The organism is Arthrobacter sp. NPDC093125, assembly GCF_044754225.1.
Classification (GTDB): Bacteria; Actinomycetota; Actinomycetes; order Actinomycetales; family Micrococcaceae; genus Arthrobacter.
This window is the reverse complement of sequence record NZ_JBIVOQ010000001.1, coordinates 791,820-907,162: the sequence shown is the minus strand read 5'-3', so window position 1 is coordinate 907,162 and position 115,343 is coordinate 791,820. Positions and strand designations below refer to the sequence as shown.

General features: G+C 65.0%; 103 protein-coding genes, 2 tRNA genes and 1 pseudogene (2 of these 106 cut by a window edge). 40 read left to right on the top strand and 66 right to left on the bottom strand.

The genetic code is table 11. From position 1 onward, the window contains the following. Positions 1-1,048, bottom strand: the 5' portion of a protein-coding gene (locus ACIP9X_RS04220) for an FAD-dependent monooxygenase (RefSeq protein WP_400478451.1). Its footprint begins 14 nt before the window's first position; only the first 1,048 of its 1,062 coding nucleotides appear in the window; its start codon is at positions 1,046-1,048; its stop codon lies beyond the left edge, outside the window. 181 nt (positions 1,049-1,229) lie between these two features. Continuing rightward, on the bottom strand, positions 1,230-2,183 hold the full coding sequence (locus ACIP9X_RS04215) for a hypothetical protein (RefSeq protein ID WP_400478450.1): 954 nt from the start codon (positions 2,181-2,183) through the stop codon (positions 1,230-1,232). Positions 2,184-2,398: 215 nt separating this feature from the next. Between ACIP9X_RS04215 and ACIP9X_RS04210 the strand changes: the two genes are divergently transcribed. Further along, entirely contained in the window at positions 2,399-3,277 is an 879-nt protein-coding gene (locus ACIP9X_RS04210) for an amino acid-binding protein (protein WP_400478449.1), read from the top strand. A 45-nt stretch (positions 3,278-3,322) separates the two neighbouring features. On the opposite strand, the gene ACIP9X_RS04205 is transcribed toward ACIP9X_RS04210, so the two are convergent. The 4 genes from ACIP9X_RS04205 to ACIP9X_RS04190 all read right to left on the bottom strand — a co-directional run bounded on the left by ACIP9X_RS04205 (position 3,323) and on the right by ACIP9X_RS04190 (position 7,344). Further along, positions 3,323-4,240 (bottom strand): diacylglycerol/lipid kinase family protein, encoded by a 918-nt coding sequence (locus tag ACIP9X_RS04205; protein WP_400478448.1) that lies wholly within the window; start codon positions 4,238-4,240, stop codon positions 3,323-3,325. An 82-nt stretch (positions 4,241-4,322) separates the two neighbouring features. Next, entirely contained in the window at positions 4,323-5,696 is a 1,374-nt protein-coding gene (locus ACIP9X_RS04200; protein WP_400478447.1) for an NAD(P)(+) transhydrogenase (Re/Si-specific) subunit beta, read from the bottom strand. Beyond that, the gene (locus tag ACIP9X_RS04195; protein WP_400478446.1) at positions 5,693-6,070 is read right to left on the bottom strand and encodes an NAD(P) transhydrogenase subunit alpha; all 378 of its coding nucleotides are present in this window, start codon (positions 6,068-6,070) and stop codon (positions 5,693-5,695) included. Before ACIP9X_RS04195 ends, ACIP9X_RS04200 begins: the two co-directional genes overlap by 4 nt. Next, positions 6,070-7,344, bottom strand: a complete 1,275-nt coding sequence (locus ACIP9X_RS04190) for a Re/Si-specific NAD(P)(+) transhydrogenase subunit alpha (protein WP_400478538.1) — start codon at positions 7,342-7,344, stop codon at positions 6,070-6,072. The genes ACIP9X_RS04195 and ACIP9X_RS04190 overlap by 1 nt, the downstream gene beginning before the upstream one ends. 183 nt (positions 7,345-7,527) lie before the next feature. Here ACIP9X_RS04190 and ACIP9X_RS04185 point away from each other — a divergent pair, with 183 nt between their 5' ends. After that, positions 7,528-9,249, top strand: a complete 1,722-nt coding sequence (locus tag ACIP9X_RS04185) for a DUF222 domain-containing protein (RefSeq protein WP_400478445.1) — start codon at positions 7,528-7,530, stop codon at positions 9,247-9,249. Positions 9,250-9,296: 47 nt separating this feature from the next. On the opposite strand, the gene ACIP9X_RS04180 is transcribed toward ACIP9X_RS04185, so the two are convergent. The 4 genes from ACIP9X_RS04180 to ACIP9X_RS04165 form a co-directional block, all read right to left on the bottom strand. Continuing rightward, positions 9,297-10,136, bottom strand: coding sequence for an IclR family transcriptional regulator C-terminal domain-containing protein (locus ACIP9X_RS04180; RefSeq protein ID WP_400478444.1), 840 nt, complete (start codon positions 10,134-10,136; stop codon positions 9,297-9,299). Between the two features lie 318 nt (positions 10,137-10,454). Beyond that, the gene (locus ACIP9X_RS04175; RefSeq protein ID WP_400478443.1) at positions 10,455-11,138 is read right to left on the bottom strand and encodes a 3-oxoacid CoA-transferase subunit B; all 684 of its coding nucleotides are present in this window, start codon (positions 11,136-11,138) and stop codon (positions 10,455-10,457) included. Position 11,139: 1 nt separating this feature from the next. Continuing rightward, the gene (locus tag ACIP9X_RS04170) at positions 11,140-11,841 is read right to left on the bottom strand and encodes a 3-oxoacid CoA-transferase subunit A (RefSeq protein ID WP_400478442.1); all 702 of its coding nucleotides are present in this window, start codon (positions 11,839-11,841) and stop codon (positions 11,140-11,142) included. Positions 11,842-11,844: 3 nt separating this feature from the next. Beyond that, a complete protein-coding gene (locus tag ACIP9X_RS04165) occupies positions 11,845-13,077 on the bottom strand; it encodes a thiolase family protein (protein ID WP_400478441.1) in 1,233 nt (410 codons plus the stop codon). Between the two features lie 68 nt (positions 13,078-13,145). Between ACIP9X_RS04165 and ACIP9X_RS04160 the strand changes: the two genes are divergently transcribed. Then, positions 13,146-13,304, top strand: a complete 159-nt coding sequence (locus tag ACIP9X_RS04160; protein ID WP_400478440.1) for a Cys-every-fifth RiPP peptide CefA — start codon at positions 13,146-13,148, stop codon at positions 13,302-13,304. Here ACIP9X_RS04160 and pcaC read toward each other — a convergent pair. The 8 genes and pseudogenes from pcaC to ACIP9X_RS04120 form a co-directional block, all read right to left on the bottom strand. Further along, positions 13,255-13,683 (bottom strand): annotated as a pseudogene (gene pcaC, locus ACIP9X_RS04155) (4-carboxymuconolactone decarboxylase); the annotation flags it as partial. The gene ACIP9X_RS04160 and the pseudogene pcaC overlap by 50 nt on opposite strands. Further along, the gene (locus ACIP9X_RS04150; protein ID WP_400478439.1) at positions 13,680-14,498 is read right to left on the bottom strand and encodes an alpha/beta fold hydrolase; all 819 of its coding nucleotides are present in this window, start codon (positions 14,496-14,498) and stop codon (positions 13,680-13,682) included. The pseudogene pcaC and the gene ACIP9X_RS04150, both read right to left, overlap by 4 nt. Then, on the bottom strand, positions 14,491-15,960 hold the full coding sequence (locus ACIP9X_RS04145) for a lyase family protein (protein ID WP_400478438.1): 1,470 nt from the start codon (positions 15,958-15,960) through the stop codon (positions 14,491-14,493). Before ACIP9X_RS04145 ends, ACIP9X_RS04150 begins: the two co-directional genes overlap by 8 nt. Next, positions 15,957-16,538, bottom strand: coding sequence for a protocatechuate 3,4-dioxygenase subunit alpha (gene pcaG, locus ACIP9X_RS04140; RefSeq protein WP_400478437.1), 582 nt, complete (start codon positions 16,536-16,538; stop codon positions 15,957-15,959). Before pcaG ends, ACIP9X_RS04145 begins: the two co-directional genes overlap by 4 nt. Next, positions 16,531-17,382, bottom strand: coding sequence for a protocatechuate 3,4-dioxygenase subunit beta (gene pcaH / locus ACIP9X_RS04135; RefSeq protein ID WP_400478537.1), 852 nt, complete (start codon positions 17,380-17,382; stop codon positions 16,531-16,533). Before pcaH ends, pcaG begins: the two co-directional genes overlap by 8 nt. Positions 17,383-17,448: 66 nt before the next feature. Next, on the bottom strand, positions 17,449-19,425 hold the full coding sequence (locus ACIP9X_RS04130; RefSeq protein ID WP_400478436.1) for a TIM barrel protein: 1,977 nt from the start codon (positions 19,423-19,425) through the stop codon (positions 17,449-17,451). Then, positions 19,425-20,306: a shikimate dehydrogenase gene (locus tag ACIP9X_RS04125; RefSeq protein ID WP_400478435.1), complete on the bottom strand. Its 882-nt coding sequence runs from the start codon at positions 20,304-20,306 to the stop codon at positions 19,425-19,427. Before ACIP9X_RS04125 ends, ACIP9X_RS04130 begins: the two co-directional genes overlap by 1 nt. A 129-nt stretch (positions 20,307-20,435) precedes the next feature. Beyond that, positions 20,436-21,311, bottom strand: a complete 876-nt coding sequence (locus ACIP9X_RS04120; RefSeq protein WP_400478434.1) for an IclR family transcriptional regulator — start codon at positions 21,309-21,311, stop codon at positions 20,436-20,438. 226 nt (positions 21,312-21,537) lie between these two features. On the opposite strand from ACIP9X_RS04120, the gene ACIP9X_RS04115 reads away from it, so the two are divergent. Then, positions 21,538-22,857 carry an MFS transporter gene (locus tag ACIP9X_RS04115; protein WP_400478433.1) on the top strand — a complete coding sequence of 440 codons (1,320 nt, stop codon included), beginning with the start codon at positions 21,538-21,540 and terminating at the stop codon, positions 22,855-22,857. A gap of 151 nt (positions 22,858-23,008) precedes the next feature. Here ACIP9X_RS04115 and ACIP9X_RS04110 read toward each other — a convergent pair whose 3' ends face one another. Further along, positions 23,009-24,076 (bottom strand): ATP-dependent DNA ligase, encoded by a 1,068-nt coding sequence (locus ACIP9X_RS04110; protein WP_400478432.1) that lies wholly within the window; start codon positions 24,074-24,076, stop codon positions 23,009-23,011. 75 nt (positions 24,077-24,151) lie between these two features. Between ACIP9X_RS04110 and ACIP9X_RS04105 the strand changes: the two genes are divergently transcribed. Both ACIP9X_RS04105 and ACIP9X_RS04100 read left to right on the top strand, forming a co-directional pair. Next, positions 24,152-25,123, top strand: a complete 972-nt coding sequence (locus tag ACIP9X_RS04105; RefSeq protein ID WP_400478431.1) for a TIGR03885 family FMN-dependent LLM class oxidoreductase — start codon at positions 24,152-24,154, stop codon at positions 25,121-25,123. Beyond that, positions 25,120-26,814 (top strand): alpha-amylase family protein, encoded by a 1,695-nt coding sequence (locus ACIP9X_RS04100; protein ID WP_400478430.1) that lies wholly within the window; start codon positions 25,120-25,122, stop codon positions 26,812-26,814. Before ACIP9X_RS04105 ends, ACIP9X_RS04100 begins: the two co-directional genes overlap by 4 nt. A gap of 9 nt (positions 26,815-26,823) precedes the next feature. Here ACIP9X_RS04100 and ACIP9X_RS04095 read toward each other — a convergent pair whose 3' ends face one another. Beyond that, on the bottom strand, positions 26,824-28,569 hold the full coding sequence (locus ACIP9X_RS04095; RefSeq protein ID WP_400478429.1) for an alpha-glucosidase: 1,746 nt from the start codon (positions 28,567-28,569) through the stop codon (positions 26,824-26,826). Positions 28,570-28,844: 275 nt separating this feature from the next. Here ACIP9X_RS04095 and ACIP9X_RS04090 point away from each other — a divergent pair, with 275 nt between their 5' ends. Beyond that, the gene (locus ACIP9X_RS04090) at positions 28,845-29,081 is read left to right on the top strand and encodes a hypothetical protein (protein WP_400478428.1); all 237 of its coding nucleotides are present in this window, start codon (positions 28,845-28,847) and stop codon (positions 29,079-29,081) included. 5 nt (positions 29,082-29,086) lie between these two features. Here the strand turns inward: ACIP9X_RS04090 and ACIP9X_RS04085 are convergent, their stop codons facing one another. The 4 genes from ACIP9X_RS04085 to ACIP9X_RS04070 all read right to left on the bottom strand — a co-directional run bounded on the left by ACIP9X_RS04085 (position 29,087) and on the right by ACIP9X_RS04070 (position 31,632). Continuing rightward, positions 29,087-29,374 (bottom strand): MoaD/ThiS family protein, encoded by a 288-nt coding sequence (locus ACIP9X_RS04085; protein WP_400478427.1) that lies wholly within the window; start codon positions 29,372-29,374, stop codon positions 29,087-29,089. A gap of 9 nt (positions 29,375-29,383) precedes the next feature. Next, complete coding sequence (locus ACIP9X_RS04080; RefSeq protein ID WP_400478426.1) at positions 29,384-30,514, bottom strand: WD40/YVTN/BNR-like repeat-containing protein; 1,131 nt, start codon at positions 30,512-30,514, stop codon at positions 29,384-29,386. An 89-nt stretch (positions 30,515-30,603) separates the two neighbouring features. Continuing rightward, on the bottom strand, positions 30,604-30,912 hold the full coding sequence (locus ACIP9X_RS04075) for a hypothetical protein (protein WP_400478425.1): 309 nt from the start codon (positions 30,910-30,912) through the stop codon (positions 30,604-30,606). A gap of 153 nt (positions 30,913-31,065) precedes the next feature. After that, positions 31,066-31,632, bottom strand: coding sequence for a dihydrofolate reductase family protein (locus ACIP9X_RS04070; RefSeq protein ID WP_400478424.1), 567 nt, complete (start codon positions 31,630-31,632; stop codon positions 31,066-31,068). Between the two features lie 227 nt (positions 31,633-31,859). Here ACIP9X_RS04070 and ACIP9X_RS04065 point away from each other — a divergent pair, with 227 nt between their 5' ends. Together ACIP9X_RS04065 and ACIP9X_RS04060 are read left to right on the top strand one after the other, a co-directional pair. Then, the gene (locus ACIP9X_RS04065) at positions 31,860-32,291 is read left to right on the top strand and encodes a LexA family protein (RefSeq protein ID WP_400478423.1); all 432 of its coding nucleotides are present in this window, start codon (positions 31,860-31,862) and stop codon (positions 32,289-32,291) included. Continuing rightward, complete coding sequence (locus ACIP9X_RS04060) at positions 32,284-33,567, top strand: Y-family DNA polymerase (RefSeq protein ID WP_400478422.1); 1,284 nt, start codon at positions 32,284-32,286, stop codon at positions 33,565-33,567. The genes ACIP9X_RS04065 and ACIP9X_RS04060 overlap by 8 nt, the downstream gene beginning before the upstream one ends. 17 nt (positions 33,568-33,584) lie before the next feature. Here ACIP9X_RS04060 and ACIP9X_RS04055 read toward each other — a convergent pair whose 3' ends face one another. Next, on the bottom strand, positions 33,585-33,785 hold the full coding sequence (locus ACIP9X_RS04055; protein WP_400478421.1) for a hypothetical protein: 201 nt from the start codon (positions 33,783-33,785) through the stop codon (positions 33,585-33,587). A 165-nt stretch (positions 33,786-33,950) separates the two neighbouring features. Between ACIP9X_RS04055 and ACIP9X_RS04050 the strand changes: the two genes are divergently transcribed. From ACIP9X_RS04050 to ACIP9X_RS04035, 4 genes are all read left to right on the top strand, one after another. After that, positions 33,951-34,460, top strand: coding sequence for a universal stress protein (locus tag ACIP9X_RS04050; protein WP_400478420.1), 510 nt, complete (start codon positions 33,951-33,953; stop codon positions 34,458-34,460). Between the two features lie 262 nt (positions 34,461-34,722). Beyond that, positions 34,723-35,067 carry a metal-sensitive transcriptional regulator gene (locus ACIP9X_RS04045; protein ID WP_400478419.1) on the top strand — a complete coding sequence of 115 codons (345 nt, stop codon included), beginning with the start codon at positions 34,723-34,725 and terminating at the stop codon, positions 35,065-35,067. Positions 35,068-35,118: 51 nt separating this feature from the next. Then, positions 35,119-35,349, top strand: a complete 231-nt coding sequence (locus ACIP9X_RS04040) for a heavy-metal-associated domain-containing protein (RefSeq protein WP_400478418.1) — start codon at positions 35,119-35,121, stop codon at positions 35,347-35,349. A gap of 24 nt (positions 35,350-35,373) precedes the next feature. Further along, positions 35,374-37,716: a heavy metal translocating P-type ATPase gene (locus tag ACIP9X_RS04035; protein WP_400478417.1), complete on the top strand. Its 2,343-nt coding sequence runs from the start codon at positions 35,374-35,376 to the stop codon at positions 37,714-37,716. A 25-nt stretch (positions 37,717-37,741) separates the two neighbouring features. Here ACIP9X_RS04035 and ACIP9X_RS04030 read toward each other — a convergent pair whose 3' ends face one another. Beyond that, on the bottom strand, positions 37,742-38,014 hold the full coding sequence (locus tag ACIP9X_RS04030) for a DUF2277 domain-containing protein (protein ID WP_400478416.1): 273 nt from the start codon (positions 38,012-38,014) through the stop codon (positions 37,742-37,744). Positions 38,015-38,596: 582 nt separating this feature from the next. Then, positions 38,597-39,634: an EamA family transporter gene (locus tag ACIP9X_RS04025; protein ID WP_400478536.1), complete on the bottom strand. Its 1,038-nt coding sequence runs from the start codon at positions 39,632-39,634 to the stop codon at positions 38,597-38,599. A gap of 98 nt (positions 39,635-39,732) precedes the next feature. On the opposite strand from ACIP9X_RS04025, the gene ACIP9X_RS04020 reads away from it, so the two are divergent. Beyond that, positions 39,733-40,299, top strand: a complete 567-nt coding sequence (locus tag ACIP9X_RS04020; protein WP_400478415.1) for a CGNR zinc finger domain-containing protein — start codon at positions 39,733-39,735, stop codon at positions 40,297-40,299. Positions 40,300-40,320: 21 nt separating this feature from the next. Here ACIP9X_RS04020 and ACIP9X_RS04015 read toward each other — a convergent pair whose 3' ends face one another. From ACIP9X_RS04015 to ACIP9X_RS04005, 3 genes are all read right to left on the bottom strand, one after another. After that, complete coding sequence (locus tag ACIP9X_RS04015; protein ID WP_400478414.1) at positions 40,321-40,689, bottom strand: hypothetical protein; 369 nt, start codon at positions 40,687-40,689, stop codon at positions 40,321-40,323. A gap of 82 nt (positions 40,690-40,771) precedes the next feature. Further along, positions 40,772-41,368, bottom strand: a complete 597-nt coding sequence (locus ACIP9X_RS04010) for a hypothetical protein (RefSeq protein ID WP_400478413.1) — start codon at positions 41,366-41,368, stop codon at positions 40,772-40,774. A 111-nt stretch (positions 41,369-41,479) separates the two neighbouring features. Continuing rightward, entirely contained in the window at positions 41,480-42,829 is a 1,350-nt protein-coding gene (locus ACIP9X_RS04005) for an MATE family efflux transporter (protein ID WP_400478412.1), read from the bottom strand. A 208-nt stretch (positions 42,830-43,037) separates the two neighbouring features. On the opposite strand from ACIP9X_RS04005, the gene ACIP9X_RS04000 reads away from it, so the two are divergent. Both ACIP9X_RS04000 and ACIP9X_RS03995 read left to right on the top strand, forming a co-directional pair. Continuing rightward, on the top strand, positions 43,038-43,472 hold the full coding sequence (locus ACIP9X_RS04000; protein ID WP_400478411.1) for a DoxX family protein: 435 nt from the start codon (positions 43,038-43,040) through the stop codon (positions 43,470-43,472). Positions 43,473-43,649: 177 nt separating this feature from the next. Then, positions 43,650-44,621 carry an acyl-CoA thioesterase gene (locus ACIP9X_RS03995; protein WP_400478410.1) on the top strand — a complete coding sequence of 324 codons (972 nt, stop codon included), beginning with the start codon at positions 43,650-43,652 and terminating at the stop codon, positions 44,619-44,621. A gap of 4 nt (positions 44,622-44,625) precedes the next feature. Here the strand turns inward: ACIP9X_RS03995 and dnaB are convergent, their stop codons facing one another. Next, a complete protein-coding gene (dnaB, locus tag ACIP9X_RS03990; RefSeq protein WP_400478409.1) occupies positions 44,626-46,008 on the bottom strand; it encodes a replicative DNA helicase in 1,383 nt (460 codons plus the stop codon). Positions 46,009-46,739: 731 nt separating this feature from the next. Here dnaB and ACIP9X_RS03985 point away from each other — a divergent pair. After that, a complete protein-coding gene (locus tag ACIP9X_RS03985) occupies positions 46,740-47,309 on the top strand; it encodes a hypothetical protein (RefSeq protein WP_400478535.1) in 570 nt (189 codons plus the stop codon). Positions 47,310-47,419: 110 nt separating this feature from the next. Here ACIP9X_RS03985 and ACIP9X_RS03980 read toward each other — a convergent pair whose 3' ends face one another. The 7 genes from ACIP9X_RS03980 to rpsF all read right to left on the bottom strand — a co-directional run bounded on the left by ACIP9X_RS03980 (position 47,420) and on the right by rpsF (position 51,465). After that, the gene (locus ACIP9X_RS03980; RefSeq protein WP_400478408.1) at positions 47,420-47,770 is read right to left on the bottom strand and encodes a zf-TFIIB domain-containing protein; all 351 of its coding nucleotides are present in this window, start codon (positions 47,768-47,770) and stop codon (positions 47,420-47,422) included. Positions 47,771-47,838: 68 nt separating this feature from the next. Further along, positions 47,839-48,465: an FMN reductase gene (locus ACIP9X_RS03975; protein ID WP_400478407.1), complete on the bottom strand. Its 627-nt coding sequence runs from the start codon at positions 48,463-48,465 to the stop codon at positions 47,839-47,841. 142 nt (positions 48,466-48,607) lie between these two features. Further along, a complete protein-coding gene (locus ACIP9X_RS03970; RefSeq protein WP_400478406.1) occupies positions 48,608-49,468 on the bottom strand; it encodes a PhzF family phenazine biosynthesis protein in 861 nt (286 codons plus the stop codon). 212 nt (positions 49,469-49,680) lie between these two features. Then, positions 49,681-50,133, bottom strand: coding sequence for a 50S ribosomal protein L9 (rplI, locus tag ACIP9X_RS03965; RefSeq protein ID WP_400478405.1), 453 nt, complete (start codon positions 50,131-50,133; stop codon positions 49,681-49,683). Between the two features lie 17 nt (positions 50,134-50,150). After that, complete coding sequence (rpsR, locus tag ACIP9X_RS03960) at positions 50,151-50,390, bottom strand: 30S ribosomal protein S18 (RefSeq protein ID WP_003800144.1); 240 nt, start codon at positions 50,388-50,390, stop codon at positions 50,151-50,153. A gap of 132 nt (positions 50,391-50,522) precedes the next feature. Beyond that, positions 50,523-51,110 (bottom strand): single-stranded DNA-binding protein, encoded by a 588-nt coding sequence (locus ACIP9X_RS03955; RefSeq protein WP_400478404.1) that lies wholly within the window; start codon positions 51,108-51,110, stop codon positions 50,523-50,525. Between the two features lie 49 nt (positions 51,111-51,159). Then, complete coding sequence (gene rpsF, locus ACIP9X_RS03950; protein ID WP_400478403.1) at positions 51,160-51,465, bottom strand: 30S ribosomal protein S6; 306 nt, start codon at positions 51,463-51,465, stop codon at positions 51,160-51,162. Positions 51,466-51,708: 243 nt separating this feature from the next. Here rpsF and ACIP9X_RS03945 point away from each other — a divergent pair, with 243 nt between their 5' ends. Next, positions 51,709-52,044 carry a YnfA family protein gene (locus ACIP9X_RS03945; RefSeq protein WP_400478402.1) on the top strand — a complete coding sequence of 112 codons (336 nt, stop codon included), beginning with the start codon at positions 51,709-51,711 and terminating at the stop codon, positions 52,042-52,044. Between the two features lie 94 nt (positions 52,045-52,138). Here the strand turns inward: ACIP9X_RS03945 and ACIP9X_RS03940 are convergent, their stop codons facing one another. The 14 genes from ACIP9X_RS03940 to ACIP9X_RS03875 form a co-directional block, all read right to left on the bottom strand. Beyond that, positions 52,139-53,560 carry an amino acid permease gene (locus ACIP9X_RS03940; protein WP_400478401.1) on the bottom strand — a complete coding sequence of 474 codons (1,422 nt, stop codon included), beginning with the start codon at positions 53,558-53,560 and terminating at the stop codon, positions 52,139-52,141. Between the two features lie 243 nt (positions 53,561-53,803). Further along, the gene (locus tag ACIP9X_RS03935; RefSeq protein WP_400478400.1) at positions 53,804-55,147 is read right to left on the bottom strand and encodes a M18 family aminopeptidase; all 1,344 of its coding nucleotides are present in this window, start codon (positions 55,145-55,147) and stop codon (positions 53,804-53,806) included. A gap of 36 nt (positions 55,148-55,183) precedes the next feature. Further along, positions 55,184-56,128 carry a 3,4-dioxygenase subunit beta gene (locus ACIP9X_RS03930; RefSeq protein ID WP_400478399.1) on the bottom strand — a complete coding sequence of 315 codons (945 nt, stop codon included), beginning with the start codon at positions 56,126-56,128 and terminating at the stop codon, positions 55,184-55,186. Positions 56,129-56,226: 98 nt separating this feature from the next. After that, positions 56,227-57,096, bottom strand: a complete 870-nt coding sequence (locus tag ACIP9X_RS03925; protein ID WP_400478398.1) for an ABC transporter permease subunit — start codon at positions 57,094-57,096, stop codon at positions 56,227-56,229. Between the two features lie 4 nt (positions 57,097-57,100). Further along, positions 57,101-58,045 carry an ABC transporter ATP-binding protein gene (locus tag ACIP9X_RS03920; RefSeq protein WP_400478397.1) on the bottom strand — a complete coding sequence of 315 codons (945 nt, stop codon included), beginning with the start codon at positions 58,043-58,045 and terminating at the stop codon, positions 57,101-57,103. Between the two features lie 136 nt (positions 58,046-58,181). Then, positions 58,182-59,684: a bifunctional phosphatase PAP2/diacylglycerol kinase family protein gene (locus tag ACIP9X_RS03915; RefSeq protein ID WP_400478396.1), complete on the bottom strand. Its 1,503-nt coding sequence runs from the start codon at positions 59,682-59,684 to the stop codon at positions 58,182-58,184. Between the two features lie 85 nt (positions 59,685-59,769). After that, on the bottom strand, positions 59,770-60,969 hold the full coding sequence (locus ACIP9X_RS03910) for an MFS transporter (protein WP_400478395.1): 1,200 nt from the start codon (positions 60,967-60,969) through the stop codon (positions 59,770-59,772). 190 nt (positions 60,970-61,159) lie between these two features. Then, on the bottom strand, positions 61,160-62,842 hold the full coding sequence (locus ACIP9X_RS03905; protein ID WP_400478394.1) for an ABC-F family ATP-binding cassette domain-containing protein: 1,683 nt from the start codon (positions 62,840-62,842) through the stop codon (positions 61,160-61,162). A gap of 187 nt (positions 62,843-63,029) precedes the next feature. Next, entirely contained in the window at positions 63,030-65,036 is a 2,007-nt protein-coding gene (locus ACIP9X_RS03900; RefSeq protein ID WP_400478393.1) for a penicillin-binding transpeptidase domain-containing protein, read from the bottom strand. Positions 65,037-65,124: 88 nt separating this feature from the next. Further along, the gene (locus ACIP9X_RS03895; protein ID WP_400478392.1) at positions 65,125-66,564 is read right to left on the bottom strand and encodes a phytoene desaturase family protein; all 1,440 of its coding nucleotides are present in this window, start codon (positions 66,562-66,564) and stop codon (positions 65,125-65,127) included. Continuing rightward, on the bottom strand, positions 66,557-68,026 hold the full coding sequence (locus tag ACIP9X_RS03890; protein ID WP_400478391.1) for a glycosyltransferase family 87 protein: 1,470 nt from the start codon (positions 68,024-68,026) through the stop codon (positions 66,557-66,559). The genes ACIP9X_RS03895 and ACIP9X_RS03890 overlap by 8 nt, the downstream gene beginning before the upstream one ends. Before the next feature lie 69 nt (positions 68,027-68,095). After that, positions 68,096-68,308 carry a hypothetical protein gene (locus tag ACIP9X_RS03885; RefSeq protein WP_400478390.1) on the bottom strand — a complete coding sequence of 71 codons (213 nt, stop codon included), beginning with the start codon at positions 68,306-68,308 and terminating at the stop codon, positions 68,096-68,098. 555 nt (positions 68,309-68,863) lie between these two features. After that, on the bottom strand, positions 68,864-69,445 hold the full coding sequence (locus ACIP9X_RS03880; RefSeq protein ID WP_400478389.1) for a histidine phosphatase family protein: 582 nt from the start codon (positions 69,443-69,445) through the stop codon (positions 68,864-68,866). After that, positions 69,446-70,966 (bottom strand): CCA tRNA nucleotidyltransferase, encoded by a 1,521-nt coding sequence (locus ACIP9X_RS03875; RefSeq protein ID WP_400478388.1) that lies wholly within the window; start codon positions 70,964-70,966, stop codon positions 69,446-69,448. A 195-nt stretch (positions 70,967-71,161) separates the two neighbouring features. Between ACIP9X_RS03875 and ACIP9X_RS03870 the strand changes: the two genes are divergently transcribed. From ACIP9X_RS03870 to trxA, 5 genes are all read left to right on the top strand, one after another. After that, on the top strand, positions 71,162-71,662 hold the full coding sequence (locus ACIP9X_RS03870) for an NUDIX hydrolase (protein WP_400478534.1): 501 nt from the start codon (positions 71,162-71,164) through the stop codon (positions 71,660-71,662). A 321-nt stretch (positions 71,663-71,983) separates the two neighbouring features. Continuing rightward, positions 71,984-73,981 (top strand): murein biosynthesis integral membrane protein MurJ, encoded by a 1,998-nt coding sequence (gene murJ / locus ACIP9X_RS03865; protein WP_400478533.1) that lies wholly within the window; start codon positions 71,984-71,986, stop codon positions 73,979-73,981. 175 nt (positions 73,982-74,156) lie between these two features. After that, entirely contained in the window at positions 74,157-75,947 is a 1,791-nt protein-coding gene (locus ACIP9X_RS03860; protein WP_400478387.1) for an ABC transporter substrate-binding protein, read from the top strand. 306 nt (positions 75,948-76,253) lie between these two features. Next, positions 76,254-77,210, top strand: a complete 957-nt coding sequence (gene trxB / locus ACIP9X_RS03855) for a thioredoxin-disulfide reductase (protein ID WP_400478386.1) — start codon at positions 76,254-76,256, stop codon at positions 77,208-77,210. Between the two features lie 36 nt (positions 77,211-77,246). Continuing rightward, positions 77,247-77,573, top strand: a complete 327-nt coding sequence (trxA, locus tag ACIP9X_RS03850; RefSeq protein WP_400478385.1) for a thioredoxin — start codon at positions 77,247-77,249, stop codon at positions 77,571-77,573. 6,899 nt (positions 77,574-84,472) lie between these two features. Here the strand turns inward: trxA and ACIP9X_RS03845 are convergent. From ACIP9X_RS03845 to rpmH, 8 genes are all read right to left on the bottom strand, one after another. Beyond that, positions 84,473-85,846: a ParB/RepB/Spo0J family partition protein gene (locus ACIP9X_RS03845; protein ID WP_400478384.1), complete on the bottom strand. Its 1,374-nt coding sequence runs from the start codon at positions 85,844-85,846 to the stop codon at positions 84,473-84,475. Between the two features lie 67 nt (positions 85,847-85,913). Further along, complete coding sequence (locus tag ACIP9X_RS03840; RefSeq protein ID WP_400478383.1) at positions 85,914-86,960, bottom strand: ParA family protein; 1,047 nt, start codon at positions 86,958-86,960, stop codon at positions 85,914-85,916. Positions 86,961-87,047: 87 nt separating this feature from the next. Beyond that, positions 87,048-87,698, bottom strand: a complete 651-nt coding sequence (gene rsmG / locus ACIP9X_RS03835) for a 16S rRNA (guanine(527)-N(7))-methyltransferase RsmG (protein WP_400478382.1) — start codon at positions 87,696-87,698, stop codon at positions 87,048-87,050. Positions 87,699-87,717: 19 nt separating this feature from the next. Then, positions 87,718-88,281: a protein jag gene (locus ACIP9X_RS03830; RefSeq protein WP_400478381.1), complete on the bottom strand. Its 564-nt coding sequence runs from the start codon at positions 88,279-88,281 to the stop codon at positions 87,718-87,720. Further along, the gene (gene yidC, locus ACIP9X_RS03825; protein WP_400478380.1) at positions 88,281-89,255 is read right to left on the bottom strand and encodes a membrane protein insertase YidC; all 975 of its coding nucleotides are present in this window, start codon (positions 89,253-89,255) and stop codon (positions 88,281-88,283) included. Before yidC ends, ACIP9X_RS03830 begins: the two co-directional genes overlap by 1 nt. Positions 89,256-89,271: 16 nt before the next feature. Then, positions 89,272-89,667, bottom strand: a complete 396-nt coding sequence (gene yidD / locus ACIP9X_RS03820; RefSeq protein WP_400478379.1) for a membrane protein insertion efficiency factor YidD — start codon at positions 89,665-89,667, stop codon at positions 89,272-89,274. Then, a complete protein-coding gene (gene rnpA, locus ACIP9X_RS03815) occupies positions 89,660-90,070 on the bottom strand; it encodes a ribonuclease P protein component (RefSeq protein WP_400478378.1) in 411 nt (136 codons plus the stop codon). Before rnpA ends, yidD begins: the two co-directional genes overlap by 8 nt. A 40-nt stretch (positions 90,071-90,110) precedes the next feature. Next, entirely contained in the window at positions 90,111-90,248 is a 138-nt protein-coding gene (gene rpmH / locus ACIP9X_RS03810) for a 50S ribosomal protein L34 (protein ID WP_011776797.1), read from the bottom strand. A gap of 469 nt (positions 90,249-90,717) precedes the next feature. On the opposite strand from rpmH, the gene dnaA reads away from it, so the two are divergent. The 12 genes from dnaA to ACIP9X_RS03750 all read left to right on the top strand — a co-directional run bounded on the left by dnaA (position 90,718) and on the right by ACIP9X_RS03750 (position 104,022). Next, entirely contained in the window at positions 90,718-92,139 is a 1,422-nt protein-coding gene (gene dnaA / locus ACIP9X_RS03805) for a chromosomal replication initiator protein DnaA (protein WP_400478377.1), read from the top strand. A 527-nt stretch (positions 92,140-92,666) separates the two neighbouring features. Further along, the gene (gene dnaN, locus ACIP9X_RS03800) at positions 92,667-93,791 is read left to right on the top strand and encodes a DNA polymerase III subunit beta (protein WP_400478376.1); all 1,125 of its coding nucleotides are present in this window, start codon (positions 92,667-92,669) and stop codon (positions 93,789-93,791) included. A 117-nt stretch (positions 93,792-93,908) separates the two neighbouring features. Beyond that, the gene (gene gnd, locus ACIP9X_RS03795) at positions 93,909-94,793 is read left to right on the top strand and encodes a phosphogluconate dehydrogenase (NAD(+)-dependent, decarboxylating) (protein WP_400478375.1); all 885 of its coding nucleotides are present in this window, start codon (positions 93,909-93,911) and stop codon (positions 94,791-94,793) included. 26 nt (positions 94,794-94,819) lie between these two features. After that, positions 94,820-96,028, top strand: coding sequence for a DNA replication/repair protein RecF (recF, locus tag ACIP9X_RS03790; protein WP_400478374.1), 1,209 nt, complete (start codon positions 94,820-94,822; stop codon positions 96,026-96,028). Further along, positions 96,025-96,576, top strand: coding sequence for a DUF721 domain-containing protein (locus tag ACIP9X_RS03785; protein ID WP_400478373.1), 552 nt, complete (start codon positions 96,025-96,027; stop codon positions 96,574-96,576). Before recF ends, ACIP9X_RS03785 begins: the two co-directional genes overlap by 4 nt. A gap of 402 nt (positions 96,577-96,978) precedes the next feature. Then, complete coding sequence (gene gyrB / locus ACIP9X_RS03780; RefSeq protein ID WP_400478372.1) at positions 96,979-99,072, top strand: DNA topoisomerase (ATP-hydrolyzing) subunit B; 2,094 nt, start codon at positions 96,979-96,981, stop codon at positions 99,070-99,072. Positions 99,073-99,127: 55 nt separating this feature from the next. Next, positions 99,128-101,821, top strand: coding sequence for a DNA gyrase subunit A (gyrA, locus tag ACIP9X_RS03775; RefSeq protein WP_400478371.1), 2,694 nt, complete (start codon positions 99,128-99,130; stop codon positions 101,819-101,821). Next, entirely contained in the window at positions 101,818-102,492 is a 675-nt protein-coding gene (locus ACIP9X_RS03770) for a DUF3566 domain-containing protein (RefSeq protein ID WP_400478370.1), read from the top strand. Before gyrA ends, ACIP9X_RS03770 begins: the two co-directional genes overlap by 4 nt. Positions 102,493-102,591: 99 nt before the next feature. After that, positions 102,592-102,665 (top strand) — tRNA-Ile (locus ACIP9X_RS03765). A 52-nt stretch (positions 102,666-102,717) separates the two neighbouring features. Next, the gene (locus tag ACIP9X_RS03760) at positions 102,718-102,840 is read left to right on the top strand and encodes a DLW-39 family protein (protein ID WP_400478369.1); all 123 of its coding nucleotides are present in this window, start codon (positions 102,718-102,720) and stop codon (positions 102,838-102,840) included. 72 nt (positions 102,841-102,912) lie between these two features. Then, positions 102,913-102,988 (top strand) — tRNA-Ala (locus ACIP9X_RS03755). Positions 102,989-103,098: 110 nt separating this feature from the next. After that, positions 103,099-104,022: a DMT family transporter gene (locus ACIP9X_RS03750; RefSeq protein WP_400478368.1), complete on the top strand. Its 924-nt coding sequence runs from the start codon at positions 103,099-103,101 to the stop codon at positions 104,020-104,022. A gap of 7 nt (positions 104,023-104,029) precedes the next feature. Here the strand turns inward: ACIP9X_RS03750 and ACIP9X_RS03745 are convergent, their stop codons facing one another. Together ACIP9X_RS03745 and ACIP9X_RS03740 are read right to left on the bottom strand one after the other, a co-directional pair. Further along, a complete protein-coding gene (locus tag ACIP9X_RS03745; protein ID WP_400478367.1) occupies positions 104,030-104,905 on the bottom strand; it encodes a glycosyltransferase in 876 nt (291 codons plus the stop codon). Positions 104,906-105,108: 203 nt separating this feature from the next. Then, positions 105,109-106,062 (bottom strand): hypothetical protein, encoded by a 954-nt coding sequence (locus ACIP9X_RS03740; RefSeq protein ID WP_400478366.1) that lies wholly within the window; start codon positions 106,060-106,062, stop codon positions 105,109-105,111. A gap of 156 nt (positions 106,063-106,218) precedes the next feature. Between ACIP9X_RS03740 and ACIP9X_RS03735 the strand changes: the two genes are divergently transcribed. From ACIP9X_RS03735 to ACIP9X_RS03725, 3 genes are all read left to right on the top strand, one after another. Beyond that, the gene (locus tag ACIP9X_RS03735) at positions 106,219-106,764 is read left to right on the top strand and encodes a peptidylprolyl isomerase (protein ID WP_400478365.1); all 546 of its coding nucleotides are present in this window, start codon (positions 106,219-106,221) and stop codon (positions 106,762-106,764) included. Positions 106,765-106,772: 8 nt separating this feature from the next. Continuing rightward, entirely contained in the window at positions 106,773-107,651 is an 879-nt protein-coding gene (locus ACIP9X_RS03730) for a rhomboid family intramembrane serine protease (RefSeq protein ID WP_400478364.1), read from the top strand. Between the two features lie 1,008 nt (positions 107,652-108,659). Next, positions 108,660-109,127, top strand: coding sequence for a carboxymuconolactone decarboxylase family protein (locus tag ACIP9X_RS03725; RefSeq protein WP_400478363.1), 468 nt, complete (start codon positions 108,660-108,662; stop codon positions 109,125-109,127). A 198-nt stretch (positions 109,128-109,325) separates the two neighbouring features. Here ACIP9X_RS03725 and ACIP9X_RS03720 read toward each other — a convergent pair whose 3' ends face one another. After that, entirely contained in the window at positions 109,326-109,922 is a 597-nt protein-coding gene (locus ACIP9X_RS03720; RefSeq protein ID WP_400478362.1) for a DNA-3-methyladenine glycosylase I, read from the bottom strand. A gap of 15 nt (positions 109,923-109,937) precedes the next feature. After that, complete coding sequence (locus tag ACIP9X_RS03715; protein ID WP_400478361.1) at positions 109,938-110,189, bottom strand: cell division protein CrgA; 252 nt, start codon at positions 110,187-110,189, stop codon at positions 109,938-109,940. Between the two features lie 177 nt (positions 110,190-110,366). Here ACIP9X_RS03715 and ACIP9X_RS03710 point away from each other — a divergent pair, with 177 nt between their 5' ends. Continuing rightward, positions 110,367-111,152 (top strand): class E sortase, encoded by a 786-nt coding sequence (locus ACIP9X_RS03710; protein ID WP_400478360.1) that lies wholly within the window; start codon positions 110,367-110,369, stop codon positions 111,150-111,152. A 170-nt stretch (positions 111,153-111,322) separates the two neighbouring features. Further along, complete coding sequence (locus ACIP9X_RS03705; RefSeq protein WP_400478359.1) at positions 111,323-111,964, top strand: anthranilate synthase component II; 642 nt, start codon at positions 111,323-111,325, stop codon at positions 111,962-111,964. A gap of 87 nt (positions 111,965-112,051) precedes the next feature. On the opposite strand, the gene pknB is transcribed toward ACIP9X_RS03705, so the two are convergent. Together pknB and ACIP9X_RS03695 are read right to left on the bottom strand one after the other, a co-directional pair. Then, positions 112,052-114,013: a Stk1 family PASTA domain-containing Ser/Thr kinase gene (gene pknB / locus ACIP9X_RS03700; protein ID WP_400478358.1), complete on the bottom strand. Its 1,962-nt coding sequence runs from the start codon at positions 114,011-114,013 to the stop codon at positions 112,052-112,054. A gap of 3 nt (positions 114,014-114,016) precedes the next feature. Next, positions 114,017-115,343, bottom strand: partial view of a protein kinase gene (locus tag ACIP9X_RS03695; RefSeq protein ID WP_400478357.1) — the 3' portion only. It continues 524 nt past the right edge of the window; 1,327 of the gene's 1,851 nt are visible here — the last part of the coding sequence; its start codon lies off the right edge, out of view; its stop codon occupies positions 114,017-114,019.

Sequence of the window (115,343 nt, the reverse complement as noted above, 5' to 3'; positions counted from 1 at the left end):
CGGCGGCTGCCGGGCTTTTGCGCGTGGCCAACCGGAGCAGGCGGTCGCGCAGGGGCTGGCCGCGGTCGGCGAGCGCAAGGCGTGTCATGCCCGAGGAGGCCAGGCGGAGAAGCTGTGTCCGGGCGAGGCGCTGGCTGTTGTAGGCCTTGAGCGCTTCCGGAACCGACTGCGTATCCAGCAGCTCGGCGAGGGTGACTGCGTCCACGAGTGCTTCACAGGCACCCCTGCCCAAGTTCGGCGTCATGCCATGCGCTGCATCCCCCGCCAGCACGGCCCCCGGCCGGACGTAGCTGGTGAGCAAGGGCACCGTCCAGATCCGCTGGGCCAGTGATGACTCGGGTGTGGCGGACTCCAGCACGGTGCGGATGGCGGGAGCACCGTCGGCGAAGCGCTCACGTGCGTGCCGCAGGACCTCGGCCACATCTACGCGGGCGGGGCCCTCCTCGGCGCGGAATGACGCGTACCAATACGTCCGCCCGCCTGACGCCGGGGCGATTCCGAAGATGGTCCCGCGGCCCCAGTATTCTCCGCCCGCGCTGGCGTCAACGCTCTCGGGCAGGACTCCGCGCAGAGCCAGGTAGGGAGTCAGCGTCGCTTCGGCCCGGCTGCCCCAGAAGGCCTGCCGCACCACACTGTTCACGCCATCGGCACCCACAAGCAGCCCGGTTGCAAGCGGCCCGGTGGCGGGGATGTGCTCCACACGCTCCGTCACGCGGTGCACTGCCTGAGGAACGGCCGCATCGAGCAGCCTCATCAGCTCCGCCCTGGACACCCCGAGAACCCCACGAACCTCCGGGGCGACCCAGGCGTTTCCGGCGCCGTCCCGCAGGGCCATGCCACCGAAGCGGGCACCGGCCTTCCGGATGTCCGGCAGGATCCCCAATACCGCCAGGGCGCTCTGCGCCTCAGGCCACATGGCAAGCGAGGACTCCACCGGCGGCAGCCCGGGGCGCTGCTCATACAGGGTGACGTCGAAGCGCTCCGGGTCAAGGCCTGCCGCAAGTGCCAGGCCGGCGATGCCGCCCCCAATGATGGTTATGGCTTCCATGGACCGATAGTAAGCCCGATGGCTGCGGCTAGGCTCAGCTCGGGTGCCCGTTGAGCGCCAGACGTGAGCGGAGCTCCTCCGCATGACCGGCCCCGCCCCGCATAACCGGCCCAGGGCAAGGCCGCCCAAGCGGGGCCGGGCCGATTTTGCAGGTAAAGGCCGGTTATGCGGGGCGCATGGCCTAGCGAGTGCGCGCCTTGACCACCACAACCTCGAACGTCTTCGGGTTCGTAACCCCGAACTTCGCATTCACCGCGGCGAGCTTCTCCCCGAACAGGGCGGCCGTCGTCGGAATGTTGAAGTTCCTGTTTCTGATGACCTCCCTGACCGTTCCCGAAGAATCCGGGAAATCGACAGTGAGGCGGCTGATCTGGTTACTGAAGTTCTGGACTGCCCAAACGGTACTGTCCTTCACCACGATGCCGTCGACATTCGGAAGGGTCACGCCCGCGATCCTGGCGCTGGCTCCGGTCCGGGGGTTGACGGTGTACAGGGCCTGGTTGCCGGTATGGCCCACCACGAGGGTGCGGTGGTTCCGTGCACTGGCGATGCCGTTCAGGTTGAAAGGATCCCCCGTGTCAGCCGCGGGGCCCTTCAGCTTCAGGGTGCGGACCTTGCCGAGATCGCCGTCTCGGTCCACCGGCACGAAGTAGAGCTCAGCCTGCCGGGAATTGGTGAACCAAGCGCCGCGGTCGGTGAGTGCGACGTCATTGATGAACGCTGCTTTGGTGGTCAGCTGGATCGTCTTGACCGTCTTGCGGTCGTCAGTGTCGTAGACGTAGGCCTTGCCTGCCGCACCGCCGGCTACGAAGAGGAGGTCATTGCGGTTGTCGGCCTTCAAGCCCACGGCAACCCTGCCGTTGGGCACGTCGATGAACTTCTTAGCCGTCCCCTTGCGGATGTCCCCGCGGAAGATGTCGCCTGTTGCGAGGTCACCTGCGAAGAAGGTGCTGCCTTCACCGGCAGCGATGCCTTCGGCACCTTTGGCACCGGGAAGGACGATGACCGGATGGTCTTTTGAGTGGTCCTCGCCGGCCGATGCCAGCGGAGCCGGGACCAGAAGCGCCGCGACGGCGACCAGTCCGGCGGCGGCACGACGGCGCGCGGAACCTGAATTTTTTGTACTGAGGCGCATGATGCTCTCCGGAATTGGCTGATTTCCGTGCGAGCTTGCCGTTGTACGGGAGCTCCGCACGATGGTCTTTTCAGTGTAGGTTCGGCCCATCCGGCCCGCCAGATCCGCGTGGTAACCAGTGCGCCGCCATGCGGCCACAAGCATTTCCCGCGATCGGAACCCGGACGGAACGAGGCCGCAACCCGCCTGTAACAGCGCCCGGGCAGGATGTGACCATGAAGCCTAAAGCGCCCGTCCCTGCTGCGGCGGACTTGAGCTGCGAAGTCTGCGGCCAGATGCCCGAACCTCCCAAGACCCGCCTCACGCTGGCCAACGTGGCCGTGATGCTTCCGATCGAACTGCTGGTGCATGCGCTCGTGGTGCAGACGGATTTGCCCTACGTGGCCAAGGTCCTGGTCCTGACACTGACGGCCACCGTACTGGTGATCTGGGTGGCCGAACCGTCCGCTGCCCGCATCCTGCGGCGGTGGCTCCATGCCCCGGCGCTGCGGCACCGGCGCCGGCTCGGTAACGCGCCCGCTCTCTGGAGGGCACGGACTATCCTGCGGGACCAGCCGGGCTCCCTGAAGAAGATCACCCGGTCACTCGCCCTGCTGGACACCAACATCCTGAGCATCCATGTCCATCCCGTCCGCGGTGGCGTGCTGGATGAGTTCGTGCTGTCCGCGCCAAGCGAACTCAACGAGCGCCAACTGCTGGAAGCGCTAAAGGACGGAGGCGGCAGGCAGCCGCAGGTCTGGCCCACCACTGCCCTCGCCATGGCAGACGGCCAGACCAAGGCGCTGAGCCTCGCCGCCCGCATCGCCGCGGCACCGGACGAACTGCCGCTGGCCGTGGCGGAGCTGTTGTCCGCACGGATCCTCGACCCCAGCTCCGAAACGGCCCGGATTCCCGGAGAAACGAACGACGCCGGCACGCTCCTCAAGATTCCCACCGCATGGCACGGGCCCCTCACCTTTTACCGCCCGGGGGAACCGTTCACGCCCGCGGAGTCCGCCAGGGCGCACAGGCTCGCGGAGCTCGCCGAGATCATCGGCATCACTACAGCTTCCAGCATTCGCCCCCGTTTGGCGGAGTCGACGGCACGTAAATAAGAGCAAGGACACCGGCCAGCCAACCCGGGCGACCCGCGCGGCAGCCTACGCGCGGACCTTGAGCGCTCCAGGGTCGAGGCGGATGGCGAGGTGTTTCCCGGTCCCGACGTGGTCGCCGTCGAGCTGGAATTCCTCATCGAGCTCCAGGGTCACTTCGGCGGTTTTGCCCTGGAAGTACTCGGCGGATTCCCGTTTGTTCTTCTTGCGGCCGAAAATACCGGCGATCACGCCGAGCCAGCCGAAGCGGCCGCGGGGCGCCAGGACGAGCAGGTCCATCACGCCGTCGTCGATCTTCGCCTCGGGGAAAATCTCGATGCCGCCCATGATCCGGCCGCAATTGCCGATCATGACGCTGCGGATGCGGCGCCGCACCGGATGCCGGTTGTCCACCTTGATGGTAGCCCTGACCGGCTTGCCGGGAAGCTTGCGGATCCCCGCCTCGACGTAGGCGAGCCAGCCCATGCGGTCCTTAAGCACGTCCACGGTGTCGGCCATGATCGCGGCGTCGTAGCCCACCCCGGCCATCACGAGGAACACGTTCTCCTCCTCGGAGCGGTTCAGCCTGCACCTGATCACGTCCACCGTGCGTTCCGTGCCGTTCAGGACGTCGTAGGCGGCGGAGACAGGATCGCTGATGTCCACGCCCATGTTGCGGGCGAGCAGGTTCCCGGTTCCGAGGGGCACGAGGCCCAGAGGGGTGTCCGTTCCCGCGAGCACTTCGGCAACGCAGCGCACGGTGCCGTCGCCGCCGGCGGCGATCACGACGTCGACCCCTGCCTCGAGCGCCTGGCGCGCCTGTCCCACGCCGGGGTCCTCGATGGTGGTTTCGAGCCAGAGCGGTTCTGCCCACCCCTGGGTGTCGCACAGCCGGATCAGTGACGCACGAAGTTCGGGGCCGACGGACTTGGACGGGTTAATGACCACGGCTGCCCGCCGCGGGGAGGAGGCGTTCTGGGCTGACATGTCGTCCTTCGGCTGCAGTTATGCGGTTACTACCACGGACTCAAATCGTAGCGGGGTATCACGTATTTCCGCAGCTACCGCCCTACAGCGCCTTCACAGACCCCAGCACCTTGGTGAGTGACTCCTTGGCATCCCCGAACAGCAAGGTGGTCTGGGGTTCGAACATGAGGTCGTTCTCGATCCCGGCGAAGCCCGGCCGCATGGAGCGCTTAAGGAAGACCACCTGCCGGGCATCGGCCACCTCGAGGATCGGCATTCCGTAGATCGGCGAGCCGGCAGTGGTCTTGGCCGCGGGGTTGACGACGTCGTTCGCGCCCACCACCAGGGCCACGTCTGCCGTGCGGAACTCGGAATTGATCTCGCTCATTTCCTTCAGTGATTCGTAGGGCACGTTGGCCTCGGCGAGCAGGACGTTCATGTGTCCGGGCATGCGGCCGGCGACCGGATGGATTGCGAAGTCCACGGTGACCCCGCGGGCTTCGAGCGCCTGCGCCAATTCGGCCGCGGTGTGCTGGCCCTGGGCCACCGCGAGCCCGTACCCGGGAACGATGATCACCCGCTGTGCGTAGCCCAGCAGCACCGCGACGTCCTCGGGGCTGGAGGACCGGACGGGGCGGTCGCTCACGGTGGTGGATCCCGCCGTCGAACCTCCCTTGAACGCGCCGAACAGGATGCCCGTGACGCTGCGGCCCATGGCGGCAGCCATCGCCCGGGTGAGGATGGTGCCCGAGGCACCGACAAGCGTCCCGGCCACCACCAGCAGCACGTTGCCCAGCACCAGCCCGGACGCCGCCACGGCCAGCCCCGTGAAGGCGTTCAGCAGGGAGATGACGATCGGCACGTCGGCGCCGCCCACCGGCAGGACCAGCAGCACGCCGGCCGCCAGCCCCAGCAGCAGAAGCACCAGCGCAAGGGCGAGCCACCCGCCCAGAACGACGGCGGTAGCGGCACCCACGGCCGCGAGCAGCACGGCGCCCATCAGGGCCGGCAGCCCCGGGAACACGACCGGACGGGTGGTCATCAGCTCCTGGAGTTTGGCGAACGTCACGGCGGATCCGGCGAAGGACACGGCACCCACCAGCATCGTGAAGACGACGGCGACGCGCACCCAGGTGTCCTCGGCATGCGGCAGCTCGAGCAGTGCCACGAGGGCCGCCGCTCCGCCGCCCACACCGTTGAAGAGGGCCACGAGCTGCGGCATCTGGGTCATCTTCACCCGCCGGGCGACTGGTGCAGCCACCCCCGATCCCACCGCTATCGCGCCCAGGATCCACGGAACGTTGTCCAGCCTCATGGAGAAAAAGACGGTCACGACGGCGACCACCGCACCGAACGCACCGATGAGGTTCCCCCGGCGGGCCGTACGGGGCGAGTTGAGGCCCTTGAGCGCCAGGATGAAGAAGACGGCGGCGGCGAGGTAGAGCAGCGCGATGATCGTCGGGTCGAGGAGGCTCACTGGACGCTCCCCTTGCTTTCGCGGGCGTGGGTTTCGCTTGTCAGGGTTCCGGCTGGCTTGGCATCCCCGGCCGGCACTTCCGCCCGCTGCTTCTTGGGCTTGTTTCCGCGGAACATTTCCAGCATCCGGTCCGTCACCACGAAGCCGCCCACGAGGTTCGCCGTGGCAAGAACCACGGCCAGCAGGGCCACGGCGAGCTCCCACGGATGGGCGGCTTGCCCAGCAACGATGATGGCACCCACCAAAATGATGCCGTGGATCGCGTTGGCTCCCGACATCAGCGGCGTGTGCAGCGTACTGGAGACCTTGGAAACCACCTCGAAGCCCACGAAGACCGCCAATACCGTAATGGTCAGCAGGCTGATGCCGTCCATCAGGCCACCCCCTCGTTCTCGGACGCCCGCTGCCCTTCGGACACATGCTGAACGTTGACCTCGTTCTCCAGGCCGTCCTCCGGTGCGGTCTCGGCCTCGTCCTCGGGCGCGGTCTCGGCGTCGTTCTCTGCGGCGAGCGCCGCCAGAGCCTCCGCCGTCGGCGGATGCCGCACCACGCCGTCGTGCGTCAGGCAGGCACCGGCGATCACGTCGTCCTCAAAGTCCGGCACCACGGTGCCGTCCCGGGTCATCAAAGCCAGCAGGTTGGCCACGTTCTTCGCGTACAGCCGGGAGGCGTCCGTGGGCATGGCCGACGGCGCGTCCTTCAGCCCCACCAGCGTGACGGCCCCCTTCCCGTCGGCAGTGGTCACGTGGACATCGCGGCCGGGAATGGACCCCTCAACATTGCCGCCGGACTCCGCGGCGAGGTCGACTACGACCGATCCCGGGCGCATCGCCTCCACCATGTCCCGGGTCACCAGGAGCGGTGCACGCCGTCCGGGGACGGCCGCGGTCGTGATGAGCACATCCGCTTCGGCGACGTGCGGGGCCAGGAGCCGGCGCTGCAGGGCACCGCGGTCGGCGGTGAGCTCGCGGGCGTAGCCGCCAGACGCCTCCGCCGTTTCGAGGTCCAGCTTGATGAAAGTGCCGCCCATCGAGGTGACCTCCTCCGCAGAGGAAGGCCGGATGTCGTTGGCCGAAACCCGCGCCCCGAGCCTCTTCGCCGTGCCAATGGCCTGCAGCCCGGCTACGCCGACGCCGAGCACCAGCACCCGCGCGGGCGGAACCGTTCCGGCGGCGGTCATGTAGAGCGGAAAGAACCGCGGGAGGCGGATGGCAGCCTCGAGCACGCAGCGGTAGCCAGCCACAAGGGCCTGTGAGGAGAGGGCGTCCATGGACTGGGCGCGGGAGATGCGCGGGACGAGTTCCAGGGCGAATGACGTGATGCCGCCTTGCGCCAGCTCCATGACCACAGCGAGTTCAGACGACGGCGATGCCAGGCCCACGGTGATGGCGCCCGGGCGCAGAGCGGCCGCCGTCGAATGCTCGAGCGGGCGGACGTGACCGTATACGTCGAGGTTGCCGACGTCGAGGTCCTGAACCACCATGGCGCCGGCCTGCTGGTAATCCTCGTCGCCGTGGCCCGCGAAGACCCCCGCCCGGGATTCCACGAGCACTTCCAGGCCCAGTCCCCTCAGCTGCTTTACGGTCTCCGGCGTCGCCGCGACCCGCCGCTCGCCCTCCCGGCGTTCCCGCGCTATGCCCAGCCTCACCCGCCACTCCCCTTCGAACGGGTGCAGCGGCTCCGTCTTCATGGGCTATTCCCCTGCCCGGGTGGAACTTGCGAAGCGGCGCTGCTGCACGTAGTTGGCTAGAGTCTATGACCCAGCGGGGCTGCGTGGCAGTAGGGCGAGCGATCCAGTCAAAATGTCAGACCCCCTCACGAGACTTGTTTTATGGAAGCCGCTGGGGGAACCATTGGGGGACTCACCGGGCACCGGGCCGAAGGGCCCGGTGCTCGTGGGTTGGCTTCCGCCGGTGTGCCGGCTACTGCCGGCGCCAACGCCCTTCAAAGCCTTCCGGCTGACGGCGGCTCCAGCGTCCTCGAGGTGGACGTGGTTGATGAGGCCCTGGCGCTGCTGTCAGCGGACGCAATCACCGCCGAAGACACCGCGCTGTGGGGTTTCCGGCAGGCCACCGATTTCGCGGACCGGCTCGAGCAGCTGTCCCGGAAGGTGGAGCGCCTGCAGGTGCTCGCCGCGGGCGCGGTGGACCGGTCCCGCACCGCCGCCCTGACGCAAGCAGCATCACCCCTCGCCCCCGTCACCATCGCTGATGGCGCGGGCCCGGGACCCGGTGATGACGGATCCCGCAACAGCGTCGAGTTCCTCCGGACCAGGCTGCGGATCACCGCCGCCGAAGCCCGCCGCCGGATCGGACTGGCCGACGCTGTCCTGCCCAGTGCAGGGTTCGCCGCGCAGCAGCTCCCGCCCCGCTACGAAGAACTCGCCGCCGCGGTCAGCACCGCCCAGATCAGCTCCCGCGCGGCAACCACCATCATCCTGGCCCTGGACCGGGCCCGGCACTTTACTACCCCGGCCCACACCGCCCAGATGGAACACGACCTGACCCAAGCCGCCGTTGAGAACGACGCCGACTTCCTCATCCGTGTCGCCAAACACTGGACCGAAGCGATCGACCAGGACGGGGCCGAACCGTCCGAAGCGGCCCTCCGGCAAATCCAGGGCGCCTTCGTCCGCCGCCCCAAACACGGCCTGCAGCACCTGGAAATATTCGCCACCACCGAACAGTTCGAAACCCTCACCACCGCCATGAATACCGCGACCAACCCCCGCACCCCGGCACCCGGAAGAGGGAACGGCAACGGCGGACCACGCAGTGACGGGGCGGGCAGTGCTGGGGCGGGGAACGCTGAACCGGTCAGCCTTGACGGGTGGGACACCGAGAGCCTCCCGGAGGTCTCCCTGGACCATCGGTCACAGGGTCAGAAACGGCTCGACGGGCTCGTCGGCGCCGTCAAAGCCGCCCTCACCACCGACGCCCTGCCCGCCAACGGCGGACACCGGCCCCAGATCCTGGCCACCATCAACTACCGCGACCTCCTCGCCGACCTCCGGAAACGACAAGACGCACAATGGGCCCAGAACCCGCAGTGGGACATAAGCCCCCAGAAACCATCACCGGCTTATACCGGCCCGGCTAACACCGGCCGGACCAACGGCGGCACCGCTTTGTTCGAGTTCGGCGGGCCGGTGAACCCGGCCACGATCCGGAAAATCGCCTGCGACGCCGACATCATCCCCATAGTGCTCGGCAGCCAGGGCAGGATCCTGGACATCGGCCGCGCCGCACGCGTCTTCCCGCCCCACATCCGCAAGGCCATCATGGCCCGGGACCAGGGCTGCGCGTTTCCCGGCTGCACCATCCCCGCGCCCTGGTGCGAAGCCCACCACATCACCTACTGGTCACGCGGCGGAACCACCGGAACCGGGAACGGCGTCCTGCTCTGCAGCCATCACCACCACCTCATTCACAAAGAAAACTGGACCATCGAAGTCACCAACGAGGTCCCGTGGTTCAAACCCCCGCCAGAACTCGACCCCCACCTAAAACCGCGCCGCAACAACTACTTCCACTCACGACCCCAACACGAATGAACCCAACGTTTGTTTTCGGAGCTCCAGTTGGGGGCTGCCGCGTCGCCCTACCGCCCGCTGGAGAAGTCCGTAGAGATTCGTTCCGCCGTGGCCACGATTTCCTTGCGCACCGAGTCCAGGTAGGCGTCGGGATCGGGTTTGGCGGCCACGGACTGGGCCTGTAGCGAGACATTGACGGCCGCCACTACCTTCTTGCCGTGATAGACCGGCGCGGCCACGGACATCAGGCCGAGCTCCAGCTCCTGGTCCAGCAGGCACCAGCCTTGCGCACGGACAGTGTCGAGGACGGCGAGGAGTTCCTTCACACTGCCGACCGCCCGCGGAGTGAGCGGTTTGATCTCCACGGCGGCCAGGTACTCCTTAAGTTTCTCCGGCGGAAGGGCCGCGAGGAGTACCCTGCCCATGGACGTGGCGTAGGCGGGGAAACGGGTGCCGACGGTGATGCCGATGGTCATGATCCGGCGTGTGGTCACGCGGGCGATGTAGGCGATGTCGGTGCCGTCCAGCACAGCCGCCGACGTGGATTCCCCCAGCTTGAGAGACAGCTCCTCGAGGTGCGGCTGGGCGAGCTGCGGGAGTGACAGGCCGGACAGGTAGGCGTACCCGAGCTGCAGCACCTGGGCCGTGAGCGCGAAGGTCTTGCCGTCAGTCCGCACGTAGCCCAGCTCCACCAGCGTGTGCAGGAAGCGCCGCGCCGTTGCACGGGTCAGGCCGGTGCGGGCAGCCACTTCAGTGAGGGTCATGTCGGCGTGATCGGTGTCGAAAGCCCGGATGACGGCCAACCCGCGCGCCAGCGACTGCACATATTGGTCGCTGGCCGCAGGAGCTGCGTCAGTTTTCGGCGTGCGGCCTGTCCTCGGTGCGGTCCCTGCTGCTGCGTCGGTCATGGTTACCAATCCTATGGGCGCGAACGTACACTTCCGGCCCTCCCTACCAACGCGAACGAACACTTCCGGCCCTCCCCACCAACGCGAACGAACAGCCAATGCCCTCAAAGCCGGGGTTTGCAGCATTGCTGCCTGTTCCCGCGGGGCCCTAAGTGTCCGTTCGCGCGCTGGGGCGCGGGGCCCTAAGTGCCCGCTCGCGCTGGGTGCGGGGGCTTAAGTGTCCGTTCGCGCGCTGGGGTCCGGGGCCCTAAGTGCCCGCTCGCGCTGGGGCGCGGGGCCCTAAGTGCCCGCTCGCGCTGTGGGGTGAGGGGGATGTGGTTAGTGCTCGACGGCGGGGGCGGCCGTGAGCGGGACGGGCACCAGGGCCTGCAGTTCCTCGAGGGTGCAGCCGAAGGTTTCGCGGACGCGTACGCCGTCGGGGCCCGTGAGGAACACTGCCTTGTCGGTGTACACGCGCGTCACGCAGCCCACCCCGGTCAGCGGGTAGGTGCAGGCCTCGACGATCTTGGAGGCGCCCTCGCGGGTCAGGAGGGTCATCATCACGAACACGTCCTTCGCCCCGGTGGCCAGGTCCATCGCGCCGCCCACCGCAGGGATGGCATCCGGTGCCCCGGTGTGCCAGTTGGCGAGGTCGCCCGTGGCGGAGACCTGGAAGGCACCCAGAACGCAGATGTCCAGATGCCCGCCGCGCATGATGGCGAACGAGTCGGCGTGGTGGAAGTAGGACGCACCCGGCAGCTCAGTCACGGGGATCTTGCCCGCGTTGATGAGGTCCTCGTCGATCTGGTTCCCCGTAGCTACCGGCCCCATGCCCAGCATGCCGTTCTCGGTGTGCAGCGTGATGTTCTGCTCCGGCTGAAGGTAGTTCGACACCAGCGTGGGCTGCCCGATTCCGAGGTTCACGAACGACCCCGGTGCGATGTCGCGGGCCACCAGCCGGGCGAGGTCGTCCCGGCCCAGCGGGGTTTCGGACGTCTGGATGCTCGTTTCAACAAGGCTCATCTCAGGCCACCTTTTCTGCTGCGCCGGCGGAGGCAGCGCCGCTGGAATCAATACGGACGATGCTGTTGACGTAAATGCCGGGAGTCACGATGTTCTCCGGATCCAGCGCACCCGTGGGCACGATCTCGGGCACCTGGACCACGGTGTGCTTGGCGGCGGCGGCCATGATCGGGCCGAAGTTCCGGGCGGTCTTGCGGTACACCAGGTTTCCGACGCCGTCGGCCTTAAGTGCCTTGATCAGGGCAACGTCGGCGTGGATGGGCGTTTCGAAGACCTGCCCGCGGCCGTCGATGATCCGGGTTTCCTTGCCCTCGGCGAGCATGGTGCCGTAGCCGGTGGGGGTGAAGAACCCGCCGATCCCGGCGCCGGCCGCGCGGATGCGCTCGGCCAGGTTGCCCTGCGGGACGAGCTCCAGCTCTATCTCCCCTGCCTTGTACTTGGCATCGAAGTGCCAGGAGTCGGACTGCCGCGGGAAGGAACAGATCATCTTGCGGACCCGGCCTTCCTTGATCAGCAGCGCCAGGCCCTGGTCGCCCTGGCCGGCGTTGTTGTTCACGACGGTCAGGTCCGTGGCGCCGCTGTCCAGCAGCGCGTCGATCAGTTCGAACGGCTGGCCGGCGTTGCCGAACCCGCCGATCATCACCGTGGAGCCGTCCCTGACGGCTGCGACGGCCTCGCCGACGGTGTCAACGAAATTCAGCATCGCCTATGCCTTTCCTGTGCTGTTTCCGGAGGAACGAGTTACGTTTTCGAGCACCACGGCCAGACCCTGCCCGACACCGATGCAGATCGCCGCGACGCCCCAGCGTTCGCCGGAGGCCTGCAGGCTCCGCGCCAGGGTGCCCAGGATGCGGGTGCCGGAGGCCCCCAGCGGGTGACCCATCGCGATCGCGCCGCCATGCCGGTTCACGATCGAGGGATCGATGCCCCAGGCACTGATGCACGCCAGGGACTGCGCGGCGAACGCTTCGTTAAGTTCGACGGCGCCCACCTGGTCCCAGCCGATGCCCGCCTTTGCCAGGGCCTTGTTCGCGGCCTCGACCGGGGCGTAGCCGAAGTACTGGGGATCGTTGGCGTGCGCGCCGCGCCCCGCGATGCGGGCCAGCGGCTCCAGCCCCAGGATCGAAGAGGCGTTCTCCGACCCGATCCAGGCCGCGGACGCGCCGTCGGACAACGGCGAAGCATTTCCGGCGGTGACAGTACCGCCGACCTCGGCGCCTTCCGGCTCCGAGCGGAAGACGGTCTTCAACCCGGCGAGCTTCTCCGCCGTCGAGCCGGGCCGGATGCCCTCGTCCCGTACGAGGTCCGTCCCCGGCACCGGGGCGACCAGGTTGTCGTAGAACCCCTCGTCCCACGCCGCGGCGGACAGGTTGTGGGAGGCAGCGGCGAACTCGTCCTGCTGCACCCGGGTCACCTTGTACTTCTCGCGCAGCCGTTCGGTGGCCTCACCGAGGGAGATGGTCCATTCCTTGGGCATGGCCTTGTTCACGAGGCGCCAGCCAAGCGTGGTGGAGGCGAGGGTCAGGTCCCCGGCCGGATAGGGCTTCTCCGTCTTGGGCAGCACCCACGGCGCCCGCGACATCGACTCCGCCCCGCCGACCAAGACCAGGTCCGCGTCGCCGGCGTTGATCTGCCGGGAGGCGATAATCGCCGCATCCAGGGAGGAGCCGCAGAGCCGGTTGACCGTGGTGCCGGGAATCGAGACCGGCAGTCCGGCAAGCAGCGTGCCCATCCGGGCGATGTTGCGGTTCTCCTCGCCGGCACCGTTCGCATTGCCGAACACCACCTCGTCGATCCGCTCGGGATCCAACCCGGGAGCACGCTTTACGGACTCCTTGATCACGTGCGCAGCGAGGTCATCAGGGCGGACGCCGGCAAGGCCGGAGCCGAACTTGCCGAAAGGGGTGCGCACGGCGTCGTACACAAAAGCCTGGTTCATAGGTTCCTCTAATTCTCTCGTCCCAACTGGGTAGCAGTTGCGGTCGTTATGAGGGCTCATAACGACCGGTGCTGCTACCTAGTTGGGTGGGGTGGGTGTTTCGTTGGGCCCTGGGTTGTACGTTGCAGCGTTGTCCGTTGCAACGTTGTCCGGTGCAGCGCTGTCCGGTGCAGCGCTGTCCGGTGCAGCGCTGTCCATTTGCTGGAAGACCTGCTGGGCGGTTTTGAAGGCGGTGTTGGCGGAGGGGACTCCGCAGTAGATGGCGGTCTGCAGCAGGATTTCCTTGATTTCATCCCTGCTGAGGCCGTTCCGGAGGGCGGCGCGGATGTGCATGGCCAGCTCTTCCCAGTGCCCGTGCGCCACCATCGCGGTGATGGTGACGGCGGAGCGCATTTGCCGGGAAAGGCCCGGACGGGTCCAGATGCCGCCCCACGCGATGCGGGTGATCATGTCCTGGAAGTCCTCTGTGAACGGGTCCTTGTTGGCGTTGGCCCGGTCCACGTGCGCGTCGCCGAGCACTTCGCGCCGGACCACCATGCCGCCGTCGTAAATCTCCTGGCTCGTGGCGTCCGCCTGCACCGCGCCGTGGCGCTCGGCATCGCTCACTTGGCCGCGCCCCGGGATTCGCTCCAGACGATCAAGCTCCGCAGCAGTTCGGCCACGTGCGCCGGCGCTTCGGCAGGCGCCAGATGCGCCACGCCTTCCAGCGTCGCGGCCGAGGCAGTGCCCCCGCCGGCGGTGATCCCGGTGGCCACTTCCTGGGCGAACGACGGCGGTGCAACAGTGTCCAGCGCGCCCGCCACTGCCTGGGTGGGAACGCTGATGCTGCCGAGCTGGTCCCGGACGTCGAAGGCGGCGAGGGCCTCACAGCAGAAGGCGTAGCTGAAGCGGTCGGCGTCGCGCAGGGCGTGCAGGAGGCGGCTGCTGACTTCCGGCTCGCGGTCCATGAAGCCCGGGGCGAACCAGCGTTCGGCCGAGCCCTGGATCATCACGGGCGTGCCCTGGGTGCGGACGGTTTCGGCGCGCTCCAACCAGCCCTCGGAGGTGCCGATCTTCGCACCGGTGCACTGCACCGACAGGCTCTTGAGCCGGTCACCGTGTTTGATGCCGAGCTGCAGGCCGGTGGCACCGCCAAGGGACACGCCGGCGTAGTGGAACGCCTCGCCCGGGGCAACCGAGTCGACAAGCTCGACGACGGCGTCCGCCAGGTCCGCGACCGTGAAGGTCTCCGAGACGGCGGGCGAGACACCGTGGCCGGGCAGGTCCCAGGCCACCACATCAAAATCGTTGCCGAGCAGGGAGCCGGTCTGGGCCCACAGCACGGAGGAGGTGCCGAGTGACGGCCCGACGATAAGAAGCGGCTTGCCGCCCAGGTCGCGCTGCGGCGAAAGCAGGACTGCCTTCACTGTTGGTCTAGCCACGGGAAGCTCCGTTTCGTTCAGGTTGGGTTGAAGGACGCGCGTAGTCCGGGAAGGCTGCCACGATCCGGCGGGAAATCGCGCCGGCCTGGCCCAGGTAGCTCGCCGGGTCAAGCAGTGAGTCCAGCTCCTGTCCGGACAGTTTGTCCGCCGGAACCGTTTCGCGCAGCAGCCTGCGGTAGGTGGCGGCCTGTTCGCCCGCGGGCGCCTGCAGCGTCCGGTCGACGACGGCCTGCAGCTGCTGCTTGCCGTCGGCGCCGGCTTCGTCAACGGAAAGCAGCGGCGCCACCGCGACGCTCACACCCTCACTCAGGAGCAGCGGCCCGGAGAGGTCCAGGTTCCGGCGCATGGCGTCGGGGAATACCTGCAGCCCTTCGGCAAGTTCACGTACGTGGCCTGCCGCGCCCAGGGCCAGGGCGAGCAGCTGGCGCAGGGCCGGCCACTCGGTGTGCCAAGCGCCGTCCGGGCGCTCGTCGTTGAAGGTGGCGGCGGCCAGGTGCAGCTGGGCGGCAAGCCCCGGGGCCTGCAGGGCCGCGCTGCGCACCAGCACGGAGAGTACCGGGTTCTGCTTCTGCGGCATCGCCGAGGAAACACCGCGGCCGGGCACCCGTGGCTCGCCCACCTCTGCCACCTCCGGCCGGCTCAGGAACAGGATGTCCGCAGCGATCTTGCCCAGGGCGTCCACTACCCCGGCCAGGGCGTCGCCCAGCGACGTGACTGCCAGCCGGTTGGTGTGCCACGGCGCCGCGGCGGCGGCGAGTCCGAGCTGGGCGGCAAGGTCGTCTGCCAGCCCGAACGGGTCCGTCGACGAGCCGGCGGTCAGCACGGTGCCAGCTGCCAGTGTGCCGGCAGCCCCGCCGGTCTGCACCGGCAGCTCGAGTGCGTCGAGCCGGCGCGCTGCAGCGGCCAGCCCCGAGAACCACTGCGCGGACCGGAGCCCGAACGTAAACGGCAGCGAGTGCTGAGTCAGGCTCCTGCCCACGCACAGCGTCTCCGCATGCTGTTCTGCCAGGCGGGCGAGCGCCGCCGTCGTGCCTTTCACGTCCGCAAGCAGCGCCCCAACAGTGTTGCGGGCCAGCAGCATCAGGGCGGTATCCAGTACGTCCTGGCTGGTCAGCGAGGTGTGCACGGCACGCAGTGCACCCATTCCCTCAGTGTCCAGGGCCTTGACCTGGGCGCGCAGGTCCGCCAAGAGCGGGATGACCGGGTTGCCGCCGCCCTGCCCGCGCCGGGCGATGTCCGCAGCGTCGTACCGGGAGGCGTCGGCAGCATGGGCAACCACGGCTGCCGACCCGGCGGGAGCGAGGTCGTGCTTTTCCAGCACAGCGGCCCAGCCGGCCTCGACGGCGAGGATCGCCCCCAGGACCGCGCGGTCGCCCGTCAAGGCTGCCACGAGGGGCGACGCCGAGACAGGACTCAGCAGTCCGACGTCGCCGTAGCCGGCGGCTGGCTGGGAAGCGGTCACTGCTCGGCGCCCCCGGTTCCGGTTCCCTCGAAGTCGAGGAAGACGGTTTCACCCTCGCCCTGGAGGCGGATGTCGAAGGTGACGCCGCCGTCGGCGTCGCGGCGGGCGATCAAGGTCTTGCGGCGCTCGGGATCCAGGGAGGACAGCAGCGGATCATTCGCCAGCGCCTCCTCGTTCCCGGGCAGGTAGATGCGGGTGAAAAGGCGGTTCATGAGGCCGCGGGCAAAGACGGCGACCGAGATGAAAGGGGCGGCGCCGGGCTTGGTGGGGCCCGGGTTCACGGTGGTGAAGGTGTAGACGCCGGAGTTGCCTACGGCGCTCCGACCCCAGCCGGTGAAGGTGTAGCCGTCGCGGACCAGCGAGCCGGTCCTGCTGACGATGTTGCCTTCGGAGTCCGGCTGCCAGATCTCGAGGATGGCGTCGGGAATCGGGTGCCCGGCGCCGTCGTACACGGTGCCCTGGAGGCGGATGGAGCCCGGGGAACCCGGGGCCAGCAGTTCGCGGTCCTTCTCGTAGGGCAGCGCGTAGCCGTAGAAGGGGCCAACGGTCTGTCCGGGTGTGGCAATCAGCTTACTCATGGTCGTCTCCTTCGGCTCCCAGTGCCTCATTTTCGGTCCAGGTCCGCCTGGAACCGGTCAGGACGATGTCCCAGTTGTAGCCGAGGGCCCATTCAGGCTCGGTGAGGTCGTGGTCGTAGGAGGCCACGAGGCGGTCCCGGGCGTCCTGGTCCACGATCGACTGGTAGATCGGGTCCAGCGGGAAGAGCTGGTCGCCGGGGAAGTACATCTGCGTGACGATGCGCTGGGTGAATTCCGTGCCGAACAGGGAGAAGTGGATGTGCGCGGGACGCCAGGCGTTGAGGTGGTTCTTCCACGGGTAGGCACCGGGCTTGATGGTGACAAAGCGGTAGGAGCCGTCGGGGCCGGTGATGCAGCGGCCCACCCCGGTGAAGTTCGGGTCCAGCGGTGCCGGGTGCTGGTCGCGCTTGTGGATGTAGCGGCCGGAGGAGTTGGCCTGCCAGATCTCCACGAGCTGCCCGGCTACGGGCCGGCCGTCGCCGTCCAGCACGCGGCCGGCGACGATGATGCGTTCGCCCTGCGGCTCGCCATTGTGCTGGATGGTCAGGTCGGACTCCAGCGCGTGCACGTCCTGGTGGCCGAATGCCGGGGAGTGCAGCTCGATGGTCTCCGGGTCAGCGTGGTGCAGGCTCTTGGTGGGGTGGCGCAGGGTGCTGCTGCGGTACGGGGCAAAGTCCAGGCGGGGCTGGGTCTCCTTCGGCGCACCGTTCTTTACGGCTTCTTTGTAGGCCTCCCCGATCGCCTTGATCTCGGCGCTGAGATCCTGCTGGGTCTCGACGCGGGGCGCGGGCGCAGGAGCGGCCTTGGGAGCCGGCGTCTGGAGATCGGTCACTGCGTCGGCGATGTCCTCCGTGAGCGCGTCAGCGTTGTATGTCTCAAGGTTCACGTCTTCAGGCACAGCAGCCTCCTTTCAATGGGTGATGGTGTGGGTGGTCAGTTCGTGCAGGTGGTCATACTGGACGGCGTGGCGCACCGGCGCGTTCGGGGCCCCGTAGCCGTCGTAGCTGCCGCGGCGCTCCACCATTTCGAAGAACACGCTGCCCACGGTGGCGGTGTAAAAGTGCAGGAACTCGCCGTCGGCATCGCGGTCGTAAAGCAGGTTGAGGTCCCGGAGGGTGTCCAGGAAGCCGGGTTCGAGGTCGAAGCGGGCGTCCAGGTCCTCATAGTAGTTCTCGGGGATCTGCAGGAAAGCCAGCCCCCGGTCCCGCGCGGCGCGGGCCGTGGCAACCAGGTCATCCACCGCGAAAGCGATGTGCTCCTGGTAGGTCTGCGCGCCGTCCTGCTGGATCAGCGGCGCCAGGTTCAGCACCAGGCGGACGGCGCGGTCGGAGGTCTGCATGACCTGGGAGCGGACCAGGCCGCTGGGGCTTGCCACCTCGGCGAACGGCTGCGGCTCCAGCGCCAGGGCGCTGGTGTAGAAGAGGACGGCCTCGTCGAAGTGCTGCCACGGCTGGGCGAGGTTGACGTGGTCGATGACGGCGTTGCCGCCGGCGGGGACCTGCAGTCCTTCGCCGAATTCACCCGCCTGGCCGAATTCACCGGTCTCGCCGAATTCACCGGCCTCGCCGAATTCACCCGTCCAGGCGGCGGTACCGTCCGGGCTGCCTTGGCAGAGGAAGATCTCGGTGGAATCCGGGGCGGCGAAGCCCTGGAACACCTCCTCGTTGGCCTGGCTCTTGCGCGGCACCACCGGGGCTTTGAGCTGCTGGGCGCGGGCCGAGGCGATGACGGGGGAATCGACGTCAAAGCCGAGGGCAGCAATACCGGCGGCGATGGCCGGGGCAGCAGCGCCGTCCGGCGCCTGTTCGTTGATGATCACGCGGGCGTGGCCCATGGTCCACAGCTGCACGTCCTTGGTGCGGTGCCGGCCGTTGAACTCGAAGCCGAGCTGGCCCAGGACCGTTTCCAGGGCGGCGGTGTCGGCTGCCTTGACCTCAGCAAAGTTGAAGCCTGCCGGTTCCGCCACCTGCGGGAGCGTGGCCAGTTCCATGGGATAACGACGGCGGGCCGCGGCCGGAGGACCACCAGCAACAGTACCGCCGCCCGCTGCCGTGCCTCCGACACCGGCCTCCAGCCACTTCGCGCTCTGCTCCTCGAGCCAGATCAGCGAGCGCATCGCGTCCACGGCGGTGCGTTCGACGTCGGACTGGCGGAAGACGTCATTGAAGACCTCCAGCGACACCGGCCCGCTGTAGCCGGCGCGAACCACGTGGCCCATGAACTTGGCGAGCTCGAACTGGCCCTCCCCCGGGAAGACGCGGTAGTGCCGGCTCCAGGAAAGCACGTCCATGGAGAGTTTGGGGGCGTCGGCCACCTGGACGAAGAAGATCTTGTCCGGGTTGATGGCTTCGATGGGCGCCGTGTCCCAGTCGCGGGACAGGATGTGGAAGGAGTCCAGGCAGGTACCGAGGTTGGGGTGGTCCACCATTTCCACGAGGCGGTGGGCGTGCTCGTAATCGTTGACGTATTTGCCCCACGCCAGCGCCTCGTAGGCGACCTTGACGCCGTGTTCGCCCGCCAGGCCGGCCAGCGCGGCGAGCTGTTCGGCGCGGAGGCCGTCGTCGTCGATGGTGGCGGTGGCGACGTTGGTGCAGGCCAGGATGGTGTCCATGCCCAGCCGGGACATGAGCCGGAATTTGGCCAGGGCCCGGCGCAGGTTGGCGGCCAGCAGGTCCTTCCCGACGCTGTCGAAGTCGCGGAACGGCTGGTACAGGTCCAGGGTGAGGCCGAGGTCGGCGGCCATCTTACGGACCTCCTCGGGGCTCAGCGGGGAGGTGACCAGGTCCTGCTCGAAGATCTCAATGCCGTCGAAGCCCGCGATGGCGCAGGCCTGCATCTTTTCCTTGAGCGTGCCTGACAGGCAGACGGTGGCGATTCCGGTGCGCATCAGACGGCCACCTCTTCGGCGGCGATGAGTTCCAGGAAGTGGGTGCGCATCCGTTCGGCGTCGGCGTCGAGCCCGGTGAAGATCCGGAAGGCGTCTGCGGCCTGGCCCACGGCCATGCGTCCGCCATCGAGCACTTCGCAGCCTTTGGCGCGTGCCTCGCGGACCAGTTCGGTTTCGATGGGGCGGTAAACGATGTCCGCCACCCAATGGCGGGATTCCACGAGGGAGATGTCCAGCGGCAGGCCAGGGTGCGCAGCCATGCCCACCGGCGTGCAGTGCACCAGACCGTCGGCGAGCGGCATCAGCTGCGGCAGTTCCGCCGTCGTGCTGGCCGTGATGGTGCGGTCCGGGAAAAAACCGGCCAGTTCGGCGGCCCGGTCGGCACCGCGCGCCAGGTCCATGTCCACCAGGTCCAGCGTCTGCACGCCGGCTGTGAGCAGGGCGTAGGCGACGGCGGAACCGGCACCGCCCGCTCCCAGCTGCACGACCCGGCTGAGCCCGGCGTTGGGGAGCCCTGCCGCGAGGGCTGCGGCAAAGCCGGAGAAGTCCGTGTTGTGGCCGATGAAGCGTCCGTCCTGGATCACCACGGTGTTGACGGCGCCGAGCTTCTCGGCGTCCGGAGTGACCTCGTCCAGGTGCTTCAGGACCACCTGCTTGCAGGGGTGCGTGATGTTCAGCCCGTTGTAGCCCAGGCGGGAGGCACTCTGCAGCAGGTCGCCGATGGCGGCCGCCGGCAGGTCCAGCTCATGCAGATCGATGGGGCGGTACAGATAGCGCAGGCCCTGCAGGTCGCCTTCACGTTCGTGCATATGGGGTGACAGGGACGGCATCACGCCATCGCCGACAAGCCCTATGAGGTAGGACTCGGTTCGATTGCTCATGCGTGCGGCTCCTTTGACAACGGCACACGGCCTGCGGAAGCGCCTGGGGCGCCTGCACTTAGCCAGGTGATAGGGATTACGGTACAGCAAATGTTCATATCTTGCACTCTTGTTCTACATACGAACACGTCAACGCTGGGGGAGGCGTGCGGACAGCTCGGCCGCGGCCTCCTGCAGCAGCGGCACCAGGGCAACGAGGGCTTCCATGTCGAGACGGAACACTGGAACCGCGGTGGCAAGGGAGGCAAAGGCGACGCCGTGGGCGGTGAAGACCGGGACAGCGACGGCGCGCATGCCGAGCTCGTTCTCCTCGTCCATGACTGCGTAGCCCTGACGGCGGACCTGCTCGATTTCAGCGCGGAAGGCGTCCCTGTCAGTGATGGAGTGGCTGGTCAACGGTTCGAGCGGGAGTTCCTGGAGCAGCAGCTCGCGTTCCTCGTCCTCAGCGAAGGCAACGAGCGCCTTGCCGACGGAAGTGGTGTGAAGCGCGCCGAGATGGCCAGGATCGCTGGTCACCCGGAAGGTCTGGGGCCCGTCCACCTTGTTCACGGTGAGGTGATGGATGCCGTCGCGGACGGAGAGGATGGTGGCTTCCTTCGTCTGATCGGTGACCCGCCGCAGGATGGGCAGCGCTGTCCCGGCAAAGCCGTGGTGGTTGGAGACGCGCTGGCCGAGCTGGAAGATCCGCAGGCCGAGGTGGTAGCGGCGGCCCTCGGGCTCGTAGTCCACGAAACCGTCCCTAGTCAGGGATCCGAGCAGGCGGTAGGTGGTGCTGAACGGCAGTTCCGCCCGGCGGGAGAGCTCGGAGGCGCTGGCGCCCCGCGGCTCATCACCCAGCAGGACCAGCAGCCCCAGGGCCTTGCCCACCATGTCCGTCCGGGAGTCTTCCTTGGCGGCTTTTGCCGCCTTGGCTTTGGGGCCCGGCCCTTGGTCGTCCGGGCCTGCGGCCGCTTCCGGGGAGGACTGGATGTCGGCGCCGTTGCCTGTGGCTTCTTTCACACTCATGGCTCCATGTTGCCACAATGTGAGAGCTACTTCTAGATGGTGAGTAGTTTTCTTGACAGGTGACTGCCCTCACAGCCATAGTTGCTGTATCGCACAAGTAGCTCCCACCATGCGGCTACTTAATCCGGGTCTTTACAAGGACCTCCAGCCGCCCCTTCCCCCATCGAGGCGGCGGCTGCGATCCTCCTGATACACCGCGACGATGTCGTCACACTGAAGGAACACCATGAGCCAGACACTTCCGTCCGCCGCGGCGGGCACTGATGCCCCGGCCGGTACACCGAAGAAGGCAGCCCTTGCCAGCTTCCTCGGCAGCGCCGTCGAGTACTACGACTTCTTTATCTTCGGCTCGGCGGCCGCACTGATCTTCCCGCATGTGTTTTTCCCGAACGCTGATGCCAACGCCGCCATCATGTCCTTCGCCACCTTCGGTTTCGCCTACGTGGCCCGTCCCGTAGGCGCCGTCGTGCTGGGCCACTTCGGTGACCGGGTCGGCCGGCAGAAGGTCCTGATGTTCACGCTGCTGCTCATGGGTGCCTCCACCTTCCTGATCGGCTGCCTGCCTGACTTCAACACCGTGGGCTGGTGGGCCCCCGCGCTGCTGGTGCTTGCCCGCCTCTGCCAGGGGCTGTCAGCCGCCGGCGAGCAGGCCGGCGCATCGTCCATGACGCTCGAGCACGCACCGGACAACCGCCGCTCCTTCTTCACGTCCTGGACCCTCACCGGCACGCAGGGCGGACAGATCCTCGCCGCCCTCGTCTTCATCCCCGTGCTGGCCCTGCCTGACGAGATCAAGTACGGCATCGGCTGGCGGGTTCCGTTCTGGCTCAGCGCCGTGGTGGTCGTGGTGGCCTTCTTCATCCGCCGCACCCTGCACGAGCCGCCGGCATTCGCCGAGGCCAAGAAGAGCGCAGAGATCTCCAAGCTGCCCGTGGCCGACCTCCTCAAGGCACACTGGCGCGACGTCCTCCGCGTGATCTGCTGCGCCTTCATCGCCGCCGTATCAACGGTGTTCGGCACTCTTGCCATCAGCTACGCCAAGACCGTGGCGGGCGTGGACGGCACCACCACGCTCTGGCTCGTGGTCGGCGCCAACCTCGTGGCCCTGGGCACCCAGCCCCTGTTCGGCATGCTCTCGGACAGGATCGGACGCAAGCCCGTCTTCATCTACGGCGCAGTGGCCAGCGCCATCCTCACCCCCGTCTTCCTGCTGAGCCTCGAATCCGGCAGCGTCCCGCTGATGTTCCTCGCGGCCATCGGCTTCTTCTCCTGTGGCTACGCAGCGTCCAACGCCGTCTGGCCGTCCTTCTACGCCGAGATGTTCAGCACCAAGGTCCGGTTCTCCGGCCTGGCCATCGGCACCCAGCTCGGCTTCCTGATGGCCGGCTTCGCCCCCGCCATCGTGGCAGCCATGGGCGGCATCAAGCCCGGCGGCTGGGTCCAGATCAGCATCTTCACCGCCATCATCTGCGCCGTCGCAGCGGTTTCTGCCCTCACGGCCAAGGAATCCTTCAAGGTCCCCACCCGCGAGCTCGGCCTCAAGTAACCCTCCAGCAGTACAGCGACTAAGCAGTACAGCCCGACGGCGGCCCTCCCCTTCCCGGGGCGGGCCGCCGTCGGCGTTTGAACCGGAACCCAGCGCGAACGGACACTTAAGCCCCCGCCCCGTCAGTTCATCAGCCCTGCGCCCGTAGCGGTCAGGTGGCCAGCACCTCGGCGAGGTCGAACTTCACCGGCTCCTCAAGCTGCTCGTACGTGCAGGATTGCGGGTCGCGGTCGGGACGCCAGCGCGCGAACTGGGCGGTGTGGCGGAACCGCTCCCCCTCCATGTGGTCGTACTTCACCTCGAGCACCCGCTCCGGGCGCAGCGGCGTGAAGGACAGGTCCTTGCCGGCGCTCCAGCGGCTGCCCTCGGCGTTGCGCGGTGTGCGCGTGCCTTCTTCCTGCTTTCCCCAGGCCCACGGATGACTGTCGAAGTCCGTGACCAGCGGCTGCAGTTCCTCGAAGAGCGCCCTGCGCCGCTGCATGGGAAAGGCGCCCACCACGCCTACGCTCGCCAGCTCGCCGTCGGGCCTGTACAGGCCCAGCAGCAGCGACCCGATGGCACTGGAACTGCTCTTATGGACGCGGTAGCCGGCGAGAACGACGTCCGCCGTCCGCTCGTGCTTGACCTTGAACATCACGCGCTTGTCCGGCTGGTAGGGCCCGTCGAGGGGTTTGGCGATGATCCCGTCCAGGCCGGCACCCTCGAACTGGTGGAACCACTTCCCGGCCAGCTCCCGGTCTTGGGTGGCGGCGGTCAGGTGGACCGGAGCGTTGACGGAAGCGAACACCTCCTCCAGGGCCGCGCGGCGGTCAGCGAAGGGGCGGCCGCTAAAGTCCTCATCGCCCAGCGCCAGCAGATCGAATGCCACGAACTTCACGGGCGTTTGCTGCGCCAACAGTTTCACGCGGCTGGCGGCGGGGTGGATCCGCTGCTGCAGGGCGTCAAAATCGAGCCGGTCTCCGGAGGCGCCGACCAGGACAATCTCCCCATCGAGCACGCACTTCGGGGGCAGGTTCGCCTTCAGCGCCTCCACGAGTTCCGGGAAGTAGCGGGTCATGGGCTTTTCGTTCCGGCTGCCGATCTCCACATCATCGCCGTCGCGGAAGATGATGGACCTGAAGCCGTCCCACTTCGGCTCGTAGCTCAATGCCCCTTCCGGGATCGCGGCCACCGACTTGGCGAGCATGGGAGCAATGGGAGGCATGACCGGCAGCTGCATAGGCCCCATTCTTACCCGCGGCCCGCTGCTGCGCCACCCCTCGACACCGACACGCGCCGCCGGTAGACATTAACGATGGCAGCCATCGGATTTCACGCATCGCATGAACAGATCAGCCCCGGACAGCTCCTGAAGGATGTGCAGCACGCCGAGGAGGCCGGCTTCGACGCCGCCATGTGCTCCGACCACATCGAGCCCTGGTCCGCCCGGCAGGGACATTCGGGCTTTGCCTGGTCCTGGCTGGGCGCCGCACTGGCGACCACAACCCTGCCGTTCGGGGTGGTCAACGCGCCGGGCCAGCGGTACCACCCTGCCGTTATCGCCCATGCCTCGGCCACGCTGGCCTCGATGTTCCCCGGCCGGTTCTGGGTGGCTTTGGGCAGCGGGGAGAACATGAACGAGCACATCACCGGCGATCCGTGGCCGCAGAAAGAAACCCGCCAGCAGCGCTTGGAGGAATGCGTCAGCGTCATCCGCCGCCTGCATGCCGGTGAGGAGGTCACACACCACGGCCTTGTCACCGTGGAACAGGCGCGGATCTGGGACGTCCCGCAACCGCCGCCGCCGCTCATCGCCCCGGCCATCAGCGTGGAAACGGCACGCCGCTCCGCTGCCTGGGCGGACGGGCTGGTGACGGTGAACCAGCCTCCGGCGAAGCTCCGGGAGATGCTCAGCGCGTACCGTGACCATGGCGGCCGCGGCAAGGCGGTGCTCCAGATCCACCTGTCGTGGGCTTCGGAGGAGAAGGACGCTGAGGCCATTGCGATGGACCAGTGGCGGTCCAACGTTTTCGCTCCGCCAATTCCTTGGGACCTGCCCACCGCAGCCCACTTCGACGGGGTGAGTGCCGACGTCGGGCTTGAACAGGTCCGCAAAGCGGTCAACGTCTCCGCGAGCCTGGACCAGCACGCCGAGTGGCTCGGGGAGTACCTCGGCCTGGGCTTCGACGAGCTGTATCTGCACTTCGTCGGACAGGAGCAGGCGCCGTTCATCGACGCCTTTGCGGACAAGGTGCTGCCCCAGCTCCGGGATGTGGGCACCGCATGAAAATCGCGGAAACCTCAGACCTCTGGTGGAAGAACGCCGTGATCTACTGCCTCGACGTCGAGACTTTTTTCGATCACGACGGCGACGGCACCGGCGATTTCGTCGGCCTCACCCAGCGCGTGGACTACCTTGCCGCCCTCGGGGTGAGCTGCATCTGGCTCATGCCGTTCTACCCCTCCCCTGACCGCGACGACGGCTACGACGTCACCGATTTCTTCAGCGTGGACAGCCGCCTGGGCACCATGGGCGACCTCGTGGAATTCATCCGCACCGCCAAGGACCGCGGCATCAGGGTCATCGCGGACTTCGTGGTCAACCACACCTCGATCCAGCACCACTGGTTCCAGGAGGCCCGGAAGTCCGTGGACAACCCGTACCGCGACTTCTACGTGTGGCGCAAAGACACCCCGCCGGACACGTCCTCGGAGGTGGTGTTCCCCGGGGAGCAGACGTCCATCTGGACCCAGGATGAGGCCACGGGCGAGTGGTACCTGCACATGTTCAACGAGCACCAGCCGGACCTGAACGTGACAAATCCCAAGGTCCGGGACGAGATCGCGAAGGCCATGGGGCTGTGGCTGGAACTGGGGCTTGAGGGCTTCCGGCTCGATGCCGTCCCGTTCTTCCTGGAGACACGCGGCCAGCCAAAGGACGAAGCAGCGAACATCGACCCGCACGACTATCTCTCCGCCCTGCGCAGTTTCCTGAACCGGCGCAACGGCAGCGCGGTGCTGCTGGGCGAAGTGAACCTGCCGTACAAGGAGCAGCTGGAATACTTCGGCGGGCCCGAGGGCAACGAGCTGAACATGCAGTTCGACTTCATGACCATGCAGCACCTCTACCTGTCACTGGCCCGAAGGGACGCCCGTCCGCTGGCGGAGACGCTGAAGAGCAGGCCGCCGCTGAACCCGGACAACCAGTGGGCCATGTTCGTCCGTAACCATGACGAGCTCACGCTGGACAAGCTCAGTGACGGCGAGCGTGAGGAGGTTTTCGCCGCGTTCGGCCCGGAGAAGAACATGCAGGTGTACGGCCGGGGCCTCCGGCGCCGGCTGCCGCCGATGCTGGACGGCGACATCGGCCGCATCCGCATGGTGTATTCCTTGATGTTCTCCCTGCCGGGCACGCCGGTGCTGTACTACGGCGAAGAGATCGGCATGGGTGAGGACCTGCGGCAGAAGAGCCGGGCCGCCGTCCGTACGCCCATGCAGTGGACCGACCAGAAGAACGGCGGCTTCTCGGACGCCAAGTCCTCCGACCTGGTGGCTCCGCTGGTCCGAGGGGACTTTGGCCCGGAAAAAGTCAACGCCGCTGCGGCCAAGCGCGACCCCGGGTCGCTGTGGAACTTCATGGCAACCCTAATGCAGCGCTACCGCGAATCGCCGGAGCTGGGCTGGGGCGAGTTCGCCGTCATCGACCAGCCCGAGCCCGCCGTCTTCGCGCACACCTGCAGCTCCGCCGGGGCCACCCTGGTGCTGCTGCACAACTTCAGCGAGGAGACGGTGAAGGTCAGCGGCACCGTCGGGCCGGAGGATGGCGCGCCGCGCGCCTTCAAGGGCGCGCTCCTGCTGGACCTGTTCGACGGCGGCCACGAGGAACTGGAGCCCGACGGCGGCTTCACGGTTGAGCTGGGACGGTACGGCTACCGCTGGTTCCGGGTGCACAAGCCCGGTGACCGACTCGCACCGTAGCAGCACTCACTACAGCGCGCGGCGCAGCACCTTCACCTCCCACGGGCGCAGCGCCAGGCCGGGTGCCGGCGGGTAGTTTCCCAATACCAGCCCCGCGCCGGACCAGGAGACGTCAAGGTCCACCGGCTGCCCGCTGCCGGAGAAGTTTCCGAGGACCAGCATTTCGGCGTCCGGAAGTGAGCGCCGGAACGCGTAGACGTGTTCGTCGTCGGGCAGCAGCATGGTGAAGTCGCCGTAGGCGACCACGGGGTCTGTGTGCCGGAGCGCGATCACCTGGCGGTAGAAGCTGAAGATGGAGCCGGGATCGTCCACCTGGGACGCGGCGTTGATGGTGTTGGCGTTCGGATTGACCACGATCCACGGCGCACCTGTCGTGAAGCCGCCGTGGCGGCTGGCGTCCCACTGCACGGGTGTCCTGGCGTTGTCCCGGTTCAGCGGGGCCAATGCAGCGAGGACCTCCGCGTCGGTGTGGCCCAGATGCGTGGTTGCCTCGCGGTGGTGGTTCAGGACCTCGATGTCGCGGTAGTCGCTGATGGCGCCAAAGGACATGTTGGTCATGCCCAACTCTTCGCCCTGGTAGACGTAGGGTGTGCCGCGGTGCAGGTGAAGGACCGCAGCGAGCATCTTGGCCGACTGCTCGCGGTACCGGCCGTCGTCGCCGAAGCGGGAGACGGCGCGGGCCTGGTCGTGGTTGCCCCAATAGAGGCTGTTCCAGCCGCGCTCCCCCAGGGCTTCCTGCCAGCGGCCCAGCGACTGTTTCAGGTCTGTCAGCCGGAGTTTCTTGGGGCGCCACTTGTTGCCGCCCTCCTGGTCCAACGCCACGTGCTCGAACTGGAACACCATGTCCACCTCGCGGCGTCCCGGGTCGGTGAACAGCACGGCATCATCCACCGTCACGCCGGGCATCTCGCCGACTGTAAGCAGTTCCTTGTCGCGCCCGGCAAACACCTCCTGGTGCATCTCCTGCAGGAATTCATGGATGCGGGGGCCGCAGATGAAGTGGGCGCTGCCATCGCCATAAAGCTTGCCCTCGGCGATGGGGCCGTCCGGCAGGGACTGCTCCTTGGAGATGAAGTTGATGACGTCCATGCGGAAGCCGTCCACGCCGCGGTCCAGCCACCAGTTCATCATGTCGTAGATCGCGGCCCGCACGTCCGGGTTTTCCCAGTTAAGATCCGGCTGCTTCTTGGAGAAGAGGTGGAGGTAGTATTCCCCGGTCGTGGCGTCGTATTCCCAGGCAGGTCCCGAAAACGCGGAGCCCCAGTTGTTGGGTTCCGCCCCTGCCGTTCCGGGGTCGGCCGTCCCGGGCTCGGCACCCGCACGCGGGGCCCGCCACCAGTACCAGTCCCGCTTCGGGCTGTCCTTGCCGGAGCGGGACTCCACAAACCACGGGTGCTCATCGGAAGTGTGGTTGACCACGAGGTCCATCACCAGCTTCATGCCACGTGCGTGCAGCCCCTCCAGGAGCTCATCAAGGGTTTCCAGGTCCCCGAAGACGGGATCGATGTCCCGGTAATCGCTGATGTCATAGCCGTTGTCATCCTGCGGTGAACGGTAGACCGGGGAGAGCCAGACGACGTCGACACCCAGCGTTTGCAGGTAGTCCAGCTTGCCGATGACCCCGCGGAGGTCGCCGATGCCGTCACCGTCCGAATCGGCAAAGCTGCGCGGGTAGATCTGGTACACAACGGCGCTCTTGAACCACTCCCGCCCGGCCCGGTAGTCCGCTTCTGCTTCGGTTTCCTCAATGGTCATGGCTGATTCCTCCCGGTCGGCGTGACGGCCCGCAGGCCCACTGGAAAGTCTTGTGGGAGAAGATTGCCGGGTCAATGGCCTGAGGTTACCGAGACGCAGACCGGCCCGACGGCAGGGGTACCGGGCTCGTACCACCGCCATTTCCCCGGCGAAACAGCTCCGGCGCCGGAAACTAACCGACTGCTAACGGGCAGGAAATGAAGGCGCAACAATGCCCCGCCACACTGGGAGTGCAGGCAATAGCCGGCACCAGCTCCAGCTCAGGAGGCCATGCAATGCTGAAGGAAGCCAAATCCCACATAAAGCGAGTCCGCGCCCTGGATCAGCTCCACCGCGGGGACGAAATTGAAGCCCGCCTGTCGGTAGGCCCCAACTACGACGACGTCATCATCCGCCGCGGCAGCGTCCAGGAGACAGCGCCCGGGATCGGCGTCGTTTGGATCATGGATCATCACAGCGGCATGCGCAAGGCCATCAATACCGACGAGTGCAGCGTCTGGCGGGTTGCCTGAGCCAGCTATCCCCCGGCCACGGACTGAATGATCAGCACTTCCTGGCCGGCAGCAACCTCCGTATCCAGGCCCTGGAGACGCCGGACCTCGTCACCGTTCACGTAAATATTCACGTAGCGGCGGAGGGCACCGGTCTCGTCCCGCAAACGCCTGGCAAGCACCGGGTAGCCCCCGGTCACGGCATCAAGCAACCAGCCCACGGTCACCGTCCCGTCGGCGGGCGCAGTCAGGTAGGACTGCCCGCCGGCGAGCGGCTGAAGGACACTGGGAAGCACCACGCTGATCTCAGCCACTGCGGAGCCTCAAGGGGATGCCGGCGCCGGCACCCTGGAGTCCGCCACGACGGCGGCACGGACACACAGCACGTCGGGCAGGTGGGAGGCAACCTCGGCAAAGGTTTCACCCTCATCGGCGCTGGCGTACACGGCGCCGCCGCGCGTTCCGAAGTACACCCCGGCTGGTTCAGCAGAATCCACGGCAGCCGCGTCTCGAAGCACCGCGTTGTATTCGGACTGCGGCAGGCCCGCGTCCAGCCGCTTCCAGGTTCCGCCGGCATCGTCCGTGCGGTGCACGGCCAGCTTGCCGTCGGGCGGGATCCGCTCGCCGTCGGCCTTGAGCGGAATCACCCAGGCGGTTCCGGCGCGGCGCGGATGGGTCAGCATCACGAACCCGAAGTCGGCCGGCAAACCCTCGGCTATGGACTGCCAACTCTCGGCATTGTCATCGCTGCGGTAAACGCCGTGGTGGTTCTGCGCATACAGGCGGCCTTCGACGGCGGCATCCGCCGCAATCTTGTGGACGCACTGGCCGAACTCCGGATTGGGATCCGGCATGAAGTAGGCCGAAATCCCCCGGTTCCGGGGCTCCCAGGAGGTGCCGCCGTCGAGCGAGCGGTAGACGCCGCCGGTGCTCATGGCAACGTGCACGTTGTCCCCGGCCTGGTTGACCACGATCGAGTGCGCGGCGGCACCGCCATACCCGGCGCCCCAGTCGCTGCGGTGCGGGTGGTCCCACAGTCCGCGGTTCAGTTCAAAGTGCTCACCGCCGTCCGTGGACTTCCACACCGAAATCGGCTCTGCCCCGGCCCAGACCACACCCGGCCGCGACTCCGCGTCCGGGTGAATCTGCCAGATGCGCTCGACGGCGGCTTCCGTTCCGTCGGGGAATTTGATGGCGCCCTGTTCGGGCTCGGTCCAGCTCGCGCCAAGATCATCGGAATGCGCGACGGTGGGTCCCCAGTGTTCGGACCGCACCCCGACCATGATCCTGGTGCGGCCGTCCCGGGTGTCGATTCCGATGCTCGGTATCTCGCTCATCAGAAAATGCGGGCCGGAGAAGGACCACTGCCGGCGGTCCTGGCTGGTCGCCAGCCAGAGTCCCTTTTTGGTCCCGATCGCTAAGAGGTACGTCTCAGGGGTAGCCATGCACCCCATCGAACCACTCCGCTGGGAAGCCCGCAATGGTTTTGGCAGGCCTGCCGTGCGGGCAGCCCCGCTCGACGGGGTCGCTGAGTTTGTGAGGTTCACCCCTTTGAGGCGGGGCTCCGCTTCAAGGCAAACCGCCTCCGGGCCGCGGCCCGCAGCTCACCGCGCCGGCGCTTACGCCACCAGCGGCGGGTGATGTCGGCGGCGGCCAGCAGGCCGGCCATGGGTGACAGGACAGCAACAGCGTAGACAAACAGCAGCCACGTCAGCGTTGCGAGAGGGGGCTGGCTCCTGCTTAGCAGCGACAGGCCGCCGAACAGGCCAGCCGTCCAGAACAGCACCACCAGCACCAGCACGGCAGCCGCGGGAAAGTACTCATTCCGCACGACTTTCATCACAGTTCTCATGCCTGTGCCCTACCCTTTCCCCACGAACGGTCTGCTCGTTCCAGTATGCGGCGCACGGCCCTCACTTTCGGCTGCGCCACGGACAGATGTGGTCAAATCGACAACGCGGCACCTCGCGCGTTTGGGCGTGGGCCTGTTTTTGGGCGTGGGGCCTCAGGCGCCGTGGGTTGAGTAGTGGAGCAGGACGACGCCGTTGCCGAACGGCCGCGTCTTCTCCAGCTTCAGGTTCGCCCGGACATCGGGGGCCTCAAACAGCGGCCGGCCCTGTCCCAGAACCACGGGGTGCACATAAATCCGGAATTCGTCGATGAGGCCGTGCCGCATGAAGGTGGAGGCCAAATTGGCGCCGCTGAGGACGATGTCGCCGCCGGGCCGCGCCTTGAGTTCTGCGACTTGTTCAGGCACGACGCCGTGAATCACCGTAGTGTTCGAGCCCGCCTGCGTGAGGGTTCGCGAAAACACGAACTTGGGCATGTCGCGCCAGATTTCGGCAAACTCGACCATGGCCGCCGAGCTGTCCGGAGCCTGGCCGGCGGCAGGCCAGGCATCAGTCATCAGCTCATAAGTGACCCGCCCGAACATGAAGGCTCCCGTCGCCCGGAACTGCTCGTTGAAGTGGCGCAGGAGTTCCTCGTTGACCACGTGCCAGCTGATGTCCCGGTCCAGCCCCTCGAAGAACCCGTCCAAAGACACCGACGAAACCAGGATGATCTTGCGCATAGAGCACCTCCAGTGACGGCGAAAGGCGGGCCCGGCCGCCGTCGTAATTCCAGCGGCGCGGCCCCTTCCAGCATCGCCGTATCTTCCAGTGAAGCACTCCCGGATCCCGCGGAACAGGACATGGGCCAGGCGGCGGCCCGGGCACCAGATAAATCATGGGGAGTTCAAACTGTCGCACCGGGGAGCTAGACTGAACTATCGAACATATATTCGAAAAAAGGTGTGTTTTGGGCGTAGTTATCGGCCCCCGCGTGATAGACGCAGGGCTTTCACTGAGTCTGGTGCTGGTCTCGCCGGTGGCAGTCCCTGCTGGCTACCCTTCCCCTGCCCAGGACTACTTCGACGGGCGCATTGACCTGAACGAGCATCTGATCAAGGACATCACCAGCACGTACATCGTGCGGGTGTCGGGTGATTCCATGGAGCAGGCGGGCATCAGCGACGGGGACGAGCTGATCGTCAACCGCGCTCTGGAGCCACGGGACGGCTCGGTGGTGGTGGCCGTCCTCGACGGGGAGCTGACCATCAAGCGCCTGCGCATCACCCCGGCCGGCGTGGTGCTGCAGGCGGCCAACCCCACGTATCCGGACATCCGCGTTCCTGCCCTGGCCGAGCTCACCATCTGGGGCGTGGCCACCCGGTGCCTGCACCATGTCTGACTCAAGGCACCAGATTGCACTGGTCGACGTGAACTGCTTCTACGCCAGCGCGGAACGGGCCTTCGATCCGTCCCTTGAGGGCCGTCCGCTGGTTGTGCTCTCGAACAATGACGGCTGCGCGGTCACCCGCAGCCCCGAAGCCAAGGCGCTGGGAATCGGGACAGGTGATCCCTGGTTCAAGCTGGCTCCCCGCGCCAAGGAGTGGGGGCTTGTGGCCCGGTCCAGCAACTACGAGCTCTACGGCGACATCAGCGCCCGCGTCATGGAACTCCTTAGCCGTTACTCTGCCTGGCTGGAGGTGTACAGCATCGATGAGGCCTTTCTCGGCGTCAAGGGCAGCCCGACAGAACTCGTGGCGATGGGGCGGGACATTAAGGCCGCCGTCCAGCGCAATGTGGGCGTGCCGGTCTGCGTCGGGATCGCCGGCACCAAAACCCTGGCAAAACTGGCCAACAGGTGGGCCAAGAACAACCCGTCCTTCGGCGGGGTGTGCCGATGGGAATCACGTCCGGCTGCGGAGCGTGAGGCTCTCATGGCGAGGCTGTCCGTCGTCGAGATCTGGGGCGTGGCCGCCAGGCTCACGCGAAGGCTTAACGCCATGGGGATCCATTCCATTCTCGACCTGAGCCGCGCGGACCCGGTGATGATCAGGGACCGGTTCTCCGTGGTGATGATGCGGACCGTGCTTGAACTTCAGGGGACCCCGTGCATACCGCTGGAGGAGGAAAGGATAGGGCGCGACCAGCTGATCTTCTCCCGTTCGTTTTCCACGCCCCTTACCAGCTCCGCGGCACTGCGGCAGGTCCTGAGCGTGTACGCACAGCAGGCCAGTGCTCGGCTGGCCAGGCACCACCTGCAGGCCAAGGTTCTCACGGCGTTCGCAGGCACATCGGAGTACCACCCCCAGGACAAGTCCTTTCCCTCGGTGTGCATTCCGTTGCCCATGCCCACGGCCGACCCTGTGCTGCTCACCCGCGCGGCACACGGGCTGCTGCCCGCCATCCAGGAAGGCACACGCTACGTCCGCGCGGGGATCATGGTCACCGACCTGCGCCCCTCCGGAAACCAGAAACCGCTCGAACTGTTCGAAAATCCGCACGAGGAGCGCAACATCGGCCCGCTCGTGGAGGAGATCAGCCGCAGGTACGGCCGGGGAGCCATCGGACTTGGATTCGCCGGACTTCGCAGCGGGGTGGACTGGAGCATGAAACGCGGCATGCGTTCACCCCGGTACACCACGCACTGGGACGAACTCCCCGTGGCACGGGCAGCCTGACGACCCCGGGGAGGGGGTCAGTCCACGAATTCGGACTGGGTTTCGATGAAATCCCAGTCAGCTTCAGTCAACACGGCCTGCGGGCTCTCCGGATGCGGACCTCCCGCCTCAGCGATTCCCTGCAGCACAAAGAGCGGAAGCTCCTCCGCCCGGAGGTGTTCCCGGAGCCACTCCTTGCTCTTCAGATCCAGATCAAGCCACCACATGAAAATTTGCATGTCCCGCCGCCTCTCTACGACTCAACGCTATGCGCGCCGCACCCCCGGTTCAAGGGAAAACGGCTGCATTTCCTTGACCTGTTTGCAGGCTCGCAGAAGGCCGCTGAGACATAAAGGCCCAGCTCAAAGGGTGTTCAACGGCAACAGCGGGGAACACAATGGAGTATGGCTCCAGAGCATTTCAGCGGTCCTCCTCCCTTGCTCGTCGGGGTCGTTCCCAACCAGCACCCCGAAGTCCTCCGGACAGCCGCCTCCCTTGCCCAACGGCTGACCGCTCCGCTGCTGTGCGCTTACGTGGACGAGGCCAGCTACCTCGTGGAGTGGGACCCTGCCCGCTCCACGCACCGGCTTTCGCTCCATCCCGACAAGGACGACGACGACATCCGCTCTGTGACGGACAACCTGAAGTCCGTTATAGGCGACGCCGTCCGGCCAGGCACCCCAATTGAATGGACCATGCGCATCCTTGCCGGTGATCCCGCCAGGGCGCTCGGTCGGCTGGCAGCGGAGGTCGACGCCCCCATGATCGTTGTGGGCACCCCGGAGCGCGGCTTCGGGCACCGCATCACGGAGCTGCTCAACGGCTCGGTCGCGGCCTGGCTCACCCACCATCAAAGCCGCCCGGTTCTGGTGGTGCCTTTTCGGATGGCGGCGCACGAGGACCGTCCAGACTGACCGTGTCAGGCAACCCGCAATTATCAGCCGGACTACCCCATTTGTAAATAAAGCGAAAGTACTTATTCGGGATGGTAGCGCACACAATTAAGGGCACGTAAGCTGGGGACCGCAGGCGGATCCAGAGCCTGCCAAACAGACCGCTCCGGAGTGCGTATCCCCCAATAACGCACTCCGGAGCTTTTTTGTACCCAAATTCCTGCCCTGCACCACCTCCGCGAAGCAGTTGACGTATACCCCTAGGGGGTATAGCTTTGGAGGTATGGACACGCCCGAAGAAGCACCGCTGGCAACGGCTGATGCCCCCCAGCCCCAGCATGGCTACACGGCGGACAAGGAAGCCTACCTGCGTAGGCTCCGCCGCATCGAGGGCCAGGTGCGGGGCATCGCACGCATGGTCGAGGAAGACAAGTACTGCATCGACATCCTGACCCAGGTCTCTGCCGTCACCAAGGCCCTGCACGCGGTCAGTTTGGGCCTCGTGGAGGAACACATCGGCCACTGCGTGATAGGCGCGGCCTCTGAACCGGACCCCGGCCTCCGCGCCGAGGCCATAGACATCAAAGTCAAGGAAGCTGCGGACGCCATCGGCCGCCTGCTCCGGTAACTAAAACACCAACCCGCCGACCTGCCTGCCGGCCGTCAAAAGGAGCCAGCCATGAGCACCATCTCCACCACAGTCCACGTCTCCGGCATGACCTGCGGACACTGCGTATCAGCCGTCAGCGAAGAAATCGAAGCGCTGGACGGCGTCGAAGAGATCGACATCGACCTCAACTCCGGCGGCCTTTCCAAGGTCACCATCACCTCAACAAAGGAACTCTCCCCCTCCGAGATCGGCGAAGCCGTGGCCGAAGCCGGCTACCTCATGGTGGGCGACGAGGCGTAAGCCTCCACGAAATCGAGGAACAACATGAGCACCGAACAGCTGCCGGGCCGCCCGGACACCAGGATTATCGAACTCGACATCGAGGGCATGACCTGCGCGTCCTGCGTGAACCGGGTGGAAAAGAAGCTCGGCAAGCTCGAGGGTGTTCATGCCTCGGTCAATCTCCCCCTCGAGTCGGCCCAGGTCATGGTCCCGGCCGGAATCACGGACCGGCAGATCACGGACCAGGTGGAAGCCGCAGGGTACAAAGCCCGGATCAAACGCCCGGTGCAGATCAAGCCGCCACCGGAGCAGGGGGCGGCCGAGCAGGAAACCACTCACCACGCCGGCCTGAAGCCGCGGCTCATCGTCGCCGCCGTCCTGACGGTTCCGGTGTTCCTGATCTCCATGCTGCCGGCACTCCAGTTCCCCCACTGGGGCTGGGTGGCCGCGGCCCTGGCGTTGCCCGTGGTCAGCTGGGCCGCCTGGCCGTTCCACCGTGCCGCCGCGATCAATGCCCGGCACCTGGCATCCACCATGGACACCCTGGTTTCGCTGGGTGTCATGGCCGCCTACACCTTCTCTCTCGGGCAGCTGCTCGCGGATCCGCGGCTTACAGAACACCCCGGCATGGAAGGAATGAGCGGGACCGGCGGACTTTACTTCGAGGTTGCCGCCGTGGTCACCGCCTTCCTGCTGCTGGGCCGGTTCCTCGAGGCGAACGCCAAGGCGAAGGCCGGCGATGCGCTCAAAGCACTGCTCAACCTGGGGGCCAAGGACGCCACGGTGCTGGTTGACGGCTTGGAAGTAAAGGTCCCGGCCGATCAGCTTGCCGTCGGCGACGTCATCGTGGTCCGTCCCGGCGAGAAAATAGCGACCGACGGCGTCGTCATCGACGGTGCATCCGCCGTCGACGCCTCCCTGGTAACGGGGGAATCAGTACCCGTCGAAGTGGGTCCGGACAGCCCCGTCACCGGTGCCACCATCAACACCTCCGGCCGGCTGCTGGTGCGCGCCACCCGCGTTGGCGCTGAAACCACGCTCGCCCAGATGGGGCGGCTCGTTGCCCAGGCACAGACCGGCAAGGCCCCCATCGCCCGGCTGGCGGACCGCATCAGTGCGGTCTTCGTCCCCATCGTGCTGGCCGTTGCCGTGATCACGTTCGCCGGCTGGCTGCTGGCTGCAGCTCCGGCGGTCACTGCGCCGGAACTCCGCTCCGCGTTCACCGCCGCGGTGGCAGTGCTGGTGATCGCATGCCCCTGCGCCCTCGGCCTGGCCACTCCGGTCGGGCTCCTCACCGGAACCGGCCGCGGCGCGCAGCTCGGGATCCTCATCAGGGGGCCCCAGGTCCTGGAGGACACCCGTACAGTGGACACGATTCTGCTCGACAAGACGGGCACGGTCACCACCGGACAGCTGGCAGTTGATTCCGCGGCCGCCTTCGCACCGTTCAGCAAGGCCGACGTCCTGCGGCTCGCCGGGGCGCTGGAAGCGGCCTCCGAGCACCCCATTGCTCACGCCATCACGGCCGCTGCCAGGGCGGGACTCCCCGCCCTGAGTGTCCGGACGGGTGACGGCGGCACCCTCCCCGCCGGAGTTCTCCCCGACAGTGTTCTTCCCGACAGTGTTCTCTCCGACGTTGTCGGATTCCGGTCCGCGCCCGGCGGCGGAGTGGCGGGCACCGTGGAAGGGCGGCCGGTGGTTGCCGGCCGTACAGGGTGGCTGCAGGACAACGGCATCGCCCTGCAACCGGACCAGCAGCAGGCGCTGCGGGACGCGGAGAACTCCGGTGCCACCGCCATCTGGGTGGCGGTGGACGGCGGGCCCGCCGGCATCATCTGCCTGCGTGACACCATCAAACCCGGCTCGGAGGCGGCTGTCGCCAGGCTCCGGCGGCTGGGCCTGCGACCCATCCTGCTGACCGGCGACAACGCCGCCGTGGCCGCCCAGGTGGCTGCCGCCGTCGGGATCCACCCGGACGACGTGTTCGCGGGGGTTCTGCCCGAGGGCAAGGTGGACTCAGTCCGCAGGCTGCAGGCGGGCGGTGCCACGGTTGCCATGGCGGGCGATGGCGTGAACGACGCCCCGGCCCTGGCGCAGGCGGACCTGGGGATCGCGATGGGATCCGGCACGGACGTGGCCATCGAGGCAGCGGACCTGACGGTCATGGGTAACGACCTCGGCCAGGTGGCAACCGCCATCGAACTCTCCCGACGCACCCTGGCCACGATCAAGACCAACCTGTTCTGGGCGTTCTTCTACAACGCCGTGGGCATCCCTGTGGCAGCGCTCGGACTGCTCAACCCGATGATCGCCGGCGTTGCCATGGCGGCCAGTTCCGTGCTGGTAGTGGCCAATTCGCTCCGGCTGCGTGGTTTCGGCAGGTAGGCCCCGGCAGGTAGGTCCCGGCAGGTCAGGCGGCGCCGAAGCGGACTGCTGACCTGGCCTTCGCCTTGGCAGCCTCCTCCTCGCGGTCCTTCGCCGGGGCGTGGGTCACGAGGGATTCGAGCAGGTGCTGCGTCGCATGGGCCACCTCATGCACAGCACGCTCGAAGGCCTCCTCGTTGGCCTTGGATGGTTTATTGCTGCCGCTGATCTTGCGCACGTACTGCAGCGCCGCGGCATGAACCTCCTCGGACGTGGCGTGCGGTTCATAGTTGTGAAGGGTTCGGATGTTCCGGCACATACCGCCATGCTAGGCTCTGGTCCGCTTGAAATCGACCTCTTGACCTGAGGTAACAGGAGCTCCCCGAAAGCCCGCCAGGGGCCTCCGCGGCCATGGCAGGGCTGCATGGGGAGGGGTGCCCATCGCGCCGTTTTGAGTTCGAGGATAGCTTTGAGGCAATGGATCTTCCGGACGAGCCGGAGGCCGCTGGGGATGCCGACTGGATCGGGTCCGTTGATTAAGGAGATATCGAATGGCTATTTGAGGTGCTGACATTGCCCAGCTGAAGGACCTGGGCGCGAAGCTGCAGGCCGGTGCACGTGAACTCGAAAACCAGAAGAACATGCTGGGCAGGGTCCTCCAGAACACCGACTGAAAGGGACCGGACGCCGAGAAGTTCCGCAATGAGTGGAACACCGTTCACTCGAACTCCCTCACCAAGGTTGCGCAGGCGCTGGAAGAAGCCGGCAAGCATGCTGTCCGCAATGCCAGCCAGCAGGAGGAAGCCTCCCGCTAAGGCAAGATTCACCGGACGGGCCGGGCGCTGTGGCGCCTCGGCCCGTCCGCCCTTTCAAGGGCCACTCTTCTGTCGGCGGGAGAAGCCTAGGGAACGGGTTCGACGTCGTTCGGGTGGTCCAGCGGTGCGGACGCCACAGTCCCCGGTTCAGTTCCGGAACGTGCTCCCCGCAGCTCGTCCAGCCGGACAAGGACCACACCGCCCACGATCAGGACGCCGCCCACCAGCTGGATGGCCGCCGGCAGTTCTCCGAGCAGCAGCCAGGCCCAGATCACGGCGAACAGCACCTCCGTCAGGGAGACGAAGGACGCGACCTTGGAACCGAGGGCTCGCGCGGCCATGATTCCCGAAACGTAGGCCAGGACGGTGGCGAGGACGATCAGTCCGGCCAGCGGAACCCACCAGGGCGTCGTCCAAGTCCCGAGCTTCGTATCAGCCATGCTGAACGCCATGGGAAGGAGGCCGGTGGCCCCGGCCAGCCACATCACCGCAGCACCGACCAGCAGGCCGCCCGAAGCGAGGACGATCGGGGGGAGCGTGTCATTTTCCTTGGCGGTGATGAAGAAGTAGATGGCCAGGCAGACCGCTGCCGCCATTCCCCACAGTACGCCGACAACGTCCACCTTCACGGCGCCGGTGAGATCCAGCACCAGCACCAGCCCGCCGAGCGACAGCAGTGTTCCGGCGACGGTGAGGGGACGCGGCCGCTTCCTGCTGGCGGCCCAGAGCCAGAGCACGATCAGCACGGGGGCGAGGTATTCCAGCAGCAGCGCCACTCCCACGGACAGCAGGGACACCGCGTTGAAGTAGAACAGCTGGCAGGCAGCCACGCCGATCAGGCCGAAAAGAACGATGGTCAGCCAGTTCTCCCGCAGCTGGTGCCAGCGGCCACGGAGCGCCGGAATTGCCGGAACCGCAAGGATGAGCGCTGCGCCGCTGAGCCGGGCTGTGACTGCCGCCCCCGGTGTCCACCCGGTTTCCAGGAGGGCCTTGGCAAAGGAGCCTGAAAGGCCGAACACCGCCGAGGAAAACAGCGCGATGCCCAGCCCGGAGGCGAGGAAGTTCCGCGCCGCCGTACTAGCCGGGGCCGCCGCGGAAGATGTCTGCCCGGCCTCGGGGGTCATCTTGGAACGGTTGCCGGCGGCAGTCATGGCGGTCTCCTGTCAGGAGTAAAGTAGGGTATTGCTCATGACATTACGGCCAGGCACTGTAAGGAGTCAAGATGGTATTTGCCCCTGACGCAGAGGTGGCGCTGCGGACCGTCGTCCATCTCATTAACAGCGCCGTCAACGGGCAGGAAAAGCTGGCCACGCAAGCGGACCTCGACCGCTTCCTCAAGGCCGAGGGCTTCTCCGGATCACGGACCCGCGACGCCGCCGAACTGGCCAGCGTCCACGCCCTTCGAACTGAGCTGGCCAGGCTGTGGACCGCCGACGAGGACACGGCCGTGGAAGGCGTTAACCGGCTCCTGCGCGAGGCACACGCCCTCCCCCAGCTCCTCAAGCACGACGGATGGGACTGGCACCTCCACGCCACCACACGGGACGCCCCGCTTGCGGAGCGGATGGGCACGGAAGCAGCCATGGCGCTCATTGACGTGATCCGCAGCAAGGAAATGGACCGAATGCTTGTCTGCGCGGCGGACGACTGCGATGCGGTGGTTCTGGACCTCAGCCGCAACCGGTCAAAGCGGTATTGCGACACCGGAAACTGCGCCAACCGCGCACACGTCGCCGCCTATAGAGCGCGGCGCGCAACAGAAGGCGCAACGGAAGAGAAAGCCAGCTGAGCGGCCGCCGGGTGGCAGGCGCTAGGGGGTGTCGCCGTCGGGCGTTGAATCACCGGCTGTGCCGGGAGCGCTGGGGGGCGTCTGGGTTCCGCGGCTGTACCCGTGAGGCGTCCGCTTTGAGGAGCTGAGGTTCACGCCGGAGCCTTTGCCCAGGTGCTCAGCGTTGTCCTTGTAGCTCATGGACAGCATGGCCGCAATCACCAGCGTGACGATGAAGGCAATGCCTGCCGCGGTAAAGGCAAGGTCGAAACGCGGAACACGCGAACTGCCGCCAGAGGCGAAAATCAGCACAGCGAAGAACGCCACCACGGCCCAGAATGCGGAGAACATGAGCGGTCCCTTAACCGAGGTCCGCAGGTTGCGCGGTTCTCCTGGTTTTTGGCGTGCCACGGCGTGTCCTCTCGTGCGGGCGGTGGATGTTGCGCCGGCCCGTGTGATGTGTACTTGTTCTACAGCGAGTAGAACCTTGCTTCTAGTTTACGGCCTTCTCGGCGCCCTTCAGCGCATCGTGCCTGAGCGAGAGGCCGGCCAGGATCCAGAGCACGCCGGAGATGATGGCCCCTCCTCCGGCCACACCCAGCAGTGCGTGCGGGCCGAGCGAAACGAAGAACGACAGGGCAATCGCCGTCCCGAGCCCGATGACGCCAGAGGTGAGCCAGTCGCGCGCGAGGACATGCCGGCGCCGGAACCGCAGGCCGAAGTAGAGCTCGGCCGCTGCCAGAAGACCGATGCCGAGAGCAGCGATGACCGCGAACAACAGACTGCCCGGCAGGATCATCAGCGTTAAGCCCGCGCCGATCAGGATGGACGCCGCGGCAGACAGGATCCGGCCAGGCTGTGCGTCGCGCCGGAGTCCGGCCGGGGGGATGCCCCAGAACAGCACAGCGCCGGTCGCCAGGAGGTACAGCCCGCCCGCGACGCCCATGCCGAGCTCAGAGGGAGTGGACCAGAAAATCGTCACGGCGCCAAAAGCGAGCGCGGCAAGCGCCCGTAACAGCACGGGCTTCCACAACTCCAACGGGTGGGCAGCCGCGGAGTCCGCTCCGGCAAGGTTTGGGGGGAAAGTCACCGCTCCAGTTTAGTGCGGACGGGCACAGCGTCTAACCCGCCCCTCTGTGGGACCGGCGAGGCGCAGCGTTCGAGCACCGGGAACCGCAGAGCGGCGGACATGTTGCAGGGCTCAGGAGCCGAGCACCATCCAGCGGTCCGTCCTGGCCCTGAGCCCCAAAGTCACAGCGCGTGCCAGCATGTAGCCCACCGAAAAGGCCGCCCACACCCACACCAGCGCCGTCCCGCCAGACACCCCCGCGAGGGGAACGGCGAAAAGCAGCGGCAGGTACGCCGCCAGGTTCACGACGCCGGCAACCGCCAGGTATTTCGCATCCCCGGCGCCGATCAGCACGCCGTCCAGCACGAAAACGTAGCCGGCAATCGGCTGCCCCACCGCAAGGATCCACAGTGCGCCCGTGAGGACTGACTGAACCCCGGCGTCGGGAGTAAACAGGGCGCCGGTGACGGGAGCAGCCAGCGCGAGCAGCACGCCCGTCACCACACCGAAACCCGCCCCCCACCGGATCATGGTGCGCGTCAGCAGCCGCGTCTTTTCAGGATTTGAAGCGCCCAGCTCCTTGCCGATGAGGGCCTGGGCGGCGATGGCCAGGGCGTCCAGTGCAAAGGCCAGGAAGGTGAATACGGTCATGGCGAGCTGGTGCGCCGCGAGGTTCACCGCGCCCTGTCCGGTGACCACCAGCACCGTGGCCAGGATGGCGATCCGCAGGCTCAGCGTCCTGAGCATCAGCCAGGACCCGACCTTGGTCATCGCCCGGATCCCCTGCCAGTCGGGCATCAGCGAAACTCCATGGCGCCGGGCATTGCGCTGCACCATCGCCAGATAAACGGCCGCCATGGCCCACTGGGCAATGCTGGTGCCGACAGCGGAGCCCGTCACGGACCAGCCCAGCCCGTAAACCAGCAGCAGGTTCAGCAGGATGTTCAGGGTGAAGCCAGCGGTGGCCACCACCAGCGGGGTGCGCGTGTCCTGCAGGCCCCGGAGGACGCCCGTTCCGGCGAAGATCAGGAGCATCGCCACCAGCCCCGGCATGGACCAGCGCAGATAGTCCACTGCAAAGGTACGGACGTCACCGCCGGCGCCCATCAAGCTCACCAGGGGCTCGGCGGCGAGGAAGCCGGCCGCGGCCAGCACCGACCCGAGGAGCAGGGCCAGCCAGACGCCGTCGCGCCCGGCCGCGAGTGCCTTGGCCAGCTGCCCATCTCCCATGGCCCGCGCCACGGCGGGTGTGGTGGAGTAGGCCAGGAACACCATGAGGCCAACGGCGGTGTGCAGCACGGCGGACGCGAGCCCGACGCCGGCCAGCTGTGCCACGCCGAGGTGGCCCACGATGGCTGAATCGGCGAGCAGGAACAGCGGCTCCGCGATCAGGGCACCGAACGCGGGGACGGCCAGCCGCAGAATTTCGCGGGCATGGCTGGCAGGCTTGACGGCCGGGACCGCGGCAGGGGAATCAGACACGGATGTAGCCTAGCTGTCCCCGCCAGCCCGCACCTGTCGGCAGCGTGGACGGGGCGCCCTTCAGCGGGCACCTCTCCGCGAATGTAACGTGGATCCCGTCACAATAGTTGACACTTCAACCAAATGGCGGGACAGTGGAATGGAACCTTCCGTGGCGATCCATTGCCGCACAAGACCAAACGCAACCGATACGAACGGTGACATTCCCATGAACCAGTCCACCCTGACCACCACCGCACTGACCATCCTGCGTGTTGTTGCAGGATTCCTGTTTGCCGCCCACGGCTGGCAGAAGTTCAACGAGTTCACCATCGCTGGCACGCAGGCGGCCTTCTCCAAGATGGGCGTCCCCGCAGCCGAGGCCGTGGCACCCGTCATCGCCACCCTCGAGCTGGTCGGCGGCATCGCACTGATCCTGGGCGTGCTGACCCGCGTCTTCTCCGCTCTCCTGGCTCTGAACATGCTCGGCGCGTTCTTCCTGGTGCACGCCCCTGCCGGCGTCTTCGCCGCGAACGGTGGCTTCGAACTGGTCCTCCTGCTGGCCGCCGCCGGCGCCGCTGTTGCCCTGACCGGAGCCGGCCGCCTCTCCGTTGACCGCGCCCTCTTCGGCCGGACGAACTCCAAGCTGAGCGTCCTCGCCTAGTCCTTTTCTCGCCTAGTCCTTTTGCCGGAGAGCCTTCTCCTGTAGCGGACCGCTTTGGCGGACGACGGCGGCTGCACACCTTCGGGTGGGCAGCCGCCGTTTTCGTTGGGGTCAGCTCCTTCGTTGGGGTCCGCTTCTTCGTTGGGTCAGTTCAGCACTGGGCCATAAACTCACAGCATGAGCGAGACTGCCGCCAATTCCGTGACCCTCCGCTTCCTTGCGGCCCCCACCGACGTCGGCCACAGCGGCTCCGTGGATGCAGGCACAGTTTTGGAGTGGGTGGACAAGGCTGCGTACGCCACTGCCGTCGGATGGGCCAAGTCCTACTGCGTCACCGCCTACGTGGGCAACATCCACTTCGCGGACCCTGTGAACAGCGGGGACATGGTGGAAGTCACCGCCACGATCGTCTACACGGGCCGCTCCTCCATGCACATCCGCACGGTGGTGTCCTCCGGCGACCCCAAGGGCGGACCCGCCACCATGCGAAGCCAGTGCATGGTCATCTTCGTGGCCGTGGGTGAGGACGGCAAGCCCATCCCCGTCCAGCAGTTTGAACCCTCTACCGCCGAGGAAGTGGAGCAGCGCGAACATGCCCTGGCGCGGATCAAGATCCGCGAACAGATCGTGGAAGCCATGAGCGCGCAGGAATATACCGACGCCGGCACGGCAGAACGTGTGGTGCTCCGGTTCATGGCGGCCCCCACCGACGTCAACTGGGGCGGGAAGGTCCACGGCGGCATCGTCATGAAATGGATCGACGAAGCGGCGTACGTCTGCGCGTCACGCTACTGCGGCATGGACACCGTGGCAGTCTTCTCCGGCGGCGTGCGGTTCTACCGACCGCTGCTGATCGGGCACGTGGTGGAGGTGGAGGCCCGCCTCGTCTACACGGGCACCAAAGGCATGCACGTGGCGGTACATGTCCGCTCCGGGGACCCCAAAGGCCGTGAACTGAACCTGACCACCTACTGCCTCACCGTCATGGTGGCTCGGGACTCGGAAGGTAACTCGGTTCCTGTTCCCCGGTGGGTGCCAGTCTCTGACGAGGACAAGCGCCTGCACGCCCACGCCCGGCATCTCCTGGAAATACGCGCTGCTGCCCCGGGGAACCGGTTGCCCAACCATCTGCTGCCTTCCGGGGCTTAGCCGGTCAGAACCCGCCGCCTCCTGCGTCCGCCGCCATGTTGGCGAAGCGGGAGTAGTGCCCCTGGAACGCCACCACAATGTCCTTGGTGGGACCGTTACGGTGCTTGGCGACGAGGATGTCGGCTTCGCCGGCACGCGGGGATTCCTTGTCGTAAACATCCTCACGGTGCAGCAGGATGACCATATCGGCGTCCTGCTCAATCGACCCCGATTCGCGGAGGTCAGAGACCATCGGACGCTTGTCCTGCCTCTGCTCTGAGCCACGGTTCAGCTGTGAAAGGGCAATCACGGGGACCTGCAGCTCCTTGGCCAGCAGCTTGAGGGCACGGGAGAATTCCGAAACCTCCTGCTGGCGCGATTCCACTTTCTTGCCGGAGCTCATCAGCTGGAGGTAGTCGAGGATCACGAGCTTGAGGTCATGCTGCTGCTTCAAGCGGCGGCACTTCGCCCGGATTTCCATGAGCGACATATTGGGGCTGTCATCGATGAACAGCGGGGCATCATTCATTCGGCCCATGGTGGTGGCGATCTTGGACCACTGCTCGTCCTTGATGGTGCCCTTGCGCAGGTCCTGAAGGCCGATGGTGGCCTCCGCTGACAGGAGGCGCATGGCAATCTCGTTGCGGCCCATTTCCAGCGAGAACATGACGGTGGCGAGGTTGTTCTTGATGGCGGCGGAGCGCGCAAAGTCCAGGGCGAAGGTGGACTTACCCACGGCCGGGCGCGCCGCGATGACGATCATCTGGCCTGGGTGGAGGCCGTGCGTCAGTTCATCCAGCTCGTAAAAGCCGGTGGGAACACCCACCATGCCTTCGCCGCGGTGGCCGGACGCCTCGATCTCATCCACGGTGGATTCCATGACGTCCTTCAGGACGACATAGTCTTCAGCTGTCCTGCGCTCGGCCACAGCGTAGACCTCTGCCTGCGCCTGGTTAACGAGGTCTTCGACTTCGCCGTCCTGGCCGTAGCCGAGCTGGACAATCTTGGTGCCGGCGTTAACCAGCCGCCTGAGGACGGCGCGTTCAGCGACGATCTCCGCGTAGTACCCGGCGTTGGCCGCAGTGGGCACGGTCTGGATGAGCTCGTGCAGGTAGGCCGGCCCGCCGATCCTGTTGATCTCTCCGCGCTTGGTCAGCTCGTCCGAAACGGTCACCGCATCTGCCGGCTCCCCTCGGCCGTAAAGGTCGATGACAGCCTCGTAGATGGTCTCGTGGGCAGGCCGGTAGAAGTCCTGGCCCCGCAGGATCTCCACGACGTCCGCGATGGCGTCCTTGGAAAGCATCATGCCGCCCAGCACCGACTGCTCGGCCGCAATATCCTGCGGAGGTTTACGGCTGCCCTCGGATCCGCGCGTGCCCTCGATTGCGTCCAGGTGCGTAACTGACAAAGCTGCCGTCCTCCATAGTGACCGCAGCCCCTGTGCAGGGGCTGCGGCGTTTGTGCCGTGTGCCGTCGGCGCGCACGTCCACGGTGCCGTTGCGCCGCTGGGAAACAAGTACCAGCAGGCCCCGACAATTCCGCGAAGTGCACGAGTCGCAGGCGACGCCGTCCACAGGTTATCCACAGGGCAGGAGCCATCGGCTGAAACTCCGAAAAGGGGGTTCCAGTACGGTGGGCAGTTCTGGCGCACGTGGGCGGGAAGCAACGTCTCCGCTACGTTAGCCCCCGCAGGACAACACACAAAGCGGCAAGTTTTGCACCTCTGTGGATAACCTGTGCACAACGTACTTCTCCTTGTGCACAGTCTGTGGGCGAACGTGTGGATACAAAGTTTTTTTGGACGTCATCAAGCCGCTGACCTGCGGAAACGTTCTTTGGGGCCTGTGGACTCAAAGGTTTTTTCTCCCGACCATAATCCACAGCCAGCAGCGGTCTTCTGGGGATACTGGGCAGTAGTTTGACGGTTTTAGCCCACCATATGCCGGGGCTGTGATGAATCTCGCGCGGCCTGGCCCGTAAACCCGGGGCCAGGCTTGCCCGGTGGAGGATCCTTGGCCTGCCCGGGGCAAGCTCCGCGCTGGTCCATGGCTCGATCTGCATATGCTGTGGATAACGGGTATGGGGCTTAAGCTCTATGTATGGGTGGCGGCAAGCAATGTGCAGATCGGCTTTAGAACCATGGAATCGCTCCTAATCCCCCTCTTGATCCTCGTGGCAGTCACGGTCGCCGTGGTCCTGGCAACGCGCGCCTGGAGCCGCAGGCAGCAGAAACCGGGCGGACCCGAACAGGCACCACCCGATTCGGCAGAACTGGCAAGGGCGGCTGCGGCGAGGCTGTCGGAGGATGAGCACCGGAGGCTCTACGCCCTCATCGCCCAGGGCCAGGCGATGGCCGCAATCAAGCTTTACTACGAGGTGTCCGGCCTTGGCCTTCGCGCCTCCCGGGATGCCGTGGCGGCGCTGGCGGCCCACCCCCAGCCGTTCCGATCAGCGCCGCAGAAGCCTAGCGAGCCTGAGCCGGACGACGACGAGACCCCGCAACGCTTCCCGTACCGGTACCGCGCGATCGCCAGCAAAGGCGACGTCACGCGCGAAGTCAGCAGCAACATGCTGAACGACGAAATCTACGGCCGCATCCGGACCCTGGCGAAAAGCGGCGACATCGAAGCCGCCGCCACCGCCCTCACCAAGCACTCGGACATCACCATGAAGCAGGCCCGCGAGTTCCTCGCACTTTTGGACGATTAGTCCTGCTGCACGATTGGGCCTGCCGGATATCCAGCCGAGCTGGAAGACTGGCTCAGCTGGATGGTGGGCCTCCGGCGCCGACCCGGAATGTCAGAAGCCTGACCCGTCCGTCAGAAGTCGAAAAGGTCGCCAAGCCAGCCTTCCTTCTTTTTCGGCTGGCGGCGGTCGTAGTCGCGGTCGTGGCCCTTGCCGTGGCCGCGGTCGTCATACCGGGGCCGGTCGTAGCGGGGCTGTTCCCGCCGAAGGTCCCGCTCGGAGTAGAGAGGCGGCGGAACCATGCCCGGCGCGGGTGGAGGAGCCTGCGGAGACGCAGTCGCTCCCCCGAATGACTCGGCGCGGTCGATAATCTTGTCCAGCTCGCCGCGGTCCAGCCACACCCCGCGGCACTGGGGACAGTAGTCGATCTCCACGCCGCTGCGTTCGCTCATGATCAGGTCAACAGAATCCACAGGACATTTCATGCCCGCACAACGAGCAGGCGACCGGATTAGTTCGCCTGCTGGCTACGAGCTGCATAACTGCTGGCTCATCAGCGGCCTGCCGAGATCCCGGCGAGCAGCTCTTCAAACGACTGGGTCACCGGCGGCGCCTCCTTCCGAGCGGGCTGCGCATCTTCAAGCAGCCGGGCGAACTCCGTCGCCGCCCGCTCGACACGCCCCGAGAGGGGTGTGCCGCCGTCGTCCGTGCTCCCCCAGTCTTGGGGCCCGGCGAAGACCGCGGTGGCAGTGATCCGGGTGCGCAGGTAGCTGAAGAGCGGGCGCATCGCGTAGTCGAGCACCATCTGATGGCGGTCGGTTCCGCCGGTGGCCCCCAGCAGCACGGCTTTTCCGTCCAGGGACTTCGGATCCAGGACGTCGATGAAGGACTTGAAGAGCCCGCTGTAGGAGGCGCTGAAGACGGGCGTCACGGCGATGATGCCGTCCGACGCCGCGACAGCGCCGATAACTTCGGCGAGGCGCGGTGCCGCGTACCCGGTCACAAAGTTGTTGGCGATGTCCACGGCAAGGTCGCGGAGCTCCACCACATCAACCGTGGCATCGTAGCCCGCCGCATTGAGCTGCTGCGTCGCGGCACCGGCGAGCTGGTCAGCCAGCAGACGGCTCGACGACGGCACCCCCAGGCCGGCGGACAGGACGGTTATGCGGCGGGTTTCCATGGTGGTCTCCTCAAAGTCGGGCTGCCCTCGGTCGGGGCGCCTGGCGGCAGTACATGCATCTGCATCTACCCGCTCAACCCGGCCTGTCCGCGATTTATTCCGGCTTCAGCGGCCCGGCGCCGAAAACCAGCCGGACCGCCTTTCACAGCTCTGTGGCTCCCCGGATGCAGGTCACGGCGCTTCCGCCCACCCAGACGTCGTCGCCTGCGGCGTCGATGTGGACGCGGCCCTTTCGCCCCAACACCGTGCCCTGGGAAGCCACATAGGACGCCGGCGCACGTCCCGTGCTGATCAGCCACTGGGCGGCACCGGCATTAAAGCTTCCGGTCACGGGATCCTCAGCCGCTGCGTCTCCCGGGATGAAGGTGCGGACCTCGAACGACACCTCTCTACCGGCCGGGTAGGGGCCTATGACGCCCACCGCGAGCCCCTCCAGGGCCACATAGTCCAGCCGGAGCGCCAGCACCTGTTCCGCGGATTCCAGCAGCACACCGACCCATTCGGGGCCGTTCACCAGCCAGGAGGCATCCAACAGCGCCTGGCGCGGCAATCCCAGGCCGGCCGCAATCCTCAGCTGATCCTCCTCCGGCACGGGTTCGTAGCGCGTCAGGGGCGGGGCAGCGAAAGCCAGCCTGCCGCCGTCGTACCTTACCCGTACGAGGCCCGCACCGCACTCCTGGACCAGCACCCCCTCCTGGCGGGGAACGCCGCCGGCCTCGAGCCAGGCATGCGCAGAACCAAGGGTGGGGTGACCGGCGAACGGCAACTCTTCACTCCCGGTGAAGATACGCACCCGGTAATCCGCGCCGGGATCAGACGGGGGCAGCAGGAACGTGGTTTCGGATAGGTTCGTCCAGTTTGCGAACCGCTGCATCTGTTCGCTCGTGAGGCCCTCGGCTTCGCCGACGACGGCGAGCGGGTTGCCGCGGTAGGGCTCGGCCGTAAAGACATCCACCTGGGCAAACGGACGACGGCGGGCGGCCGGAGAAGGGGTGTGCGTCACCGGTGCAGGCTATCAGTCCGCCCTGAAAGGTTCAGAAGGACTGGTAGCAGAGGGGTACAAAACGAAAGCCCCCGCTTTCAAGTTCCCGGAGGAACCGAAAAGCGGGGGCCGTCAGCAGTTCAGGACTGCGCAGCGATCTGGCCTAAGCCGGAAGACTACTTGCCGCGCGTAGCGTCCCTAAAACCTCGCAAGCTCGGTTTCAGGGAACCCTGCTACTTGCCTGCGACTACGTCGAGTTCGATCACAGCGGCAACGTCGTCGTGCAGACGGACGTTGGCCTGGTAGGAACCGACCGACTTGATGTGCGCCGGCAGTTCAACCTTGCGCTTGTCGATGCGGCCGAGGCCGGCAGCCTCAACAGCGTCTGCAACGTCGGCCTGCTTGACCGTGCCGAACAGGCGGCCGCTTTCGCCGGCCTTCACGACCAGCTTGACCGGCTTTGCGGACAGAGCGGCGGCCTGCTTCTGAGCGTCTTCCAGGGAAGCGTGCTCGCGGGCAGCGCGGGCAGCCTTGATGGACTCAACCTGCTTCTCGCCACCCTTGGACCAGGTCAGGGCGAAGCCGCGGGGCAGCAGGTAGTTACGTGCGTAACCGTCCTTGACCTCGATGACGTCGCCTGCAGCACCGAGACCGGTGACTTCGTGGGTCAGAATGAGCTTTGCCATTTTAGTTAATCCCTTCCTTAGCCGCGGCCAGCGCCGGAGTAAGGCAGCAGAGCAACTTCGCGGGCATTCTTGATTGCCTGGGCGATCTTGCGCTGTTCCTGCACCGTAACGCCAGTGACGCGACGGGCACGGATCTTGCCGCGGTCGGAGATGAACTTGCGCAGCAATGCTACGTCCTTGTAGTCGATGACTGTGATGTCAGCGGCCTTCAAGGGGTTGGACTTTGGTTTGGGCTTACGGAGTTCAGCCTTAGCCATCGTGGAGCTCCTATTCTTTGGAGCCCGTGAATATTGATCCACGGGATGGTGGTGGTCCGACGGCGGCAGTCGCTCGGCGTGCCATCTGGCACGCCCCAGTGCATGCTGCGCCGGACCTTTGTTTTTTGTTGGTTAGAAGGGAGGTTCGGAATCCGGGCCGTTGCCCCAGCCGCCTGCATTGCTGACCCCGGGCGTGGCCCACGGGTCATCCTGCGCTGCGGGCTGGTTGCCGCCCCAGTTTCCGCCGGTGTTGCCGCCCTGGTTTCCACCCTGGCCTCCACCGAACCCACCGCCGCCGCCGAAGCCGCCGCTGTTGCCTCCGCCAAAGCCGCCCTGACCACCCTGGCCGCCGGAGCGCTGGGTGCGGTTGACCTTCGCGTTGGCGTAGCGCAGGCTCGGGCCGATCTCATCGACTTCGAGCTCGATAACGGTGCGCTTTTCGCCTTCTTTTGTTTCGTAGGAACGGCTCTTAAGCCTGCCGGAAACGATCACGCGCATGCCCTTTGTCAGGGACTCGGCGACGTTCTCGGCTGCTTCGCGCCATACCGATGCACGGAGGAACAGGGTTTCCCCGTCCTTCCACTCATTGGACTGGCGGTCGAACGTGCGGGGCGTAGAAGCGATGGTGAAGTTCGCTACTGCCGAACCTGACGGTGTGAACCTCAGTTCGGGGTCATTGGTGAGATTACCGATGACCGTAATAGTGGTTTCGCCTGCCATCTACTGCCTCCTTGTTCGTTCCTGCGGGGTAAAGAATGAAAGTGGCTGATTACTCAGCAACAACCTTCTGCTCTTCGGGGCGGATGATCTTGGTGCGCATGATGGTCTCGTTGAGACCCAGCTGGCGGTCAAGTTCCTTGGCGGTTTCCGGCTTTGCGGTGAAGTTCACCACGGCGTAGATACCTTCGGACTTCTTCTTGATGTCGTAGGCGAGGCGACGGCGGCCCCAGATGTCAACCTTTTCGATGGTTCCACCATCGTTGGTGATGACATTCAGGAACTTCTGAAGCGACGGCTCTACGGTACGCTCTTCGACCTCGGGGTCGATGATTACCATCAATTCGTAAGGACGCATATGTGAACCCACCTCCTTTGGGCTAAGCGGTTACGGCATTTCCGTAACAGGAGGTTCATTTGCGGTGCCATGCATGCCCCTCTCCGGAACGGAGACAGGGCGTAGCACAGACTTCAATATCTTAGTGCATTGGGGACGGTTTCCGCGATTCGGCCTGTGACTCGAGGCTAGTGCCGGGACGCCTACGGCGGGAGCCGCGGTGGCCCGTATGTGGAAAAGCGCAGAGGACGAAATACTGAAGCCATGACAATCCTGAAATCGGTGCTGCTTTTCGCCCTGGCCGCGGCCGCGGAAATCGGCGGCGCCTGGCTGATCTGGCAGGCGGTCCGGGAGGACAGGGCCTGGTGGTGGGCCGGGCTCGGCGTCGTGGCCTTGGGGCTGTACGGCTTCGTGGCAGCCTTCCAGCCCGACACCCACTTCGGCCGGGTCCTGGCGGCCTACGGCGGGGTTTTCATCGTGGGGTCGCTGGTGTGGGGCGTGATCCTGGACGGCTTCCGGCCCGACCGCTGGGACCTGATCGGGGCTGCTGTGTGCTTGGTGGGTGTTGCGCTGATCATGTTCGCGCCCCGGCAGGGATGACTTCTGGAAAAAGAAAACCGTCCGCCGGGCGGGCCATTCCGGCTCGCCCGGCGGACGGTTTACGTTGAGGGGTTGCAGCAGCCTCAGCCAGAGACTACGACGCCGGCCCGGCGCCCGCACCCGCGGGTGCTGTTTCCGGAGCCGCTTCAGCGGGGGTTCCGGCGCCGGGTCCGCCCTTGCGGTAGCGCCACACGCCGATGGCGACCACGACAACAGCCAGGGCAACCGACAGCAGCAGGGATTCGCGCGTGGAGTCGAGGATCACCATGCCGATGATGAGCGCCACGATGCTGCCGATGGCCAGCCAGGTCAGGTAGGGGAACAGCCACATCTTCAGGGAGAGGTCCTTGGCGGCTGCACCCATGCGGCGGCGCAGAATGAGCTGGGACGCAGCGATCACGAGCCACACGAACAGGGCGATGGCGCCGGACGTGTTCACCAGGAACAGGAACACGGTGTCCGGTGCGATGTAGTTCATGCCGACCGTGATGAACCCGACCACGGTGGACGCCAGCACGGGCGCCACGGGCACGCCGCGCTTGGAGATTTTGGTCCAGGATTTGGGTGCATCTCCGCGCTTGGAGAGTGAGAAGAGCATGCGGCTCGCCGTGTACAGGCCGGAGTTCAGGCAGGACAGGACGGAGGTGAGAACCACGATGTCCATGATCGTGCCGGCACCGGGGATGCCGAACAGTTCGATAACAGCCACGTACGGGCTCTTGGCGACACTGGCCGAGTTCCACGGCAGGAGGGTGACCACGATGGCAATGGAGCCGATGTAGAAGACCAGGATGCGCCAGACGGTGGACTTGACGGCTTTCTTGACGGCGTCGACCGGGTTCTCGGACTCGCCTGCGGCGATGGTGGCGATTTCGGCGCCGAAGAAGGAGAACACCACTACCAGGATGCCGGCGAGCACTGCACCGGGTCCGTTGGGCAGGAAGCCGCCGTTCTCGAGGAGGTTGCTCAGGCCCGGCGCGGGAACACCGGGGACCAGGCCCAGGATGGCCGCGGCGCCGAAAAGGAGAAACAGAATAATCGCAGTGACCTTGATGGAGGCAAACCAGAATTCGAACTCACCGTACGACTTCACGGAACTGAGGTTCGTCAGCGTCAGCAGCACCATGAGCACAAGCGCCCAGATCCACTGGTCGATACCGGGCACCCAGCGGTGCATGATCGCAGCACCGGCGGTTGCCTCGATGCCGAGCACGATGATCCAGAACCAGGCGTACAGCCATCCGATGCTGAACCCTGCCCAGCGGCCCAGTGCTTTGTCGGCGTAGGTCGAGAAGGATCCTGTTTCGGGGTTGGCGGCAGCCATTTCCCCGAGCATCCGCATCACCAGGATTACCACGATCCCAGCAGCCATGTAGGCCAGGAGGATGCCCGGCCCGGCCTGCTGGATTGCGGCGCCGGACCCGACGAACAGACCAGCGCCAATGACGCCCGCAATGGCGATCATGGACAGGTGGCGGGGTTTCAGGGATTTAGAGAGCTGTTGGTCAGCGTGCATGAATGCGCCGTCCTCTTGTTGATTTCTTGAAGCTTGGGGGGCCGGGACCGGCAGCGTCGGATGTGCGGCGGCCCACATGGTGCGTTTCACACTAGGGGAGCAGACGCACGGGGGACTTATGCAACAGTACAGTTTGCCCCTGCCCAAAAGGGGCAGACCCCCAACGCTGACCACCAATAGGCATCTGATGTTTTTCTGTGGGCAATTCTGTAACCGCGCGGAAACGTCAGTCAAAGGCTGGCACTAGGCGTTGGCCGCAAAAAAACGTTCTGTTACTTTGGCCAGCGAATGCGGGTCTTCCACCCCGCACAGCTCCCTGGCGGAGTGCATCGACAGCAGCGGCACACCCACATCGACCGTCCTGATGCCCAGCCGGGTGGCTGTCAGCGGCCCGATCGTGGAGCCGCACGGCATCACATTGTTGGAGACGAATTCCTGGTACGGGACACCGGCTTCCCCGCAGAGCCGCGCCCACATTGCCGCGCCGGCGGCATCCGTTGCGTAGCGCTGGTTGGCGTTGATCTTCAGCAGCGGCCCGCCGTTGAGGACGGGCCGGTTGACGGGGTCGTGCCGCTCCGGATAGTTCGGGTGGACGGCGTGTCCGGCGTCGGCGGAAACACAGAACGACGACGCCAGGGCCTGCCGCCGCTGGCTCACCGAGGCGCCGAGGCCGTCGGAAATGCGGACCAGGATGTCCTCGAGGACCGGTCCGCTCGCGCCGGAGCGCGACGCGGAGCCGATTTCCTCGTGGTCGAACGCGGCCAGCACGGCAATCGGGGCGGATCCGTTGGCCCCCGCGGCGTCCGTGCTGCCTTCGGCGCGCGGGCCCGCGCCCGCGGCGTGCGCGATGAGCGCCGTCAGTCCTGCGTGGGTGGCGGATAGGTTGTCCAGCCGCCCGGACGCGAAAAACTCACTCTTCGCCCCGAAAACCGCAGGGGCCTGCGTGTCCGCAATGACGACGTCGTACCCGCCGATCTGCGCCGGATCAACAGGGCCGCTCCCGCTGACGCGATCGGCCAGCAGCCCCAGCAGGTCCTCGCCGGCGGCGTCGCCGAGGCCGAAGACCGGGTTCATGTGCTGCTGCTTGTCCAGGGTGAGGCCCTCGTTCACGGCCCGGTCCAGGTGGATTGCCAGCTGCGGAAAACGCAGCAGCGGCCCGGTGGCGGTGAGGTGCTGGGTGCCGTCGAGCAGCACGAGTCTGCCGGCGAGCTGCAGTTCCCGGTCCAGCCAGGAGTTCAGCAGGGGCCCGCCGTACACTTCGACGCCCGCCTGCAGCCACCCGAACTTGCCGGTGGTCGGCTTGGGTTTGAGCTTGAAGGACGGCGAATCGGTGTGGGTTCCCAGAATGTTGAATCCCGTGGTGGGGCCTGCGCTCTCCGGCGCCACCCAGGCAATAAGCGCGCCGTCCCGGATGACGTAAAACCTTCCTGCCGCTGCGTCCCACGTCTCCAGTTCATCCAGCCCGGTAAACCCTGCCTCATCCAGCCTCCGCGCCGCTTCCTGCACAGCGTGAAAGCTCGACGGCGAGGCGCTGACATAGTCGCCCAGGTCCCGGATGTGGTCTGCGGCCGTGGATTGGAGAGGCATGGCTCCGAGTCTAGCGCCGCCCTGGACGCCCCCGTTTCATACCGTGACGTTGAGCCCCGCGGAGTAACCGTTCGCCACCGAACCGGACATGGTAGCCAGCTGGTAGATGCCGCCGTCGTCGCCGAAGACGTTGTCCGACTGGAGTGTCGTGTTGGGGAAGTTCCGGGCGCTGGTTTCGTAGCCGGAGGAGGAGTAGACCTCTTTGCAGGCGGCGTCGGTCAGGGCGACCTGTGAGACCGCGAGGATCTGCCCGGCGGCCGTTGCGTTGGACATGGACTCAAAAACTTCGAAGTGGATGTGCGGCCAGCGTCCGTTGTAGGCGCCGGGGTAGGTCGTGTTGAAGGTGACCTGGCCGTTTGCGTCGGCTTCCTGGACGCCGCGGAGGTAGTTCTCGTTAGCGAGCCCCGAATCGTAGAGCGAGTAACGGCCCTCCCGGTCGCAGTGCCAGGCGTAGACAGCGGCCCCGGCAAGGGGGACACAGCCGTTGGCGTTGTCCAGGAGGGTCAGCGTCAGGGTCAGCGGCACACCTTCCGCCTTCGTGCTGGAGGTGCCGAAGCTCGACGTGATGTCCTGCCGCACCACCCCTGAGGCCTCGAGCACGTTCGGGCCGTTGGAGCCGTCACCCGGGAAGGGTCCGGCCGTTTCCGCAGGGATCTCCACGCCGCATTCCGCGATGGCACGCGTGACGGTAGGTGACGCCGTAGCGGAAGCCGCTGGCGCCGTCGTCGTACCGGCGGTGGACCCGGCAACAGACGACGGTGCCGCGGCAGACGGCGCGGCCCCGGGGGAGGAAGCCGCGGAACCGGACCCCCCGGGTGTGCATGCGGCCAGGGCGGCTGCTGCGGACCCCATGCCAAGGAACATGCCCAGTGAACGGCGGGACATGATGGTGGAGAGGTCGAATTCGAGGCCGCGGTCGTGGTTGGGATGGGGGACGTGCGGGGCCTGCTGCCCGTCGGGGGTGCCCGGTGAAGAGGTCATGGATCCATGAAACGCCAGGCAGCTATGGCCTGCCTAGGGCATTTCTGTGCAGAAGCTGTGCGGACGGCCCGCGGGCGCCACCCTGATGGGAGGTTCCCTCAGACGTCCCGGGTCTTCAGCAGGACCATGGCCAGCACTACCGGCACCACTACCCAGGCACCCAGCACGAGCGCCGCCTGCCAGGCTTCGAGGGTCTCCGGGACATGTTCAACGGCGGTCATCGGGTTGATGGTGTTGCCGGGCAGGTACTTGCGGGCTTCCTCGAAGAAGTCGCCGGGGATCAGCTGAAAGGCGATGGGGGCCACGAAGAACAGACCAACGAGGCTCATGATGCCTCCGGCCGAGTTGCGGATCAGGGTTCCCAGGGCCATGCCGATGGCGGCGACGGCTGCGACGTAGAGGCTGCTGACGAGCAGCAACTTCACTGACTGTGAACTGGCCAGATCCAGCTTGAGCCCATAGTTGTCCAGGATCGGAACGGCCACCAGCCCCGCGATATATGTCGAGGCGGCCGTCAGGAGGAAGGTGCTGACCAGGATCACCACAAGCTTTGCCAGGAAGGCCGGGATCCTCTTGGGTACGGCTGCAAAGGTGGAACGGGCCATTCCGGTGGTGAACTCCGAGCTCATGAGCAGTACGCCCAGCGAACCAAGAATCAGCTGCGCGAACCCGATGCCAGACGTGGGGACAGTGACCGCGAGGTCCCCGCCCTGCGCTGCCATGGCCTCGGCGGCCTGGGGATCGGAGTTGGCCGCATCGGCGAAGGACCCCGTTCCCCAGGCGGACAGCGCGCCGAATCCAACCATCACCACGGCAGTGGAGGCGAGCAGGATCAGGGTGGACAGGAGCGTGCGGAACTTGATGAATTCGGAGTTGAGGACGCGGGGGAAGCTCGGGCCGGCTTCACGTGAGGGGTTGGCCGGATTCGTGCCTGCACCGCCGGGCTGGGTAAATGTCGATGTGCTCATGGTTCTACTTGCCTCCGGGCTGGGCTGGAACGGGGGCTCCCGTAGTGGTCAGTGAGTGGTATTCGACCGCGTCCTTGGTCAGCTCCATATATGCCTCTTCCAGGCTGGCCTGCAGGGGCGTGAGTTCGTAGATGAGGACCTGGTGCTCCAGGGCGGTCTGGGCGATCCGGCGCGGATCGGTGCCCTTCACCTCAAGGAGCTCCCGGTCCTGCAGCTCAGCCGAGACGCAGTCTCCGGCCAAAGCGTTCATCAGTCTGTCCGGCTGGTCGGTGCGGACGCGGGTCCGGCTCTGGCCCTTGCCGTTGATGATGTCCTTGATGGGCGCGTCGGCGATGATCCTGCCGCGTCCAATCACGATCAGGTGGTCCGCCGTCAAGGCCATTTCACTCATAAGATGGCTGGACAGGAACACAGTCCGCCCTTCTGAGGCCAGGTACCTGACCATGGTGCGCACCCACACCACGCCCTCCGGATCCAGGCCGTTGACGGGTTCGTCCAGAATGATGGTCTGCGGGTTGCCCAGCAGCGCCGCGGCGATGCCCAGGCGCTGCCCCATGCCCAGGGAGAAGCCTTTGACCTTCTTGTTGGCAACATCTGCCAGGCCGGTGATCTCGATGACTTCCCTGACCCGCTTCTTGGGGATGCTGTGGGTAGCGGCCATGGCGAGCAGGTGGTTGTAGGCCGAGCGGCCGGTATGGACTGCCTTCGCGTCAAGCAGCGCCCCGATTTCGCGTAGCGGCGCCGCATGCCGGGCAAACGGCTCCCCGTTGACGGTGACCGTTCCCGCCGTCGGCCTGTCCAGCCCCATGATCATGCGCATGGTGGTGGATTTGCCGGCCCCGTTGGGGCCCAGGAAGCCGGTGACCCGTCCGGCCTGGACAGTGAAGTTGACGGAATCGACGGCGGTTTTGTCGCCATAGACCTTCGTCAGGCCTTGTGCCTCAATCATGGAAGCGGTCCTTTGCCTAGGTGCTGGATGTGCTCGTCGGTGTTCACGGTCCACGCTACCGATCCCCACCACGGATTTTTGCCGGTTTCCGGGATGAATCAGGGGTGAATCAGGGTAGCTGCGCCTCATTCGGGGTTTAGTCCGCTTCCCGCGGCGAGTAATACATCAGGGCCCTGCGCTTCAGACCAAATTCCGCGACCCTGACACCGGGAATGGTTTCCCCGTCAACGGCGAGCACCATGGGGCCGGAACCAGTTTCAATCCGGACCCGGGCAGCCTCCCGGAGGTGGGTGACCCTGGACGTCCCCACGGTGCCCGTCAGCACGGACCACAGCATCCGAAGGCGGGCAAAGGACTCATCCGCGGTGATCATCCTGATGTCCAGCATGCCGTCATCCAAGAGGGGGCGGAGCAGCGGGGCGTGGTCCCGCGGGTAGTAGCGGCCGCGGCCAAGATACATGATCCACAGCTTGTGCCGTTTGCCGTCCACCAGGAGGGTGATGGGCTTCTCGACGGCGAAGGTGCGGAACATCGCGATCACTCCGGCAAGCGGCCTGCCCAGCGCCGGCTGGAGTTGATCGCGCCGACGGACCAGATTCGGGTATAGGCCAATGCTGGCGGTGTTCAGCATGAGAAGCTCCACCCTTTCCGGATCATCTGCCAGCCCTCGCTCGACCTCCACAACGCCCACATCGGCCAAGGCCGCCGTCCCCTCGCCGGCGGCCGCTGCCGCTTCCCTGACCGAGGGCGTTCCGGCGTCGCGGGCGAAGTGGTTCAGCGTTCCGCCCGCCAGCACCAGCAGGGGCAGGCCATGTTCGACGGCGGCCGCCGCCGCAGTACCGACGCTTCCGTCCCCTCCCCATACCCCGAGGGCGCGGATGCCTGGCCGGGTGGCCGCCGTCTCCACCTGTTCGGCGACATCGTCGTCGGGTCCGATAGTCGTAATATGCGCCAAGGGGAATACTTCCCTCAGAGCCGTCGCCGTTTCCTCAGTAAAGGAGCCGCCAAGTGTATTGACGGCGATACTCAGGCCTTCACCCTGGGGAAGCTTCGCGGCTTCCACCCAGGTCCGGGAGGTGGGCGGGAACGGTGGACGCACCGGCCACCACCGTTTGGTAACCAGGGCTGCAGCGGCCCCGATCGCTGAGCCGAAAAGAACATCCGAGGGCCAGTGGGCCCCGGTATGCACTCTGGAGTACGCCACGCCCGCGGCGACCGGCGCTATCGCGGCGCCGAGAACCGGCTGGACCATCCCTGCCCCCAGGGCGAAGGCGACGGCGGATGCCGAGTGGCCGGAGGGCATGGACGAACTTGTGGGCTGCGGATGCACGAAGCGGAACACGGGAAGGTGCTCGGGGAGCGGGCGGGTGCGGGGCAGGACCGTCTTGAAGGCCAGGTTGGTGACGGCGGAGGCGACGCCCTGAGCGAGCAGGCCATGAACGGCAGCGCGCCGCATGCGCCCGGGAACCAGCGCGGCGGCGGCTGCGACCCCGATCCACAGCTTTCCCTTGTTCGCCGAGGCCGACAAGCGCCGGAAGAAGGTGTCATGGTGCCCGCCCGGAAATGCCGAGATCGCCCGCAGGAGCGCGCGGTCCATCTCAGCCACCCAGCCGTGGCCGGTTCTGAACATCCTTCGCATTTCCCCACCCTACCGCCGGTGGAGCCGGCGGATAGAGGGCGCCAAACCTGTCTGTCCCTTGCGCGGGACCCCTTCGGAGGGCGTATTACCTTCGGGACGAGAGCGGCTTGGCGACCCCGGCGAGGAGCAGTGCCACCAGGATCGGCGCCCCGATGGCCAGGAGCGCCAAATGGATTCCGGTCAGGTCGCCCAGGTAGCCGAGCAGTGGCGGGCCGGCCAGGAATGCCACGTAACCGATCGTTGACACTACGGATACCCTTGCCGCCGCATGTTTGGGGTCGTCCGCTGCCGCGGACATTCCCATCGGGAAGGCCAGTGCCGCACCGACTCCCCACAGCGCCGCTCCCACCGCGGCGAGCCAGACGTTGCCGGCGAAGACGAACAGCCCGAGTCCTGCAGCGGCCGCTGCCATGCTGGCCCGCAGCACCGCCACACGGCCGTACCGGTCGATCGCGCCTCCCCCGAAGAAGCGCATGGCGGTCATGGCCAGGACGAACAGGGCAAAGAGCAGCGCCCCTGTGGACTCGGAGGTGCCAAGGCCGTCCACCGCGGCCTTCGCGATCCAGTCGTTGCCCGCCCCCTCCGTCAGGGTGGCGCCGAGGACCACCACGCCGATCAGCAGGGTCCTGGAGTCACGCCAGGCGGAGGGACCGCGCGAAGCCTTGGGCTCGCCGTCGGGCCGGGGTTCGGGAACGGCATGCGGGAGAAAGTAGCGCGGCGTGATGAAGGTCAGGAGCGCCACCACTCCCGCAATGACCAGAAGGTGCTGCGGCAGGCCGACGCCCAACCCGGACAGCCCCGCCCCGACCAGGGCGCCGATGAAGGCACCGCCGCTGAACGCCGCATGGAACTTTGGCATGATCGTGCGCTTGAGGCGATGTTCGACGTCGGCCCCCTCCACGTTCTGGGAAACATCCCACAGCCCGATACCTATGCCGAAAAAGAACAGGGCAACAGCGGTGCCGGGAACTGACTCCGCCAGCAGCGAGACGGCGATAGCCACTCCTGCCAGCGCTGCCAGAAATCCGCTCGCCCGCACGCTGTTCGACGTGCCGATCCTGCCGATCACGCGTCCCGCGGTGGGCAGGGCAATCAGTGAACCCACGGCAGTGCACAGCAGCAGCGTCCCCATCTGGCCGGACGAAATGCTGAGGATCTCTGTGACCGCCGGAATGCGGGCTGCCCAGCTGGCAAAAACCAGGCCGTTGGCGCCAAAAATGATGAACGTGGCTACGGCTGCGGCGGATACCTGCCGCTCGGCATGCTGCTGCTGGGTGGTAGTCATCCGATAACTCTAGCCACCACCCGCCGGTTGGGCCTGTCAACAGCGCCGCCAGCGGAAACCGACGCTCCCTCACTTCCCGCCGCCTGATCCCAAACGCTCCCGCACATTTCACGCTTAACGCGCCAACGCTCTCCCAACGGGTGAGAGAGCGTTAGCCAAAAACGTGCAGGAAGTGCGAGAGCGTCGGGGGTCAGCGGGCGCGCTCGACCCGCTTCTCGTCCCACACGGGCTCGTCGGACTCGTAGACCCGGCCGTCGGATCCGAACACCAGGAAGCGGTCGAAGGTCCGCGCAAACCAGCGGTCGTGCGTCACGGCCAGGACCGTGCCCTCGAAGTGGTCGATGGCCCGCTCGAGCGCCTCGGCCGAATGCAGGTCGAGGTTATCCGTGGGTTCGTCGAGCAGAAGGAGCGTGGCGCCGGAGAGCTGCAGCAGCAGGATCTGGAAGCGCGCCTGCTGGCCGCCCGAAAGAGACTCGTACTTCTGTTCCGACTGGCCCGCCAGTCCGTAGCCGTCCAGCGCTCCCGCGGCTGCTTCACGGGCCAGCCCGGAACGGTGCTCGTCACCGCGGTGCAAAATTTCGAGCAGGGTCTTGCCGAGAAGGTCGGGACGGACATGGGTCTGCGCAAAGAATCCGGGGCGGATGCGGGCACCGAGTTTCACCGTGCCTTCGTGAGGCACTTCGGCGATGTCGACGTCGGACACCGGCAGGTGTTCCCGCTCCGGGTCCGTGCCGCCGGTGGCGAGCAGGCGCAGGAAGTGGGATTTTCCGGACCCGTTCGATCCCAGCACGCCGACCCGGTCTCCGAACCAGATTTCGGTGGAAAACGGCTTCATGAGGCCGGTCAGCTCGAGCTTTTCCGCGACGACCGCCCGCTTCCCGGTGCGGCCGCCCTTCAGGCGCATGTGCACGTTCTGTTCGATGGGCAGCGCCTCGGGCGGGCCGACTTCCAGGAACTTCGCAAGGCGCGTCTGTGCGGCGTGATAGCGGTTGGCCATGTCCGAGCGGAACGCGGCCTTGTTCTTGTACATGTTGACGAGTTCCTTGAGCTTGACGTGCTCCTCGTCCCAGCGTTTGCGCAGCTCCTCGAAGCGGGCATTGCGGTCGGCACGGGCTTCCACGTAGGACTCGAAGCCGCCGCCATGCACCCACGCCCCGGCGCCGTTGATACCGGGCTCGAGCGTGACGATGCGGCTGGCAGCGTTGTTCAGCAACTCGCGGTCGTGGCTGATGAAGAACACAGTCTTCTTTGACTCGTTGAGCTTGGCCTCGAGCCAGCGCTTGCCCGGGACGTCGAGGTAGTTGTCCGGCTCGTCCAGGAGCAGCAGCTCATCGGGGCCGGCGAACAATGCCTCCAGCACCAGCCGCTTCTGCTCACCGCCGGAAAGGCTCGACGCCGGGCGGTGCTGGGCGCGGTCGAACGGCAGGCCCAGGGCCGCCATGCACACTTCATCCCAGACGGTCTCAACGTCGTAACCGCCTGCGTCTCCCCAGTCCACGATCGCTTGGGCGTAGCGCATCTGGGTGGGTTCGTCGTCGTGCTCCATCATGGCCAGTTCAGCTTCATCCACAGCACGGGCGGCTGCTGCCAACCCGGCCGGCGCGGCCGAAACCAGAAGGTCCTTGACCGTGGAGTCGTCACGCACCTGCCCGACGAACTGGCGCATGATGCCCATGTTCCCAGACCGGCCAATCACGCCTTCGTCGGGCGTGAGATCACCCGCGATGATGCGGAAGAGCGTGGTCTTGCCGGTGCCATTAGGCCCGATCAGCGCAGTTTTGGTGCCGGCCGGAACCTTGAAGGTCACTCCGTTCAGCAACTGGGTGCCGTCAGAGAGGAAGTAGTCGATGCCGGAAACGTCAATATGGGCCACTGATCCATCTTCCCACGGCAGGATCCAACGCTTTCTCACATCCCGCCGCCAACAGCTGAACCCTCCTGCTGTGAGTGCGGGAGGGTTCAGGAGAGGCTGCAGAACCTGCAGGAGCGTCGGGAAAAAACCCGCCAAAGCTGCAGGAGCGTCGGGAGGAAACCCGCCAAAAGCTGCGGGAGCGTCGGGGTCAGCCGGCGGCCGCGGCCGTGAGGAACTTCTTCAGGAGCGGTCCGGACGTGGTGGCGCCGAGCCCGCCGTCTTCCACGAAGACGGCCACGGCCAGGTCGCCCTGGGTGGCGATGATCCAGGCGTGGGTCTTGGGTGGGTTCTCCTTGCCGAATTCCGCGGTGCCGGTCTTCGCTCCCACGGGTCCGCCGGGCACCTCGGCCAGGAAACCAGCGTGTCCTGACGTCACCACGGCGCGCATCAGGTCCGCGAGCGACGCCGCCTCATCCTTGGTCACGGGCTTCTCGGCCGCCGGGGCGGGGGCCTCTGCGGAGACTGTCGAGGCCGGGGCAGTACCTTCTGCGGACGGCGTACCTTCCGCTGTGGTTGCCGGAGCAGTGCCGGAGGCTGCGTCAGGGTTAAGAACCAGCACCGGCGACACCGGGGCGCCCTTTGCCACGGATCCGGCCATGACAGCGGCAGCCAGCGGAGACATCAGGACCCTGCCCTGGCCGATCATTGCGGCGGCGTGCTCGGTGCCTTCAGCCTCCCCGGGCACTGAGCCGAGGAAGGCGTCGGCTCCCAGCTTCGGTGCCTCAACCGCGACGCCCAGGGACGTGGCAGCCGACTCCAGCTGGGCCTGGGTCACCTTGTCGCGCGCCGCGATGAACGCGGTGTTGCATGAGTGCGCGAAGGCGTCCCGCAGGGTCACCGAACCCAGCGAGTCCTTGGGGTACCCCTCGGCGTTCTTGAACGTGCGGCCGTCCACGGTGAGGGTGGGCGTGCATTCCACCTTCGATTCGGGGCTCAGACCGTTGCGCAGCATCGCGAGGGAGTCCACAACCTTGAAGGTGGAGCCGGGGGCGTACTGTCCCAGCATGGCCGTGTTGTAACCGTTGCTGCCGGGACCCGACGCCGCGGCAAGCACGGCGCCCGTCGACGGCCGGAGGGCCACGATGGCGGAGGCCGGCTTGACCTCAGCGAGGGTATCCTCGGCGATCTGCTGCAGTTTCGGTTCCAGCGTGGTCTTGAGAGGTGTTCCAGCCGAACCCTGGATCTCGAACACGATGCGGCGGGGATCGGAGGGGGCATCCCGGATCTCCGCGGCCGTGAGGTCGGCGCGCTGGACCCGGATGACAATGCCGTCCTTGCCACGGAGCTGGGCGTCGTACTGCTGCTGCAGTCCGCCGGTTCCGATGACGTCGCCGGCGGCCAGCGCGCCGTCAGACTTTTCAATCTGTTCTGCACTGGCTTCACCCACGGTTCCAAGAACGGAACGGGCGAAGGTGCGCGTGGGGGCGAGCGGCAGCTTGTCCGCGATGGCCCGGCCACCGGGAATGGCTTCGATCTCCGCATCGGTCACGGTGCGGCTGCTGTTGTCGCGGAGCGTGATGGCGGGAACAAACGCTTCGGCTCCGGACGCTTCCACCTGCTGGACATACGCGGCAGGGTCGACGCCCACAAGTTCCGCAAGCTTCCTCGCGGAGGCGGCGGCATCAGCACCGTCAAGCTGCGGCTTGTCGATACCCACGTTGATTACGGGGCGGTACGTGACGAGCTGGACGTCCTGGGCACCGAGAATGTCGGCACGCGGCGGGGACTGTGTCGACTTGCTGAGGATCTCGCCCTCGGCAAGGTCCGGCACCAGAATGCCGGGGGACCAGACGGTCAGCCACTTGTCACCGGACTTACGAAGCTGCGCATCGACGGTGTACTTCCATTCCGCCGACTCGATCTTCCAGCTGTAGTTCAAAGGGACGCTGGCGGTGTCCCCGTCGAGCTGGAGCTCGCCCGCGTCAACGGATGGCTTGACCGGCTGCAGGGCCTTGAAAACTTGGTTCAGCTGGTCGTTGGCTACGGCTGAGTCCCGGCCATCGAACGCGACAGGCCGCACGTCGAGTCCGGCCACGGCGGATGCCAGCTGTTTCGCGGCAGCCTCGGCCCCGCCGCGGCCGTCATCACAGGCGACCAAGGCCGTGCCGAGTATGAGCCCGATGAGGGCAAGTGCAAGTGTTTTGGTGTTCCCCATGGCGATATTATCCCCTGTCCAGAGGGCTCTCCCTGCCACGCCATTCCGGGGGCGCCAGCAGCATGCCAGGCGGTAAAAGGAACGCGCGTCAGGCGCCGAGCGCCGGGACCTCCAAGCCAAATATGTCCTTTAGTGCATATTTGGCTGCGTGGAAGCCGGGCATTCCTGTGACACCGGGTCCGGGAGGGGTGGATGAAGAACAGAGGTACACGCCCCTGGCAGGAGTTCTCCACGGCACAGGGGAAACCACCGGGCGCTGCAGCAGACCGCGGGCGTCGAGCAGTCCCGCGCTGAAGTCGCCCCCGATGTAGTTTTCGTTGTACGCAGCAAGCGCGGCAGCCGTGGTCACCTTGTAGCGGACGATTATGTCGCGGAACCCGGGCGCGAACCGCTCCAGCTGGTTGATCACAGCCTCGCCCATATCCATGGTGGATCCTGCGGGAACGTGGCAATAGCTCCAGAGGATATGCCGGCCGTTGGGCGCCCTGCTTGGATCAACGCGGGACGGCTGCGAGACGAGCACGTAGGGGCGCTCCGGGTGCCTGCCCTGAGCGACCTCATGCTCGGCCTGGGCAATCTCGGCCCGCGTGCCTCCAACATGGACCGTGCCGGCGTCGGCAACTCCGGCCCCGGCCCACGGCACGGGTCCGGACAGGATGAAATCCACCTTGCAGGCGGCATTGCCGAAACGGAACGCCTCGAGCGAGCGCCGGTACGAGGCGGGCAGCCGGTTCCCCGCGATCCGGGAAAGCGCCGGGGGAGCCACGTCCAACAGGACCGCCTTGGCCGGCTCCAGGTCGGCCAGCGACGAAACCTTGAAACCTGTCTCAATAACGCCCCCGTGCGCCTCGATGTCCTTCGCCATGGCAGTGGCGATCGCCGCAGACCCGCCGATGGGAATGGGCCACCCGCCCACGTGCGCGAGGGAGTTCAGCAGCAGACCTGCGCCCGCGGCGGCGACCGACGGCAGCCGTCCGACCGCGTGGGCAGCGACTCCGCTGATCAGGGCAGGCGCCAGGTCGTCCCGGAACCTGAGGTTCCACAGCGGCGAGCCCTGTTCAAGCGTGCGGAGGCCCATGATGGCGGCCGAAAACGGATCGGCGGGCACACGCAGCAACTGGTCTGAAGTGGTTTCCACGACGCCGTCCAGGTGCCGGACCAGCGGAGCCAGGAGCCTGCGGTAGGCGCGGCCGTCACGGCCCAGTTCGTCGGCGGTGCGGTCAAGGGAACGGTACGCCAGCGCGGCGCGGCCGCGGGCCAGCGGCGAAGCGAACTGGATCTTCGGCAGGGCAAGCTCAACGCGCCGGGGCAGTTCGAAGGCCTTGAAAAACGGGGAGGCCAGGGCCATGGGATGCACGGCCGAGCAGACGTCGTGCCAGTGGCCGTCCGCGATGAGCTGCGTGGTCCGGGTACCGCCGCCGATCTCTGCAGCGGCCTCGTAGACACGGACCTTCAAACCGGCTCGTGCCAGGACCACGGCGGCTGCCAGGCCGTTGGGGCCGGAACCTACGACGGCGGCGTCAGGCATTGCGGTCCGCCTTCTGCCAGGGAAGTACCGAGGCTGCGGGACGCAGGATGTCCAGCCGAAGGCGGTCGGGCGCGCCGTCGAAGGGCCCCCCTTGGGGATCATCGGCGAAATGACGGCGGATGGGGTCACTGCGCGGGTCCCAGATGTCGAAGACCACACGCAGCATCAAGTATGCCGTGGCCAACATATGGGCTGCCACGGCGAGGACGTAGTACGGCATGTCGATGTTGTGCTGTGAAGGCCCGCCGCTGGTCATTTGGCCAAGATACATCCAGATGGCGGCCCAATGCAGCCCTTCAATTGACTGCCAAATCAGGAAGTCGCGCCACCGCGGCCGGGCCAATGCCAGCAGGGGGACCAGCCAGATCACGAATTGCGGCGAGTACACCTTGTTGGTCAGGATGAACGCCGCCACGATCAGGAACGTCAGTTGCGCCAGCCGTGGCCGCGACGGCGCGGTCAGTGCCAGCACGGCAATGGCCACGCAGGCCAGGAGGAACAGGTTCAAGGCGAGCGTGTTGATGGTTTCCGGTGTGAGGACGCCGGCGCGCAACCGCTCGGCCACGAGGTTGTAGGCGAACCATGGCGAACTGAATCCTGCCGTCCGGTCCTGGCTGAACTCAAAAAAGTATGTCCAGCCGCTTCGGTCCCTGAGCGCAAAGGGAACGTTGACGGCCAACCACGTTCCGACTGCAGCGGCGGCAGGGACAAGGAAGGCCCTGACCCTGCCGCTGCGCAGGGCCAGCAGGAAGATCGCACCGAAAACCAGCACCGGATAGAGCTTGGTGGCAGTCCCCAGCCCGATGAAAATCCCGGCCAGCACCAGCTGTTCCTTCGAGAAGAAGTACATGCCAAGCGCCAGCAGGGCCACGGCCCACATGTCCCAGTTGATCATCCCGGCCAGGATGATGCCGGGCGCCAGGGCAACCATGGCCGCATCCCAGGGGCGCCGCCCTGCCATGCGCGCAGTGGCCAGGACGGTGACGATCCAGACAGCGGCTACCAGCGCCGCATTGAGATCGAAATATCCCAGCACACGCTCATCAGTGACGCCTGTTCCGGGCAGCAGCCAGGCTGTTGCTCCCGCGATGAGGCCCATCAGCACCGGGTACTCAAACAGGGCTCCCGCGGTGAAGAACGGGAAGACACCGTCGCCCAGTCCGCGGCTGCGGAACAGTTCCGGAAAGTCGGAGTAACAGGTGGAGTAAAACTGGGATGGCGTTGCCCAGCCGTTGACCCGGCAGTAGTTCTTGACGGCGATCCCGGCCAGGGCGGCGAGCACGGTGAGGATGACGAGGACCCGCTCCACCGTAAAGAAACCAGGGGCGATGAGCCCAGGCGCCGAGCGCTTACCCAGCGGGCCACCGACCAGTTCCGTGAAATTCTTCAGCAGACGGTCGCTGCGGCTTGGAACCACCAGGCGCGCACGCTTTCGATGGGGCGGCGGCTGAGTCTCCTGCATGGCTTCGAGCTTACCGGGACGGAATCATGCATCGGATGTCCGTTGAGACCAAAAACATGCGGCAAAGAATCAGCGCAGGCTGCTCATCTGCTGCTGCATCAGGGCATAGACATCTTCCCGGTTCTCGTCCAGCAACTGACCATCGAACTGCTGCTGCCGGCGAGGATCGGAACTGAGGCTGGCAAGAAGCTTCACAAGTTTACGGAGCAACGCATTCACCTCCTTCCGGAGAGGGATGGGACGCATGAATTTGGGCAGACTTTTCTTGCGGGTTTCGGGCATGACAAATAAACCCCTTCGGGAAATCTAAAAAAGACGGAATGAACGCAAGGGATTAGGCATTACCGCGCACGGAAATACCGGAATGGAACAAGGAACGCGCGTCAGCCAAGGGACCAGAAATACTCAGAGCAGGCGCACATAAAAGGAGATGCCTGAAGGCCCCAGGACACCAGCCCGCAAAAGACCGATGGCATCGGACGCGCTCAAGAGACTGGAGCAGCTCCCTGTTAGGCCGCGTCCCGCTGAGTCACTGTCCTGCTAACCCCTGCCAACGGGCCCGGGGCTGGAAATCAGGAAGCCGTGTGGCTGCAAAGAGGGCGCAGGGCAGCGGCGGAGGCCGGGAACGCGGTGATGGTCATCTTCCATCCGCTAGTCAAAGTAATCATTTTCCCAACCTCCTTTTCCGCTCAGCCATTGGCCCGGCCGACGGGCCGGGCAAAGGCGCCTGGACCCCGGCAGATGGCCGGAGCGTCAGGAATAAAAGTACACCGGGAATGACATGTCTGGCTAGTAATTCAGCAAAACAAATTCAGGGAATTTCCAGGAAGAGTATTCCTAGAGGCCCCAGCGAAGAATGGCAGGTGTTCTCTTGTCCCAGCCCAGGGTGCAGACCTTTGCGGTCCCCAGGATGAAATGACGGCCTTCTTCGGGAGGGAGTTCCAGCCATCGCGCTGTGAGGATGCGGGAGAAATGGCCGTGCGCCACGATCAGAACGTTGTCCAGTCCCGATTCAAGGACGCGCCCCACGATCTTGTCCGCCCGCGCGGCCACGTCCTGCAGGGCCTCGCCGTTGGGAACGCCGTGTGTCCAGATCAGATAGTCAGGGTTGTCCTTGCGGATCAGATCGGAGCTGATGCCCTCGTAGTCGCCGTAGTCCCATTCGACGGCGAGCGGCTCATGGACTGCGTCCGGGAAGCCGGCCAGCTCAGCGGTTCTGCGGGCCCGCCGCAGCGGGGACGTCAGCACGAGGTCAAAATCCACGCCCTCCAGGACTTTGCGGGCCTCCACCGCCTGCTGTTCGCCCTCAACCGTCAGCGGAAGATCGGTCAGCCCCGTGTACTGGCCGCTCTTAGACCACTCGGTCTCACCGTGCCGCAGAATCCAAAGCTGGGGACGGGCGATGTGGGCGGAATTCACTTAGGACTCCTCGGATTGGGACGGTTCGACGGCGGTGACGGGCGTTGCGGGTCCGGTCGCCGGCGATTGCAGCTCTTCTGACGCTGATTCAGGCTGTTTCGCCCACCAGGCGCGCAGCTTGGACTCTGCGTCCGCCGGCTCCAACGGACCGTTTTCCATCCGTTCCTCCAGCAGGAACTTGTAGGCCCTGCCCACCACCGGACCGGGCTTGAGCCCCAGCATGGCCATGATCTGCGCGCCGTTAAGGTCCGGGCGCACTGCGTCCAGCGACTCCTGCTCACGCAGCGCCGCGATCCTGTCTTCAAGATCGTCATAGGCGAAGGCCAGCCGTTCGGCCTTGCGCTGGTTGCGCGTGGTGACGTCGGACCGTGTCAGCCGGTGAAGACGCTCGAGCTGCGGCCCTGCATCCGTGATGTACCGGCGCACCGCAGAGTCAGTCCATCCGGCGTCCCCGTAGCCGTAAAAGCGCATGTGGAGCTCCACAAGGCGGGCTACTGCCTTGATGGTGTCGTTGTCGAAGCGAAGGGTCCGCATGCGCTTCGCCGTGAGTTTGGCGCCCACCATGTCATGGTGGCGGAAGCTGACCGCACCGCCCGGTTCGAAGCGGCGCGTAGCCGGCTTGCCGACGTCGTGCATCAGCGCCGCGAACCGCAGCACAAAATCGGGACCCGGCACCGCGCCGCCGTCGTCAGTCTCCAAAGCGGCCGCCTGCTCCAAAACCTGGAGCGAGTGCTGGTACACGTCCTTGTGGCGGTGGTGCTCGTCGGCCTCAAGGCGCAGCGCGGACACCTCGGGCAGCACGAACTCGGCCAGGCCGGTGTCCACGAGCAGATCCACGCCCACCCGGGGATGCCGGCCGCAGATGAGCTTCACGAGTTCGTCGCGGACGCGTTCGGAGGAGATGATGCCGATCCGGTCAGCCATCTGGGTCATCGCGAGGCGCACGTTCTCATGGACGGAGACGCCCAGCTGGGATGCGAACCGCGCCGCACGCATCATGCGCAGGGGGTCGTCAGAGAAGGAAGCCTCAGGCGCCCCCGGAGTGGCCAGCACGGACGCGTGGAGGTCGCGGACTCCGCCGAAGGGGTCAACCAGTTCCATGGTGGGCAGCCGCAGGGCCATGGCATTGATGGTGAAGTCCCGGCGCAGCAGATCATCCGTCAGCGAGGTTCCGAAAGCCACCACGGGCTTGCGGGATTCCGGGTCATAGGCCTCGGCACGGTAGGTCGTGATTTCGATCTGGAAGCCGGCCTTGCGCATGCCGATGGTGCCGAAGGCGCGGCCGATCTCCCAAAAGTTGTCGGCCCACTTCTTGATCAGGGCCACAGTCTGGTCCGGCGTGGCGTCGGTGGTGAAATCGAGGTCGGGAGAGGTACGTCCCAGGAAGAGGTCACGGACCGGTCCGCCGACGAGCGACAGCTCATGCCCCGCGTCCACGAAGCGCTGGCCGAGCTCCAGGACCACCGGGTCCACTTGGAAATCGACGGTGTGGAGATCAGTCTTTTGATGTGCGTGCGCCATAGTTACTTAAGCTTGTCAGAAAACCAAGCCCAACAGCACCAATCATGCTGAACCGCGGGGCCAGGGCGGAATCGACGTCACACGCAGTCCACCTTCAAGCCATGTTCCAGTCATCATCACGGGGCAAGAGTCGTTAGAGTGGACTGCATGGCCCATCCAGTACCGAGCGCCCCCGGCAGGAGGACAAACCCACCGCTGCCGTCGGCAATCGGTGCTCACGTCGCGCCTGCACCGCACTCGGCACCGGCTGCCCTCCCAACGGTTGAGGAAATCTCCGCCGGCGGCGTCGTGGTGGACACGTCCGACGGCGAACTGAGGGTTGCGATTATTGCCCGCCTTAATAGGGGCGGCCGTCTGGAATGGTGCCTGCCGAAAGGCCATCCCGAGGGGCGGGAAAACAACGAGCAGGCCGCCGTGCGCGAAATCGCCGAAGAGACCGGCATTGACGGAAAAATCCTGGCTCCGCTGGGCAGCATCGACTACTGGTTCACCGTAAGCGGCCACCGGGTCCACAAGACGGTCCACCACTACCTGCTGCGCGCTACCGGGGGCGAGCTCACCATCGAGAACGATCCTGACAAGGAAGCGGTGGATGTTGCCTGGGTTCCCATTCACGAACTCGCCCGGAAACTCTCGTTTCCGAACGAGCGCCGCATCGCGGACCTTGCCCGCGAAGTCCTGCCCGAACACCTCTAGATCCTTCGGAGCCCTGTCCACCGCCGCGGGTTACCGCAATATGCCCGGCCGGGTGAGACGATGAAGTCGATGTCAGCAACCAATTCCTCACCTGAGCAGCCCGGACAGTTCGGCAATCCCGGACAGCCCGGCGAGTTCGACCACCCCGGTGAGTTCCGTCAGTCCGGCGAAACGCCTCCCGGTCTCACTCCTGCCGGCGAAGCAGCTTCGAGCGCGGTCCCGGATGCATCAGCCGGTGCTGCGGCCGGGGTAGGAGCGGACGGCACTGCGGACGGCACCGCAAGTGGCGCGCAGCCGGGCGAGGCCCGGTCCAGCGCCATCATGGCGGCCGGAACGCTGGTGTCGCGCATCCTGGGCTTCGGCAAGACCTGGATGCTCGGCGCCGCGCTGGGTCTTGGTTCCACGGTCAATGACACGTTCATCAACGCCAACAACCTGCCCAACCTGATCTTCCTGCTCGTCGCCGGCGGCGTCTTCAACGCCGTGCTGGTGCCGCAGATCATCAAGGCAAGCAAGGCGCCGGACAGGGGAGCGGACTACATCAGCCGGCTCCTTACCCTGGCCGTGCTGGTGCTGCTGGCGCTGACCTTGCTGGTGACGCTGCTGGCGCCGTTCGTCATTGAACTGACAACGCAGGGCTATGCGCCCCAGCAGAAGGCCCTCGCCGTCACCTTCGCTTTCTGGTGCCTGCCGCAGATCTTCTTCTACGGCCTCTACGCGCTCCTCACGCAGGTCCTGAACGCCAACGGCGCCTTCGGCCCGGCCATGTGGGCACCCATCCTGAACAACGTGGTGGCCATACTCGGTCTGGGCATGTTCATCTGGATCTTCGGCGCCAACGTGGCCAATCCCCACACGCTGGACAACTGGGGCGACAGCCAGACCTTCCTGGTGGCCGGCTTCTCAACACTCGGCGTCATCGCCCAGACCGCCATCCTCCTGATCCCCGTTTTCAGGCTGAGGCTGGGCCTGCGGCCGCGCTTCGGCTGGCGGGGAGTGGGACTGGGCCACGCAGCAAAGTTGAGCGTCTGGACGCTCCTGACGGCCGCCGTCGGACAGCTGGCCTTCCTGTACGTCATGCGCATTGCCACCATCCCGGGTGCCGAACGGCTCCGCCTCCAGAAGGCCGGCAACCTCGACGCTGCGGCACTGCTGCCGGGTAACGCCGTCCTTGAGGTGGCCAGCCAGCTGTATCTGCTGCCGCACTCGATCATCGCGCTCTCACTCGCCACGGTGTTGTTCAACCGCATGACCCGCGCCTCGCAGGACGGAAACCGGGACGAACTGCGCAATGCACTGTCGCAGGGCCTGCGCACGATGGCCGTCGCAACCGTCTTCGGCGCCCTGGCCCTCTTCGCCCTGGCCGGCCCGCTCGGCATGTTCTTCTCCGGCGGCCTCCGGACCGACGGCGTCATGCTGGCCCAGACGCTGACCATCCTTGCACTCAGCACGCCCTTCATGAGCGCCAATTTCATGATGTCGCGGGTCTTTTACGCCAACGAGGATGCACGGACCCCGTTCTACATCCAGCTGGTCCTGGCGCTGGTGAACGTCGTGGCCGCCTTCTTCATCCAGTTCCTCCCGATCGACCAGATCATCTTCGCCATCGCCATTCTTTACACAGGCGGAAACATCCTCTCGGTGATCGTCAGCGCGTTCTTCCTGCGCCGCCTCCTCGGACACCTGGACGGGCCACGGATTGCCAACTCGTACATACGTATGGGCTATGCCGCGCTCGGCTCGGCAGTTGCCGGCGCCGGTGCGCTCTGGCTGCTTGGAAACTACAGCCCGGTCGGCTTCGTCTGGACGAACCGGCTGACAGCGCTGGTGACCATCGTCGTCGTCGGGCCCGTCATGCTGGCCGTGTACCTGCTGCTCCTGAAACTGTTCCGCGTCACCGAGCTGCAGGACCTCCTCCGGCCGCTGCTCGGGCGGCTGGGCCGGGGTGCCGCTGCACCCGTTGCCGCACCCGGCGGTGATTCCGGCGGTGCAGCTTCCGCTTCGGGCCGGGCTTCCGCTCCGGCTTCTTCAGAGCGTCCGACGGCGGAACGTGCCACCGTCTCCATGGACACCGGATTGATTCCCCGGATCTCCGGCGAATTCGACTCGGCGTCCTTCCGTGCGGGGCCGGCGCCTCTGCCCGAGCGGGAAGAGACCGGAAGCCGCGGCGAGGCGACATACTTGCCGGAGGAGGAGCTGCCCGGCAGCACCCGCGGAGGCAGGCTGCGGGACGAAATCCCGCTGCCCGGACGGCGGACCTTCCAAGGCAAACCCGGGCAAAACCCGTACTTCAGGCCGGGCCGCAAGAGGAAAAAATAAGTCGCCTGCCGGGGCGCCTCCGGCCTTGTATCACGCAACCGTTGTTCCCCATCGGATAGGATCGAAAGAGAACAAGGGTAGTTGCGGGTCAGGGATTAGCCGGCGTGCCGGGGGTCTTGCCGGGGCCACGGGACCCGAATACCCGCGCAACTCCCGGACAGCCTAGGAGGAACACGTGTCCCACCCGATCGATGTCGGATCAGTACTTGGCGGCCGCTACAAGGTCACGGCCACAGTACTGACCTCGCATGACCAGGATCTGGTGCTGGATGGTGTGGACCAGGTGCTTAACCGGCCTGTCAGCATCCTCGTGGCCGGCCCGCACAACGCCGACCAGGTTGCCCAGAGCGCCCGCGAGGTGGCCACCGGGGAACGGCCCGGCAGTGTGCAGATACTCGATCTTGGCGTCAGCGACTCCACCACGTATCTCATCACCAACCACACGTCGGCAGCGGACCTGCTGGACCTCGTGGTTGCCTCGAATCCTCCCTATGTGGAACCCTTCTTCACCGACACGCTGGGCAGTGAGATCTTTGGCCAGCCCCGCTCCCATGAGCCGGAAATCTACGACGACGAAGAAGAAGTAGACGCCGGCTACATCGACTACGGCAATGGCCACCGGAGTCACGTCAGCCCTTACCCGGCTGCGGTTCCCGGCCACGGTTCCAGGCAGGCTGCTGCTGAGCGGACCGCGGAAGACCGTGGTGCCGGAACTGCTGACCACGGAGCCGTTGCCCCCGGAACTGTTACGCCTGGAGCCGCGCAGGCGGCCGGTGGCAATGCTGCAACTGCGCCCGTCCGCAAAGCGCCAGTTGTGCCGCCTCTTCCGCCTGCCCGCCCTGGTGCTTCGGCCGTGGGCCGAAGTTCCTCTGCCGGCGCAGGTGCTGCCGGCGCGGCAGCCGGCGCGGCTGCTGCCGCAGGAGTTGCCGCGGCTAACCAGGGCAGGCAGCGCACCGACGCTCCTGAGACCACCGGCGTTCCCGAAAACACTGCTCCTCAGCCCGTGCAGCGCGAGAACGTAGAACAGGCACTCCTGCAGCGCGAAGGGAACCGTTCCGGGAATTTCGCGGGTGCCGCCAGCCACTCTGAGGGCGCGGGTGCGGGAAACGGGCCGGACCAGCCCAAAGTCTCGCTGTGGTCGCAGGACGACTATGACTACCCGCCTGAAGACGACTACACGGAAGACGAGTACGCCAAAGACGGCGGCGGTCGCCCGGACAGGCCTGCCGGCAGCTTCCCGGCAGCCGCCCGCACCGGCGGTGCTGCCGCCGCTGCCGGTCACGACTACAACGATGATGAGGACGAACGCCGAAGTGAACCGCGATCCATGCGGTGGCTGGTCGGCGGCCTGCTCGCCGCAGTGCTGGTAGTCGGTCTGATCTTTGCCGTCACCAACCTGGGCAGCCTGTTCAAGACTGCACCGCAGTCGCAGGCTACTCCGGACGCCTCGGCATCGGCTCCTGCCCCCACCGCAGCGGCAACGCCGTCGCCGAGCCAAAGCACAACAGCGGCCGCCGGACCGCCCGCCGTGGAGGGCGTCACCCGCCTCGGGGCCTTCGACTTCGCCTCCAACTACGACAACGACCTCGCCAAGACGTTCGACGGAAACGGCGCCAGCTACTGGTCCGACATGGAGTTCGCAACGGATAACTGGGGCGGTTTGGCTCCGGAAGGCGTTCCGCTCGTCGTCAAGCTGAAGGAACCGTCCAAGATCTCCTCAATCACCCTGAACCAGCTGGGTGCATCAGGAGGAAACATCAGCGTATTCACCAACGACCAGCCATCCCTGGACGGTGCCAAGCAGGTGGGCACCAACAGCTTCACCTCGCCGGACCTCACCATGCCGCTGGCTGAGCCGGTCACGGCAGAGTACGTGATCGTCTCGATCAAGAACCTGCCAAGGCTTGCGGCGCCGAAGACCCGATACGGCTTCGGTCTGCGGCTGGCTGAAATCAAGGTTCAGTAGCGCAGTTGAGTCTGCCCGGGACCGGGATGCCCGTCACCTTCGTTCCGGGCGATGCTCCGGGTCTACGGCCAGCTGAGGGTGTGACCAGTCATCGAGGGGCTATCCCTGGTTGTTCTCAGGGTAACGAGGCGCCCTCGAAGTGCCGGAGACGGTAACCTTGGGGAGCGTCCTGGAATAGCGTGCGGTGCTGCGGGGCAGCTGTGCCGCGCCTTCCACAGCGTCTGGAATATTCGGCACTGTCAATCAGTTGTGCCATGTGGCCGGCCGAAAGCTGGCTCATCGACTAAGGAAGAGGTTCACCGTTCAGTGAGCAACGCAGAAAGCACCGCGTCAGAAGTACGTGATGTCATCATCGTCGGCTCCGGTCCGGCTGGGTACACGGCAGCTGTTTATACGGCTCGCGCCAACCTGAAGCCGTTGCTTCTGGCAGGTTCGGTAACTGCCGGCGGTGAACTGATGAACACCACCGACGTCGAAAACTACCCCGGCTTCCCTGAGGGCATCATGGGTCCGGACCTGATGGAGAACTTCGAGAAGCAGGCTGTGCGTTTCGGCACCGAGATCCAGTTTGAAGACGTCACTGCCTTGGACCTAGAGGCCGACATCAAGACCGTCACGATCGCCACGGGGGAGACATTCCGGGCTCGGGCAATCATTCTGTCCACCGGATCCGCCTACCGTGAGCTTGGCTTGGCTAACGAAAAGCGCCTCTCGGGTCACGGCGTTAGCTGGTGTGCAACCTGCGACGGTTTCTTTTTCAAGGACCAGGACATCGCTGTCATCGGCGGCGGCGACTCGGCAATGGAAGAGGCCCTGTTCCTCACCAAGTTCGCCAAGTCGGTCACCGTCGTGCACCGCCGGGACGCCTTGAAGGCTTCCAAGATCATGGGTGACCGCGCCCAGGCGCACGAGAAAATCAACTTCATTTGGAACACCGCCGTGGAGGATGTCCTGGGCCAGGAGAAGGTGACCGGCCTGAAGCTGAAGAACCTGCTTGACGGGACGGAGTCCGAACTGCCTGTCACGGGTGTTTTCGTCGCCATTGGCAATGATCCCCGCACCGAGCTGGTCAAGGACATCCTCGACATCACTGACGCCGGCACCATCGCAGTGGAGGGGCGCAGCTCGCGGACCAGCATCAAGGGCGTTTTCGCAGCCGGCGACGTCGTGGACCCGACTTACCGTCAGGCCATCACCGCATCCGGATCCGGCTGCGTCGCCGCAATCGACGTTGAGCACTACCTCGCCGGGCAGCACGCCTGACCTGCGCCACACCATTCGAAGAGAAAGACAAGGGTTATGAGCAACGCTAAAGACGTAACAGACGCAAGCTTCAGCACCGACGTGCTCGCCGCGGACAAGCCGGTAATCGTCGACTTCTGGGCGGAGTGGTGCGGCCCCTGCCGCAAACTGGGTCCCATCCTGGATGAGATCTCCGTGGAGTACAGCGAGAAGGTGGAGGTCGTGAAGGTGAACGTGGATGACAATCCTTCCATCGCAGCCGAGTACGGCATCACTTCCATCCCGGCGGTCTACCTGTTCCAGGGCGGCGAGGTGAAGAGCACCGTCATCGGTGCCAAGCCAAAGCAGTTCTTCGAAAAGGAATTCGCGGACGTACTGTCCTAGCTAACGAAACAACTGCTCTGTCAGTCGGGTACAGTCGGTCGGTTTAGTCAGACCGCTCCGTCAGACAACAGTGCTGTGGCCATCGCTCCAGGGGAGTGGTGGCCACTTTCGTTTCCTGCCGGCTTTTGGTCACAGGCCCTGGGGCACGCCAGCGCTTCCGGCACGAATTGTGTCCACGCGATTTGTGTCCATGGCCGGGTGCCGTGATGTGACTGTGGCTGCCTGCAGTGCAGGTGCTCCTGAGGTCTATTCCTAGCCTCCGGTGTTCGCCGTTTGAGGCAGAAGACAGACATACGGCCGAGAAGTGAGCTAGGGCAGAGGCTTCTTCCTGCATGGGATTGTGATGAACCAACCGTGTCAGTTTTATTTGTCCCGATGTTTTTTCGCCACGGCATCAGCCTGTCGAGGGGCCTAGGATACACTGCTCCCCACCTTCGGTAAGGGGCAACGAACACTGTTTAGCGCAGCGGCATGGATTCATGTCGTAGGTAGAGCAGCGTGTACGCCTCGGCTCGTGGAGCAGACCCAGAAAAATTGGCTGCTCTGTGCCTATGGTAGGCGTGCTTCGATTGGACTCCCCTGAAGGGCTGTCTGTGGCGCCGATGGGATATCGCCTTCAACCTTCCGGAGCAGCAGCAGGAGTACCCCCTTGCCTGGGCTGCTACGTACTGTCCCCTTGGCCGCCGCGCTCGGGGGAGCATCTGTAAGCGGGCCGACCCGTGCGCGTAGAAAGGCCGGCTCCGCTGCGCCGCACGGACGCCGCCTCCGCGAAGGAAGGCCCGTATTTCTCATGCGATGTTTCACGTGAAACCAGTTCGGTCAATCTTGGATGATGCGCTGAATCAGGACGGTATGTGCCCCTGCGGGCCCTAGTCCGCGAGTCGTCAGCTTCCTGAAATCAAGTCCTGCTGCCCTCTCAGGTCGCTGACGAACTCCTATGGCCGATCACAGGCGACCACCCATGGTCGGATTCCCCGTACCTAGACCATGCTGGCGGGCGAGGGCAGACAACAAGGCACTGCTGCCAGTGGAGCATCGTTTGTCGCCATCGTCTTCGATGAACGCGCAGGAGACAAACCCGCGACCCGCTTTATCCCGCATCCAGCTCTCCAAGGCACTCGTGGTGGTCCAAGGGCTTCCTCCGGAATATGCGGGCAGCGGTGCTCCCGCCCCGGAGAATCGACGGCTCGGAGCGCCGCAGCCCGTCAGGCCAATAGCTTCCTGACACCCGCGACCGCGGGGTCAGGGTCATTTAAGCCGGGCCCTCGGGGTGGCCCGTTTCACGTGAAACATTGGCAACAAGGGCAGTCGCGACGAATATCCCGCTGCCGAGCCACACAACGAGCGGACGACTTCGCAACCTCGGATGGGCGTAAACGGTACGAAGTAGACCGAAAGAGGCAAGGGGCTCAGTCGCACCAAAGGAGCCACCCGCAAAGGAACCTACGGCCAAGATCGTGCGCGCCTCCCGAGGGGTTGTGCGCCGGCAAGCCGAAGAGCGCACATCCGGTCCAACTCCAAGGCGGGAATGACGAAAGACGCAAATTCGCTGAGAAACGCAGAACCAAGTACCAGGGGCCCGAAGCTTCGTTTGCGCGTCCGCCCCGCCCCACGTGCGCTTGGTGTGCTCTCCCGGCCCTCAAAGGCAAGCCCACTACGCATCCTTCTACGGCTAGCTACACAGCACCGCATTAGGGGCAGGCCGTACAGGTGGCCGGGCTAGACGCAAAAGGTGCGCGGCCGTCCTGTCCAGCCCTACAGGGGTAGGCCACAGTGCTGCCGCGGCTGCGTAAAGTGAAATGTGATCCCCGCTCAACTGCGACTGGAAGGGTCATCTTCCCCACGATGCTTGCGCATGTGCATGTGAGCTCAATTCGACGAGATCGCTGAACCAAGCGGACATCCGGCACGAAACCGTCCGAGGAGACCAGTAGGAAGTGAAGTTCGGAAACGGAGCACACCTGGGGCCCTCTTTCTTGAGGGGTCGGGGATGAGCGCAACACATAAACAGGCGCGCTGGCCCATTCCGGCCAGTTGAGACAATCCACAGACGGCTCCTGCGGCCGCGATGCGCTACTAGTGCGAAGCGGTGGAATACGTCGAACCCAGTGTTTCACGTGAAACGTCGGTGGTTCTGGGCTCTTGGCCGGCACGACCGTACCGCAAGCCGCGCGTGACTGTCCCAATTCGGTAAGGCAGTCGCACGAATGCATTTAGTCTGGTCTGTCATTCCGTAACCACGAACGATCAGCCTTACCGTCCTCAAATGGCACAGGGAACGAGCCCAGAACCCTCGCCTCAGACTCCGCGTGCACGGGTCATATGGCCAGAACATTGGTCTACAACCCCGTCGGCGCCCGCTGGCGTGTGTATCCCGTTACCTCTTTCGAATGGGCCATGACCACCACGACCATCGAAGTACTAACGCCGAAAGTGTGAAGCGGAGCCCCCAGCGCAGTTCAGTGGCCGGCCTGGTTCACCGTACCAAAACAGCCTCGATGCGAATTCCCGGGGAAACGGGACGACTAATTTTTCGGGGACCTCAACAATCTAAGTACACTAGGCGCTTTTGCTTGTTGTTTTCACTTATGGTCGGACCAAGGTAATAGGACAAGAGAAAAGGCACAACGCGCGGGCCAGGCAGCGTTCTAACAGGACTGTGGAACGGGAGGCCTACGTGCGGCTCGGACGATGTGAAGGCACTGAAATAGCTTCAGCCCGCACTGGGGGGTGTCCGAACGCAGCCGTTCGAGCAAGTGCCTAGACTGCGACCCTTCACCCGTCGGCGAGGAACAGCGTGCAGGTCCCCGACGGCCGTCACAATCCAGCCCGTTGCATAAGCACAACATTTTCGCCCGGGCCCCGCGGTTCGGGAATCCTGGGCTGGTTTCCGGGCATCCGACCGCAAGCGCCGGGCCTGAGCGCGGCGTTTCCGCGCCGCTGCGCAGCTGAGATCTAACCTGCTCACGCCACCACGTTTCACGTGAAACGGAGAACGGATAGCGGATGGAGCGATCTCGAGCAGTGCTTGGTCGCGTTGGAGCTCGGACTACTGCCGGCATTAGGACACGCCTATCGCTTACCCGATCCACATAACTGCCACTCTCGCAATATATGTTTCACGTGAAACGCCCCGCTGACGCACGGAACTGTGCCAGGACATGTAGACGCGGCAGTATGGGCCGCACCGCACGGCATCAGCAACGGGGGGAGGGCGTGGCTCATTCTTTGCCCTACACCATTCAGCACCGCTTAGGGAGCTCGAGGGGAGGAGGGCGCTCGTACTACCTGCAGTGCCTGGCAGGTGCAGCAAGCCGATTCTTCCTTCCCTAGTAACGCGACTCAGCATTGCCGTCTGCGCTCGTAACGCCCGACGCCTCTCGATCCTGGTGGCATCTTGGTAAGTCCCCATAGCGCCGAGCGTCATGAATATAGAGACAGAGCAGGCGGGAATAGGGTCCGGATGGCCGCCCTTGCCTCCTAGCGAAGCCTTCCCAAAAGTGACCATTAGGACGTTCCGCTGCCGATGGTGGCCCATCTGGCCTCATCCCAGCATGAGATTATTCACAGCGTTATCCACAGGACCATCCACAGAGTTTTCCACACCTCCTGTGGTCAAACCCACCAATCTCCACCCGGCCTGTGAGCAATGTCCCAGCGGTCCATTTTCGCCACCAGAACCGCGGCCGGGCAGCACAGCATAGCTAGCACCGCAAGTCGGTGGCCGGGGGCTGGCTTTCTTAGCACCCACAGCAATCTATTCAGGCTTAAAAACCGCGCTGCTGCCAGCACCTGGTGGTGCGGGTCATCCAACACCGTCAGCTGCGGTTCCACGTGAAACATCCGAGGGCCGGGTCCAGCACCCTCCGAATGATATTGGCTGGCGACCTCGCCATCAGATGTCAGGCCGCTTTTCCACGCCCGCCTGGGTACCGCGTGCATCTTATCCCCAGAGTTATCCACCGTCTTATCCACAGCCTTATCCACTGCTACTGCCTCACAGTATCCACAGAAATGCAAGTCCAGACTGAGCCCTGTGGGTGGATATCATCTAGTACGAGGGCTTGCGATTTGGTGCTCGATTGTAGCTTTATGCGGTACCACACGCCCCAACCGTCGCCCCTTTTGATGACACAGCCGCCTCCTTTCCACCAAGCTGAGATAGAGGATCGATGCTCTCATTCAAGGGAACCCCGGACAAAAGAGCTACCTGAGGCAGCGCGGTTCCTTTCGCCGTCGATCATCGCTAGGCGCGACCCTATCCGCCCGTCGTACTCCGCCTGCAATGTGGGCCCACCGGTTCTTGGGAAGTGCATTAGGACGGCTGCCTCTACTACAGAAGTGGTGCCGGTTCCTCCGGGCTCTCGTGCCGATCACTCGCCAAAGACGGCGGCGTCCGGGCCGTACTCACGCGATGGTTCACGCCGGGCTCGGTGCCACGTCAGGCATCAGCCGAGCGAGCGTGGCCCGGATCTGTGGGTCTGGGTCTGGTGCCCCTGTAGATGACTTCTGCAGGCGCGCATAGGGGGCTTTATGGGCACGCACAAAAGGACATTCAGTGACGCTCATATCGGCCGGTACCCACCCGCTACAGCCATCTGGTCGCTATCGGCAGAACTTCCAGAGTTCGCTTCAAGGCCCACCGGGCGCAGCGGATGACTAGCCTTGAGCAAGGGTGCCCCGCTGAAGCCTGCGACCGGACCAACCCGGCGGTATCTGACGGCCGACCGACGCAACCCCGGGTTCACCGGTAGCAGGCGTTGTTTCACGTGAACAGCGACGGTGCCTCCCGCGCGCGTTCGGTGGTGTGCTTCTTGTAGCTCCCGCGGTTCGGTACCTGCCGGGAATTTTGGGAAGCTCATTCAACTGCGGTCGCACTGAATAGCATGCCCGTGCTTCCAGCAGTGGGGCCTGGAGAACCCCGAAAGCTCGCGCCAAGAATCACCATGGGGTTTGTCTATATCGGCAGCCGTCTATGGTTCCCGTTCTCCGGCCTCGCCAACTTAGTTCCTATCATGAATGCGGATTGGGCACGTTTCACGTGAAACATGGTCCACCACAGCGTCGGGACGGATGTGGTCGCCACGAGTCACTGCTCACCGTACGCTTGCAGTCCATGCTCCTAAGGACTTTCAGATCCTGCAGCTTCCGATAAGCGACAAAGGCGCGCCTGGCCACGGTCGCGTCTACGGCGACAAATAGCACCAGCCGGCACACGTTCCACCTACCTCCCAGCACCACGTCGCAGGGCCCGTCTGTTTGCATGGTGGCGGAAACAGCGCTTCGGGGGAGGAGGGATGGGGAAATCGCTGTGTAGGAATGCACTGGTGGCCGGTCTGTATGCGGCAAGGACATTGGTGTCAGCAAGCGTGTCGGGTCAGCGGCAGGATCACCACAGGCGAAGAGACGTGCGCAACTATACGGCTCCATGCAGACGGTTCCCGAGCGCTACCCGATCCCTCCAAAAGGATTGCATCGATGTCCAGCAGCCTTCTGCTGAGAGCACGGACTCATAGCTGTCCTTTGTGGGGCCGAGCTATCACAGCTTTCCAAAGGTGGTGCAGGTACCGCCCCCCGCGGCCCCACAAAGGACAGCTACCAGCGCCTGGAAGTCCTGGAACCGTCTCGCCCTACAAGCACGAGGCGCTCCAGCCATATGTGGGCACATAACATCGGTCGCCCAATCTCGCTAACGACTCGGCCGTTTGAGGGAGCGCCTGAGACGAAACACTCCAGGCTTGTCATCCCATGAGAGTAATTCCCACGTGAGTTTGTCCTCAAAGACATGCAAGGCTCGAACCACGGACAGCTAGAAGTAGCCCGGATTGCAGATGTTGGCGGAAATCCAGCAGTGCCCGTTCGCCACAGTATCGAAACGCCCGCGATCGGCCGTGGACTGAATGGACACTACAGCGAAATTCGAGCGGGAGGGCACCGCGTAGCTTGACTAGGTAGTACGGAGAAGACGAAATGGGCGTCTGGCTACAGAGCTGTCAGCATTAAACGATGCACACTGCGCCATAGCCGCAATTGCCTGCTTTGGAACCGCGTTCGGTGCAAGACTGGGCCTCGCCCCCGCGCTGTCCTTCCGCTGTGTCGGCGTCGCGTACCAAGCGCAGGCGTGTCGAGATTTGCGAAGAGGCACACTGTCCAGAAAGAGGCGCGGATGCGCGTCGGGCTTCACGGTTCCTCCACAGCCTCCTCAGCGCTCTGTGTTTCACGTGAAACAACCACCTTCCGCCGCCGGGCCAGCAAGTGGTCCACACTTCCGCTTTGTGGACCTATGGCGGGCCAAGGTGCGCCTCACACGTATATATCCTGATGACCGTCCGAGCTGCACAGCCTGCGCTTCGGACGCGAGTGCAATGCCACTGCAGGCCTAAAGGCAAAGCAGAGGAACCACAGCCAGGATGGCCAAGATGACCCTCTTACGCCCGCGCTTCGGTCTGCCCCATGCGACGCCACCTCACTCCATGTGGGCAAATCAAAAGGCCTTCATGGCATCTGCTCATCCTGTTGACCTGATACTTAGCTTTGGTGCGCCTCTTAGGGGTCTCCAGCAGCAAGAGAACAGCATCTCAGCTTGTTGAGCCTTACGGGATCAGGCAGCTTGTGCCAAGGGTCGCACAAGACTCCAGGGACGCGAATGCGTACTAGACCACCGCGCAGCCCTGCCTGCGGCCGTGCTCATGGTACGAAGCATGTAAGGCGGAGGCGGGGTTAGCCAATAGTAAAAGTTACGCCTCGGTAGAGCTGGTGGGGCCTAGGAGGCTCGCGCAGCACAAGAGCCGCGCTGAATCGGCCAGTCGTGGAAGCCTGCTTCAGGGCACGCGCAGTCCCAAGGCAATAAAAAGGGGTCCGTTCCACGTGAAACGGACCCCGCGGAATGTACTAACTGGTCAGTTATCCGCACCGGGCGCCAAAACATCCATAATCCGGTTGAGGTCCTCGACGCTTGCGAACTCAATGCTCACTCGGCCCTTCCGGGCACCCAGGGAGATTTTCACATTTGTATCCAGGCGGTCGGAGAGCGAAGAGGCAAGGTAGTCCAGGCGCTCGTGCCGGGCACCGGGACGGGGGATGTTGTTCTTGGGTTGGGTGGCGGGCTCCCGGTGAAGGGTGACCGCTTCCTCTGTGGCCCGGACGGACATGCCCTCCGCGACGATTCTCTGCGCAAGCCGCTCCATGGCAGCCGCGTCGGGCAGCGACAGGAGTGCACGGGCGTGGCCTGCAGAAAGGACGTTAGCCGCGACCCGCCTCTGCACCAGGGGAGGCAGCTTGAGCAGGCGGAGCGTGTTGGACACCTGGGGACGGGAACGGCCAATACGGTCTGCCAGCTGCTCGTGGGTGGTTCCGAAATCTTCAAGGAGCTGCTGGTAGGCAGCAGCTTCTTCCAACGGGTTGAGCTGGCTGCGGTGCAGGTTTTCCAGCAGCGCGTCACGGAGAAGGTCGTCGTCCGTCGTGTCGCGGACGATTGCAGGGATGGTAGCGAGGCCAGCGGCCTGGACAGCACGCCAGCGGCGTTCACCCATCACCAGCTCATACGGTTCTCCACCCTCTTCGGTTGATGCACGCACCACAATTGGCTGGAGGACGCCTATTTCGCGGACCGAGTGGACAAGCTCCGCCATGTCGTCTTCATCGAAGACGCTGCGGGGCTGTTTACGGTTCGGGTGAATGTCAGTGACGGGAATTTCCGCAAAACGGGCGCCGGGAACTTCGACGAGTTCGACGTCGTTCGCGGCAGCGGAACGACGCACTGACCCAGCGCGGGCATTTCCCGAAGCGTTGCCCGAGACAGTGCTGTCGGGGGCAGGGCCGTCAGGTCCAGAATTAGGCGCACCCGTAGCGCTACCCGAATCATCGGGTGTTCCATCAGCGAGCTCTGCCGCTACCTCGGAAGGAGCCTCCGCGTCGCCAGCAGCAATAGTAGTCTTGGCGCTGGCCTTGGTGCCTGCAGAACGGGCACCGGAGGATTTCGCGGGAGCCTTCCCAGCGGCAGCACCGGAAGCATCCTTGCCTTCGGCCGGACGCTTCGAAGCGGTCTCGGAAGCCTGGGCTTTTTCGGGAGACGCCGTGCTGCCATCTGCGGGGGCCTGGTCTGAGACAACCTCGTCAACGGAACTGTCAGGGCGTGCTACCTTGCGGGATTCCGGAAAGAAGAGATCCACTGGGCGTGACGGCGCTGTTCCGTTTCCGGAAGAGCTGGCGGCGGCGGAACTTGGAATGAGTGCGCCAAGACCGCGACCGAGCCCGCGTCGCTTATCGCTCATGGATAAATCCCTCCATTGGAAGAGCCCGGCGATGCCGGGCTCCGGCTGTTGCAGTGTTTGGAAAATTCTAACGCTCAGCGATTTCGGCTGCGGCTTCCAGGTAAGAAAGCGCACCGCTGGAGGACGGGTCGTAGGTCATGACGGTCTGCTGGTAACTCGGTGCCTCGGAGATCCTGACGGAACGCGGGACGACCGCGCTCAGAACCTGGTCCGGGAAATGCTGGCGAACTTCTGCGGCAACCTGGGCGGCGAGGTTGGTGCGGCCGTCGTACATCGTGAGCAGAATCGTCGAGACCACAAGATCGGCGTTCAGGTGCTTCTGGATCATCTCAATATTCTTGAGGAGCTGGCTCAGACCCTCAAGTGCGTAGTACTCGCACTGAATGGGGATCAGGACCTCACCCGCGGCGCAGAATGCGTTGACCGTCAGCAGGCCGAGGCTCGGCGGGCAGTCGATGAAGATGTAGTCCAGCCGGGACTCGCCCTTCTTCTCGCGGGCCTTCGCATAGACATCGATGGCGCGGCGGAGGCGCTGTTCCCGGGCGACGAGCGACACAAGCTCGATTTCGGCGCCGGCGAGATGGATGGTGGCCGGGGCGCAGATGAGGTTGTTGATGTCGGGGCAGGGAGCAACGACGTCCTCGAGCGGAACATCGTTGATCAGGACGTCGTAGATGCTGTCGACGTCCGCATGATGCTCGATGCCCAGGGCGGTGGAGGCGTTCCCCTGGGGGTCGATGTCGATGACCAGGACGTTAAGGCCGGCTGCTGCCAGGGCGGCCGCTATGTTGACGGTGGTGGTGGTCTTGCCCACCCCGCCCTTCTGATTGGAGACGGTGAAAATCCGGGTCTTCTCGGGCTTGGGGAGGGTGCGGCCGAGGAGCTTTTCCCGGCGCCTGTTCTCGTGCGCCAACTCACGGGCGATGGGGCTGGAGTCGTCGATGGTGTCCAGCACGTTGGAAGTTTCACGTGAAACTTTAACCCCGCTGGTCTTCGCTGCAACCGAACTCAGTTGACTAGGGGCCGTAGCGACGGAGGGTGCAGCAACTGCGCGTGCCGACCCCAAAGACACAAACGGGGGAATCCGCTGTGTGGAGGTTTCGCTACTGGTCACTGGGACACTCTCACTCTCGTTCGGCTCTTGCTGCCGCTCTCTAGCCTAACCGCTCCGCCCTCAGGACCCACGTCAACCGGGCCTGTACTAGGCGATCTTTTGGGACTTCTTCACGACGATGCGCACCACTGTGGTGGGTTCTTCGAGCAGATCCTGGCCGACAGTCACGACCGAGGTCCGAACACCGCCAAGCTTGCGGATGGCCTTCGCAGCCTTGTCGATTTCCTCCGCAGCACTCCGGCCCTTGATGGCCACGACTTCTCCCTCTCCGTCAAGGAGGGGAATGGTCAGTCCGGCCAGGTTACTCAGGGCTGAAACTGCACGGGCAGTGACAACGTCAGCCTTCACGAGGCCGACCGCAAGTTCCGCACGCGTCCGCATAACCGTGACGTTGTCCAACCCGAGGTCGTCGACAACCTCCTGGAGCCAGATCACGCGGCGCTCCAGGGGCTCGATGAGCGTCAGCTCCAGATCCGGACGGGCAATGGCCAGGCACAGCCCGGGCAGTCCCGCACCGCTTCCGACGTCGGCAACATGGCTTCCCTGCGCAATTTCACTTTCAATGACAGCGCAGTTAAGCACGTGCCGGCTCCAGAGGCGGGGTATCTCCCGCGGGCCGATGAGGCCGCGTTCAGTTCCCGAGGTCGCGAGGTGCTCAACATACCGTTCCGCCAAACCCAGGCGTTCGCCGAAGATCTTCTCCGCAGCCTCGCGCTCGGCAGCCGTAATTTCAATCATGAGTCAGCCAGCCGGTGCGTCAGTCGGCGGAAACGACGATGTGGCGGCCCGCGCCCTCGCCCTCGGATTCACTGACGAATCCAAGATCGGCGACGGCGTCGTGAACGATCTTGCGTTCGTAGGCGCTCATCGGTTCCAGGGCAACAGCCTCGCCGGATTCCTTGGCGGTGGCCACGGCGTCCTCTGCGATCTTCTGCAGGTGGCCTGCGCGCTCCTTGCGGTACCCGTTGATATCCAGCACGAGGCGGGAGCGGTTCTCCGTCGCCGACAGCACCGAGAGCCGGGTCAGCTCCTGCAGAGCTTCAAGCACTTCGCCGTCACGGCCCACGAGGCTTTCCAGCCCTGCGGACTCTTCCTCGGTGACGATGGAGATGTAGGTGCGGCCGTTGCGCACCTCGATGTCAATGTCGCCGTCGATATCGGCGATGTCGAGCAGTTCTTCAAGATAGTCTGCAGCGACGTCGCCCTCTTCCTCGAGGCGGCTTGCCGTGGTGCCCTTGTCAGCCACTGGGGCCGGGGCTGTGTTGTTCGGGTCGTCGCCGGTTTCGGCGGAAAGTGCTTGCTCTGAGCTTTCAACAGACATTACTTCTTCTTCCTGTTCTTACGTTGTGGCTGGATGCGCTGGCCCTTGGCCTGCGCTACCGCAGCGGCGGCAGCTGCCTCAGTCTCGGCGTCGGCCTTCTTACCGCCCAGAATGGGCAGGGCCGGAAGGCCCTTGGCGGCACGGCGCTCGGCGAGGGCCTTCGCGGCCGGGGAACCCGGCGTCGGCATGCGGCGGATGACGAAGAACTGCTGACCCATGGTCCAGAGGTTGGTGGTGGTCCAGTAGATAAGGACACCGATCGGGAAGTTGATGCCGCCGACGCCGAAGACGACGGGCAGGATGTAGAGCATCATCTTCTGCTGGCGCATGAACGGGCTGGCCATCGCCTCTTCGGACATGTTCTTGGCCATGATCTGCTTCTGCGTGATGAACTGCGAGGCAGTCATTGCCAGGATCATGATGATCGAGAGGATCCAGACGGCTACCTGGTTGCCTTCGCCGCCGTGCAGGAGTGAGGCCGACAGCGTGGCGCCGAAGATAGTGGATTCATCGAACTGGGTCACCTGCTGGTGGCTCATGGCGCCGATGCCCTCGCCCTTGTCCCGGGCGGTGCTGATGCCGGAAAGAACCGTAAAGAGCGCGAAGAAGAACGGCATCTGGATCAGCATGGGCAGGCAGGCCGAGAACGGGTTGGTCCCGTGCTTCTTGTACATGGCCATCTGTTCCTGCGCCATGGCCTGGCGGGACAGCTGGTCGGTTTTGCCCTTGTACTTGTCCTGGAGCTTCTTCAGGTCCGGCTGCAGCAGCTGCATGCCACGCTGGGCCTTGATCTGCTTGACGAAGACGGGAATGAGGGCTGCCCGGATGACCAGCACCAGACCGATGATGGACAGGGTCCACGTCCAGCCGGACGCCTCCGGCATGCCGATGGCACTCAGGCCTTCATGGAAGCCCACCATAATGATGGACACAAGCCATTTGAACGGAAACATAAGTGTTTCAAAGAAGTCCATACGATATCCCTATTCGTCAGGCCGCAGCGCGGCCTTCTCCATCAGTCTGAGCAGCCAGGTACTTATCCGGGTTGTTCAGCACAACAATTGTGGGGGTCTGGTTTTCAGGCCAGTGCCGGTGGCCGGCGGGGACATGGTCCACACCGCCGGCATTCCAAGGGTGGCAGCGCGCGAGGCGCTTCGCTGCGAGCCAGCTTCCCTTTACGGCACCGTGCACGGTGATGGCCTCAAGCGCGTAGGCGGAGCACGAAGGAAAAAAACGGCAGACCTGGCCATACAAGGGCGAAATCACCTTGCGATAGGCCATCAGCAAAAGAATAAGGATGTTGCGCGGCAGGTTCCAGAGGAATGTGCCAGCGGCCGCTGTTGCGGACTTTGCGGAACGGACGACGGCGGCAATCAGGTCAAGCACGCTGTGTCCCTTCCTGTGTTGTTCCGTTCGAGCCGGTTCCAGCCGAGTGTTGCTGGCGGCTTTGCAGCCGCTTCATGGTGGCATCCAACGCAGCGTTGTAGTCCGCCAGCAGTTCCTGCCAGCTGGCAGTAGCCGACGCAGGCAGTGCACGCACCACAATAGCGAACCCGGCACCATACTCGCGCAGCGAGATGGCACCGGCTTCTCTAAGTCTCCTCTTAACGAGGTTCCTGGCAACAGCGTTCCCGACGCTTTTGGAGACGATGAAGCCGATCCTGCTGGGTTCATCGGCTCCTATAGTTGCCGTATATAACACTACGTTCCGGCGTCCATTACGGACGCCGGAACGTACTGTTGTTGAAAAATCGGTTGAAGTCCTCAGGCGGTTCCTGGTGGCGAGCACCGTTATGTCCGCAAGGAGAAGTTACCCGACGTATCTTTATTTAGGCCGACAGCTCGACGCGGCCCTTGCCGCGGCGGGCAGCCAGGATGGCGCGGCCGGCACGGGTGCGCATACGAAGGCGGAAGCCGTGCTTCTTGGCCCGACGGCGGTTATTCGGCTGAAAAGTCCGCTTGCTCACGTTAGTTACTCCAGTGGATCGAAGGTGCGCCCAGCCGATCAAAGGGGAAGAACTGGCCGACGCTTAAGTTTTGTATGTCCCTGCTTGCCCCCGGCTTCCTCAACGCTGGGCGTCTGAAAGGTCCAAAATGGGGTACACAAAGCAGGCACAAAGGACTCCCCAACGTTAGTCCAAATGGCAACAACGAGTCAAACCGGCGGCCCTCTCCAGAGCTTTCCCCAGGTGTGGCTAAGTAGGGGTCCCGGCCTGTGGATGAAGTGTCTGACAGACCCGGTTTTCGAACCACACCCGTGTAATTATCCACAAGCCACTTCCCAGCTATCTTCTGGCCTTTTCATCCCCTAGAGTGTCCCAGTAGCCGATTATCCACGGACTGTGCATAACCCTGTGGATTAAGCCGGGCCAACTCCTGGTCCCGGGCTTGTGGCTGCATGGACTGCAGGTAAGCAAGCTTTGAGGAACCCGATTGATGACAGTAGACGAAGCCAACCACGCCAATACTGTCGGAAGTTCCTGGCGGCGCGTGGTGAACCTTCTCGAGCAGGATGACCGGGTATCCCCACGTCAGCGCGGCTTCGTGATCCTGGCGCAGGCCCAGGGCCTCATCGGTTCCACCCTTTTGGTGGCCGTTCCCAACGAGCTCACCAGGGAAGTGCTGCAGACCCAGGTGAAGGACGCCCTCGATGACGCCCTGCACAACGTCTTTTCCGATGACATCCGCTGCGCGATCGATGTGGACACCGATCTGGTGCCCATCCACGAAGAGCCGGAACCCGTCGTCGAGCTTTCCCTCGCAACGGACCACTCGGTTGAGCTGAAGCCGCAGCCGATGCTGCCGAGCACCTCCCACGAGTTCGGCAGGCTCAACCCCAAGTACGTCTTTGACACTTTCGTCATCGGTTCCTCGAACAGGTTTGCGCACGCGGCGGCCGTGGCCGTGGCCGAAGCGCCGGCCAAGGCCTACAACCCGCTGTTCATCTACGGTGACTCGGGACTGGGCAAGACGCACCTGCTGCACGCCATCGGCCACTACGCCCGCCGGCTCTACAGCGGGATCCGCGTCCGCTACGTGAACTCTGAGGAATTCACCAACGACTTCATTAACTCCATCCGCGACGATGAGGGCGCCAGCTTCAAGACCACGTACCGCAACGTGGATGTGCTGCTCATCGACGACATCCAGTTCCTGGCCGGCAAGGACCGGACGTTGGAGGAGTTCTTCCACACGTTCAATTCGCTGCACAACAACAACAAGCAGGTGGTCATCACCTCCGACCAGCCGCCCAAGCTGCTGGCGGGCTTCGAAGACCGCATGAAGTCACGCTTTGAGTGGGGCCTGCTGACGGACATCCAGCCGCCGGAACTTGAAACCCGCATCGCCATCCTTCGCAAGAAGGCACTCAGCGAGGGCCTCTCCGCTCCGGACGACGCCCTGGAGTACATCGCGTCCAAGATCGCCAGCAACATCCGCGAGCTTGAGGGCGCCCTAATCAGGGTCACCGCCTTTGCCAGCCTGAACCGGCAGCCGGTGGATGTTGCCCTGGCCGAGATGGTGCTCAAGGACCTCATCACCGATGACAACGCCCAGGAAATCACCTCGAGCCAGATCCTCACGCAGACCGCCGAGTACTTCAAGCTCAGCATGGAAGAGCTCTGCAGCAAGTCCCGGACCCGCACGCTGGTGACCGCGCGGCAGATCGCGATGTACCTCTGCCGGGAGCTGACCGACATGTCGCTGCCGAAAATCGGACAGGAGCTCGGCGGCCGCGACCACACCACCGTCATCCACGCGGACCGCAAGATCCGCGAACTCATGGCCGAACGCCGTGTGATTTACAACCAGGTCACTGAGCTCACCAACCGGATCAAGCAGCAGCAGCGCGACTCCTGATCCGGGGTTCTTAACCTTATTAACGGGTGCATGTGGACAACCCTGTGGATAGTTAAGGGGACAACCGCGGTAATTGGGCTTAAAACCCTTAAGGCATCTGTGGATTCCCAAAAACGGCCCGATCCGTTATCCCCATCCACAGCCTGTTTAAAACCCACTCCGCCCACAGTCCATGAACAGGGCTTAACCGCGGATTCCCGGGTTCAGACCGGGTTATCCACAGTTTCCACAGCAGTTATTAACACTACGAATCCCAAAAAATTGAAATCCCTCAAATAACAATCTCCGTTCCCAACCTCCCCTGCATCTCAGCCAGCCCGCTCCAGAAGGACCCGGGTCCCCGGTGGGGATGGGGAATTCGCCGATCTTCCGGCTAAGCTGTCAGCAGCGCTCCCATCCTCGGGTCTGCCTGCGGTTCAGCAAGTGCGGACCATGCAGGTTCCGCAGTGCGGGAGCCAGGTTTGTGGACTCCCTGGGGGAGCTCCCGTTCAGAATTAGGCAGCAGCAATGAAAGGCGGCACCCTTCCGTGAAGTTCAGAGTCGAACGGGACGTCCTGGCAGAAGCCGTCACATGGACAGCCCGATCGTTGTCTCCGCGGCCGCCCGTTCCGGTCCTCTCAGGCCTGCTGCTCAAAGCCGAAGCCGGAACTGTCAGCCTCTCGAGCTTCGATTATGAAACTTCAGCCAGGTTGGAAATCCCTGCCGACATCCGGGAAGAAGGCACCATCCTGGTATCCGGACGGCTCCTGGCCGACATCTGCCGCAGCCTGCCCTCTGCGCCCGTGGACCTAGAGACTGAAGGCAGCAAGGTCACACTGACCTGCCGCCGAAGCAGCTTCCATCTCGCCACGATGCCTGAGGCCGAATACCCGCCGCTGCCCGCGCTGCCTACCATCAGCGGTACCGTCGCCGGAGACGCATTCGCACAGGCCGTATCCCAGGTCATCATCGCGGCCAGCAAGGATGACACCCTTCCCATCCTCACCGGCGTGCGGATGGAGATCGAGGACGACCTCATCACACTCTTGGCGACAGACCGCTACCGCCTCGCCATGCGCGAAGTCCCGTGGAAACCGGTCACGCCGGGTATCTCCACCAGCGCGCTTGTGAAAGCGAAAACCCTCAACGAGGTTGCCAAGACACTCGGCGGGAGCGGCGAGATCAACCTCGCCATCGCAGACGATGACTCACGCCTCATCGGGTTCGAGAGCGGCGGCCGCACCACGACGTCCCTCTTGGTTGACGGCGACTACCCGAAGATCCGTTCGCTGTTCCCCGAATCCACGCCGATCCACGCCACCGTCCAAACGCAGGAACTTGTCGAGGCCGTCCGCCGTGTCTCGCTCGTTGCCGAACGCAACACCCCCGTGCGCCTGGCGTTCACCCAGGGCCAGCTCCAGCTGGACGCCGGCACAGGCGAAGACGCACAGGCTTCCGAAGAACTCGAAGCGCAGCTTTCCGGAGACGAGATCACGGTGGCGTTCAACCCGCACTATCTCGTCGAAGGTTTGAGCGTCATTGAGACGAAGTATGTTCGGTTCTCGTTCACCACGGCACCGAAGCCGGCCATGATCACCGCGCAGTCGGACATCGACGGCGAGGACCAGGACGACTACCGCTACCTGGTGATGCCAGTTCGCCTCCCGAACTAAGCCGCCCGCCCAACTAGGTAGCAGCTGAGGCTGTTCTGAGTGCTCAGAACGCCCCGAACTGCTACTTAGTTGGGATGGACTCCTATCCCTAGCCCTCCGCGCAGAAAAGAGTTTCCCGTGCACATCGGACTGATCGGCCTCGGAAAAATGGGTTTCAACATGCGCGAACGGCTGCGCAAGGGAGGGGTCGACGTCACGGGCTACGACCGCAACCCGGACGTGACGGACGTTGCCTCCGTGGATGAGCTGATCGCCGCCGTTGCTGCGCCGCGGCTCATTTGGGTTATGGTCCCTGCCGGGGCAATCACGGACGCGGTCATCACCGAACTGGGCAACAAGCTGGATGCCGGGGACCTCGTGATCGACGGCGGCAACTCCCGGTTTACCGAAGACCAAAAGCACGGGGCCCTCCTCGAGGAAAAGGGCATCCGTTTCGTGGACTGCGGCGTTTCCGGCGGTGTCTGGGGACTGCAGAACGGTTACGGACTCATGGCCGGCGGGGACGCCAAAGACATCGAACGTGCGCTGCCCATCTTTGACGCCCTGCGTCCTGAAGGCGAGCGGGCGGACAGCTTCGTCCACGTCGGCGGCGTTGGCGCAGGGCACTACGCCAAGATGGTCCACAACGGCATCGAATACGGACTGATGCAGGCCTACGCTGAGGGCTACCAACTGCTCGCTTCCAAAGACATCATCACCGATCTTCCGGGGACTTTCCGCGCCTGGCAAAAGGGCACGGTCGTCAGGTCGTGGCTGCTGGACCTGCTGGTCAAAGCGCTGGAGGAAGATCCGGGACTGCAGAACATTGACGACTACGTCGAGGATTCGGGCGAAGGCAGGTGGACCGTGGAAGAAGCTATCGCCAACGCCATTCCCGCGCCGGCGATCACGGCCGCGCTGTTCGCCCGCTTTGAGTCCCGCGAGGACAGCTCCCCGGCGATGAAGATGGTCTCTGCCCTCCGGCACCAGTTCGGCGGCCACGCCACCCGTCCTGCCAAATAAATCCCGCTGGGGGCTTTGAACACCGCGTGTACCTACAACACCTTTCGCTGACTGATTTCCGCAGCTACGCCCAGGTGGACCTTGCGCTCGAACCCGGGGTAACCGTCCTTGTCGGTTCCAACGGGATCGGCAAGACCAACCTGATGGAGGCCATCGGCTACCTCGCGACGTTGAGTTCGCACCGCGTCAGTTCCGACGGGCCGCTCCTGCGCTTCGGCTCGGACCGCGCCCTGATCAGGGCACGGCTGGTGCGCGGCGAACAGTCCACCGTGCTGGAACTCGAAATCAACGGCGGTCGCGCCAACCGGGGGCGCATCAACCGCAGCAACCCCGTCCGGGCACGGGACCTGCTGGGGATCTGCCACACCGTTCTCTTCGCGCCCGAGGACCTTGCCCTTGTGAAAGGCGATCCGTCGAGCCGGCGGCGCTTCCTCGATGAGCTGCTCGTCAGCCTGGTGCCGCGGCACGCTGCCACCCGCAGTGACTATGACCGCGTCCTGAAGCAGCGTAATGCCCTGCTTAAATCCACGAGGGCAGGCAAGTTCACTGCCGGCCATGAAGCCACCCTCGACGTGTGGGACCAGCACATGGCGCGCGCCGGAGCAGAACTGCTGCACGCACGCCTGCAGCTCGTGGAACTGCTCCGCCCCCACCTCGAGCGTGCCTACGCGCAGCTGACGGACGGCTCCAAAGTGGCTGACGCCATCTACCGGTCAACGCTGCAGACGCTGATAGACGACGACGGCGTTCCGGCCACCGTGGGCGGAGAACCTTCACAGAACGGAGAGCCAGCGGAGGACCTGCGGCTGCTCTCCGTGCACGAGCTCACCCAGCGCTACATCCGCGCCTTCACGGTATCCCGCCGGAAAGAACTCGAACGCGGCATTTCACTCGTCGGCCCGCACCGCGACGAACTCGACCTCATGCTCGGCCAGGCGCCCGCGAAAGGCTATGCCTCACACGGGGAAACCTGGTCGATGTGCTTGTCGCTGCGGCTTGCGTCCTATTACGTGATGCTCGACGATGCACGGACCGGCGGCACGGCACCGATCCTGATCCTGGACGACGTTTTTGCCGAGCTCGATGTGCAGCGGCGGCGTAAACTGGCCGCAATAGTAACAGGAGCCGAACAGGTCCTGGTGACTGCCGCCGTCGACGCCGACATTCCCGAGGAACTGGCCGGGCGGCGGGTGAAGGTAATCCCGGGAGGAATCGATGATTCGGAATCTCGATGAGTAGTACCGACGGCGGCCTCCAGCCAGGCCGCGAACCCGATGAAATCGATGCCGCACAGGCCGCATTGAACCGCATGCGTGAAGCCGCTGCCGCGCGGGGAGAAGTGCGCCGGGCCGCTCCGCGCGCGGGTGGAGCCCAAAAACAGCGCGCCCCCCGGGGAACCCGGGGCTTCAGCCAGTTCCACGCGACCGGACGCGACCCCCTGGGACTGGGCAAGGTTGTAGGACGACTTGTCGCAGAACGGGGCTGGACCTCACCGGTGGCTGTCGGCTCCGTCATGGCCCAGTGGGCAACACTCGTGGGACCCGAGATCGCGGCCCATTGCACTCCAGAGAGCTTCACCGACACCACACTCCATGTGCGGTGCGATTCCACGGCGTGGGCCACCCAGCTTCGCCTGCTGAGCGTCAGTCTGCTGGAAAAGTTCCGGAATGACCTGGGCGACGGGGTGGTTACCAGCATCCATGTGCTGGGTCCGGCTGCACCGAACTGGCGCAAGGGCGGCCGGAGTGTTCAGGGCCGTGGCCCCCGGGACACCTACGGATAAACCTGGACGCGCCCCGGTGCGCCTGCCCGCCGTCGGATCTATTGAAAATTGCTCAAACGGCGTGTAGGGCGTTCAAACCGCCGAGAGCCGTATAGGAACCCGAAGGCGGTACCGCTGGGGCCTTGCAGGTGCGGCCAATGGCCAACGAGAGGCACATTGCCGCCCGTCGGCGGCCCGGCGATGCGGGAATCGACCCTGTTTCACGATAGAATCTCTGTAGATAACTGGGCGCCGGTGAAACGTTGACTGAGTCCGTTTTCCGGCGCTGCCCAGCGGCGGAAGACAGTTCCGCAAGTCGATCACGTAGCCGGCGCCATAGTGACGTGCCTGTTGGCTAAAGCCCTCCCTCCGGGGAACGGCAGCGGCCGGCCATAATCAAGTAAAGAGGAGTCGAAAGCGCCTGTGGCTAACGACAATGCAGACATCCAGGCAGGGGAATCCGCAATCGAGGATACCCCTACACCGGAGATCCCGGCAGCAGACGCCGCTACCCAGCGGGAATACGGTGCCAGCGACATCACCGTTCTGGAGGGCCTCGAAGCTGTACGGAAACGCCCCGGTATGTATATCGGTTCCACCGGCCTCCGCGGCCTGCACCACCTGGTGTACGAAGTGGTGGACAACTCCGTTGATGAAGCGCTGGCCGGCTACTGCACGCACATCGAAGTCGTCCTCCAGGCCGACGGCGGGGTTAAGGTCACGGACGACGGCCGCGGCATCCCCGTCGATATCCACCCCAGCGAAGGCAAGCCCACCGTTGAAGTGGTCATGACCATCCTGCACGCCGGCGGAAAGTTCGGCGGCGGCGGCTACGCCGTGTCCGGCGGTCTCCACGGCGTGGGTATCTCCGTGGTCAACGCCCTTTCCAGCCGGGTTGACACAGAGGTGCGGCGGCAGGGGCACGTCTGGCGGATGTCCTTTGCCGACGGCGGCAAGCCACAGGGCGGGCTGGTCAAGGGGGAGGAAACGGACGAGACCGGGACGACCCAGACGTTCTACCCGGACGCCAGCATTTTCGAGTCCGTCGAATTTGATTTTGAGACGCTCCGCGCGCGCTTCCAGCAGATGGCCTTCCTCAACAAGGGCCTGAAGATCACCCTCACCGACGAGCGGCAGGCAGCCGCCGGCGTCGACGAAGCCGGCGATCTTGACCTTGATGCCGTTGTCACTGAAGGCGAAGTCCGCGCCGAGCACCGCACGGTAATTTACCTGTACAACGACGGCCTGCTGGACTACGTCAAGCACCTGAACTCGAGCAAGAAGGTGGACGTTGTCCACCAGGACGTGATCGCCTTCGAGACCGAGGACACCGAGCGGCACATCGCGGTAGAGATGGCCATGCAGTGGACCACGGCGTACTCCGAGAGCGTCCACACCTACGCGAACACCATCAACACCCATGAAGGCGGCACGCACGAAGAAGGTTTCCGTGCTGCCATGACCTCGCTGATCAACCGCTATGCGCGGGAGAAGAGCATCATCAAGGAAAAGGAAGAGAACCTTACCGGTGATGACATCCGTGAGGGCCTGACAGCCGTCATTTCCGTGAAGCTCTCCGAGCCGCAGTTCGAAGGCCAGACCAAGACCAAGCTCGGCAACTCGGAGGTCAAGGGCTTCGTCCAGCGCGTGGTCACCGACCAGCTGGGCGACTGGCTGGAACGCAACCCCGGCCCTGCACGTGACGTCATCCGGAAAGCCATCTCAGCCGCGCAGGCGCGCATGGCCGCCCGGAAGGCACGCGACAATGCACGCCGCAAGAGCCCGCTGGAATCCTTCGGCATGCCGGGCAAGCTTTCTGACTGCTCCTCCAAGGACCCGTCGAAGTGCGAGGTCTACATCGTGGAGGGTGACTCGGCCGGCGGTTCGGCCAAGCGCGGACGCAACCCGGAAACGCAGGCCATCCTGCCGCTGCGCGGCAAGATCCTGAACGTGGAACGGGCCCGCCTGGACAAGGCTCTTGGCAACAACGAGGTCCAGTCAATGATCACGGCCTTTGGCACCGGCATCGGCGAGGACTTTGACCTTGCCAAGCTGCGGTACCACAAGATCGTCCTGATGGCCGATGCCGACGTGGACGGCCAGCACATCACCACGCTGCTGATGACGCTGCTGTTCCGCTACATGCGCCCGCTGATCGAAAACGGTTACGTCTACCTGGCGCAGCCGCCCCTGTACCGCATCAAATGGTCCAACGCCCCGCACGACTACGTCTACAGCGACCGTGAACGCGACGCCAGGCTCGTTGCGGGCCAGGCCGCCGGACGCCGTATCCCCAAGGACAACGGCATCCAGCGCTACAAGGGTCTCGGCGAGATGGACTATACCGAACTCTGGGACACCACTATGGACCCGGACAACCGGACATTGCTCCAAGTCACCATGGAAGACGCAGCAGCTGCCGACCAGATTTTCACGGTGTTGATGGGTGAGGACGTCGAGTCCCGCCGTAACTTCATCCAGCAGAACGCCAAGGATGTCAGGTTCCTCGATATTTAGTGCCCTTGCCTAAGTATTCCTGAGAAGACATATACCTGAAACGGAAAATGAAATTATGAGTGACGAAACCCCTGAGGTTCCCGCGGACTCGGCCGACAATCCCGAGGCGGTGCTGGAGGGCGACCTGCTGATCGACCGCGTGGAGCAGGTCGATCTTCAGACGGAAATGCAGCGGTCCTACCTGGACTACGCCATGGCCGTGATCGTCGGCCGTGCCCTGCCGGATGTGCGCGACGGACTCAAGCCCGTGCACCGCCGCGTGCTGTACGCGATGTTCGACGGCGGCTACCGCCCCGACCGCTCCTTCAACAAGTGTGCCCGCGTCGTGGGCGAGGTCATGGGCCAGTACCACCCGCATGGTGACACCGCGATTTACGACGCGCTGGTCCGCCTCATCCAGGACTGGACCATGCGGTACCCGCTGGCGCTGGGACAGGGCAACTTCGGTTCCCCGGGCAACGACGGCGCCGCAGCACCGCGGTACACCGAAACAAAGATGGCGCCCCTGGCCATGGAAATGGTCCGCGACATCGACGAGGAAACCGTCGATTTCCAGGACAACTACGACGGTAAGAACCAGGAACCGACCATCCTGCCGGCGAGGTTCCCGAACCTGCTGGTCAACGGCTCCTCAGGCATCGCCGTCGGCATGGCCACCAACATTCCGCCGCACAACCTCCGCGAAGTGGCAGACGGCGTCCAGTGGTACCTGGCCAACCCGAACGCCAGCCGCGAGCAGCTGCTCGAGGAGCTGCTGCTGCGCATCAAGGGACCGGATTTCCCGACCGGTGCCACCATCCTCGGCCACAAGGGCATCGAGGACGCCTACCGCACCGGCCGCGGTTCCATCACCATGCGCGCGGTGGTCAACGTCGAGGAACTCCAGGGCCGCACGTGCCTTGTGGTGACCGAACTGCCCTACCAGGCCAACCCGGACAACCTCGCCATCAAGATCGCCGAGCTCGTCAAGGACGGCAAGGTCCAGGGCATTGCCGACCTCCGCGACGAGACATCCGGACGCACCGGCCAGCGCCTCGTCATTGTCCTGAAGCGGGACGCCGTTGCCAAGGTGGTGCTGAACAACCTCTACAAGCACACGCAGCTGCAGGAAAACTTCGGCGCCAACATGCTGGCCATCGTGGACGGCGTGCCCCGCACCCTCAGCCTCGATGCCTTTATCCGCCACTGGGTCACGCACCAGTTGGACGTCATCGCCCGCCGCACCCGATACCGTCTGCGCAAGGCAGAGGAGGAAGCGCACATCCTGCGCGCACTCCTGAAGGCCTTGGACATGCTCGACGAGGTCATCGCCCTGATCCGCGCCTCCAATACCACCGAGGCTGCGCGCGACGGCCTGATGGAGCTGCTGGACATCGACGAGCTGCAGGCCCGGGCCATCCTGGACATGCAGCTGCGCCGCCTGGCTGCCCTGGAACGCCAGAAGATCCAGGACCGCCACGCTGAACTCGAAGCCCTGATCGCCGAGTACAACGCCATCCTTGCCTCGGAGGAGCGCCAGCGCGCCATCATCAGCGAGGAACTCGGCGAGATCGTCGCCAAGCACGGTGATGACCGGCGCACCCAGATCCTCATGGGCTACGACAGCGACATGTCCATGGAAGACCTCATTCCCGAAGAGGAAATGGTGGTCACCATCACCCGCGGCGGCTACGTCAAGCGGACCCGGAGCGACAACTACCGGTCCCAGCAGCGTGGCGGCAAGGGCATCAGGGGTGCGCAACTGCGCGGCGACGATGTCGTGGAGCACTTCTTTGTCACCACCACCCACCACTGGCTGCTGTTCTTCACCAACCTCGGCCGGGTCTACCGGGCCAAGGCGTACGAGCTTGCCGAGGGCAGCCGTGACTCCAAGGGACAGCATGTAGCCAACCTGCTGGCGTTCCAGCCGGACGAGCACATCGCCCAAGTGCTGGACCTGAAGGACTACCAGCACGCTCCGTACCTTGTTCTGGCCACCAAGCGCGGCCTCGTGAAGAAGACACGGCTGGAGGACTACGACACGAACCGGTCCGCCGGCGTCATCGCCATCAACCTGCGCGACGGCGACGAGCTCGTGTCCGCCCAGCTGGTCTCCGAAACGGACGACCTCATGCTCGTCTCCCGCAAGGGCCAGTCCATCCGCTTCACCGCGACAGATGACGCGCTGCGCCCCATGGGCCGCGCGACATCCGGTGTGACAGGCATGAAGTTCCGTGAGGACGATGAACTTCTGGCAGCGAACGTCGTCACGGACGGCTCCTACGTTTTCATCGTGACGGAAGGCGGCTACGCCAAGCGCACCGCCTCCGAGGAGTACCGGCTGCAGGGCCGCGGCGGACTGGGCATCAAGGTGGCCAAGCTCGCCGAAGACCGCGGTGACCTGGTCGGGGCACTGATTGTCCAGGAAGAGGACGAAGTCCTCGTGGTCATGGAGGGCGGCAAGGTGGTCCGTTCCGCCGTCGCCGGTGTTCCCGCCAAGGGCCGCGACACCATGGGCGTCATCTTCGCGAAACCTGACAAGAACGACCGCATCATTGAGGTTGCGCGCAACAGCGAACGCGGACTTGAGGGAGAGGAATCTCCGGAGAATGACGTAACGTTGGCTGAAGATAACGGACCAGCAGACGGGTCCGCAGAGGCAGAAACAGCAGAGGCAGAGTCGGCAGGCCCCGCCGCATCCGAGGATGCGGACTCTGTCGCTGAGTTGAATGCTGAGATGAACGAAGACAACACCGGAGGTAACGAGTGAGTAATCCCGACTCATTTCCCAAGCCGAGCAGTAATGGTCCCGGCGGGGTAAGGCAGCCGGCAGCCGCTCCACGAGTGAACGCCCCGGTGCGCCCGCAGCAAAGCCCTGCCGCGGCCGCGGGCAGCCCCGGGCCGGCCGCACCCCGGCAGGCACCGACGCAGCCCCCGCAGGGCCAGCGCCCCGCAGCTCCCGGCCAGCGGCCCGTCCAGGGCCAGCGTCCCCAGGCTCCCGGCCAGCGGCCCGCCGCGCCTGGGCAGCGTCCGGGCCAGGGCGCTCAGGGACTCGTCAAGCCTGCACCCAAGGCCAAGGTCCGCCGCGCGCGCCTGCTGGTCAGCAGGGTGGACCCCTGGTCCGTCCTGAAGATGGCGTTCCTGCTCTCCGTGGCTCTGGGCATCGTCACGGTGGTGGCCGCCATCGTACTTTGGACCGTCTTGGACCTGACTGGAATCTTCGACCAGGTGGACAGCCTCCTGGGCACGCTTGCCGGCTCTGAGGGCGGCGGGTTTGAGCTGAAGAAGATCGCATCCCTCGGCCAGGTAGCCTCCTTTGCCACGATCATTGCCGTGGTCAACGTGGTGCTGCTGACGGCACTGTCCATGCTGTCAGCCGTTCTCTACAACATCTCCGCCACGCTCGTCGGCGGCATCGGTGTCACCCTGACGGACGACTAAGAAACCCGCGATTCCGCGGAAATACCACCGCGGAATGCCTCGATTTGAGATCGGGCCGGGATGTGCTGTAGAGTCATGTCTCGGCCCGATGAGGCATCGGGGCGTATAGCTCAGGCGGTTAGAGCGCTTCGCTGATAACGAAGAGGTCCCAGGTTCAAGTCCTGGTACGCCCACGGAACCTGCGCAGGTTCAAGTAAAGGATCAGGTAAAACTGGCCGGAACGGGGTGCGTGTGAAGAAGTTGCTGGCAATCGCAGCGGCAGTCGCAGGCGTCCTGCTCTACAGGAAAGTGCAGGAATCCGAAGCCCGGAAAACTGTCTGGAGTAAGTCAACCGACACGGTTGAATAGTCCGGATACCCGGTGCGGAGACTGGTCAGACAGCCTCCGGAACTAGGGTATGATAGTCGGGTTGCTTCTTATGGGGGCATGGCGCAATTGGTAGCGCACCTGCTTTGCAAGCAGGGGGTTCGGGGTTCGAGTCCCCGTGCCTCCACCATAAAAAAAGTCCCGGCCAGAAATGGCCGGGACTTTTTTGTTTGCCCGGAGTTCGGTTCGCTCAGCTAACCCCGCTCAGCCGGATGGGCACCTGCCCACTACGCTGTAACGGTGACGTTCTTCATCGCCGCCTTGGGAGTCCTGGGCGTTGCATCCTCCGGGCCCCTCATCGCCGCAACACTGGGCGCCACAACAGTGACAGCGCTGGCCATAGCCTTCTGGCGCAACGCAATCGGTGCTGCAGTCATGGCCACCCCTACCCTGCTGCGGGAGCCGTCCCAGTTCGGCAAGGTAACGGGCAGCGAGTTCCGCTGGTCGCTGCTGGCGGCCCTAGCCCTCGCGCTGCACTTCGCCTGCTTCATCACGTCACTCCAGCTCACCTCGGTGGCCGCAGCCACCGCCCTGGTCTGCCTCCAGTCCGCCTGGATCGCCGTTATTCAGCTCTTCCGCGGCGTAAAGCATGGCTGGCCGGTCCTTGCCGGGCTTGGCATCGCTTTCGGCGGCGTCGTGGCCATTACGGGCTTCGACATGGGGGCATCGCCGGAGGCACTGCTGGGTGACCTTCTTGCGGTGGCCGGCGGCCTTCTCGCGGGCAGTTACACCCTGGCCGGTGGCAGGGCGAGGCAGAGCATGACAACGGGGACCTACACGACGCTCTGCTACGGGATGTGTGCAGCCTTCGTCGCGGTGCTGGCACTCTTCACCGATCAACAGCTCTCAGGCTTCGAGGCGGCAGGCTGGCTGGGAATCATCGCCATCACCGTCTGCGCGCAGCTGGTCGGGCACACGGCGTTCAACCATCTGCTGGCCACCATGAGCCCGCTGCTCGTTTCCATGATCATCCTGCTGGAGATCCCCGGGGCAGCTCTCCTCGCTGCGGTCTTCCTGAATGAGACTTTGCCGGCCGGAACATATGCCGGACTCGCGCTGATCCTGGTGGGGCTCGCCGTCGTCGTTGGCGGACAGCGCAGCGGCAAGGCGGGACGGGGCAAACCGCCCACGGAGCCGGCGCTGGCCGAGCTGGGGACGGACTGAACGATCGTTACTGGCCGCCGCGGCGGGCAGGCTGGCTGGTGTTCACCGTGTGGATGGCGCGCAGTAGCTTCGCGGGGAAATAAACGGAGAAGAAGACCACCATCGGAGCCTTCAGGGCCATCTTTTTCACGTTGTGGGCCTTGTACGTGCGGTCGAAGCGGGTCACGTAGTAGCGGTAGTCCCGCGGCGAATCCTCGAGCCGCCGGGCCGACATTCCGGACACCATTTGCGGCCAGTACTGGATTTTCAGGTCATGGTCGGCCAGGTGCAGGGAGAGGTCGATGTCCTCATGCATCTCATCCTTCTCGTCCCGGCAGGCTTCGCCGCGGATCGTCTCCCACGCTGAACGGCGGAGCGCCATGTTGGAGCCGAAGAGGAAGTGGTACTGGTGCTTGGCCAGCTTGAGCATCAGCTGGCGCATCTTGTCATCCGCCTTGAGCCCGAACCGGCGCATCGGCATGTCGTAATAGACCACGGGCCCTGTGGCGGCCTGGGTCGACGGATCCTCGAATGCCTTCTGGACCTGCTCCACCCAGTCCGGCTCCACAACGGAGTCGGCATCAATGCGGCCCAGGATGTCACCGGTGGCGTGGTCGAGGCCGAAGTTGCGGGTGGGGATGAGTCCCTGTTCCATGTCCTGGCGCAACAGGATGATGGGGCTCTCCGGATATTCCTGCTGCATCTGCCGCACGATCTTCGCCGTGCGGTCCTTGGACATGTTGTCCACCACGATGATTTCGTGTGCCGGAACGGACTGGTAGATGGCGGCGATGAGGCACTGCCTGATCACACTTTCCTCGTTGTACGCCGGGATCACTATTGATACGCGCGGCTGCTGCGGAGCGTCAAAGGAGGCATCCTCGGAGGATCTATCGGGTGACATCCCCTCAAATTTAGCACCGATAGATTTTGTTGCCCGGGCCTCGCGGCCGGGTCGGGAAAGAGGTCCATCTTAAAAGGGCCCGGAACCAGGCCGGATTCCAGAAGTGCCTGGACAAAAAAACCGGGACAAAAAGTGCCGGGACAAAAAAGAGGGGCCCCTTGCGGGACCCCTCCATCGGCGCACCGGTCGGTGCGGTCCGGTTTTTACTTCTCGGACTGCTTTCCGGCATCCTGGCCGATGTTGGAGGCCATGTTCTTGACCGCATCCTTGGCATCGGTGGCGACCGTTCCGGCGTCGGAATCGGTGTCAGCATCCTCGGCGACGTGCTTGGCCTTCTCCGACGAGCCCTGGAAAGATTCGTCCGCAGCGGAAGCAGCGGGAACCGTTCCGGACCCTGCCACCGTTTCGTTCACCGTGGTGGCCGGCACGGGCGTTGGAGTCTCAGCTGCGGAGGTAGACGGAGCCGGAGTAACGGGTGCCGGGGTCTTCCACGGGTCTTCGACCGGCTTGGAGGCTTTCCATGCAGCGACGCCCGCAGCGACGGCAGCGGCGATCACGCCGACGATCAGGAGGCCGCGTTTCTTGGGCTTCTCCGGCTCAACAACAACAATCGGCTGGCGGGTGATGACCCGGCCTGCCTCAGAAGCGGCCGACTTCAGCTGCGTGCCTGCCACCTGTGCCTGCTCCTGCAGGGCATGGATGATGCCGACGTCGCCCAGCTTTTGCGCCACTGCATCGACGCGCGCGGGGGTGCCTTCCAGCGTCCGGTGCACCACATCCGAGGCCGTCCCGATCTGGTCAGAGAGCCTGGGCAGGTATTCCACCACAACCCGGTCCCGTGCCGAGGCAATCACCGGGCTGGCTTTGTCCAGTGCCTCGTGCAGTCGCGGCGTCGCGCCGTCAACGGCGTCCTGGATCTTGGGTGCCAGCTGTGCAATACCATCCTGGATGCGGGGCGTCACAGTGGCGACTCCGCCAGCCAGGTTGTAGGCCGCTGACTTGAGCCCCTCCTGGATCTTGGGGGAAGCGGTGTCAATGCTGTGCTGCAGCCGGGGCACGGCCCAATCCACTGCTGCTTCAACCCGGTCCTTAGCGTTCTCGACAGCTGAACTGACCGACAACTCCAGTTCGCGGGCAATACGATCCGATTTCTTCACAACTACCTCCCGATTAATGTGACGGTTCTGTCGTTAGCCTACGTGGAGGATTAGTCGCGCTGCTATTGTTCCCGCGGATTGTGGGCGGATTTCACCCAGCGCGGAACTGCCTTTGCCGCCCCCTCCGGCGTTGACCCGCCGTGAAACAATGACCGTATGACTGCCACAGCAACAGCAAAAGCAACCATCCACACAAGCCTCGGCGACATTGTCGTGAACCTCTTCGGCAACCACGCGCCGAAGACCGTTAAGAACTTCATTGGACTGGCCACCGGCGAACAGCAGTGGACGCACCCGGAAACCGGCGAGGACAAGACCGGCACGCCGCTGTACAACGGCACCATTTTCCACCGCATCATCAAAGACTTCATGATCCAGGCCGGCGATCCCCTCGGCCGCGGCACCGGCGGACCGGGTTACCGCTTCGACGACGAGATTCACCCCGAACTCAGCTTCAACGCCCCCTACAAGGTGGCCATGGCCAACGCCGGTATCCAGATGGGCAAGGGAACGAACGGTTCTCAGTTCTTCATCACCACCATCCCCACCGACTGGCTGCAGGGCAAGCACAGCATCTTCGGTGAGGTGGCTGACGAGCAATCCCGCAAGGTCGTCGACGCCATCGAGGGCGTCCGCACCGGAATGGGCGACCGCCCGGTTGAAGACGTGACCATCAACAGCATCGACATCGAGCAGCTCTAAATCATCCTATGAGTTACGGAATTCCGTCGGCAGAGCCGTCCGCGCAGGTACCCGTGTGCCCCCGGCACCCGGACCGGCCCTCCTATGTGAGCTGCCAGCGCTGCGGGCGTCCCGCATGCCCCGAGTGCCAGCGGGCGGCCGCCGTCGGATTCCAATGCGTTGACTGCGTCAACGAAACAAAGCGTACGACGCCGGCAGTCCGGACGGTCTACGGCGGCGCCGTAGCGTCGGGCAAACCCATGGTGACGTTCGCGATCATCGCCGTCTGCGCACTTCTCTTTGTGCTGCAGTGGGTAATTCCGGGCGGTGTCGTTTTTCGGAACCTCGCTTATGCCTCTGTCTTCGCGACTCCGGAATTCGGTGTTTTTCAGCCCTGGCGCATGATCACGTCGGCTTTTCTTCATTCCCAGAGCTTCCTCCTCCACATCGTGATCAACATGTACACGCTGTGGATTTTCGGCCAGGCACTGGAGCCTTTGCTGGGCCGCATCCGGTTCCTTGCCGTTTATCTGCTCTCTGCGATCGGCGGGTCTGTCGGTTACCTGCTCCTGACCCCCGTCCTTCCCGAAGGCGGTCCCGTAGGAGTGGTCGGTGCTTCCGGCGCGATCTTCGGGCTCTTCGGAGCCACGCTTGTGGTGCAGCGCCACAGGGGCGGCGAAACCAAGCAGCTCTGGGTCCTGATCGCCATCAACGGCGTCATTGGATTCATGGTCCCCCAAATCGCTTGGCAGGCCCACCTCGGCGGCCTGGTCACCGGTGCCTTGTGCGCCGCCGCTATCGCCTACGTCCCCCGTGGTCCGCGCCAGCACCTCCTGCAGTTTGCCGGGCTGGCAGCTGTTTTGGCCCTGCTGGTCGCCCTCACCTGGTACCGCACCACCGTCGGCTAACAGGCTCCTCCCCAACCGCGCATTCAACGTACCTCCTGAGAAGCGCGAACGGACACTTGTGGCCCTACCTCCTTGCGCGAGCGGGCATTTGTGGCCCTAACTCCCGTGCCCGCCTCGAACTTGGGCGGCCTTGCCCCGCTTGGACGGCCTTGGCCGCGGCCGCCTGTGCGGGTGAGGGCCGCTCCTGCCGCCGAACGGCAACCGGTCGGCCATCCCGGAAGCTGCCTCCCAACCGCAGATGCCAACAGTTCTCCACATACGGGTCGGCGTCATTCCTTGGCCGGGCCTCCCGGGGTTCGCAGGGGGCTTATGTGTACGTTCGCGCTTGGAACGGCCGGGCCTCCCGGGCTTCGCGGGGCTTAAGTGTCCGTTCGCGCTTGAACAGCGGGGCCGCTCGGGCTTCGCAGGGGGCTTATGTGTCCGTTCGCGCTGTTGGTCGTGGTGGCGGTTTTCCACAAGAGTTATCCACACTGTTGGTAACTTACACTCTTGTAGTTCCCCACGCCGCCCCCTCGCATCGGCGCCATGGAGCGGTTCTCGACATTTTCGCCACAGCTGGGTCCACACCTGTGGATAACTTAGCCAGGGGCTCCTGTGGTTAAGTGGACAACTTTCGGCCTTCGCCGCCGCGCGAGCTGGCGTCTGCCGCCGACATTGCGGACCTATTCATGCGGACCGTCTTTCAGTTGAGGATTACCAGTGGAAAGCAGCCATCCTGCCGCGAGCGGCGAAGCCGGACGGGCAGGCTTTCAACAGGGTTATTCACACTGTTAATAACTTACAGGCTTGTAATTCTTTGCTCCCGAAGCGCGCACAGGCCCTGCATTCCGCCACTTCCCGCATTTTCTCCCCACAGGTTTTCCCCAGCTGTGGATAACTTGTGGGTAGTCGGTTGTTGTTATGTGGATAAGTTGAGGGTCGTCCCGACGCGTGTAGTCTCGGATTCATCGCCAGCCATGCCTACCCCCGCCGGCGGCGTCGGCCGGCCCTGCCACCGAGGAGTACGCCGTGAGCACCACCGAACACATCTACCTGGACAAGTACCACCCAGCGTCGTGGCGGGCCTTGAACGGTCTGGGCCTGAAGGTCCGCGAAGCGGCAGTTGAAGCGGGCCTCACTCCGACGCTCATCGAGCTCCTGAACGTCCGCACATCCCAGCTCAACGGCTGCGCCTATTGCCTGGATATGCACGTAACCGATGCCCTCAAAGCAGGGGAATCCAGCCAGCGGCTCGCGGTGTTACCAGCATGGCGCGACACCGACCTCTTTGACGGGACGGAGCGGGCGGCCTTGGCACTTGCCGAGAGCATCACCGGCCTTCCGGCCGCCCACATCCGCGAGCAGGAGGATGCGTACGCACGGGACCACCTGAGCGCCGAACAGTATTCCGCAGTGAGCTGGCTGGTGATCACCATGAACGCGTTCAACCGCGTCTCAATCACGAGCCGGCACCCGGTCCGGCCACCAAAAAACTAGCCCCAAAGATTGCGAAGGGTTATCCACAGGACTTTTCCACAGCTGTTAATATCTGGCTTCTGATTTCTCAGATTCATTCGAACCAGCTGTGGCCGGCGTGGGACGGACGGGCGCAGGAAGACGGCCCGCTTTTCAACACTGTGGATAACTTTTCCAACATCTGTGGAAAGTCCCAGGGAGGCCTTGGGGAAGGGGCAGTCAGATCCAGACCCCGGACGTACCTCTGCGATGGCTGTCCACGAGATGCGTGTCCACCATGCCGATGGCTTCCATGAGGGCGAACATCGTGGTGGGGCCGACGAAGGCGAACCCCTTTTTCCTCAGAGCCTTAGAGAGGGCGGCTGACTCGGGCGACTGGGTAGGGACATCGGCGTAGGTCAAGGGCGTGGGAGTGGCCGAGGGCTGGAACTGCCATACGAAGTCCACAAGCCCGCCTTCGTCGCGGAGTGCGATCGTGGCCTGGGCATTGGTGACGGCAGCGCGGATCTTCAGCCTGTTCCGCACGATTCCCGGGTCCTGCAGCAGCCGCTCGACGTCGTCCTCGGTAAAGGCGGCGACGGTGTCCGGATTGAAGTCAGCGAAAGCTGCACGGAAGGCAGGCCGCTTGCGCAGGATGGTCACCCACGACAGGCCGGCCTGAAACGCTTCCAGGCTGATGCGCTCGTACAGGCCGTGCTCATCCCGGACGGGCAAGCCCCATTCGGTGTCGTAGTACTCGCGCAGCAATGGATCGGTGGACGCCCACGCCGGGCGTGCCAGGCCGTCATCACCGATGATGATCCCCTGCGGGTCCATGGCAGGCGGAGAGCGTCAGGACCGCCAGCGCGTGGTCATGAGGAAGCCCATGATCGCGATGCCGAAGCCAGCGACGATGTTCCATGAGCCCCAGTCCCGAACGGGCAGGGTGCCTTCGCTGATGTAGAAGGTGATGATCCAGAGCAACCCAATGATCATGAGGCCAAACATGACCGGCTTGAACCAGACCGGGTTGGGCTTGTACGCCTGCGTCGAGGAGACCGATTCAGCGCGGGCAGTCTTCTTACGTGGCTTTGACTCGGGCACATGTCCTCCTTGGCGGGCTGATTCAGGAACTGCATTCCGGGCTTGATATCCTGCTAAGAGGAATATTTCCGGCGGTCTGCGCGCTCCTGATCACGTCTGAAGTCTTACTAGCAGCCAATTCTAGCTGTAGTTCAGGGCACGCCAGCGCCCCCCCGCAACCGCCTTGAAGGAGACACCGTGGTACTGCAGGAGAAGGTGACTCCCCCTGCCGCGCCGGGAGCCGGCGTCGTAATCCTGCGGAAGACCGTGCAGATCCTCGGTGAGCTGCTCATTACGGCCGGTGTCATCCTCCTGCTTTTCGTTGCATGGCAGCTGTGGTGGACGAACGTCGCCTCCGATGCAAGGCAAAGCGAAGTGGTCAAGAACTTTGCCCGGGAACTCGGCGGTCCGGTGGCCCCCAAGCCCAGTCCGGAAGCTGCATCGGCCGTGCCGGATTACGGCGCCCCCGCCGTCGCCAAGGCACCCGGGCACGGCGGCACCATCGGAATCATGTACATCCCGAGGTTCGGGCAGAACTACGCCCGGCCGATCGTTGAGGGAACCACGTCCGACGTCCTGGACACCCTGGGCTTGGGGCACTACGGGAGCACGGCCATGCCCGGGGCTGTGGGGAACTTCGCCGTCGCCGGACACCGCCAGACGCACGGCGCAGTGCTGGACAACATCCACACGCTGGTGCCCGGAGACAAGATCTACGTCCAGACGAAGGACGGCTACTACGTCTACGTATTCCGCAACAACCGCATCGTGATGCCCACCGACGCCGACGTCCTGCTTCCCGTGCCCTCCAAGCCGGGGGCCAGGCCCACGGAAAGAATCCTGACCATGACCAGCTGCAACCCCCGCTTCGGCTCCGAGGAACGGATCATCGCCTACTCCCTGCTCGACCACTGGCAGCCGGCCTCCGCGGGACCCCCTGCGGAGATTGCCTCCCAGGTGGCGCGCGCCCGAGGGGAGGGCTGAGACGTGTACGGCTGGATTTTCCGGCACCTGCCGGGCCCGCTTTGGCTGCGTGTCCTCACGTCCGTGGCGCTGGTCGCCGTGGCCCTGTTCCTAATGGTCGAGTTCCTCTTCCCCTGGATGTCACAGTTCACCCAATTCAACGACTCAACGATTGGTGCGGCAAGTAACCCATGAGTACAACCAAGATCCTCGTCGTGGACAACTACGACAGCTTTGTCTACACCCTGGTGGGCTACCTCCAGGAGCTGGGCGCCGAAACCACCGTGGTCCGCAATGATGACGTCACGCTCGCGGAGGCGATCGAAATGGCGGAAACGCGCGACGGCGTTCTCATCTCGCCCGGTCCCGGCTCACCGTCCGAGGCCGGCGTCTGCATCGAACTCATCAAGTGGTGCGGAGACAGCAGCAAGCCCATGTTCGGCGTCTGCCTTGGCCACCAGGCCCTTGCGGAGGCCTACGGCGGCACCGTGACCCACGCGCCGGAACTGATGCACGGCAAGACGTCCCTGGTCCAGCACGACGGCACCAGCGTCTTCGCCGGCCTGCCCTCCCCCGTCACGGCCACCCGCTACCACTCGCTGGCCGCGGTTCGGCAGTCCATCCCGGACGTCCTCGAGATCACCGCCGAGACCGCCAGTGGAGTGGTCATGGGGTTGGCGCACCGCACTGCTCCGCTCTGCGGCGTACAGTTCCACCCGGAATCGGTCCTCACGGAGGGCGGCTACCAGATGCTGGGCAACTGGCTCGAGTCACTCGGCATGAGCGGCGCCGCTAAGCGCGCGGGCAAGCTCAGCCCGCTGATCCAGCACTAGTCCCGCACAAGGCAGCAAACCCGCAGACAGCAGGAGCCCCAGGCGTCAGGCCCGGGGCTCCTGCTGTCTCCGCAGCCGACGCCGTTCCTACGGCTTCGGCTTTGCGCTGGATGAAGAGGTGGGTTTCGACGTCGATGTCGGCGTCGGGGTGGGCTCCGGAGCCGGTGCCTTGGCCACGGTGATGGTGATGGTCTTGCCCTGGTCGATCAGGGCGTTGAGGGGATCGCTCTGGCCGGTGACCTTGCCCGGCGCCACCTGGGAGTTTTCCATCTCGCTGACAAGCACAGGCAGGCTCAGCGCCTTCAGCGCCGCCTCCGCTTCGGCACGCGTCATGCCCCGCAGTTCAGGCATGACCACCTTGCCGGTGGAGACAATGATCTCCACGGTGCTTCCGACAGCAACCTGCTGGCCCGGCGCTGGCTTGGTGGTAATCACGAGGCCGCCGGGCACTGTTGGACTATTGGCCATCGTCGTGGACGGCGCTCCCACCAGGCCGGCCTGTCTGAGGATGTCGCGCGCCGCCGCTTCCGTCCGCCCGGGCAGGGTAGCCGGGATCTTCACGGCGCTTGGACCATCCGAGATGTTCAGGGTTATCTCGGAGTCCAGATCCAGAGAGGATCCAGCCGCGGGAACAGTTCCAATGGCGGTGCCTTTGGCGATGGTGTCATGCTCCACGCGTTTGATCTGCGGCCGCAGCTTCGCGTCGTATAGCACCTGCAGGGCTTCGGATTCCGTGCGTGACTCCACCGACGGGACGGCCACTTGCACCGGCTCAGCCGGCGGCTGGTTCATGACGTTGTACAGCCACAGCCCGCCGCCTGCCAGGACCAGGAGCGCAAAGATCACAAAGATGCTGGTCCACGCACGACGGCGGGACTTCTGCATGCGCGTGCGTTCCCTTTCGCCGGGAAGCCCCAGGGGAAGAATGTCCTGCTCCGCCGTTTCATACACCTCGGCGGCTTCCGCTGGAAGCACGGGGTCGCCGTCGGACGATTCGTAGGCCGGCCGGAGACGGCCGGCTGGAGCATCGTCGAGAAAACTCGCGCCAGTCAGGGAGAAGGCGGCGGTGGGAGGGGTGCGCTGCGGCTCCGGAACATGGTCATTCGGGTCCGTGGGCGCTTCACTGGCCGAGACCGGCGGCACGGGAATGCCGTTCTGTGCAGCACGGAGGGCACGACGGAAGGCCGCCGCGTCCTGGAACCGGTCTTCCCGGTTTTTCTGCAGTGCCTTGGCCAGGACAGTGTCCAGTGCCTCCGATATTTCAGGGTTAACGCTGCTGGCAGGCTCCGGGATCTCCCGCACGTGCTGGTAGGCCACGGATACAGGGCTTTCACCAATGAACGGCGGGCGCCCGGTCAGCATTTCGTACATCAGGCACGCTGCGGAGTAGAGGTCGCTGCGGGCGTCCACGGTCTCGCCGCGTGCCTGCTCGGGCGAGAGGTACTGGGCAGTGCCCACCACTGCCTGCGTCTGGGTCATGGTGGCGGCTGAGTCAGCTATGGCACGGGCGATACCGAAGTCCATGACCTTGACCATGTCTGAGTTCTTGCAGAACATCACGTTCGCCGGCTTGATGTCGCGGTGCACGATCCCGGCCTTGTGGCTGTACTCCAGGGCGGACAACACGCCCAGTGTGTAGCTGACCGCCTCGTCGATGGTGATGTCCTTCGCCCGGATGAGATCGCGGAGGGTTTGGCCCTCCACGTATTCCATGACGATGTAGGGCACGCGGATCTGGTCGTGGGCGTCACCGGGCACAGCGTGGTCGCCGGTGTCGTAGATGGCGACGATGGAGGGGTGGTTTAGGGCCGCGACGGCCTGTGCCTCGCGCTTGAACCGGGCCTGGAACTGGGGGTCCCGGGCCAGATCCGGGCGTAGCAGCTTGATGGCAACAGTGCGGCCCAAGCGCGTATCGATTCCCCGGTGGACATCGGCCATACCTCCCCGGCCTATGAGCTCACCGAGCTCATAGCGCCCATTGAGGATGCGCTGGGCAGTCACCGGGATGCGGTCCTCCCGGTGCGACGGCGATCTTGGCGGCGTTGTCACGGCTTATCTCTCACCCGCAGCAGGTGTGGTCCTGGTAGCGGTGGAGGTGGGCGAGGGGGTAGGCGTGGTTGTGGTCGTAGCGGCAGGAGCCTTGGCAAGGTGGTACGTCACCACGGTTCCCCTGTCGGCCTGGGTGCCGCTACCCGGTTCCGAACTAACAAAGGTCCCGGGCTCCTGTGTCGGATCACCCTCCACGTCGGGGCCCTTTACCCAGCGCAGCCCGGCTCTTTCGATCGCAGTCCGCACGTCTGCCTCGGTGCTGCCCGGGCGTAGGGTGGGCACCTCGACTTTCTCCGGGCCCTTGGAATAGGTGACCGTGATGGTTGCACCTGGTTGGACCGGACCGGAGGGATTGATTCCTGTAACCGTGTCGGAGGGTGCGGAATCGAAAACCTGTTCCCCATTCACCTGGAACCCGAGTCTGATCAGTTCATCGCGCACTTCAGGGAAGGGTCGTCCCAGATAGGCGTCAGGGATGACATTAACGGTCTGTGGCGTGATTTGTGTCGGCGTAGGGGTTGCCGAGGTGGTGGTGGGCGTGGGGCTGGCAGTGGTTGCGCGCGGACTGGTGGCGGCCGCCGACGTGGTTGCCGGCGCCTGCGAGGGGAACAGGAAGCCCGCCTGGTTAAGGAAGATGCCGGCCACGGCAAACAGCACCAGCAGGATCAGCGCGATGAGGGGCCAGGTCCAAGGGCTGCGTCCGCGCCGCTCCGGCTCGTCCACCGGCTCGTCGTCGTACCGTTCCTCTTCCTGCACCCAGCTGCGCTCGGCTGCAAGGGCGTCAGCGCGCGAGAGCGTACTGCCGGCACGCGTCGGTGTGCCATCCCCGCCGGCACCACCGGCCCCGGCGGCACCTGCGGCCGCAGCACCTGCAGCTGCGGCGCCGAGTACCGGGAGCGCGGAAGTCGTCGTCGAACTCTTCTCGGAGCCAATGACGCCGGTGGGCGCGGTATGCATTTTCACGGGAGCCGTGATGGGACCGGTGGCGCCTTCATAGAGCAGCATGCCAGGAACGGCCGCGTGGGCTGCCTGAATGTCACCGTTGCGGATTGCCTCGGCGGCTTCTGCAAGCTTGATGGCGTTGGCGGGGCGGTTCTTCGGGTCCTTGGCCAGCATGGACATTAGGAGCGCCCGGACCGGCTTTGGCAGGGTCTCCGGCAGCGGCGGCGGGGCGTCGTTCACCTGGGCAAGCGCAATGGCGATCTGCGACTCGCCGGAGAACGGCCTGTGGCCTGTGAGGCACTCGTAGCCGATGACACCCAGGGAATAGATGTCGGAAGCACCGGTCGCCGTCTGCCCGGTCGCCTGCTCGGGCGCGAGGTACTGGGCG

Bases quoted from the DNA above. Each gene is read 5' to 3' on its own strand.
- ACIP9X_RS04120 (WP_400478434.1), bottom strand. From the start codon at position 21,311: ATGAGTGTGAAAGAAGCCACAGGCAACGGCGCCGACATCCAGTCCTCC.
- rplI (WP_400478405.1), bottom strand. From the start codon at position 50,133: ATGGCAAAGCTCATTCTGACCCACGAAGTCACCGGTCTCGGTGCTGCA.
- gyrA (WP_400478371.1), top strand. From the start codon at position 99,128: ATGAGTGACGAAACCCCTGAGGTTCCCGCGGACTCGGCCGACAATCCC.
- ACIP9X_RS03935 (WP_400478400.1), bottom strand. From the start codon at position 55,147: ATGCCTCTCCAATCCACGGCCGCAGACCACATCCGGGACCTGGGCGAC.
- yidC (WP_400478380.1), bottom strand. From the start codon at position 89,255: ATGGACTTCTTTGAAACACTTATGTTTCCGTTCAAATGGCTTGTGTCC.
- ACIP9X_RS04100 (WP_400478430.1), top strand. From the start codon at position 25,120: ATGAAAATCGCGGAAACCTCAGACCTCTGGTGGAAGAACGCCGTGATC.
- ACIP9X_RS03830 (WP_400478381.1), bottom strand. From the start codon at position 88,281: ATGTCTGTTGAAAGCTCAGAGCAAGCACTTTCCGCCGAAACCGGCGAC.
- ACIP9X_RS04090 (WP_400478428.1), top strand. From the start codon at position 28,845: ATGCTGAAGGAAGCCAAATCCCACATAAAGCGAGTCCGCGCCCTGGAT.
- ACIP9X_RS04215 (WP_400478450.1), bottom strand. From the start codon at position 2,183: ATGCGCCTCAGTACAAAAAATTCAGGTTCCGCGCGCCGTCGTGCCGCC.
- ACIP9X_RS04050 (WP_400478420.1), top strand. From the start codon at position 33,951: ATGGCTCCAGAGCATTTCAGCGGTCCTCCTCCCTTGCTCGTCGGGGTC.
- ACIP9X_RS03930 (WP_400478399.1), bottom strand. From the start codon at position 56,128: ATGACCTCTTCACCGGGCACCCCCGACGGGCAGCAGGCCCCGCACGTC.
- ACIP9X_RS04095 (WP_400478429.1), bottom strand. From the start codon at position 28,569: ATGACCATTGAGGAAACCGAAGCAGAAGCGGACTACCGGGCCGGGCGG.
- ACIP9X_RS04125 (WP_400478435.1), bottom strand. From the start codon at position 20,306: ATGAGCAATCGAACCGAGTCCTACCTCATAGGGCTTGTCGGCGATGGC.
- ACIP9X_RS03920 (WP_400478397.1), bottom strand. From the start codon at position 58,045: ATGATTGAGGCACAAGGCCTGACGAAGGTCTATGGCGACAAAACCGCC.
- ACIP9X_RS04105 (WP_400478431.1), top strand. From the start codon at position 24,152: ATGGCAGCCATCGGATTTCACGCATCGCATGAACAGATCAGCCCCGGA.
- pcaG (WP_400478437.1), bottom strand. From the start codon at position 16,538: ATGAGTAAGCTGATTGCCACACCCGGACAGACCGTTGGCCCCTTCTAC.
- ACIP9X_RS04185 (WP_400478445.1), top strand. From the start codon at position 7,528: ATGGAAGCCGCTGGGGGAACCATTGGGGGACTCACCGGGCACCGGGCC.
- ACIP9X_RS03705 (WP_400478359.1), top strand. From the start codon at position 111,323: ATGAGTACAACCAAGATCCTCGTCGTGGACAACTACGACAGCTTTGTC.
- ACIP9X_RS03910 (WP_400478395.1), bottom strand. From the start codon at position 60,969: ATGACTACCACCCAGCAGCAGCATGCCGAGCGGCAGGTATCCGCCGCA.
- ACIP9X_RS04055 (WP_400478421.1), bottom strand. From the start codon at position 33,785: ATGCAAATTTTCATGTGGTGGCTTGATCTGGATCTGAAGAGCAAGGAG.
- ACIP9X_RS04130 (WP_400478436.1), bottom strand. From the start codon at position 19,425: ATGCGCACCGGAATCGCCACCGTCTGCCTGTCAGGCACGCTCAAGGAA.
- ACIP9X_RS03890 (WP_400478391.1), bottom strand. From the start codon at position 68,026: ATGCAGGAGACTCAGCCGCCGCCCCATCGAAAGCGTGCGCGCCTGGTG.
- ACIP9X_RS04195 (WP_400478446.1), bottom strand. From the start codon at position 6,070: ATGGACGGCATCAGCCTGCTGACCATTACGGTATTGGCGGTCTTCGTG.
- ACIP9X_RS04170 (WP_400478442.1), bottom strand. From the start codon at position 11,841: ATGCTGAATTTCGTTGACACCGTCGGCGAGGCCGTCGCAGCCGTCAGG.
- rpsR (WP_003800144.1), bottom strand. From the start codon at position 50,390: ATGGCTAAGGCTGAACTCCGTAAGCCCAAACCAAAGTCCAACCCCTTG.
- ACIP9X_RS03940 (WP_400478401.1), bottom strand. From the start codon at position 53,560: ATGCACGCTGACCAACAGCTCTCTAAATCCCTGAAACCCCGCCACCTG.
- ACIP9X_RS04115 (WP_400478433.1), top strand. From the start codon at position 21,538: ATGAGCCAGACACTTCCGTCCGCCGCGGCGGGCACTGATGCCCCGGCC.
- ACIP9X_RS04080 (WP_400478426.1), bottom strand. From the start codon at position 30,514: ATGGGGTGCATGGCTACCCCTGAGACGTACCTCTTAGCGATCGGGACC.
- ACIP9X_RS04025 (WP_400478536.1), bottom strand. From the start codon at position 39,634: ATGACCCCCGAGGCCGGGCAGACATCTTCCGCGGCGGCCCCGGCTAGT.
- ACIP9X_RS03915 (WP_400478396.1), bottom strand. From the start codon at position 59,684: ATGCGAAGGATGTTCAGAACCGGCCACGGCTGGGTGGCTGAGATGGAC.
- ACIP9X_RS04205 (WP_400478448.1), bottom strand. From the start codon at position 4,240: ATGTCAGCCCAGAACGCCTCCTCCCCGCGGCGGGCAGCCGTGGTCATT.
- ACIP9X_RS04040 (WP_400478418.1), top strand. From the start codon at position 35,119: ATGAGCACCATCTCCACCACAGTCCACGTCTCCGGCATGACCTGCGGA.
- ACIP9X_RS04210 (WP_400478449.1), top strand. From the start codon at position 2,399: ATGAAGCCTAAAGCGCCCGTCCCTGCTGCGGCGGACTTGAGCTGCGAA.
- dnaA (WP_400478377.1), top strand. From the start codon at position 90,718: ATGACAGTAGACGAAGCCAACCACGCCAATACTGTCGGAAGTTCCTGG.
- rpsF (WP_400478403.1), bottom strand. From the start codon at position 51,465: ATGCGTCCTTACGAATTGATGGTAATCATCGACCCCGAGGTCGAAGAG.
- ACIP9X_RS03985 (WP_400478535.1), top strand. From the start codon at position 46,740: ATGGAATCGCTCCTAATCCCCCTCTTGATCCTCGTGGCAGTCACGGTC.
- ACIP9X_RS04045 (WP_400478419.1), top strand. From the start codon at position 34,723: ATGGACACGCCCGAAGAAGCACCGCTGGCAACGGCTGATGCCCCCCAG.
- ACIP9X_RS03925 (WP_400478398.1), bottom strand. From the start codon at position 57,096: ATGAGCACATCGACATTTACCCAGCCCGGCGGTGCAGGCACGAATCCG.
- rsmG (WP_400478382.1), bottom strand. From the start codon at position 87,698: ATGATTGAAATTACGGCTGCCGAGCGCGAGGCTGCGGAGAAGATCTTC.
- ACIP9X_RS04035 (WP_400478417.1), top strand. From the start codon at position 35,374: ATGAGCACCGAACAGCTGCCGGGCCGCCCGGACACCAGGATTATCGAA.
- ACIP9X_RS03730 (WP_400478364.1), top strand. From the start codon at position 106,773: ATGAGTTACGGAATTCCGTCGGCAGAGCCGTCCGCGCAGGTACCCGTG.
- ACIP9X_RS03975 (WP_400478407.1), bottom strand. From the start codon at position 48,465: ATGGAAACCCGCCGCATAACCGTCCTGTCCGCCGGCCTGGGGGTGCCG.
- ACIP9X_RS03735 (WP_400478365.1), top strand. From the start codon at position 106,219: ATGACTGCCACAGCAACAGCAAAAGCAACCATCCACACAAGCCTCGGC.
- ACIP9X_RS04070 (WP_400478424.1), bottom strand. From the start codon at position 31,632: ATGCGCAAGATCATCCTGGTTTCGTCGGTGTCTTTGGACGGGTTCTTC.
- ACIP9X_RS03945 (WP_400478402.1), top strand. From the start codon at position 51,709: ATGACAATCCTGAAATCGGTGCTGCTTTTCGCCCTGGCCGCGGCCGCG.
- ACIP9X_RS04060 (WP_400478422.1), top strand. From the start codon at position 32,284: ATGTCTGACTCAAGGCACCAGATTGCACTGGTCGACGTGAACTGCTTC.
- ACIP9X_RS04000 (WP_400478411.1), top strand. From the start codon at position 43,038: ATGAACCAGTCCACCCTGACCACCACCGCACTGACCATCCTGCGTGTT.
- ACIP9X_RS04075 (WP_400478425.1), bottom strand. From the start codon at position 30,912: ATGAGAACTGTGATGAAAGTCGTGCGGAATGAGTACTTTCCCGCGGCT.
- ACIP9X_RS03720 (WP_400478362.1), bottom strand. From the start codon at position 109,922: ATGGACCCGCAGGGGATCATCATCGGTGATGACGGCCTGGCACGCCCG.
- ACIP9X_RS03875 (WP_400478388.1), bottom strand. From the start codon at position 70,966: ATGGCGCACGCACATCAAAAGACTGATCTCCACACCGTCGATTTCCAA.
- ACIP9X_RS03885 (WP_400478390.1), bottom strand. From the start codon at position 68,308: ATGCCCGAAACCCGCAAGAAAAGTCTGCCCAAATTCATGCGTCCCATC.
- ACIP9X_RS04180 (WP_400478444.1), bottom strand. From the start codon at position 10,136: ATGACCGACGCAGCAGCAGGGACCGCACCGAGGACAGGCCGCACGCCG.
- ACIP9X_RS03980 (WP_400478408.1), bottom strand. From the start codon at position 47,770: ATGAAATGTCCTGTGGATTCTGTTGACCTGATCATGAGCGAACGCAGC.
- ACIP9X_RS04110 (WP_400478432.1), bottom strand. From the start codon at position 24,076: ATGCAGCTGCCGGTCATGCCTCCCATTGCTCCCATGCTCGCCAAGTCG.
- ACIP9X_RS04030 (WP_400478416.1), bottom strand. From the start codon at position 38,014: ATGTGCCGGAACATCCGAACCCTTCACAACTATGAACCGCACGCCACG.
- ACIP9X_RS03955 (WP_400478404.1), bottom strand. From the start codon at position 51,110: ATGGCAGGCGAAACCACTATTACGGTCATCGGTAATCTCACCAATGAC.
- ACIP9X_RS03900 (WP_400478393.1), bottom strand. From the start codon at position 65,036: ATGGGGAACACCAAAACACTTGCACTTGCCCTCATCGGGCTCATACTC.
- trxA (WP_400478385.1), top strand. From the start codon at position 77,247: ATGAGCAACGCTAAAGACGTAACAGACGCAAGCTTCAGCACCGACGTG.
- ACIP9X_RS03745 (WP_400478367.1), bottom strand. From the start codon at position 104,905: ATGTCACCCGATAGATCCTCCGAGGATGCCTCCTTTGACGCTCCGCAG.
- ACIP9X_RS03785 (WP_400478373.1), top strand. From the start codon at position 96,025: ATGAGTAGTACCGACGGCGGCCTCCAGCCAGGCCGCGAACCCGATGAA.
- ACIP9X_RS03995 (WP_400478410.1), top strand. From the start codon at position 43,650: ATGAGCGAGACTGCCGCCAATTCCGTGACCCTCCGCTTCCTTGCGGCC.
- ACIP9X_RS04165 (WP_400478441.1), bottom strand. From the start codon at position 13,077: ATGAACCAGGCTTTTGTGTACGACGCCGTGCGCACCCCTTTCGGCAAG.
- ACIP9X_RS03895 (WP_400478392.1), bottom strand. From the start codon at position 66,564: ATGCCTGACGCCGCCGTCGTAGGTTCCGGCCCCAACGGCCTGGCAGCC.
- ACIP9X_RS04175 (WP_400478443.1), bottom strand. From the start codon at position 11,138: ATGAGCCTTGTTGAAACGAGCATCCAGACGTCCGAAACCCCGCTGGGC.
- ACIP9X_RS03845 (WP_400478384.1), bottom strand. From the start codon at position 85,846: ATGAGCGATAAGCGACGCGGGCTCGGTCGCGGTCTTGGCGCACTCATT.
- ACIP9X_RS04020 (WP_400478415.1), top strand. From the start codon at position 39,733: ATGGTATTTGCCCCTGACGCAGAGGTGGCGCTGCGGACCGTCGTCCAT.
- murJ (WP_400478533.1), top strand. From the start codon at position 71,984: ATGGCGGCCGGAACGCTGGTGTCGCGCATCCTGGGCTTCGGCAAGACC.